Raw genomic sequence first — 111538 nt, 5'->3', positions numbered from 1 at the left:
AGCAAGCTGGATTTGCCAGCGCCATTGGGGCCGACAATGCTGGTCCAGCGCCCTTGGGCAAAGCCAGCGGACAGCTCGCGCAGAATCGGTTTGCCGTGCACGCTGGCGCTGAGAGCCTGCGCACTGAGCGCGATTTTTTCTGGCGTTTGGAACTCTGCCATTACATTGCTCCTGCCGCACGCGTGCTGCGGTGCATGCGCCACAGCAAATAGGTGCCGCCCAGTGCAGCAGTGAGCACGCCCACCGGCAGCTCTTGTGGTGCCACCAGCCAGCGCGCCAGAATGTCGGCCGCCAACAGCAAGGTGCCGCCCATGGCTGCGGCCAACAAAGTGCTGCGGCCATGGCCAACGCGCACCAGGCTGCGCACCAGGTGCGGTGCGGCCAAGCCCACAAAAGCAATCAAGCCGGTTTGTGCCACCGAAGTGCCGGTGGCCAGCGCCAGCACGGCTACCAGGCCGTAACGCAATTGCGTCAGCGGCAGACCCAGGCTGTTGGCGGTGGCTTCGCCCAAGGTCAAACCATCGAGCACGCGCGAGCAAGCCCAGGTGGCCAGCGCGCAGAACAAGAGCACAGCCGCCATCAGCGCACAACCTTCCCAGCCGACAAAAGCCGAGGTGCCCAAGGTGAAGGCTTGCATGGCTTGCAGAATGTCGGGGTGTTTCAACTCCAGCAGATCGCGCACAGCGCCCAGCACCACGCCCACAATCACGCCGGCCAGCAGCAGGCGCAAAGTGTTTTGCACATTGCGCGCCAGCACCACGGTCAGCGCCACGGCGCAGGCAGCGCCTGCGAATGCCATGCCCGTCATGCCCAGGCGGTAAACCAGGCTCAGGCTGGTGATGGACGATCCCATCAGCACCAAACCCAGCGCGCTGCCCAGCGATGCACCGGACGCACTGCCCAGCAAATACGGATCGGCCAGCGGATTGCGAAACAAGCCTTGCGCCACCGCACCTGCCAGGCCCAGCAAAGCGCCGGCCAGCCAGGCGCCGAGCGAACGCGGCAGGCGGATATCCATCACGATTTGCCACGAGATCGGGTCTTCGCGCATGCGCAGCACGCTCTCCCAACCGGTGCTGCCCACGCTGGCGCCCAGCATCAGCAGCACAAAGGAGAGTAGCAACAACACCACGGCCAGTACCGTGCTGCGGCGCTGGCCGGGAGCGGCTTCTGGCGCTGCTGCGGGCAAAGCGGCTGCCATCAACGCTGCGCCTCCGCGCCCTGCTTTTTGGGCGCTTTGTCAACCAGGCACTGGGCAATCAAATGCGCGGCCTCGGCCATGCGCGGGCCGGGACGCACGATGGTGTACGAATCCTGATCGCTGAACACGCACAGATGCCCACCTTTGATGGCCTTGAGGTTGTTCCAGCCCGGGTAGCTGGTAGCAGCCTGCATGCTGCGGTTGCCCAGCAAGATGACATCGGGCTGAGCGCGCAGCAAGAACTCGGGGCTCAGGCGCGGGAACGGCCCCAGCTCAGCGGGCACCACGTTGCCCACGCCCAGTTGGCTGAGTATTTCGCCAATGAAAGACTGCGGGCCAGCCGCATAAGGGCCACGGCTCACTTCAAAATACACGCGGGTGTTTTTGATGCTGGCCGGCACCAATTGTGCGGCTTCGACCACGCCCGCTTGCAACTCGCGCCACACGCGCTCTGACCCTTGCTCGGGCGGCACACCCAGCAGCTGGCCCAGTTGGCCCAGCACCTTGTGCACGCCGGCTTGCGATTTCACCTCCAGCGCCACCACTTTGACGCCCAGCGCCTCCAGCCGTTCGGCCACCTTGGAGGCGTTGGAGAGCAAGACCAGATCGGGCTTGAGCGCCACGATCGATTCCACGCTCGGGTCCAGCCCGCCGCCCACCACGGGCAGTTTTTTGACCGCTGCCGGCCAGTCCGAATAACGGTCCACGCCCACCAAGCGGTCGCACAGGCCCAGCGCACATGTGCCTTCGGTGAGCGATGGCAGCAGACTGACAATGCGCTGCGGCGGCTTGGCCAGCAGCACGGTTTTGCCGCGGTCGTCGGTAACAGGCTGCGGCGCCTGGCGTGCCGATTCGGCAAAGACTGGAACAGTGGCCGCGCGCTCGGCGGCAGACTGGTTTTGCGCGGAGGCCGCAGTAGCGGAAAACGCGCACAGCAGCGCAACGGCACTGGCAGTAATGTGCCAAAAAAGAGGAGCTTTCGAGCGGGGCATCATTTCATCTGCAGCGGCAAACCTGCCGCCATGAAGGTGACACGGTTGCAAACCGCAGCCGTTTGTTGGTTGAGCGTGCCCAGCGCATCGACAAAGGCGCGCACTTCGCGCCCCAGCGGGATCACGCCCAGACCGATTTCGTTGCTGACCAGAATGACCGGGCCTCGCGCTTGCTGCAGCGCTTGCAAAAAGAGCGCGGCCTGCGCCGGCCAAGTGTCCTCGTCGTCTTGCGGCGTTACCAGATCAGGCGCAGGCATCAGCCAGTTGGTGAGCCACAGGGTGAGGCAATCCACAATCAGCAGATGCTGCGGCGAGCTGTGCGCAGCAATGGCCTGCGCTACGGCACGCGGTGCTTCCAGGGTGGCGAGCTGCGCCACTCGCTCAGCGCGGTCGCGCTGGTGGCGGGCAATGCGCTCGCGCATTTCTGCATCGTAGGCCGTGCCAGTGGCTATCAAACTGGCGCGGTGTGAGGCATCGGCCTGCAGCCATTGGCGTGCCAACAGCTCAGCCTGGCGCGATTTGCCCGATTTTTGGCCGCCCAACAGCAAGAGCTTGAGCGCTGCGCCGGTTGGATAAAACAGGTGGTCTGCCATGGCCGCCATCTTATTCAGTCAGCGTGGGCACGGCGGCTTGCCAGGCTTGCGCATCGACCACCGTTTGCGGCGCACCCAGCAAAGCGGCCACCGCCTGCGGGCAAGAGGCAAACCAGGCGTGGAAGTAGCTGGCGTGGATGCTGCCGTGGCTGTAGAGCGCCTCGCCCTTGCCTGCTTCAGGCGCTTGGCCGGGGCGGCTGCTGCGCGCCAAGGTGGCAGCTTCGCTCTCCAGCCGCGAATAGTGGAAAGTGTGGCCGCGCAGCAAACCCCAAGGCGTTGCCAGTTGCTGCATGCCCAGGCCGGCCAGGCGCTGCTGCATTTGCGCTTGCGCGGGCAGCAGATCCCAGAGTTTGTGCCAGCGGCCTTCCAGATCGGTCAGGCCTTCGGCCAGCGCCACCATGCCGCCGCATTCGGCCCAGACTGGCTTGTTCTGCTCCAGGTGGGATTGCAGATCGAGCTGCAGGCCAGCATTGGCCTGCAGCGCGGGCAAATGCAGTTCAGGGTAACCGCCGGGCAACCACAAGGCATCGCAAGCGGGCAAGCGCTCGCCGGCTACCGGCGAGAAAAACACCAGCTCGGCGCCCATGGCTTGCAAGCATTCCAGGTTGGCGGTGTAGATAAAGCTGAAAGCCGCATCGCGGGCCACGGCAATGCGCTTGCCGGCCAGCAACTCTGGCACGGCAGGCACAGCAGGCGGCGCCACAAAATCAACCGACCAGCGCGCTTGCCATTCAGACCAAGGCAGTTGGCCCAACGGGGTTTGCGCCAGCACATCGGCAGCGGCGTCTAGGCGCTGCATGGCATCGGGCAGCTCGTGCGCCGCGATCAGGCCCAGGTGGCGCTCTGGCAGCAGGTTGGCGCGTGGCGCACTGCCTTCGCGCTGCACCTGCTGCATGGCGCCCAGCCACAGAGCCGGGTCGCGCAGGCCTTCGCGCAGCAAGTTGCCGTGGTGGGCGCTGGCCACGCGGTTGGCCAGCACGCCAGCCAACTGCAAACCGGGGTCAAAATGCTGCAAGCCATAAGCGATGGCACCGAAGGTACCGGCCATGGCCGCCGCGTCGATAACGACGATGGCCGCCACGCCCAACGCCTTGGCCAGCTCGGCGGCGCTGTTGGCACCGTCGAACAAGCCCATCACGCCTTCGATCAGCAGCACATCGTTGTGTTGCGCGGCCTGGTGCAGGCGTGCGCGCACATCGGCATCGCCGTTCATCCAGCGGTCCAGCGCGTGTACCGGCTGGCCGCTGGCCAACCGGTGCCATTGCGGATCGAGAAAATCCGGCCCGCATTTGAACACCTGCACGCGCCGCCCGGCGCGGGCATGCAACCGCGCCAAGGCAGCGGTGACCGTGGTTTTGCCTTGCCCGGAGGCCGGCGCTGCCACCAGCAGCGCCACGCAACGAACAGCTGCGGCAGAGGAATGCACTGCTTCAGTCACGGCTTATTGCGGCATCCACTTGATGCCGGCGTAGAAGCTGCGGCCTTCGTTGGCGTAGGTGCGCGCGGTTTCGTACTTCTTGTCGGTCAGGTTGTTGATGCGGGCGATAAAGCTGAAATCCTTGGCGATCTGCGTTGCGGCCGACAGATTGAACAAGGTGTAGCCACCCAGCACATTGGTGTTGGCTGCGTTGTCAAAACGCTTGGCCGTGGCCTGCATGTCAGCCCCCAGATCCCAGCCAGCCAAGCGCGTATCCACGCCCAGCGAGGCAAAGCGCTTGGCGCGGCGTGCCAGCAGCTTGTCGGTATCGCGGTCGCGCGGGTTCTGGAAATCGACCGAGCCGCGCAGGTTGAACTGGCCCAGCTTGGTGGTGCCGGCCAAGGTGATGCCTTCGAGGCGCGCGCGGCCCACATTGCTGTAGCAGCCGCCATAAGGGCCGGAGTTGCCAGCGCAAGTGCCCGTGCTGCTGACCCAGTTGATCAGCTCGGTGACGTTGTTGCGGTAGACGGTGGCCGAGAAGCTGTTGCTGCCTTGCGCCCAGCGCAGGCCCAGTTCGGCGTTCTTGCTTTCTTCGGGCTTGAGCGACGGATCGCCATACATGCTGAAGCGCTGGTACAGCGTAGGCGCGCGGAAAGCCGTGCCCACCGTGGCGGTGGCGCGCCAGTTGGGCGCAAACTCGTAGCCGTAAGCCGCGCTGCCCGTGGTTTTGCCACCGAATTCGCTGTCGTCATCACGGCGCAGGTTCAGTTGCACGGTGTGCGCACCGCTGTGCAGGCCGTAGCCCAGCGCCAGCGCGTTCTGGCTGCGGTCGCGGTTGATGTCGCCGTTGACCAGCGTGTCTTCGCGGCGCTCCAGCGCAGCCGTCAGTGTGTGCACGCCATAGCGCCACTCGTTCTGGAACAGGTAGTTGTGCAGGCGCGTATCGGTTTCGTAGGGCGAGGGGCGGGTTTCGTAGTAGTCGCGCGACTGGGTGAACTGCAGCTTGGTGCTGTAGTTGTCGGTCCATTGCGACTGCCAGTTCAGGCCCAGCGCATACATTTTGTTGATGCTGCGGTCGTCTTGCTGGCTGGTGTCGTAGCCGGAATTCATATCGCTGGCCAGCATGGTCGCTTCCAGACGCTGCTGCTTGTTGATCTGGTAGCCCAGGCGGGCATTGATGGCGTTGTTGCGGTAGCCATCTTTGTCGGGATTGGCGGTGGCCGTGTTGCGGGCATTGAAGCCGTCGGACTGCGCGCGGTTCAGGCCCAGCGAGTAATCCCAAGCACCTGCGCCGCCCGAGATGCCGGCCTCGGCCGTGTAGGTACCACGGTTGCCCACGCCAAAACCGACGTAGGGCTTGGGTGCGCCTTCGCCTTTTTTGGTGAAAATCTGCACCACGCCGCCCATGGCGTCCGAGCCATACACGGCAGCGGCCGGGCCGCGCAAGACTTCCACGCGCTCAATCAGCGCCAAGGGCAGCGACTGCCAGGAGGCACCGCCGGTGGATTGCGAATCCAGGCGCACGCCGTCTACATACACCGCCGTGAAGCGCGATTCCGCACCGCGGATGAAAACGCTAGTGGCCGCGCCCGGGCCGCCGTTGCGGGTGATCTGGATGCCGGGCACGCGCGCCAGCACATCGGCGATGGCGCCCGGCCCTTGGCGCTGCAGGGTTTTGTCGTCGATGATCGACATGTCGGCCGTCAAATCCGACAGCGGCTGCTCAATGCGGTTGGCGGTTACCACCATTTCCTGCAAGGTTTTACCCTCTGTTGCATCCGCGCTGGCGGCCTCTTGGGCCTGGGCGCCGGCAGCGGCCAGCAAGGCGGCAGCCAGGGCTACGCGCCGGGGCGAGAAAGACAGGGTGGACAAGGCAACAGCGGACTCAGGCGCAGACAGGCGCACCAGCGGCAAGTGGGATTTCATGGGAATCTCAGGCGATAACTACCCCGCGCCAGCCTCCCCGCCGGCAAATGGGGAAAAACAGAAGCGGCACGCCTGTCAGGCAGACGCACCGCAGTCCTCAGCGTTGGCCGGTATCCGGGCTGACGATGTCACAGCGCGCGCCTTCCCAAACACTTGTTCAAGGTATTCAGTGGCAATATTGCGGCTGCAGATGGCGTACAGCCATCGATCGCTTACCGTTGCGGGGGCAGCGCAGGTTGGGCATGGCTTGTAGGGCACAAGCGAACTCCCCTGCTTCCCGTTGAACTGCCAGGGTGTGAACCACCGTGGCGAGCACCAACGGGTACAATTTTATCGTCTTTACTGTTGCGCAATCAAAAACTGTCTCTCTATGGTCACTACGCCTTCTTTGGACCTGATGTTGGAACGGGTGGAAGCCTTGCTGACCCGCCACGAACAACTACAACGCGCGCACGCCGAACTGCAAGAGCAGATGGCCTCCCTCACCCAGGAACGCGACTCCCTGCAATCGCGCCTGACAGCCGCCCGCTCGCGCGTGGACGCGCTGATCGAACGCCTGCCCAAGACTTTTGACCAGGACGAATCATGAAGCAGCTTGAAGTACACATCATGCAGCAAAGCTATATGCTGGGCTGCCCCGAAGGCCAGGAAGAGCGCCTGCTGGCAGCGGTCAAGCAGGTGGACGACGCCATGTGCGGCATCCGCGACAGCGGCAAGATCCGCGGCCGCGAGCGCATTGCCGTGCTGGCCGCGTTGAACATGGCTTTTGACCTGCTCGACCTGAAAACCCAGAACACCGAGCTGAACCAGCAAGCCGAACAGGCCCGCAGCGAAGCGGCGGCACAGCCCGCTGCCGCCAGCGGCCAGGCATCGCTGAACTGGGACGAGCCGCGCCTGCAAGCTATCATGCAGCGCCTCGACGCAGCCACCAGCGACACGGCTGCGGCCGCAACCGCCAACGCCACCGCCGCCTCCTGAGGCACTCAATCCCCACGCATGGGCAGCGGTTGCAACACAGATTGCCGCCCATTGCAAGGATTTGGCAAAAAACCAGCAGCCAGCGCTTTCCCATCAAGCACTGGCTGCTACTATTTTTGCCCCAGTTTCGGACATTGAATTGGCATTTTGGGCCGGCAACCAGGCCCCAGCCGGTACAATGGAAGCGTTCGCAGCCCTGCCGGACTTTATAGTTCCTTGAACCAATGCTCTACGAGCACGGGCTTGGTACATCACCTGTTGAGCGTGATCGTCTCGCGTCAGATGAACCCAACGACAGGTTGCCCTCGCCCACCTGAACCCCCGGTTCAGGATGACGGTCCGGTGGATCCGCTGCGAACACCTCATTTGGGGCGGCCGCCCTCCAGCGCTGCCACCCGTCAGCTTCTCCTCTCCGCTGCGGCGGGGCTTTCAGGCCACCTGAGTCAGGTGGCCTTTTTCCTGCGCGAACGCCCACCATGACCGATCCTCTCGTATTGCTCCCGCTCTCGTGCTTGGGCCTGATCACCGGTTTTCTGGCAGGTTTGCTCGGCATTGGCGGCGGCATGGTGCTGGTGCCTTTCATGACCTACATCCTGGGCACGCAGGCGGTGGCGCCAGAGCTGGCGATCAAGATGGCGATTGCCACCTCGATGGCCACCATCATGTTCACCTCGGTCTCCAGCGTGCGCGCCCACCACAAGCGCGGCGCCGTGCGCTGGGACATCGTCAAACGCCTCGCGCCCGGCATTGTGCTGGGTGGGCTGGTGGCTAGCCTGGGCATTTTTGCTTTGCTCAAAGGCACTTACCTGGGTTTGTTTTTTGGCCTGTTTGTCGGCTACTCGGCGTTGCGCATGTTCCGCAAGTCGAGCGCGCCAAGCAGCACCCGCACCATGCCTGGTACCGGCGGCCAACTGGCGGCTGGCAGCGTGATCGGAGGCTTATCTGGATTGGTGGGAGCCGGCGGCGCTTTTATCAGCGTGCCTTTCATGACCTGGTGCAACGTGCCCATCCACAACGCAGTGGCCACCAGCGCTGCGCTGGGCTTCCCGATTGCGGTGACGAACGTGATCGGCTTCATGCTGGCCGGCCTGCATGCGCAAAACCTGCCACCACATTCGCTGGGCTATATCTGGCTGCCGGGCCTGGTGGCCGTAGCCGTTTGCAGCGTGCTGACGGCACCACTGGGCGCCAAGGCGGCGCACCAGCTGCCCGTGGCGCAACTCAAGAAAATCTTTGGCGGCATTTTGCTGTGCCTGGCCATGTACATGCTGTACAAAAGCCTGGCGGCACTTTCTGCCTGAAGCGTAACGGGTGCTGAGCCGCAGCCCATGCGGCCCACCACCCGCGCTGACTCGTTCAGATGATTTTGGAAAAACGGGCCCGCGTGCGGTCGGCTTGCAGATACTTGTCAAACACCATGGCCACGCCGCGCACAAAGTACCAGCCCAGCTCGGTCACATTGATCGCCTCTGGCGTGATCTCGACCAGGCCCTGCTCCACCAAGGGCTGCAGTTGCTCCAGCTCAGCGGCAAAGTACTGGCGAAAATCGACCAGCCATGATTGCTCGACCGACTCCAGCACCACCGTGCCCTGGCACATCAGGCTCATGATCACGCAGCGGCGCAGCATGTCGTCCCGGCCCAGCGCCAAGCCGCGCACCACGGGGATCTGGCCTTGGTCGATCAGGTCGTAATACTCTTCCAGCGTTTTGGCGTTCTGGCTGTAGGTGGCACCGATTTTGCCAATGGCCGACACGCCCAGCGCCATCAGATCGCAATCGGGTTGCGTGCTGTAGCCCTGAAAGTTGCGGTGCAGGCGCCCTTGGCGCTTGGCCACGGCCAGCCCATCGCCAGGCAAAGCAAAATGGTCCATGCCCACATAGACATAGCCCGCCGCCTGCAGACTCTCCAAAGCCATCGCCAACATGGACAGCTTGTCGACCGGGTTGGGCAGCTCCTGCACAGCAATGCGGCGCTGGGGCTTGAAGCGCTCGGGCAAATGTGCATAGGCGTACAGCGCAATGCGATCGGGGCGCAGCAGACAGACTTGCTCCATGGTGCGGGCAAAACTGGCCGGTGTTTGCTGCGGCAGGCCGTAGATCAAATCGATATTGATGGACTCAAAGCCGATGGCGCGCGCCTGCGCCACCAAATCAAACACCTGCTCGGCGGGCTGCTCTCGGTGCACGGCTTTTTGCACCTGCGGGTCAAAATCCTGCACGCCAAAGCTCAAACGGTTAAAGCCCACACTGTAGAGATGGCGGAGTCGCGCCGGCGTCACTGTTCTGGGATCGACCTCTATAGAGTATTCGCCCCCCGGCTGCAGCTGAAAGCGTGCACGCACCATTTCCATCAGGCGTGTGAGTGCTTCATCACTCAGGAAGGTTGGCGAGCCGCCACCCAGATGCAACTGGCTGACAGGCTGATTGCTGCGGCAATGCGCCAACTGCAAATCGAGTTCGCGCTCCAGATAGTCCAGGTATTCGTCGGCGCGCTCGGGGTGCTTGGTGATAATCTTGTTGCAAGCGCAGTAGTAGCACAGCGACTCGCAAAACGGTATGTGCACATACAGCGACAACGGCACCAAACGGCTACCCAAACCAGCACTGCGCTGCTCCAGCGCTCGTCGGTAGCCATCCGCATCAAAGGCTTCAACAAAGCGGTCTGCGGTAGGATACGAAGTGTAACGCGGGCCGGATACATCGAACCGGCGCAGCAAGTCGGGGGTCAAGGCCATCATGATCTCTCTTCTTTTAGAAGCTGCAATGTGCCGCAAGCGGACGCCCATGTCCTTGACTTATGTCAAGGATCATTTTTACGCCTCCGTACACAATGAGGCTAAGTGTGGAACCTTTGTTTCTACACAATTTTTTGTAACCGGATATTGACACATGACACCCAACGCGATCAAAGTGGCCTGCTCCAACTGCAATCTGCGCGAGTTGTGCATGCCCGTCGGCCTTTCATCCGATCAAATGGATCGTATTGACGAGCTTGTTGCCACCCGCCGCAGAATCAAACGAGGAACCGCCCTGTTCCGCAATGGCGAGGCTTTCAACTCGCTCTATGCGATCCGCACCGGTTTTTTCAAAACCACCATCGCCACCGAAGATGGTCGTGACCAGGTCACCGGCTTCCAGATGGCGGGCGAGATCATCGGGCTGGATGGCATCGTCAACGACCGCCATTCCTGCGACGCGATTGCGCTGGAAGATGCGGAAGTCTGCGTCATGCCCTATTCCACGCTCGAAGAGCTCTCGCGCGAAGTCAACGCGCTGCAGCACCACGTGCACAAGGTGATGAGCCGCGAGATCGTGCGCGAGCACGGCGTCATGCTGCTGCTGGGCAGCATGCGTGCAGAAGAGCGCCTGGCCGCCTTCCTGCTGAACCTGGTGCAGCGCCTGCACACGCGCGGCTTCTCGCAGTCCGAGCTGATCCTGCGCATGACGCGCGAAGAGATCGGCAGCTACCTGGGCCTGAAGCTCGAAACCGTCAGCCGCACTTTCTCGAAGTTCGCCGAAGAAGCCATCATCGAAGTCAAGCAGCGCCACGTCCGTATTCTGGATACGGACAAACTCCATGCGCTGGTTAACAACCAGCACTGCGGCGTGTAATCACAGCGCCAAAACACCTGCATCAGTGCTGATTTGGCGCAAAGTCTGGTAGTTATGCATGCGCTAAGGTGATCGGCTCGCTGCAACCAGTGCTCGCCAACTTTTCCCGGCGGGTGCTCTAGCCCACACCAAAAAGGAGCTGCTGATGTACCACCATATTCTGCTTGCCACCGACGGATCGGAACTGTCCAACAAAGCGGTGCAACACGCACTGGCACTGGCCAAACTGGGCAAGACGCAAGTCACCGCCGTCAATATTTCGCCCAACTATCCGCGCAGCTATTTTGAAGGCAGCACGAATGCTGATCCGGCCGAGATCGCCCGGGTGCAAAAAGGCTGGCTGGATTCGGCGCAGGCCGTGGTCGACAAAGTGGTGGCCGAAGGCGCCAGCGCGGGTGTGCCCGTCAAGGCCCTGGTGGTGCAGTCCGATCTGGTGGCCGAGTCGCTGCTCCGAGTGGCCGACAGCGAGAAGTGCGATCTGATCGTCATGGCCTCGCACGGCTACAAAGGCCTCAAGCGCCTGCTGCTAGGCAGCGAAACCCAGCATGTGCTGACGCACGCCAAGGTGCCAGTGCTGGTACTGCGTTGATCGCATAAGCACAATTACAGGCCCACGCGCCCAACCCCCCAAAAAAAGAGAAGGCTCCCGGCCTTCTCTTTTTTGCGTCCATGGACACCATTGCAGCCGCCAGCTGGGCTGACGGCTGTGGCCGGATTCAGGCCTTGAACAGATCCTGGTACTGCGCGCGCAGCAGGTTTTTCTGCACCTTGCCCATGGTGTTGCGAGGCAGCTCGGCCACCACAAAGCAGCGCTTGGGGATTTTGAAATTGGCCAGCTGGTTTTTCAGCGTGCTGATGATGCCGTCCGCATCCGGGCTCTGGCCGGGTTTGGCAATCACCACGGCCACGCCGACTTCACCAAAATCCGGGTGTGGCACGCCTACCAGCGCACTTTCGGCCACGCCGGGCAGCTCGTTGATATAGCCTTCGATCTCGGCCGGATAGACGTTGTAGCCGCCCGAGATGATCAGGTCTTTGCTGCGGCCGACAATCGTCACATAGCCGCGCTCGTCGAGCTTACCCACGTCGCCGGTCTTGAACCAGCCATCGGCGGTGAACTCTTCGGCCGTTTTCTCCGGCATGCGCCAGTAGCCGCTGAACACGTTGGGCCCTTGCACCTGGATATTGCCAATCTCACCCACCGGCAAAGCCTGGCCATCGTCGCCATGCACACGTACGCCCACGCCGGGCAGCGGAAAGCCGACGGTGCCACCGCGGCGCTCGTCCTGGTGGTTGTAACGGCTGTCGGCGCGGTAAGGGTTGGAGACCAGCATGATGGTTTCGCTCATGCCGTAGCGCTCCAAAATCGTGTGGCCGGTGCGGGTTTGCCACTCGCGGAAAGTCTCGATCAGCAGCGGCGCCGAGCCCGAGATGAACAAGCGCATGTGCTTGGTGCTCTCTTTGCTGAGTGCCGGCTCCGCCAGCATGCGCACATACAAGGTGGGCACGCCCATGAAAACCGTGGCGCGCGCCATGGCCGCGATCACCGCCTTGGGCTCGAACTTGGCGAACCAGAGCATCTTGCTGCCGTTGAGCAGTGCAGCGTGAATGGCAACGAACAGGCCGTGCACGTGGAAGATCGGGAGCGCATGGATGAGCACATCGCCTTTTTCCCAGCCCCAATAGTCTTTCAGCATCACCGCATTGCTCAGCAGGTTGCCGTGGCTGAGCATCGCGCCTTTGCTGCGGCCCGTGGTGCCGCTGGTGTAGAGAATGGCCGCCATGTCATCTGCGGTTTTAACGGCTGGCTCGTGCTCCTCGGCACAGTGCACCGCACGCTCCAACAAGGTGCCGCTGCGGTCTTCGCCCAGTGTGAAAACGCTTCGCGTGCCGCACTGGAAAGCAATTTTCGAGACCCAGCCAAAGTTTTGCGGCGAGCACACCACCACGGCCGGCTCGGCGTTGGTGATGAAGTATTCGATTTCAGCGCTTTGGTAGGCCGTGTTCAGGGGCAGGAACACATAGCCGGCGCGCAAGGTGGCCAGGTACAGCGCCATGGCTTCGACCGATTTTTCCACCTGCACCGCCACTCGGCTGCCGCTCGGGATCTTCAGACTGTCCAGCAGGTTGGCGATGCGGGCGCTCATGCGCTCCAGATCGCGCCAACTGTAGTTCAGCGGCTCGCCGCTGGGGGAGGTGGTTTCGACCGCCACCTCGTCCAGATTGCTGGGGAATGCGTCGCGCAGTGCGCAAAACAAATTGTGATTTTTCATGCTTGTCTTCTTGCTTGGTGGTGTTGTACGCGGCTGTGCTCACCGCTTTCAAAATAAAAATCAGCCCTCAAAATTGCGCCGGGCGCTTGGCGATAAAGGCGGCAATGCCTTCACGGTGTTCGGCCGAATCGGCGTACGCATAGGGCTGCGCCAATGCGGGTGCCGCTATATCGCCAGCCGCCAAGGCGCGCAGGGTTTGTTTGTTGAGCCGAGCCGCCTGCGGCGCCAGCCGTGCAATGCGCTGCGCGGTTTCATCCACATGCTCAGCAAGCGCCTCAGCACTTTGGCAGCGGCTGAGAAAACCGCTGGCCAGCATGTCGGCAGCGCCAAACACTGCGGCTTCCAACAGCATTTGCCGCGCCTTCAGGCTGCCGATCTGGCTGGCCACCAACGCAGCTTCTTTGGGTGCCATCGGAAAACCGAGCTTGGCAATGGGCGCACCAAATTTGGCGTTGTCGGCTGCAACGCGGATGTCGCAGCAGCTGGCGATCTCCACGCCTGCGCCCATACATGCACCACGGATGGCGGCCACTATCGGCACATCGCACTGCAGCATGGCGTTCAGGCCGGCCCAGACTTCGTCTTCATGGAAAGCGGCCAAGGTGTCGGGCGCAAAGCGAAAGCTCTCGTACTCGGAGATATCACCGCCTGCACAAAAAGCCTCGCCTGCGCCTTCGACCACAATGCAGCGCAGAGCCGTGTTGCGCTGCAAGCTTTCAAACACGGCCCGCAGCTCGCGCCACATGGCCCGCGACATGGCGTTGAGCTTGCCGGGGTGGTCCAACACCACCCGCACCACGGCCGCGTTTTGCGCCGCACCGCTCTCACCCGTTTTCCAGTGCTCCACCCGAACCTGACCAGCCATCCACCCGCTCCTGTTGCTATTCGATCTTGGCGCCCGAGGCTTTTACCACCTCGGCCCAGCGCTTGACCTCATCATTCACAAAGGCCGCAAACTGCGGCTGCGTCATGCTGCCATAGTCGGCACCGTTTTTCGCCCAGACGGCCTTGATTTCTTCCGAGGCGCCCATGCGTTGGATCTCTTCGAGCATGCGCGCCTGCACTTCGGGCGGCGTGCCTTTGATGGCCCACAGCCCGTACCAGGTGGTGACCGTGTAATCGGGCAGGCCCACTTCGGCCGCGCAAGGCACATCGGGCAGCGAAGGGTTGCGTTTATTGCCCGCCACCATCAAACACTTGATACGGCCAGCCGCAATGTGCGCGGCCGATGAGCCCAGGCCGTCAAACAACATGTCCACATTGCCAGCAATCAGGTCTTGCAGCGCCGGGCCCGCTCCCTTGTAAGGCACATGCATGATGTCGGTTTTGCTCTGAATTTTGAACAGTTCGCCAGCCAAATGGTGGCTACTACCCGCGCCAGCCGATGCATAGCTCATCCTGCCGGGGTTGGCCTTGATCTGGGCGATCAGCTCCTGCATGGTGTTGGCGCTGACTTTTTTGGGGTTCACCACCACCACCTGTGGCACGGTGGCCAGCAGCGCCAGCGGCACCAAGTCTTTTTGGATGTCGTAATCGAGCTTGGGGTAGACCGAAGGCGCAATCACGTGGTGCGTGCCGCCCATGAAAAAATGGTAGCCGTCGCTGGGCTGGCGCGCTGCAAAGCTGGCGCCCAAGGTGCCGCCAGCGCCGCCCTTGTTGTCGATCACCAAGGTTTTGCCCGTGGTTTTGGCGAACTGCGACGACAGCGGGCGCGCAAACGCATCCGTGCCACCGCCAGCGGGAAAAGGCACCACCCAGGTGACCGGCTTGTTGGGCCAGTCTTTGGCACTGTTGGCCAGCGCCCATACCGGCAGGCCTGCGGCCGCCATGCCGGCCGCCACCTGGCCGAGAAAATGCCGCCTGGGCTGACCCTGCCAACCCATATCTTGCTTGTGCTTATTCATGCTTGTCTCCTTAATGTTGTTGTACGGCCCGCTTGGGCGCATGGGCTTGCGCTTTGGGGCCGCTGGATTCACTCACTGACACTCGCTCTCTCACCCTGGCCCGCCGCGCAGCTGCGCTGGCGAACCATCAACCCTTTCCTATTTTTGGATGGCCAAGACGCTCAGGTCTTGGCTTGTGACTCAATGGCTGACGACACCGGCACCTTGCCTTGGGCCAGCAAGGCGCGGTGCTTGTCCAGGCGCTTCAGATCGTAGAGATAGTTCACCATCAGGCCATAGGATTGTTTGACGCCCTTGGCCGACGGATCGCCCGCCCAATTGAGCCGCTCCACGCGCGCGCCATTGCCCAGGTGGAAGCGCGCCACCGGGTCGGCCGGACGCTCTTTCACCAGGGTTTTTCCCAGGTACACGGCCGCCGCATGCTGCAGCAATTTGGCTTGCGGGCTGGCCACATCCAGCTCCAGCGGCTGCTCGCAAGCGGCCAGCCATTGCGCAGCGCTGGCTGCTTCGTCTCCCAGGGCCTTGGCCACTTCGCCTCGCAAGCGCTTGTCGGCCGATTCCCAGACGGCGTCGGCGTTCTTGCCCAACCAGCTGCGAAAACCCGGAATCGGCGACAGCGTGGCAAATTGGCGCAGCTTGGGGAACTCCTGCAGCAACTGCTCGACCACGTTTTTGATGAGCGAATCGCCAAAGCTCACGCCGCGCAGGCCAGTTTGCGTATTGCTGATCGAGTAGAAAATCGCCGTGCTGGCCTTGCTCAGATCGGCCGCGGCGGCCTTTTCGTCGAGCAGCGGCGTGATCGAGTCCGACATCTTGTCGACCAGCGCCACCTCCACAAAAATCAGCGGCTCATTGGGCAGGCGCGGGTGGAAAAAGCCGTAGCAGCGGCGGTCGCTGTCGAGGCGGTTTTTCAGGTCGTCCCAGCTGCGGATGTCGTGCACCGCTTCGTACTTGATCAGCTTTTCGAGCAGCGATGCGGGCGAATCCCAGTTGAGGCTGCGCATCTCCAAAAACGCCACGTCAAACCAGGTCGAGAACAGGTATTCCAGATCGGCGTCGAGCGCGCCCAGCCAGTCGTTGGCCTTGAGCTGTGGCAGCAGTTCGGCGCGCAAATCCAGCAAAAAGCGCATGCCTTGGGGCGGCACGGCAAAGCGCTGCAGCAGGCGCAGGCGCGGTGTCAGCATGGCGCGGCGCAGTTGGCGCTCGGCCGCGCCCATGCTCGCTGTGCCAATGGCATCTTCGTACTTTTGCCGCACTTGCTGGATTTTGGCCACATCGGGCACAAACTGCTCGCACAGCAGGTGCCACAAATCCAGCCGCTGTTCGGCCGAGGCCTTGCCATACCACTGCATCACCTGCTCGGCCAGGCGCCCGCCTTCGATATCGCTCAGCTCGCTGGCCGCCGCACCTTGCAGATCGGCCAGCAGGCGGCGCAGCTCGCGCGGCGACAGCACTTCGCTGCCCCGGCGCAAGGTGGCTTTCAGGCGCTCGGTGGTGTTGCGCTCGGTGCCGGCATCCGTGCCAGTACCCAGTTCGGTGGGAATGCCGACGGAGCGCAACCAGGCTGCGCTTTTGTGCAGCCAGCTGCTGGCGCCGCTGTCAGGAATGGTGTCGCTCATATGCTGATCCTCGAAAGTGACAATGTCGTCATGCGTTGCAGCGCCTTGCGCTGCTGCAGCAAATGGTGGCGCATGGCTTGCTCGGCGCCGCCTGCGTCGCCCGCCACCATGGCCGCGTAGATGTTCAGGTGCTCTTGCAAGCTGCCCAGCAAGCGGCCGGGCGCGCTCAGCTGCTGCAGGCGCGCCAGGCGCAGAATGCGGCGCAAGTCGCCAATCGTCTGCGCCAGCCAGCGGTTATCGGCCAGGGTGATGAAGGCTTCGTGAATCTGGTAGTTCATGCGGTAGTAGCCTTCTATGTCGCCCGACTCCCCGCAATGCGTCAGCTGCTCGTGCAAGACGTCGAGCACCGCGCGGTCAGCCGGGCTGAGCTTGTTGGTGGCTTCGAAAGCGGCCCGCCCTTCCAGCAAGGCAATCACGGGAAAGATGTCGTCGAGATCGCGGTCGGTGATGGTGGCCACAAAGCAGCCCCGGCGCGGCTCATGGCGCAGCAGGCCTTCGGAGACCAACAGCTTGAGCGCCTCGCGCAGCGGCGTGCGCGATACGTAGAGGCGCTCGCACAGCGTTTTCTCGTCGAGCAACTCGCCGGGCTCCAGCTCGCCGGCAAAGATCAGGTCCCGCACCTGGTTGGCCACGGTGTCGTGCAAAGGTTGTGCAGCAGTTGCCATCCACTCTCCTCCTGCGCTGCATTGCCGAACTGCCTTGCAAGCCTTGTGGCCGCAATATCCGGCAATGCTTTCTGTAATTATGAGAAATAACAGAGAATTTTGAATTGCGTATTTACACCAATGCCGCTTTTTTTCGCCTGCAAACGCTGTTTTGCAGACGTAGACATGAAAAAAGCAGGCCGAAGCCTGCTTTTGCGAGAGTTTGCGTGAAATGCGGAATCAGCCGCGTTCAGTCCTTGCCGTAAGGATCGAAGTCGAAATACTTGTCGGCAATCTTCTTGTAAGTGCCATTGGCGCGGATAGCGGCAATCGCCTCGTTCAGCTCTTTCTTCAGCTCGGGCTGGCCCTTGCGCAAGGCGATGCTGGCGCCTTCGCCAAAAATCTTCTTGTCGACCAGGGTGTCACTGACGAACTCGAACTTCTGGCCTTCGGGCTTTTTCAAAAAGCCATAGGCAATTTCCACGCTGTCGGCCACCGAGCCGTCGAGGCGGCCGGAGTTGATGTCCAGATAAACCGGGTCGCGGCCGGGGTAAGACACCACATCCACGCCCGCGGGCTTAAGGTAGGTCAGCGCCCATTTTTCCTGGATGCTGGCCTTGAGCACGCCCATTTTCTTGCCTTTGAGCGATTCGGGGCCGGTGTATTGGAAGCCCTTGGGCATCACGATACGGGCACCCGTGTGGTAGTACTTGTTGGAGAAATCAACCACGCGCGCGCGGTCTTCGTTCTTGGCCATCGAGCTGATGATCACGTCGTACTTCTTGGCTTGCAGGCCGGGAATCATGCCGTCCCAGACTTGCTCGACAAACACGCACTTGCGTTTGATCTGCTCGCAGATGGCGTTGGCGATGTCAATGTCGAAACCCGCGGGCTGGCCCGAAGCCAGCTTGTAGGTAAAGGGTTCATACGACAGGTCGACTGCCACCTTCAGGTCCTGCGCCGCCGATGCAGGGGCCGACAAGCCGATCAGTGCTGCAGCGCTCAAGCTCAGCGCCAAAATTTTCTTCATTCGAAACTCCAAGAACGTCTGGGTCCACACCCATTGGCAATGGCCGCCTAGCCCTTGCCACCAGGGCGCAGTATATTACCGGCGCAAGCGCCTCAGGCGCCAGCCAGCACCGGCTGCTGGCGGCCACGGTTCCAGAGGTACAGGCCCAGCACCACCATGGGCACGCACAGCCACTGGCCCATGCTCATGCCCAGCGACAAGAGACCCAGAAAATCGTCCGGCTCGCGGAAATACTCGGCCGTGAAGCGCAGCGCGCCGTAGCCGATCAGGAAAGCGCCAGCCACCTGGCCCTCGCCACGCGGCTTGCGCGAATACCACCACAGCAGCACGAACAGCAGCACGCCTTCGAGCAAAAACTGGTAGATCTGTGAAGGATGGCGCGGCTGCATCGAGCCGCTTTGCGGAAACACCATGGCCCAAGGCAGATCGGCGCTGGCAAAGCGGCCCCACAGCTCGCCATTGATGAAGTTGCCAATGCGGCCCGATGCCAAGCCCAGCGGAATACAAGGCGCCACAAAATCGGCCACCTGCAACCAGGGCCGGCCTTTGAGCTTGGCAAACAGCACCATCGAGACGATCACGCCGATGAGGCCGCCATGGAAGCTCATGCCACCTTGCCAGACCGCGAACACTTCCAGCGGATGGCTGAGGTAGTAGCCCGGCTTGTAGAACAGGCAATAACCCAGGCGCCCGCCCACAATCACGCCCAGCACGCCATAAAAAAGGATGTCTTCCACATCCTTGCGCAGCCAGGCCGATGGCGTGGTGATCGATGCAAACGGCTGGTCCTTGAGGCGGCGAATGCCCAGCAGCAAAAACAGGCCAAAGGCGACCAGATAAGTGAGGCCGTACCAGTGCACGGCGAGCGGGCCGATCTTGATGGCGATGGGATCAAATTGGGGGTACATCAGCATGGCTGGCATTGTGCCGCAGAACCTGGGCAACCGCGTTACAAGCCCAGGGCAGGCCTGCCGGAGCACACCGCTCCTGCCAACATCTGCACGGGTTTGCCGCACAGTTAACGTCAACGCCCCAGCAGCCAGTACATTCCGTGACACGCTGGCGGACAGGCGGCTGAGCGCAGTCATTTAGTCATTTCGACCAAAATAAGCAATCACAATTGCCAATTTGTCGAAACAAAATAGCAATCAGCATTCAATATGTCATAAAACCCTGATGGCAGCGCTATACTGGCGCAGGCGTGCGCAGTTCGGCGCTCGCTAGAATCCTTTTTTCAGCCTTTCTCGCTCACCAACAAGCCATGACATCCACCAGCGTTCCCCTGACCGGTAGTATTGTTGCCCTCATCACCCCCATGCATGCCGACGGCAGCGTGGACTACGCCAGCCTGCGCAAACTGATCGACTGGCATATCGCTGAGGGCACCAACTGCATCGGCGTGGTCGGCACCTCGGGCGAATCGCCCACGGTGACGGTGGAAGAGCACATGGAGATCATCCGTGTGGCGGTGGAGCAATCGAACAAGCGCGTGCCCATCATGGCCGGCTGCGGCGCCAACTCCACCCACGAAGCCATCACCCTGGCCAAGTACGCCAAGAGCGTGGGCGCCGACAGCCAGCTGCAAGTCGTACCCTACTACAACAAGCCCACGCAAGAAGGCCAGTACCTGCACTTCAAGGCAATTGCCGAAGAAGTGGGCGATCTGCCGATCTTCCTGTACAACGTGCCCGGCCGCAGCGTGGCCGACATGCAGCACGAGACCGTGCTGCGCCTGGCAGAGGTGCCGGGCATTGTCGGTATCAAGGAAGCCACCGGAAACATTGAGCGGGCGCAATGGTTGATCAAAGACGCGCCGGCCGGTTTTGGCATCTACTCGGGCGACGATCCCACCGCCGTAGCCCTGATGCTGTGCGGCGGCCACGGCAATGTGAGCGTGACCGCCAACGTCGCGCCTCGCATGATGAGCCAGCTGTGCCAGGCAGCAATTGCCAAGGATGTCGGTCGGGCTATGGAAATTCAGAATAAACTGCTGCCGCTGCACAAGAGCCTGTTCTTGGAGGCCAACCCCATTCCGGTAAAGTGGGCGGCCAGCAAAATGGGGCTGTGCGGCCCAACCCTGCGCCTGCCGATGACCGAGCTGTCTGCCGGTCTGCACGGCACGGTGGAAGCTGCGATGCGTGGAGCCGGCCTGTTATAAAGCCGTCTGCGCATCGTCGTCTCTGTTAAGGATTTGAACGTGAATTCCCTCGCAAAACTCAGCTTGCTGAGCCTGTCTGTCACTTTGGCCGCCTGCAGCGGCACCAGCGATCTGCTCGCCGGTGACAAGATCGACTACAAAAGCGCCACCAAGGCGCCCACGCTGGAAGTGCCTCCGGACCTGACCCAGCTGTCCAAGGACTCACGCTATGTGGTGCCTGGCGGCACCGTCTCGGCCGCCGCCTACCAGGTGCAGCAGGACAACAAGCCCAAGGGCACCGAGGGCACGGCCGTCAGCAAGATTGGCGATGTGCAGATTGAACGCGACGGCAACCAGCGCTGGCTGGTGCTCGACCGCCCGGCCGACAAGGTCTGGGAGCCGGTGAAGGATTTCTGGCAGGAAAGCGGCTTTGCGCTGACCATTGACCGCTCGGATCTGGGCATCATGGAAACCGACTGGGCCGAGAACCGCGCCAAGCTGCCGCAGGACTTCATCCGCAAATCCATCGGCAAGATCTTCGACTCGATCTACTCGACCGGCGAGCAGGACAAGTTCCGCACCCGCATCGAGCGCCGCGCCGATGGCAAGACCGAAATCTATGTGAGCCACCGCGGCATGGAAGAGGTCTACTCGAACAAGGAAAAAGACAGCACCATCTGGCAGCCCCGCAAGGCCGACCCCGAGCTGGAAACCGAGTTCCTGCGTCGCATCATGGTCAAGCTCGGCGTGAGCGAAGAGCAATCGAAGGCGATTGCCGCTGCGCCGCTGGCCCCGGTCACCACCTCGACCATCACCACGCAAAACGGCGCTCCCGTGCTGAAGGTCAACGACCCGTTTGACCGCACCTGGCGCCGCGTGGGCCTGGCGCTGGACCGCACCGGCTTCACCGTTGAAGACCGCGACCGCAGCCAAGGCATCTACTACGTGCGCTACATCGACCCGAGCGATCTGAACAAAAAGCCCGACGGCTTCTTTGCCAAGATCTTCAACCGCAGCGCCGATGCCCCCGAGCCGATCAAGTACCGCATCCAGGTCAAGAGCGAAGCCAACACCAGCGTGGTCTCGGTGCTCAACGCCAGCGGCCAGGCCGATACCGGCAACAATGCCCAGCGCATTGTGAAGGTGCTGGCCGACGATATGAAATAAGCGACCAGGACAACCCCTTTAAAAGCCACTGCCAGTCTTGCGCTGCAGTGGCTTTTTGCTTTGGCGGATTGCGGATATTCAGCACAACGCTTTCCGCGCTTGCAGCCGCTCTGCTGTTCTCGCAGGCTGTGGCTGTTCAGGATGCTGGCTGTTCGTCGCTCCACCCTTTCAGCCAGCACCCCCGATTGCCCCGCCACGCGGGGCGGTCGGGGACGCTGGCTGCAGGGCACGTTTCTTTGCTGACTTTCTTCTGGGCCGGCACTGCGGACGTGCAGCAAGAAGGTCAGTCGCCCGCCGGGGCGAACACCCGGCATCTGCGCAAAGCGCAGACCTCCCCGCCAGGGAAGCAATCGCCAACCACTCCGCGCCCGCCGCAACCCCCAGCAATCTGCCGCGCGCAAAAACAAAAGCCCGTGCAGAGCACGGGCTTGGTATTGCGCTGGCTAGCCAACAGCCTCACGACCATTGGCTGGCTGAAGCCAACTGCTTACTTGGTAGCAGCTTCCTTGGCAGCGGTAGCAGCGTTCGAAGCGGCATCAGCAGCAGCCTTGGCAGCGTCAGCAGCAGCGGCGCCGGCATCCTTGGCAGCGTCCTTGGCGGTGTCAGCAGCATTGCTTGCAGCGTTAGCAGCAGCAGCGCCAGCGTCCTTGGCGGCGTCAGCAGCAGCGGCGCCAGCATCCTTGGCAGCGTCAGCAGCGTTGGTAGCAGCAGCGCCAGCAGCGTTGGCGGCGTCCTTGGCAGCATCGGCAGCGGCGTTGGCAGCGTCCTTAGCGGCTTCAACAGCAGGTGTGGGTGCAGGAGCGGGAGCTTCCACAGGAGCGGGTGCTGGTGCAGGAGCAGCAGCTTCTTCCTTCTTGCCGCAGGCGGCCAGAGCAACAGCGGCGATCAACGAAGCGAGAACAACGGACTTCTTCATTTGGATATTCCTAACGACGGTGGATTCTTGTGTTTCAAGCCAGAAGCAAACGATTCACCCCCGGCAGAGAGTACGCAACACTCAGTGTTTAACGCACGAGACTCAACATCGAATTATAGGGAATACCCCGATTTTGTATGTAAGCCCGTGTCACCATTGTTGTTGCCGGCCCGCAACGAATTGCCAAAGCAGACAGACTTGGATTAGCACGCTTTTTTCACTTGCTTACAGGCCAAGCACGCTGGCCGCGAACGCTGGCGAGCTTTTGTGTGCCACCCATTCCTGCAACTGCTCCTGCATCTGCACAATGGCCAGGCGCTCCGCACTGGCCACGCCAACGGAACGCAGCACGTCAAGCCGCTGCACCACCCATTGCGGCGACCACAGCACGCTGGGCACCTGCGACACGTCGCGCGTCTGGAACTGGCGGCACTGCAGCTTGTGGTCCCACTGGCCGCGCCATTGCACCCAGCGCGGGTGGCGCCGGGGCAAGGCGTCGAAGCGGTAAGCCAGCACTGTCATCTTGCGGCCATGGCGCGCCCAGCGGTTGAGCAGCTCTGTAGCCGCTGCCGTGCCCCAAGGCCAGTCGGAGAAATCCGGATCGCCCACGATCAACTCAGGCCAGCGCTCGTCAGCCGCGCGCTGCAGAAAGTTCAGCACCTGCGCCTCAAAGGCGACACGGCCTTCAAAGCGGCCGGCGGCCACCGGGCTGGCTGGCGTGGGCATATCACTCATTGCGGCACGGCCCGGGCCCAGCCGTCTTCGCACCATTGCGACAACAGCGACAGCGCATCGTCGCTGGCACCGCTGACATCGCGGCGGTCCAGGCGGCGGGTATCAGCCAGTTTTTTCATCAGCGTGAAATCCCGGCCAGCAGCGCGGTAGCTTTCGCCGTTGATGAAAATATGCTGGGCGTCGTAGAGCATGCGGGTCTTGCGGTCCAGCTCCACCGCTTCGAGCATGGCCGGCGAGCTTTCGGGCTCGAACCAGACGTTGGCCTTGGGCTCGGTGAGCGATTCGCCCAGCGCGCGCGCCAGCGCCAGCGGCTCGGCCAAGCGCTTTTCCAGCGCGGCGCGGGCAAACTCCAGCATCTCGGTGGGAATGGCGCCCGGCGCTTCCACTGCAGGCTGCTTGGCGTCCTTGTAAATCGGCGTGGCCGCCTTGGCGTTGATGTCGCACTCGGCCTCGTCGCTTTCGGACATGCGCATCAGCAACTCACCGGCCAGCTCGTGCTCGGCGGGCGAGCGGAAGCCGATCGAATACGTCATGCACTCGCCTTCGGCCACGCCGTCGTGGGCATAGCGCGGTGGCAGGTAGAGCATGTCGCCCGGCTCCAGCACATACTCTTCCTCGGCCTCGAACTCGGCCAGAATCTTCAGCGGAATGCCTTCCTTGAGCGTGAGGTTCTTTTGCTTGCCAATGCGCCAGCGGCGCTTGCCGTGCGCTTGCAGCAAGAACACGTCGTAGCTGTCAAAGTGCGGGCCCACGCCGCCGCCGTTGGTGGCATAGCTGATCATCAAGTCGTCCAGGCGAGCCGCCGGCACAAAGGCAAAGCGCTGCAGCAGCTCATGTGCGGCCTGATTGTGCAGATCGACGCCTTGCACCAAGAGCGTCCAGTCTTCGGTTTTGAGCGAGGGGATTTGGCGGCGGCTGAACGGGCCGTGCTTGACGCTCCAGGCACCGTTTTTCAGCTGGAGCAGGCGCGACTCCACGCCCTCTTGCCCGGCCAGCTCAAACAACTGGGCGCGTGGCAGCGGCAGTTGCAGCTTTTTCCAATCGGTGACGGCGCCGCGCACCAGCAAGGGTTTTTTCTGCCAATAACGGCGCATGAACTGCGCCGGAGAAATGCCGCCCAGCAGCGGCAGTGCTTGTTCGATTTGCATGGATTATTTCTAGCTTGTCTGTGGGGCCATTGGGCCGAACTGCGACAATTGTCCTATGGAAATCACTGATCAATGCGTGGTCGCGCTGACCTGGACCCTCAAAGACACCCTGGGCGAAGAGCTCGACGTGCTCGACGAGCCCGTGGAATTTCTCGTGGGCGGCGATGACCTGCTCGCCCGCGTCGAGCAGGCGCTGCAAGGCCACGGCCCCGGTGCCCGCGTGCAACTGCACCTGGAGCCCGAAGACGCCTTTGGCGACTATGACGAGAACAAGGTCTTTCTCGAAGCCCGCTCGCTCTTCCCCAAAGACCTCGAAGAAGGCATGACCATCGACGGCCACGCCCTGCCCGCCGGCACCAACCCCGATGCGCCGCGCAACATGCTCTACACCGTGACCGAACTGTACCCCGAGCACGTGGTGCTCGACGGCAACCACCCGCTCGCCGGCATTGCCATCCGCCTGGATATCGAGGTCAAGGAAGTGCGCCCCGCCACCGAAGAAGAAATTGGCAACGGCAGCTGCGGTACCGGCTTTTTCAAGGTGCAACCGCAAGCGCCGGGCAATAACCTGCTGCACTAAGCGCCAGCATTACCCCACACAAGCCGCCCGCTCTTGAGTTGGCGGCTTTTTTGCACCCTGCACCCGGCAATGTCGCCGCAGCTGCCATCACTTGCGCCCCGCAAACCAGGCATCCACTTCCTTTTGAAAAGCCGGTTGTACCGACATTTGCGGCTCGGAATGCTCAGTTGGTGTGGCAGCCTTGCTCGCTGCATCGGCAGCGCCAACTGCTTGGGCAGCCAAGTCGGTAGCCGGATTGGCAGCGCTTTGCGCCGTGTCTTCGCCCGTGCTGGGCAGCTTGGCCTCCCACTGTGCCACCAGCAGCTTGGCCTTGGCAAAGGCATCGCTCAAGTTGCTGGCCTGTGGCAGGCTTTCCTTGAACAGCGCGCGGCCAAAGTAGGTGAAGTCGTTCTCGTCCGCGCAGCCAAACGAGGTGCGATCGGCACGCGCCGCAGTGATCACCCAGGTGTTCGGGCCTTGCAGTGGCTCAACAAAGCCGCCCGAATAGCAAGCGGAAACCACCACCACCTGTTTGCGAATGCCCGATGCCTTGAGCAGTTCACCCAAGCGTTTGGCCGAGAGCTGCGGAATGCGCAGCCCGCGCATACCCAACTGCAAATCGTGCTCGCGTGAGCCATGGCTGGTGAGAAAAACAAACAGCAGATCGCGCTCTTTGTTCATGTTCCGCCCCAAGGCCGCCAAGGCGCGCTCCACGCTGGCGGTGGTGGCCAGCGGCAGGCGCTCTACCGAGCTGCGGCTGTTGGCCAGCAGCAGGCTGCGCCCGGCGGTGCCATAGCGCTCGGCAAACTGCTGACTCACGTATTCCACCTCGCGGCGGAAGACTTCCTGCGTGCCGTCGCCCGCCAGAAACAAGGCATACATCTGCGGCGTTTTGCCGCTGCTCGGCTGCAGCGCTGCCATCTGTCGCGCCAGCAAAACATGCTGGTTGTAAAGCGCCAGCTCGTTGTTGCGCTCGGCTTGCTCGGCACTGTTGTCCTCCGGTGCGCTGGCTTCGGCGCCAGACACCAGCTTGCCACGCCGCCACTGCCCGGTTTGCACTGCCGCCCGCTTGCCTTTGGCCGGGGTCAGCGTGCCGGCACCGTGTGGCAGGTCTTTGGCAAACTGGCCTTCATACACATCGCCATTGGCATAAACCATGCGGCCTTTGCCATAGGCCGCGGCCGCATACAACGGGCCGGTAAAACGGTCGCCATTGGCGTAGAGAATTTCGCCCTCTGCGCCATTGCCAGCGCCAAAATCGGCGCGGATGCGTTTGCCATCGGGCATCAGCAATTCGCCCTTGCCGGGGTCGGACAGGTTGCGCATTTCGCCTTTGAACACCATGCCGCCGGGGTAACTCACCTCCATGACGCCAACAGGCTGCAAATCCTTGAACTCGCCCGTCATGCTCTGGCCGCCGTCATCACTGAGCTTGCCTTGCACAAACTGCCCTTTGGCAAAACGGCCTTCGTAGCGGTTGCCATTGGCGCTGAGCACGCCTTCGCCGTGGTATTCGCCGTCGACAAACTGGCCTTCGTAGGTTTCGCCATCCTTGCCCGTGTAGCGGCCCGGTCCGTTCAAATCACCGTCTTTGAACTGGCCCTGGTACACGCCATAAGCGAGACTGAGCTTGCCTTGGCCTTCGAGCCGGCCTTGGTGAAAAGCGCCTTCGTAGCTGCGCATGGCGTTCCAGACCAGGCGGCCCTCGCCTTCGAGCTTGCCGTCTTGCAAGCTGCCGTAGTAGCGGCCGCCGTCGGGCAAGACCAGGGTCGGCGCGGGCTCAGCCGCCACTGCTGCACCAGCCAACGCAAAGGCCAAACAGCAAGCGCGCCACAGCGGACGCAGAGGAAAGCAGGCGGAGCGGATAGACATGGCGAACAGGGCAAAAGCAGCGGTATTGCCATGCACTTTGCCACAAACGCTTGGGCCTGCCGCGCCAGTGTTGGCGCACGCTGACGCGGCTTGCTCCGTCGGGCAAGGGCGTCATTTCGTCGGATTGCACTTTGCAAGCCAGCAAAGCAGTTGACCACGGAAGAGAAAAACAAAACCAGCAACACGCCCGCCAGATAAATTTCTGTATTGACAGAAACAACAGACCACTTAGAATCCCAGCCATGCAACTGACCGACATCCAAAAACAATTTGTGCTGCACTGGGGCGAAATGGGCTCGCTCTGGGGTGTGAACCGCACGGTTGCGCAAATCCACGCCCTGCTGTTTGTTTACGGCAAAGCACTGAACGCCGAGCAGCTGAGCGACACCCTGAACGTGGCGCGCTCCAACGTGAGCAACAGCCTCAAAGAGCTGCAAGCCTGGAACCTGATCCGCGTAACGCATGAGTTGGGCGACCGGCGCGATTATTTCGAGACCAGTGTCGACGTCTGGGAGCTGTTCCGCACCATCGTGCGCGAGCGCAAGGAAAGAGAGTTCGACCCTACCACGCGGCTGCTGCAATCGCTGGTGGCCAGCGCAGAGTTCGAGCAAGAGAGCGCCGACGCGCAAGACCGTATTCGCGCCACGCTGGAGCTGATGCAAAAGCTCGGCGCCTGGAGCGACGAGATGCTGCGCCTCTCGCCGGCCACGTTAGACAAAATTTTGACCCTGGGCGCCACCGTGCAACGCTTTGTGCGGGGCGCGCCCACCCCAGCTACCGAGGAAACCAGCAAAGCCTGATCCAGCGGCTGGCGCGCCTTGGGCAGCCAGCCATTTTTTGGCAGATATATTTCTGTTTTGACAGAAATAACGAAAGGAGCATGCATGAACCAGTCCGCCTCCGCCGACACGCAGTTCCCGCTGACGATTTATTACGATGCGAGCTGCCGCCTGTGCAACGCCGAGATGAACAACCTGATGCTGCGCAACCAGGCCGGCCGGCTGGTGTTTGTGGATGCCAGCAGCGCCGATCTGCAGGCCGCACCCGCGCCCCGTGCCGAGCTGATGCGCGCCATCCACGGTGTGGGCGCCGATGGCACGGTCTACACCGGCGTCGATTGCCTCACCCGCGCCTACCTGGGCATTGGCTGGGCCTGGGTGCCGCAGCTCATCAACCTGCCCGGCATTGCCCACGCCACCCGCCTGCTCTACCCGGTGTTTGCGCGCAACCGCTACCGCCTGCCGCAAGCGCCCGTGGTATGGATTTTTGAACAAGCCATGCGCCGCGCAGCCCGCCGCCACGCAGAGCAAACCGCCGCCCGCAGCGCTTCCTGTGCCAGCGGCAGTTGCGAGCTGGATGCCGACAGCCTGAACCCTAAGGACGCCAAATGACAAGCAACGCCAACACCCCAAGCTCAGCACGCAAAGTCTTGCTCTGTGGCGCCCACGGCTTTATTGGCCAGGCGCTGGCGAACCAGTTGCGCAAACAAGGCCTGGAAGTGATCGCTGCCAGCCGCAGCGGCCAGCCCGCCATCAACTTTGCAGCCATGCAGCGCGCCAGCGATTGGCTGCCACATCTGCAAGGTGTGGACATGGTCATCAATGCCGTGGGCAGCTTGCGCGACCAACCGGGCAGCAATGGTGCGCGGCTGGAAGCGCTGCACCACACCGCACCGCGGGCCTTGTTCGACGCTTGTGCTCAAACCGGCGTGCGGCGCGTGCTGCAGCTTTCCGCGCTGGGCGTGGACGGCAATGACACCGATTACGCCCGCACCAAGCGGGCGGCCGACGCGCATTTGCTGGAGCTGACGGCGCAAGGCCAGCTCGATGGTCTGGTGGTGCGGCCCAGCATTGTGATCGGCGCACGCGGCGCCAGCACCCAGCTGTTTCTGAACCTGGCCAAGCTGCCTGTGCTGGTGCTGCCAGCGGTGATGCGCGAGCGCCTGATCCAGCCCGTTACTGCTGCCGAGCTGGCCGAGGCCATGCAGCAGCTGCTGCTCTCGCCAGCCACCGGCATCGTCGAGCTGGGTGGGCCGGAGCGGCTGTCGATGGCGGCCATGATTGCCAGCCTGCGCCAACAAGCTGGCCATGCTGCGCCCATGCTTATTACACTGCCGCGCTTGGCCACGCAAGCCAGCGCCCGGCTGGGCGATGTGGTGGCCAGCAGCCCGTGGTGCAGCGCATCGCTCACCCTCGCCTCGCACGACAACTGCTGCGACCCCGCCCCCATGGAGCGCTGGCTCGGGCGCAAGCCCACCGCACCAGCGCAGATGCTCGCCAGCCTGCGCCAGCAGCCATGAACCAGCGCACCAGCAATCACCTGCCGCTCAGCCTGCTGCGCTACAGCCTGGTCGCCGTCTGGCTGTGGACGGGCGTTGTCAGCCTGCTCGAATGGCAGGGCCAAAGCACGGCCTTGCTGCAGGCGGGCGGCATCGACAACAGCACCGCCCAAGCCTGGTTGATAGGCAGCGGCGCAGCGCTGGATTTGGCGCTGGGCCTTTGGCTTTGGCTGCGCCCCGGCCGCCCGGCTTACGCAGCAGCACTGGCCGCCATGCTGCTGATGACGATTACCGCCACTGCCCTGCTGCCCGGCCTGTGGCTGCACCCGCTGGGGCCGCTGTCGAAAAACCTGCCCATTGCCGCCGCCCTGTGGCTGCTGTGGCAAAGCTGCAACTGGGCCAACCCACAGCCTGAAAGGAGCTGACGATGAACACCTATTTGCTGCTGAAAACCTTGCACATTCTCTCGAGCGTGCTGATGGTGGGCACCGGTTTTGGCTCGGCCTTCTACATGTTTTTTGCCAACCGCAGCGGCAACGTGCAAGCGCAAGCCGTGGTGAGCCGTTTGGTGGTGCGGGCCGATTGGTGGTTTACCACGCCGGCCATCATCATCCAGCCGGTCAGCGGCGTGGCGCTGATGCTGATGGCCGGTTGGCCCTGGCACACGCCCTGGCTGATGCTCTCGATACTGCTGTACGCCATGGCCGGCGCCTGCTGGTTGCCTGTGGTGGCGATACAAATCCGCATGGCGCGCCTGGCGGCGGCTGCCGCAGCCCAAAACCAGGAGAGCTTGCCGGCAGAGTACCGCCAGCTCGCCCGCCGCTGGGAAGCACTGGGCTACCCGGCCTTTGTGGCCATGCTGGTGATTTACTACCTGATGGTGAACAAGCCCGGCCTGTGGGGCTGACATAGGCTTGCAGCTGGTTGCAGAGGCAACCGCCAAACACCAAGTTGGCGCGAGCACAAGTGCCAGACATCAAACATGCGCGGCTTACGACATGCCATTTGCCGAACAGCCGCTGCAACGCAAACATTGCTGGCACCCCCAGGTTTTCCCGTAGCAATACCGTTTGCATTTGGGTCCGAAATTATTTAACCTATTAAATAAATGAAGACCGCACTCAAACACCGTAACCTGCCCAGCCTGCTTTTGCAAGCACGGGAGTCCATCATGGCCCACACCCGGCCGTTTCTGCGCGCCCACGGCTTGTCCGACCAGCAGTGGCGGGTGTTGCGCGTGCTGGGCAGCGGCCAGTCGTTTGAGACCGGGCGCGTGGCCAAAGAGGCGTTTTTGCTGGGCCCCAGCCTCACCGGCGTGCTCACCCGCATGGAGCGCGACGGCCTGATCGAGCGCCAAAAAGACCCGGCCGACCAGCGCCGCTCGGTGGTCAGCGCCACGCCCAAAGGCCTGGGCCTGGTCGAGCAACTATCCAAAGACATTGCGCGCCACTACAGCGGTCTGCAGCAAGCCTTTGGCAAAGACAAACTGGAAGAGCTGTACCTGCTGCTCGATGAACTGATTGCGTTGGAGCAGCTATGAGCCTCACTTTCCCTCAGCCGCACACCACGGTGTACGGCGCCCTGTTGAACGACCGCGCCACCATCGCCCGGCTGGAGCCGCAGTTTGACCAGCCACCGTACAAGGCCGCCCCCAAAGCGCCCGTTCTCTACATCAAGCCGCGCAACACATTTGCCAGCGACCAGGCAGTGGTCGCCATCCCGGCCGAGCCTGGCGTAGTGCGTATCGATGCCACCATTGGCCTCGTCATCGGCAAAAAAGCCACGCGCGTCAGTGCTGCGGATGCCATGCAATATGTGGCCGGCTATGTGTTGGTGAGCGATGTAACGCTGCCGCACGAGAACTACTACCGCCCCGCCATCGCCCAACGCGACCGCGACGGTTTTTGCCCCATGGGCCCATTCGTGGCCGCAACGCCAGGTTTTGTGGTGGACCAGGCCCAGCTGCAAATCGCCATCAACGGCCAAACCGTGTACGAGCGCAGCTTTACGCAACTGGTGCGGCCAGCCGCGCAGTTGATCGCCGATGTGACCGAATTCATGAGCCTCTCTGCGGGCGACGTATTGCTGCTTGGCCCTGGCGAAGCAGCGCCCAATGCCAAACCTGGCGACGTGGTCACGATCCGCGTAGCCGGCCTTGGCGAATTGCAGCACAGCGTGGTGCTGGAGGAGCTGCCATGAAGCACGGCCGCATCATTGTCGAAGGCCAGACCCTGGCCGTTACTGCCACCGCCGATGGCCGCGTACAACTGCCCGATGGCCGCACCATGGCCGAAGCTGATGTGCAGTGGCTGCCGCCGCTGGAGTTTGGCACCATCATTGCGCTGGGGCTGAACTATGCCGACCACGTCAAAGAACTCTCGCACGAGCTGACCGTCAGCGCCAAAGATGCGCCGCTGGTTTTCCTCAAAGGCCCGAACTCGCTGGTGGGCCACCGGGGCTTCACGCCGCGCCCGGCCGACGCCAGCTTCATGCACTACGAATGCGAGCTGGCCGTGGTCATAGGCCGCACTGCCAAGCGTGTGGCCGCCGCCGACGCCATGCAATACGTGGCTGGCTACACCGTCTGCAACGACTATGCGGTACGCGATTACCTGGAGAACTGGTACCGCCCCAATCTGCGCGTCAAAAACCGTGACGCGAGCACCGTGATCGGGCCCTGGCTGGTCGATGCCAGCGATGTCCCCGATCCGCACGCGCTGGCCCTGCGCACCCGCGTCAATGGCCAGCAAACCCAAAGTGGCAACACCAGCCACATGATCCACCGCATACCGGAGCTGATTGCTTACTTGAGCAGCATCATGACGCTACAGGCGGGCGACGTCATCCTGACAGGCACTCCCGACGGCGTGGTCAATGTCAACGCCGGAGACGTGGTGGAGACCGAAATAGACGGCATAGGAACGCTGGTCAACACGCTGCAAAACACCTGAGAGCGGCCAGCAGCCGCCGTCCCACACTGAGGAGATAGAGAGATGCGTATTTCTTTTCGCGTCGCCGCCGTTGCGCTGGCGATAGGCGGCTTGCTGGGCGGCTCTTTGGCAGCGGCCCAACAAAACTACCCCAACAAGCCGGTGCGCTGGGTAGTGGGCTACCCGGCTGGCGGCGGCACCGATTTTCTGGCCCGCACGGTGGGCACCCAACTGTCGCAACAACTGGGCCAGCCAGCGGTGGTAGACAACCGCCCAGGCGCTGGCGCCATCATCGCGTCTGAAATCGTCTCGCGTGCGGCCCCCGACGGCTACACCATCTTCTCGGCCGACAACGGCGTGCTGGTCTACAACAGCGCACTCTACAAAAAACTGCCCTACAACCCGCAAAAAGATTTTGTGCAACTGGGCATGATGGGGCGCTCGCCGCTGGTCATCATCGCCTCTCCGCAACTGGGCATCAAAGATGCGCAAGGCCTGCTGGCCGCGCTGCGCAAAGAGCCGGGCAAATACAGCATCGGCACGGCTGGCACCGGCAGCCCGCACCACCTGGCGCTGGAGCTGTTCCAGCGCGAAGCCGGCGTGAGCATGCAGCACATTCCCTACAAAGGCGGCGCGCAGGCCTTACAAGACGTGATGGGCAACCAGATCCCGCTGATGATGCTGGATCTGCCCAGCGGCGTCAGCTCGGTCAAGGCCGGCAAGGTGATCCCGCTGATCGCCATGTCGGGCGAGCGCATTCCGCAGCTGCCCAACGTGCCCACCGCCCGCGAGCTGGGCTTTACCAAGGTCGAGGCCTACACCTGGCAAGGCCTGGTGGTACCGCAAAAAACGCCCGAAGCCATCCAGGCCAAGCTCAGTGCCGAGCTGCAAAAAGCCATGCAAGAGCCCAGCGTGCGCCAGAACCTGTTCGACGCCGGCTGGGAAGCGCGCCCCAGCAATGCCGCCGACATGGGGCGCTACGTGGATTCGGAGCGAGACATCTGGACCGCGCTGATCAAGGAAAAGAACATCCACCTCGATTAGCCCCGGGCGCCAGCAATCTACACGGCGGGTGGCCCCAGGCGGCCCGCCATTGACCAGGAGATGAAGATGAGAATCGACCATTTGATCAACGGCAAAAGCGTTGCCGGCAAGGACTATTTCGACACCGTCAACCCCGCCACGCAAGAGGTGCTGGCCGAAGTGGCATCGGGCGGCGCAGCCGAGGTAGAGGCGGCCGTGGCAGCGGCGAAAGAAGCTTTCCCCAAGTGGGCCAACACGCCGGCTACCGAGCGCGCCAAGCTGGTGCGCAAGCTCGGCGATCTGATCGCCCAGCATGTGCCCGAGATCGCGCAAACCGAAACCAACGATTGCGGCCAGGTGATTGCCCAAACCGGCAAGCAATTGGTACCGCGCGCGGCCGACAACTTCTACTACTTTGCCGAAATGTGCACCCGCGTGGACGGCCACACCTACCCCACGCCCACGCACCTCAACTACACGCTGTTCCACCCAGTGGGCGTGTGCGCGCTCATCTCGCCATGGAACGTGCCCTTCATGACAGCCACCTGGAAGGTTGCGCCCTGCCTCGCTTTTGGCAACACCGCCGTGCTGAAGATGAGCGAGCTCTCGCCCATGACAGCGGCACGCCTGGGCGAGCTGGCCCTGGAGGCCGGCATTCCTGCGGGCGTGTTGAATCTGGTGCATGGTTACGGCAAAGAAGCGGGCGAGCCGCTGGTGGCGCACCGCGATGTGCGCGCCGTCTCCTTCACCGGCTCCACCGCCACCGGCAACCGCATTGTGCAAGCCGCGGGCCTGAAAAAGTTCAGCATGGAGCTCGGTGGCAAAAGCCCCTTCGTCATCTTTGACGACGCCGATTTTGAGCGCGCCCTCGACGCCGCCGTGTTCATGATTTTCAGCAACAACGGCGAGCGCTGCACCGCCGGCAGCCGCATCCTGGTGCAAAAAAGCATCTATGCAAAATTCGTCGACCGTTTTGTCGAGCGCGCCAAGAAAATCACCGTCGGCGACCCGTTGGACGAGAAAACCATCGTCGGCCCGATGATCAGCAAAAACCACCTGGCCAAGGTGCGCCACTACATCGAGCTCGGCCAGAAAGAAGGTGCCAGCATGCTGTGCGGCGGCCTGGGTGCACCAGTGCTGAGCGAGCGTGTGAAAAACGGCAACTACGTGCTGCCCACCGTTTTTGCCGATGTGGACAACCGCATGCAGATCGCGCAAGACGAGATCTTTGGCCCGGTGGCTTGCATCATCCCGTTCAGTGACGAGGCCGAGGCCATCCGCCTGGCCAACGATATCCAGTACGGCCTGTCGAGCTACGTCTGGACCGAAAGCGTAGGCCGCGCCCACCGCGTGGCGGCTGCCATCGAGGCGGGCATGTGCTTTGTCAACAGCCAGAACGTGCGTGATCTGCGCCAGCCCTTTGGCGGCACCAAGGCCTCGGGCACCGGCCGCGAAGGCGGTACCTGGAGCTACGAGGTGTTTTGCGAGCCCAAGAACGTGGCCGTATCGCTGGGCAGCCACCACATTCCGCACTGGGGCGTGTAAGCCGCCCACTCCAAGCACGCATCGGGAGAAGCACATGCAACGCCGTCACTTTCTGCACGCCGCCGGGGCTTGCGCCGCTGCCAGCCTGTTGGGCCCGGCCTGGGCGCAAGCGCCGGACTGGCCCAGCAAGGCGCTGCGCATCGTGGTGCCCTTTCCGCCCGGCGGCACCACCGACATGGTCACGCGCCTGGTCGGCAACGAACTGGGCAAGCGCCTGGGGCAGCCCGTCATTGTCGACAACAAGCCCGGCGCCGGCACCGTGATCGGGGTCGACCACGTGGCCAAGCAAGCAGCCGATGGCTACACCCTGGTCTGCGTGGCCAACAGCTTTACCGCCAACGCCAGCCTGCTGCGCAAACTGCCTTACGACACCCGGCGAGACCTGCAGCCTGTCGCCCTGCTCGGCTTGTCCGAGCATGTGCTGGCCACGCACCCCGGCAGCGGCCTGCGCAGCCTGGCCGACCTGAAAAAAGCCGCGCTCGCCCAACCCGGCAAGCTCAGCTATGCCTCATTTGGCAACGGCACCTCGGCCCACCTGTCGGGCGCGCTGCTGTGCCAGATGATGGGCATCGACATGGTGCACGTGCCCTACAAAGGCCAAGGCCCGGCCATGACCGATCTGATCGGTGGCCAGGTCACGCTGATGTTCGGCAACTGGGCCGAATTCCATGGCCAGATCGACAACGGCAAGCTCGTTGCGCTGGGCATGGCCACGCGTGAACGTTCGCGCTTTGCCCCTGCCTGGCCTACTTTGGCCGAACAGGGCGTGGCGCTGGAATCCAACTCCTGGCAAGGTTTGCTCGCTCCGGCGGGCACGCCGCAAGCCATTGTCCAGCGTCTGAACACCGAGGCCAACCAGGCACTGGCCTCGCCCACGGTCACCCAAGCCTTCGCCCAAAGCGGCATTGTTGCGCAAGCCGGTACGGTGGCGCAGTTCAGCAGTTTTGTGCAAAGCGAGATGGCCAAGTACCAGGAAATCATTGAACGCGCGCAGATCACGGCCGGCTAACGCCGCAGCCATGCCGCACCCACCGTGGCGGTGCCCGTCACCACCACAGACTGACCGCATTGAAAGGACACTGACATGGGCAAACTAGCACTCGCCGCCAAGGTGACACATGTCCCCTCCATCTACCTGAGTGAGTTGGACGGCCCGCGCAAAGGCTCGCGCCAGGACGCCATCGACGGCTTGAAAGCCATCGGCCAGCGCTGCGCCGACCTGGGTGTCGACACCATCGTGGTGTTCGATACACACTGGCTCGTGAACGCCGGCTACCACATCAACTGTGCGCCGCACTTCCAGGGCTCGTACACCAGCAACGAGCTGCCGCACTTCATTCGCAATCTGGGCTTTGAGTTCCCCGGCAACCCGGCGCTCGGCAAGCTGCTGGCCAAGGCCGCCACCGAGTTTGGCGTAGACACGCTGGCGCACGACGAAACCACGCTCGACCCCGAGTACGGCACCTTGGTGCCCATGCGCTACATGAACGCCGACCAGCGCTTCAAAGTGGTGTCGGTATCGGCCATGTGCACGGTGCACTACCTCAACGACAGCGCCCGCCTGGGCTGGGCGATTCGCCGCGCCATCGAAGAGCAGTACGACGGCACCGTCGCCATTCTGGCCAGCGGCTCACTCTCGCACCGCTTTGCGCAAAACGGCCTGGCGCCGGATTTTGCCTTCAAGGTCTGGAGCCCCTTCCTGGAGCAGCTCGACCACGAGGTGATCCGCCTGTGGAAGGCCGGTGAATGGGAGACGTTCTGCGGCATGCTGCCCGAGTACGCGGCCAAAGGCCACGGTGAAGGCTTCATGCACGACACGGCCATGCTGCTGGGCGCGCTGGGCTGGTCTGATTACAACGGCAAAGCCGAGGTCGTCACGCCCTACTTCGGCGCCTCGGGCACCGGCCAGATCAATGTGGTGCTGCCCGTCACACCGCAAAACGGCCAAGCCATTCCAGAGGCCCAGGCCTCGTCCGGCATCATCACCCAAGGCCGCCTGTAACCCACCCTAGCGCACCACCATGCCCCATGTAGTCATTCTTTACACCGGCAACCTGGAGGCACAGACCGCGATGAGCGGCCTGTGCCGCAGCATTGCCGACGCCATGCTCGCCCAACGTGCCGAAGACGGCAGCCCCGTTTTCCCCGCTGGCGGTACCCGTGTCTACGCCTACCCGGCGCCGCACTATGCGGTGTCCGATGGCGGCGAAGCCGGCCGTGCCGCTGGCGGCGATGGCGACTATGCGTTTATCTACATCAACCTACGCATGGCTGGTGGCCGCTCCGCTACAGTGCAAAAAGCCGCTGGCGATGCGATCCTTGCCGCGGCCAAAGCGCACCTGGCGCCCTTGTTTGCCCAACCGCAACGCCACCTGGGCCTGACCGTCCAGGTGGACGAAGCGCCCGGCCAAGTCTACGACGCCAAGTACAGCACTTTGCACCCCTTGTTTTCCAAAAAATAAATAACACCAGCATGTTCTCAGACGCACTTTTGACCCAGTTGGCACAAGAGCTGGACCACAGCGAAAAATCGCGCCAACAGATCGAGCACTTCTCCAAGCGCTACCCCGGCATGGGCATCGACGATGGCTACCGGGTGGCGCGTGAATGGGTGCGCATGCAAATAGCGGCCGGCCGCAAGGTGATAGGTCACAAGATCGGCCTGACCTCGCGCGCCATGCAGCAGGCCAGCCAGATCGACGAGCCCGATTACGGCACCCTGCTCGACAACATGCTCTACACCTGCACGCCCGGCCAGGTGCTGGATATTCCCTTCCAGGCCTTTATCGCGCCGCGCGTCGAGGTAGAGCTGGCCTTTGTACTGAAAAGCCCGCTCAAGGGCCCAGGCCTGCCCGGTGGCAAACAGATCACGGTAGAAGACGTGCTGGCAGCCACCGACTACGTGACGCCGGCCATCGAAATCATCGACTCGCGCATCGAGCAGTTCGACCGCCACAACAAAACCATGCGCAAGGTGTACGACACCATCAGCGACAACGCGGCCAACGCCGGCATCGTCGTGGGCGCCAAGCAAATGGCAACGAGCGAGCTCGATCTGCCCTGGTGCGGCGCCATCCTGCGCCAGAACGGCAATGTCGAAGAAACCGGCCTGGCCGCTGGCGTACAAGGCCACCCCGCCATTGGCGTGGCCTGGCTCGCCAACAAACTGGCACCTTGGGGCGATTTTTTGAACACCGGCGAAATCGTGCTGGCCGGCTCTTTCACCCGCCCTGTCGCCGCCCGCCTAGGCGATGTGTTCCATGCCGACTATGGCGTGTTGGGCGACATGCAGTTCCGCTTCGTCTGAACACCATGCACTGCAAAGCCAGTTGCCTGCAGTGCGCCACATTCGGCAAGCACCAATAAACAGGAGCTGCGGGCTTTCGCCTCGCAGCTCCTGCGCTTTTGTGGGGCGCGCTTTCAGTGCGCCGCTGCTTCTTGCCTCCCGGCTCCCAGATAGGTGTCAATGATGCGTTGGTCGTGCAGCAGATCGCGGGCGTTGCCGGTCAGCGCTACGGCGCCCATTTCCAGCACATAGGCGCGGTCTGCCACCTTGAGGGCGGCGCGGGCATTCTGCTCTACCAGCAGCACGGAGACACCACGGTCGCGCAGCGAGGCAACCACCTGCAGCACCTCGCGCACAATCAACGGCGCCAAGCCCAGCGAGGGTTCGTCGAGCATCAGCAGGCGCGGCTTGGCCATCAGGGCGCGGCCAATGGCGAGCATTTGGCGCTCACCACCAGACAAGGTGGAAGCCAGCTGCACGCGGCGCTCTTGCAGGCGCGGGAAGATGTCGAACACCTCCTGCAGGCGGGCGCTTTGGTCACGCTCGCCCTTGCGCCAGAGCGAGAAGCCGCCCAGACGCAGGTTGTCCTCCACCGACATTTCGCCAAACAGCTCGCGCTTCTCCGGCACCAGGCCAATGCCTTGCGCCACCATCGCCTCGACCGTAGGGCGGGCAATCGTGGCGCCCGCCAGCACCACCTGGCCACGCGAAGGCAGCAAGCCCATGGCGGCCGAGAGCAAGGTGGTTTTGCCCGCGCCGTTGGGGCCGATCACGGTGACGATCTCGCCCTGGCGCACTTCCAGATCGACCTGGTGCACGGCTTCCACCGGCCCGTAAGAGACACTCAGCTGCTGCAGCTGCATCAGTACTGGCGCGTTCGTCATGCGGCCACCTCGTCATCGTCTGCGCCGCCCAGATAGGCATCGAGCACGCGCTGGTTGTTTTGGATCTCGCCGGGCGTGCCGGTGGCGATCACGGTGCCGAACTCCAGCACGGTAATGCGGTCGGCCAGGTTCATCACAAACTCCATGTCGTGCTCCACCACCAGAATGCCCAGGCCTTCGGCACGCAGCTGGCGCAGCAACTGCGCCAGCGCCTGCTTTTCCAGGTGGCGCAGGCCGGCGGCCGGCTCGTCCAGCAGCAGCGCGGTGGGCTGGCTGGCCAGCGCCCGGGCTATTTCCACGATGCGCTGCTGGCCCAGTGCCAAAGAGCCTGCAGGCACGTCGGCAAACTCGCCCAGGCCGCAGCGCTCGATCTGCTTGCGCGCCTCCAGCAGCAAGGCAGCTTCTTCGTGGCGGTCCATGCGCAGCATGGATGCCAGCCAGCCTTTGTGGGCCCGCAAGTGCGCGCCCAGAGCCACGTTTTCCAACACTGTACGCTGGCCGAGCAAGCGCACATGCTGGAAAGTGCGACCCATGCCCAGCGCAGCAAATTTGCGCGCCGGAGCATCGGCCATCACCTGGCCCATCAGCTGCACCGTGCCTTCGGTCGGTGAATCCACGCCCGAGATCATGTTGAAGAAGGTGCTCTTGCCCGCACCATTGGGGCCGATCAGCGCGTGCACTTCACCGGCCAGCAACGACATCGAGACATTGTTGTTGGCCACCAGGCCGCCAAAGCGCTTGGTCACCTTGTCGGCGCTCAGCAAGGGCGTACCGGCAGCCGGCACGGCCCGCTGGTCCAGCGGCTGCGGCGTGGCGCTGACTTGTTTGCTGGCCGGCTGCTTGATCCAGCGTGCCGTCAAGCGCTGCAGAGTGGGCCACAGGCCTTGGTCAAAGCGCTGCAGCACCAGCACCATCAGCAGGCCAAACACGATCACTTCAAAGTTGCCGCTGGTGCCCAACAGCGCGGGCAGAATGTCCTGCAGCTTTTCCTTCAACAGCGTGATCAGGGTGGCTCCCAGCACAGCGCCCCACAGATGGCCAGCACCGCCCACCACCGCCATGAACAGGTATTCGATACCAATGTTCAGATTGAAAGGCGCCGGGCTGACAAAGCGCTGCATGTGCGCATACAACCAGCCCGACAAGGTGGCCAGCAAGGCCGCCAGCACGAACAGTTTGACGCGGTGTTGTGCGGTGTTGATGCCCATCGACTCTGCCATCACCTGACCGCCCTTGAGCGAGCGGATGGCGCGGCCTTCGCGCGAATCGAGCAGGTTGCTCAGCAGCCACAGGGCCAGCAGCACCACCACCCAGATCAGCACGCCCATGACACGCGGCGACGCGAACGAGAAGCCCGCCACCACCAGCGGCGGGATGCCGGTGATACCGGTTTGGCCGCCCAGAAACTGCATGTTGCCGAACAGGTAGTACAGGCTCAGGCCCCAGGCAATCGTGCACAGCGGCAGGTAGTGGCCTTGCAGCTTGACGGTGACGGCCCCCAGCACCCATGCCACCACAAAGGTGGTCAACAAACCCAGCAGCAAGCCTACCCAGGGCAAGCCGGCAGCGCCCACGGCCGAGCCGAAGAACTGCGTGGCTTGCGGCGAGGTACAAACCCAGGCCGTGGCGTAGGCGCCAATGCCTACGAAGGCGGCCTGGCCGAACGAAGTCATGCCGCCCACACCGGTGAGCAATACCAGGCCGGCAGCCACCAGCGAGTACAGACCGATGTAGCTCAGGATGACAACGGTGAAATCGGGCAGAAAGCCCCAGGACAAGGCGGCCAGCACCACCAGCGCCGCCGTCAGCATGCGGGGCGACACCACGCCTTGGGTTGCAGCCACTGCGGGGCTGGTTTGGAGAACCGGCGTGCTCATTCTTCTTCCTCCACGTGGCGGCTGCTGCGCGAACGCCACCACAGCACCGGAATAATCATCGCGAACACCAGCACTTCTTTGTACGCGCTGGCCCAGAAGGTGGAGAACGATTCCAGCAAACCCACCAGCAAAGCACCGGCCAGCGCCAGCGGATAGCTGGCCAAGCCACCGATGATGGCTGCCACAAAGCCTTTGAGGCCGACCATGAAGCCGGTGTCGTAATACACCGTGGTCAGCGGCGCAATCAGCAGGCCCGAGATGGCGCCGATCAGCGCTGCCAGGGCAAAGCTCAGATCGCCCGCCATGGCGGTGGGAATGCCCATGAGGCGCGCACCCACGCGGTTGATGGCGGTGGCGCGCAAGGCCTTGCCGATCATGGTGCGCTCAAAGAACACGAACAGCGCCAGCACCAGCACCAGTGCCACGCCCAGCACCACCAGCGACTGGCCGGAAATGGCCATGCCCATCAGCTCGAAGCGTGCTTCCGAGAAAGGCGTGGTACGCGAGCCTTCGGCACCAAAGAACAACAGGCCCAGGCCCACCAGCACGCCGTGCAGGGCCACAGAAATAATCAGCAGCAGCAGCACCGGCTTGTCGGCCACCGGGCGGTAGGCCAGGCGGTACAGCAAGGGGCCCATCGGCATCACCAGCACCAGGGCGGTGAGCGACTGCAGCAACAACGAAGTGGGCTTGACGCCCAGCGCCAGCACCGCGGCCAGCAGCGGGAAACCCACGGTCCAGAGCAAGGTGGCCGACCAGTTGCCGGCCTGGCCTTTGCTGGCACGCCACAACTCCACGACCAGCGCCAAGGCGGCCATGGCGAGCAGCAGCCACAGCGTGGAAGGGGTCTTGCCAGTCTGCATCATGGCCATGGTCAGGGCGCCATAGGCCACAAACTCGCCTTGCGGAATAAAAATGATGCGGGTGACGGAAAACACCAGCACCAGCGCCACAGCCATGAGGCCGTAGATAGCGCCGTTGACGATGCCGTCCTGCCCCAGCAACAGGGCAATTTGCAAATCCATAATCAGCTTTCGGAAACGCTCAATCCGGTATCACACAGCGGCAGCCGCCCTGCCCGCCACCCCGCTTGAAAAAATCGCTCTGCAAAACGCGCTGCGTGTTTGCAAAGCGACGGGGGAGCCGGGGCTGGCCCGCCGCTTGCCAAAGGCAGGGCGGGCGCAGCGGCCGCCTGGGCATCAGGGCTGGTATTTCCAGGTGCCGTTTTCGATCTTCACCATGACCACGCCGTTGGCGATGCCCAGGTGATCGGTGGGCGTGTAGCTGAAGATGCCGTGCGCACCGGCCACACCCTTGGTTTGCTCCAGCGCATCGCGCAGCGCCACACGGAACTCGGCCGTGCCAGGCTGGGCCTTCTTGAGCGCCTCGGGGATGGCGGCTGCCATCACCTTGCCAGCATCCCAGGCGTGGGCGCCGAAGGTGGCTGCCGAGCCCTTGCCGTGCTTGGCCTCATAAGCCTGGACGTAAGCCACGCCCTCTTGCTTGACCGGGTTGCTGTCAGGCAACTGGTCCGCCACCAGCACCGGGCCGGCGGGCAGGAAGGTGCCTTCCACGTCTTTACCGCCTACGCGCAGGAAGTCGGCATTGGCCACGCCGTGGGTCTGGTAGTACTTGCCTTTGTAGCCGCGCTCTTTGAGGGTTTTCTCAGGCAGAGCTGCGGGCGTGCCTGAACCGGCCACCAGCACGGCATCGGGCTTGGCGGCCATGATCTTGAGCGCCTGGCCGGTGACCGAGGTATCGCTGCGCGAGAAGGCTTCGGTCGCCACCAGCTTCAGGCCCTTGGCTTCGCCGGCCTTCTTGAACTCTTGCAGCCAGCTTTCGCCGTAGGCATCGTTGAAGCCGATGTAGCCCACCGTCTTGACGCCGCTCTTGGCCATGTGGTCGGCAATGGCGCCTGCCATCAGGCCGTCGTTCTGGGGCGTCTTGAAGACCCATTTCTTCTTGTCGTCCATCGGCTCGATGATCTTGGCCGAGGCGGCCAGCGTGATCATCGGCGTCTTGCCTTCGGCCACCACGTCGATCATGGCCAGCGAGTTGGGTGTGATGCTGGAGCCGATGATGATGTCGGCCTTGCTTTCGCTGATGAGCTTGCGGGTGTTGGCCACCGCCGCCGTGGTGTCGGAGGCGTCGTCCAAAATGATGTAGTTGACCTTCTGGCCGCCGATGGTCTGCGGCATCAGCCCGATGGTGTTCTTTTCTGGAATACCCAGCGATGCGGCAGGGCCGGTGGCCGAAACCACCACGCCTACGTTAATATCGGCCCAGACCGAGCCCCAGGTGGCAGCCAGGGCAGCTGCAACCAAACCCAGTTTTGCAAAGCGCTTCATATTTGTCTCCTTGAAGGTGGCACTTACTCAAACAATTGGTACCTGTGTGGTGATGACGGGGTTAGCCCTGGGGTGTTTTTTCCGCCAGTTTCGGCTATGGCCATCTGCGCAATAATTTAACTTGTTAAATAATTTTTCGCCAGTCCTTTCGTCGCTCAAGCCCCTGGGGTTTGCACTGCCCCCAGGCCGCCCAAGAACAGATCGGCAACCACTGGCGCCATCGAGTCATAGCTCAAAACCCCATCGGGCTTGAGCCAGGTAAACATCCAGTTCATCATGCCGAACAGCAGCATGGTCAAGGCCTTGGTCAAACCATCGTGGTCCGCCTGGGGCCGCAGCTCTTGCACGGCCTGTGCCACGCTGTTGACCACCTGGCGCTCGCCGTTCAAGATGCGTTGCTGATCGGCTTCGTTCAAAAACCGCACATCCTCGGTCAGCACCCGGTGCTCGTTGACGGCGTGGGCATACTCCTGCACAAAGCGCTCAATCAGCGCCCGCAAACGCGGCTCGGCGGCCAGCGCCAGCTGGTCGACTTCGTCCACCAAGGCGATCAGGCGCGTGATGTGGGCCTCACAGATCTCCAGCAACAAAGCGTTCTTGTCCTTGAAATAGTGGTAGAGCGCCGGCTTGGACAGGCCGCAGGCCTGGGCCACCTCGTTCATCGAGGTGGCGGCATAGCCTGCTTTGGCAAACAGCTCGGCGGCCTGCGTCAAGATGTGCTCGCGCTGCTCTTCGTATCCGGGTGCTCGTCCTCGAGCCATGGTGTCTTTCCTTCAACAGTGTTGTTGGTTGGCATCATGCCTCAAAGCATTGCCCCTGCTGGTTCAGCGCTCGTCAAACGAAAGCACCACACGCTCGGTCAGCGGGTGCGCCTGGCAGGTCAGCACAAAGCCATGCTCTACCTCTTTTTTGTCGAGTGCAAAGTTGCGCTCCATACGCACCTCGCCTTCCACCAACTTGGCGCGGCAAGTACCGCAAACACCTGAGGTGCACGAATACGGCACCTCCAGCCCGGCGGCCGATGCGGCGTCCAGAATGCTGGGCTGGCCCTTGGTGAAGGGTACTTCGCGCGAGAGACCATCGCGGATGATGACGATGCGCGCCGTTTCCGCGTCGCCCGGCTTGGCCTCGTGCACCACGGCACCCACGGTGCCCGGCTGCAAGGCCACGCCAAAGCGCTCGATGTGGATACGGTCTTCGGGCACGCCAGCGGCCAGCAAAGCGGCTTCGGCCTCGTCGTTCATCTGGAACGGACCGCAGACGTAGACATGGTCAATCTGCGCCGCAGGCACCACCGTGCGCAAGAACTCGGCCAGCTTGTCGCGGTTCATCACGCCAGAGTTGATGGGCGCATCGGTGTGCTCGTCGGAGAACACGTGCTGCAGCACCAGGCGCGACATGTAGCGGTTCTTGAGGTCTTCCAGCTCTTCCTTGAACATGGTCGAGCGCAGCTGCCGGTTGCCGTAGATCAGCGTGAAGCGGCTGTGGGGCTCGCGCGCCAGCACCGTTTTCATGATCGACAGAATCGGCGTGATGCCGCTGCCGCCAGCCAAGCCCACATGGTGGCGGCGGGCCGTGGGCTCCAGCGGCACGAAGAAGCGGCCTTGCGGCGCCATCACCTTGACCGAATCGCCGGGCTTGAGGTGCTCGTTGATCCAGTTGGAGAACACACCGCCACGCACCTTGCGCACGCCAACGCGCAGCTCGCCATCATCGACGCCCGCGCAGATCGAGTACGAGCGGCGCAGATCCTGGCCGTCGATATCGGCGCGCAAGGTCAGGTACTGGCCCTGGGTGAAGCCAAAGACTTCGCGCAGCTCGGGCGGCACATCGAACGAGACCACCACCGCTTCTTGCGTATCGGGTTCGATCTTGCGCACGCGCAAGGGGTGAAATTGCACACTCATGGAAATTCCGTTTCTTCAAATTGGCTTGAAGTGCTCAAAAGGTTCGCGGCAGGCCAGGCAGCGGTACAAAGCCTTGCAGGCCGTGGCGCCGAAGGCCGACAGGCGCTCGGTCTGCTTGCTGCCGCAGCGCGGGCAGGCCGGGTGGTTGGCCGAGGGCGTAGACAGATCGCGGCCAAAAAAGCGGATCGGTACCGCACCATCGGCCGCTACCGGCCCGGGCGGCGCAATGCCGTACTCGCTGAGCTTGCGCTTGCCTGCTTCGCTGATCCAATCGGTGGTCCAGGCCGGTGCGCGGCGCAGCGTGACCCGCGCCGGGCCCAGGCCGGCCGCTTCGATGGCGGCGAGCACATCGCTCTCTATCACTTCGGTTGCTGGGCAGCCCGAATAGGTGGGTGTCAGCACGATCTCCAGCCCTTCGTCCGAGGCCAGCACATCGCGCACAATGCCCAGGTCGCACAGCGAAACCGCTGGCACTTCGGGATCGGGCACCTGGTGCAGCACCGCCCAGGCTGCCTGCAGCCGGGCTTCGAGCGTGGGGCAAGCGGTGGTCATCACCAGGCTCCCGCGGGAAAGCTGCGCTGCAGGTACTGCATGTCGGCCAGGATGTAACCCATGTGTTCGGTATGCACGCCTTGCTTGCCCGTGCTCTGGAACTTGCTGGCAGCCGGCTCGGCCAACTGCGCCTCGGCCAGAATGGCGCGCATGTCGGCCAGCCAGGCTTCCTGCAAATCAGACCAGCGTGGGCCCCAGCCGGCATCGGCGGCCGCGTGGTCGGCAGCGTCGGTGTCGAACAGCTCGGGCACATAGCGCCACAGCTGCTTCAAGGCTTTTTCCGTGCGGGCACGCGACTCGTCCGTGCCGTCGCCCAGGCGCACCACCCAATCGGCCGAATGCTGCTGGTGGTAGCGCACTTCCTTGAGCGCCTTGGCGGCAATGGCACGCAGTTCCTCGTGGCTGCTGTTGGCACTGACGCTCTCCCACAGCAGCTTGAGCCAGGTGGCCACCATGGCGTTGCGCAGCACGGCAAATGCGAAATCGCCGCGTGGCAGCTCGACCAGGCTCAGGTTGAAATAGTCGCGCTCGTTGCGCAAAAAGGCCAGCTGGTCTTCGTCGTAGTTATGGCCTTCGATCTGGCCGACCAGGCTGAGCACGGCGCGGGCCTGGCCGATCAGGTCCAGCGCAATGTTGGACATCGCAATATCTTCTTCCAACACCGGCGCATGGCCGCACCATTCACTGATGCGCTGCGCCAGGATCAGGCAGCTGTCGCCGATGCGCAGCAGATACTGCGTGGCGGGCGTGAGCTCAAGGCTGATGGATTCGGTGGACATGGCAGCTCCCGGGATCACATGTGATCCACTTCCTTGGGCAGGTGGAAAAAGGTGGGGTGGCGGTAGACCTTGTCTTCGGCCGGATCAAAGAACATGTCTTTGTCGCCGGGGTCGCTGGCCACGATCTGGCTCGATGGCACGACCCAGACGCTGGAGCCTTCCTGGCGGCGCGTGTACACATCGCGTGCCATCTGGATCGCCATCTTGGCGTCGCTGGCGTGCAGGCTGCCGCAGTGCTTGTGGTCGAGACCGGCCTTGCTGCGAACAAATACTTCCCACAATGGCCATTCGTTGGCGGTTTGCTGACTCATGCTGCCTCCTTGATTGCACGCGCTTGTTGTTTGCGGGCGTGGGCGAGCGCGGCATCGCGCACCCAGGCCCCGTCGTCCCAGGCCTGCACCCGGGCGCTCAGGCGCTCCTGGTTGCAGGGGCCGTCACCGGCGATCACGCGCCAGAACTCGTCCCAGTTGATCGGGCCGTGGTCGTAGGACTGGCGTTCTTCGTTCCATTTCAGATCTGGGTCGGGCAGCGTGATGCCCAGCACCCGCGCTTGCTCCACCGTGGCGTCGATGAACTTCTGGCGCAGCTCGTCGTTGCTCACGCGCTTGATGCCCCAGCGCATCGACTGCGCGCTGTTGGGCGACTGGTCATCGGGCGGGCCGAACATCATGATCGACGGCCACCACCAGCGGTTGACCGCGTCTTGCACCATGTCTTTTTGCGCCTGCGTGCCGCGCTGCATCATGGTCAGCAAGGCGTCGTAGCCCTGGCGCTGGTGAAAGCTCTCTTCGCGGCAGATGCGGATCATGGCGCGCGCATAAGGCGCGTACGAGCAGCGGCAGATGGGCACCTGGTTCATGATGGCCGCGCCATCCACCAGCCAGCCGATGGTGCCGATGTCGGCCCAGGTCAGCGTCGGGTAGTTGAAGATGGAGCTGTACTTGGCCTTGCCGGTGTGCAGTGCGTCGAGCATTTCGTCGCGCGAGCTGCCCAGCGTCTCGGCGGCCGCATACAAGTACAGGCCGTGGCCGCCCTCGTCTTGCACCTTGGCCAGCAAAATGGCTTTGCGCTTGAGCGTGGGCGCGCGCGTGATCCAGTTGCCCTCGGGCAGCATGCCGACAATCTCGGAGTGCGCGTGCTGGCTGATCTGGCGCAGCAAGGTCTTGCGGTAATGCTCGGGCATCCAGTCCTTGGCTTCGATGAAATCGCCGGCATCGATGCGCGCATCAAAGCGCTCCATCAAACGCGGGTCTTCCACCACCTGCGGCTTGCCTTTGCCGCCTTCCTGGGGTTCCTTGCCCATGGTGTCCATGGCTTGTGTGTACATGGCCAGTCCTCCTGAACTGATGGTTGCTTGCTTTAACGCGAGCGTTGGTCAATCACGCGCCGGGCCTTGCCCGTCTGCGTGCGCTCGATGGTGTTGGGGTCGAACACCTTGACCGTGGTGGAGATGCCCACCAGGGTTTTGACGCGGTGTTGCAACCACTTGGAAATCTCGCCGCGCTCGCTCTCGCCGACGCCGGCATTGGGCTGCAGCTCGCAATGCACCTCGACCTGGTCGAGCGGGCCGACGCGCGAGACATGCACCTGGTACAGACCCGAGAGCTTGGCGTGCGCCAGCACGATCTCTTCGATCTGCGTGGGGAAGACGTTGACGCCGCGGATGATCATCATGTCGTCGCTGCGGCCCACAATCTTGCCCATGCGACGGAACGAGCGCGCCGTAGGCGGCAGCAGGCGCGTCAGATCGCGCGTGCGGTAACGGATGATGGGCAAGCCCTGCTTGGTCAGCGAGGTGAAGACCAACTCGCCCTCTTCGCCATCGGGCAGCACTTCGCCGGTGTCGGGGTTGATGATCTCGGGGTAGAAATGGTCTTCCCAGATCACCGGGCCGTCCTTGGTTTCCACGCACTCGCTGGCCACGCCCGGCCCCATCACCTCGGACAGGCCGTAAATATCGACCGCGTCCATGCCAGCACGCTTTTCAATATCGCGGCGCATGGCTTCGGTCCAGGGCTCGGCACCGAAGATGCCGACGCGGATGGAGCTGGCAGCCGCATCCAGGCCCTGGCGCTGGAACTCTTCCACCAGCACCTGCATGTAGCTGGGCGTGACCATGATGATGTCGGGCTTGAAATCGGTGATCAGCTGCACCTGCTTTTCGGTCTGGCCGCCCGACATGGGCACCACCGTGCAACCCGCACGCTCGGCGCCATAATGCGCGCCCAGGCCGCCGGTGAACAAGCCGTAGCCGTAGGCCACATGCACCATATCGCCAGCGCGGCCACCGGCTGCGCGGATGGAGCGCGCCACCAGATCTGCCCAGTTGCTGATGTCTTGCTGCGTATAGCCCACGACCGTGGGCTTGCCCGTGGTGCCGCTCGACGCATGCACGCGCGAGATCTGCTCACGCGGCACAGCGAACATGCCAAACGGGTAGTTCTCGCGCAGGTCTTTCTTGGTGGTGAAGGGAAAGCGCGCAATATCCTGCAGCGATTTCAGGTCGCTGGGGTGCACGCCGGCGGCATCGAAGGCTTTGCGGTAGTGCGGCACATTGTCATAAGCGTGCTGCAGGCTCCAGCGCAGGCGCTGCAGTTGCAGGGCCTGAATTTCGTCGCGGCTGGCGGTTTCTATGGCTTCGAGCGGGCCGGCGGTGTGGTTACGGGCGTCCATGTTCTTTGTCTCCTGGTCTGGCTGGTCAGGCTTGCGGCACGGTCTGCTTGCCTTTGAGCGTGTACGAACGCCCGCGGAACAGCGCAATCAGCTGGCCTTGCGCGGTGCGCACGGTGACGTCGTAGACACCGGTGCGGCCAGCCTGGGTTTGCTCCAGCGCCTCGGCCACCAGCACATCGCCAGGGCGGCCGGGGGCCACAAAATCGACCGCCAGGCCCGAGGCCACCGTCATCTCGTTGCGGGTATTGCAGGCATAGGCAAAGGCGGTGTCAGCCAGCGTGGTGATAAAGCCGCCGTGGCAAATATCAAAGCCGTTGAGCATGTCGTCGCGCACGGGCATCTCGATCGTGGCGGCGCCCGGCGCAATGTGCGTAATGCGCATGGCCAGGCCTTGGGCCGCGCGGTCGCGGGCAAACATGCCGTCGCGCACGCGTTCTGCGGTTTGTTGTGCCGTGGAGCTGGGGTCTGTAGCTTGCATGTTGTCTCTTTGGAATAGGTGGTCTGCAAATTTCAGCGGTCGGTGAAAACCGGCGCGCGCTTGGCTTGGAAAGCCGCCACGCCTTCGAGGTAATCGTGCGCACTGCCCAGGCGCTTTTGCTCGCTGGCTTCCAGTGCCAGCGATGCAGCAAAGCCTTGCTCCTGCGCGGCATCGATGGCTTGGCGCGTAGCTACCAAGGCTTGCGTGGGCATGCTGGCCAGCTTGGCCGCCAAGGCCTGCACTTCGGCCAGAAAATTGGCATTGGGTGCGCAGCGCCAGATCAGGCCGATGCGCTCTGCCTCTGCCGCTGGCAACTTGTCGCCCAGCAAAGCCAGGCCCAGCGCGCGCTGGCGGCCCACCAAACGCGGCAGCAACCAGGTACCGCCGCTGTCTGGCAACAGACCGATCTTGGTGAAAGCCTGGATGAAGCTGGCCGATTCGGTGGCCACAACCAGATCGCAGCACAACGCAATATTGGCGCCCGCACCAGCGGCTACGCCGTTGACCGCCGCAATCACCGGCACCGGCATGGCACGCAATTGCTCGCACAGCGGCTGGTAATGGCGCGTGATCAGCACGCTCAAATCGGTAGGTGGCTCACCTGCGGGTGCTGGTGCTGCGCCTTCATCGGCCAAATCCTGGCCTGCACAAAAACCACGGCCAGCGCCCGTCAACACCACGCAGCGCGTTTGCGGGTTGGCCGCAGCCGCTTGCAGCGCGGCCCGCAGCTCGCGGTGCATGGTTTGCGTAAAGCTGTTGAGCGCCTGCGGGCGGTTCAAGGTCAGGGTGCAAACCGCATCCTGCTGGTGGACCAGCACGGTGGGCTCACTCGTGGGCTGTGCTTGTTCTGGCATCGCTTGTCATCCGGGGTTTTTCTCGTGGGACCGCTGCAATCTGGGTGCTGGAAACTACCAAGCCACGGAGATTGACCGACCGTTCGGTCAAGAATATACTGATTTCCTGCTTTAGCGCAATACGCAATCGGCTAGGGACTAACCCGAGCCCACGCCCAGCGCAGGCATACGCAGATCGAAACACGCAGGCCTCAGGCTGCAACCCTTATTAACGGAGACCCACCACCATGTCCTTGTTTGACAAGCACCAGGCCCTGCTGAACCAGGCTGTCCACGCGGCCAAAACGCGCGAATACTGGGCTGCTTTCCCGGAAAACCCCTCGCCCAAGATCTACGGCGAAACCGCCCAGGCTGATGGCCAGGCCGCAGCCGAAGCCTATTTCGGCAAGGACTTTCCGTTGCAGCAAAGCGGCACGCGGGGCTGGGTGGCAACCGAACAATCGCCTTATGGCGTGGCCTTGGAGGTGCGCTACCCCGATGTAGCTCCGCAAGACCTGGTGGCCGCAGCCCAGGCCGCCGAGCCCGGCTGGCAAGCGCTGGGCGCCAAAGGCCGCACCGGCGTGCTACTGGAAGCACTGGCCCGCATTCACCAGCGCACGCACGAAATCACCCACGCCGTGCTGCTGACCAGCGGCCAAGGCCCGATGATGGCTTTCCAGGCCGGCGGCCCGCACGCGCAAGACCGGGCGCTCGAAGCCATTGCCTACGCCTGGATGGCGCAAGCCGATGTGCCGGCCAGCGCGCACTGGGAAAAGCCCCAAGGCAAGAACCCGCCGCTGGTGATGCAAAAACATTTCGAGGTGGTGGGCCGCGGCATTGGCCTGGTGATCGGCTGCGCCACCTTCCCCACCTGGAACACCTACCCCGGCCTGTTCGCCAGCCTCGCCACCGGCAACCCGGTCATCGTCAAGCCGCACCCCAATGCGGTGCTGCCCATGGCCATCACCATTGCCATTTTGCGCAGCGTGCTGCAAGAGCAAGGCCTGGACCCGAACGTGGTGCAGCTCGGCCTGTGCCCCAACAATGCCGACACGCAAGCGCTGGCCGCCGACCCGGCGGTAGCGCTGATCGATTTCACCGGCAGCACCGCCTTTGGCCACTGGCTGCGCGACAACGCCAAGCAGGCGCGCCTGTACGCCGAGATGGCCGGCGTGAACACCGTCATCCTCGAATCGACCGATGACTACGCCGCCACCATGAAGAACCTGGCTTTCACGCTGGCCTTGTACAGCGGCCAGATGTGCACCACCACGCAGAACATCCTGATTCCGCAAGACGGCATTGCCAGCAACGAAGGCCACAAGAGCTTTGAGCAAGTGGGCCAAGATTTGGGTGCCGCGCTCGATGCCTTGCTGGCCGACCCGCGTGTTGCCACGGCCGTACTCGGCGCGATTGCTTCGCCTGCAACGGCCGAGCGTGTTGCCGCTGCTGCCAAGAATGGCAAGGTGGTGCACGCCTCGCAGAAAGTGGCGCATCCGCAGTTCCCCAATGCCGTGCTGCAAACCCCGTTGCTGGTGGCGCTGACCGAAGCCGACAGCGCCATCTACAACCAGGAATGCTTTGGCCCGGTGGCATATCTGGTGGCTGTCAAAGATGCGGCGGCTGCACTGGCTGTGGCACAAAAAACGCTGCGCGAAGAAGGCGCCCTCACCTTGGGGCTGTACTCGCAGCACGCCAGCTATATCGACCAGGTAGTGCAACTGAGCCTGCGCGGCAAGGTGGCCTTGTCGGTCAACCTCACGCAAGGCATTTACGTCAACCAATCGGCGGCTTTCTCCGATTTCCATGCCACCGGCGGCAACCCGGCAGCCAACGCCAGCTACTCCAACTTGGCGTTTGTGGCCGACCGCTTTGTCATCGTGCAGCGCCGCGCCCACGTGCACGCGCTGTGATTGCTAAAGGCTGAGCGCCGCTAAAGCAGCCAGTAGCTGCCAGTAGCGGCTGGCGTCAGCGCTCTTTTTCTCTCGCCCAGTCAGCAGCCCATCTTCATCGGATGGGCTGCTGTTTTTTCAGAGGCGCCAAAACCGCTGGACGCAGGCGCCTCCGTTCATATAATTGGCATACCAATTATTTCAATACCAACCAAATGCCACTCCAAGCCCTGGAAGCACTCACTGGCGGGCAGCCGCCCAGTGCCGATGACGCACAGCGCCACTTCATGTTCGCCACCGCCCAGATCCACAAACAGTGGCGCCGCGTGGCAGACCGGCTGCTGACGCCGCGCGGGCTGACGCAGGCACTGTGGCTGCCGCTGCTGCATTTGCACCGGGCGGACGAGCCCTTGCGGCAAAAAGACCTGGCCTTCTCGCTGGCGCTCGACAACTCGTCCGTGGTGCGCCTGGTCGATGGGCTGATGGCCCAAGGCTGGGTCGAAACCGTGGCCGATGCGGACCGCCGCGTCAAACGCATCCAGCTCACCGCCAGCGGCCGAGCCGAGGCCGAAATGGCCAGCGAAGTGCTTTCCGAAGCGCGCCAGCAAGTGCTCAACAGCGTGCCCGCCGAAGACCTGCTCACCGCCTTTGCCACCATGCAAAAACTGATACAGGCCATGAACGCGCTGGAAGAGGCAGCCGCCAGCGACAACCTGCCCGGCAACGACTGAGGCCAGCACGCCATGGCTTTCCCCGCACGGCTTTCCCTGCAAACGCCCTCTCCCCACAGCCAGCGCGTTCCGCCCTTGTGGCTGCTGGTGCTGATCACCCTGGCCGGCACCGTGGCCATGCACATGTTCGTGCCCGCGCTGCCCGATGCGGCGCACCACCTGCAAGCCAGCCCGGGCCAGGCACAGCTCACCATCACGGTCTACATCATCGGCCTCGGCTTGGGCCAGCTCATCTACGGACCGCTGTCCGACAGCCTGGGCCGCCGCCCCATGCTGCTGGTGGGCTTGTCGCTCTACACGGCCGCAGGCATTGCCGCATTTTTTGCACCCACCATCGAAGCCTTGGTGGTGGCCCGCTTGTTTCAGGCCTTAGGCGGTTGCGCCGGCCTTGCCTTGGGCCGTGCCATTGCGCGCGACACCTCCACTGCAGAAAACGCCGTGGGCAAGCTCGCCCTGCTCAACCTGATGATGATGATCGGCCCCGGCCTGGCCCCCGCCATCGGCTCTTGGATAGACGCGCTGCTGGGTTGGCGCAGCATCTTCGCCATGCTGGCGATCATGGGCGGCGTCACGCTCACCGGCGTGTGTTTTTTGCTCAACGAAACCGGCAAACCCACCGGTGAGTTGCACCTGAGCACCATCCGCGCCGACTACCGCCGCTTGCTAGGCACCCCCAGCTTTGTGCTGTTCGCGCTGGGCGGCGGCTGCGCCACCACGGCCATCTATGCCTTTGTCTCGGCGGCGCCGTTCATCTTCATCGAGCAATTGCATGCCAGCAAAACCGATGTGGGCCTCTACCTCGGCCTCATCATGGTGGGCGTGGCTCTGGGCAATGTGCTCACGCGCAGCCTCATCCGGCGCTGGTCGCTCGACCGCGTCATGCTCATCGGCAACACGCTCAGCCTGGTCTGCGCGGCCGCGCTGCTGCTGCAAGTGCTCAGCGGCCACCTCAGCATCAACGGCACCTTGCTCAGCATGGCAGGCGTCACCATGGGCGCCGGCCTGGCCAGCCCCACCGCACTGGCCCGAGCCCTGGGCATTCACCCGGATTTGACGGGCTCAGCCGCAGGCGTCTACGGCTTTACCCAAATGCTGATTGGCGGCATCTGCACCCTGGCCGCCGGCCTGGGCAGCAACCCGGCGCTGTCAGCCGCCGTGGTCTTGCTGGTGGCCAGCATCCTGGCCCAGATCGGCTTTCGCCAAGGTATGCGCCGGCCACTGGTCAGGACCGAGAAGTTGGCTTGAACGCCATGTGGGCTTGCTGCGCCTAGCGGCTGCCCATCACAAAACCAAACGGCCGCTTGCAGAGCAAGCGGCCGTTTGGTCATGCTGGCTCCGGCTTACAGTCCAATGGCGCGCAAGTCCAGTCGGTCGTCCTTCATCGGCGGGCACCAGTAGTAGCTGTTGGTCACAGGCTGCATCATCTGGAACAGACCATCGACAATGCCGTCTTCTTCGCCCGACATGCGGCGCATCTGCGCTTCGAAAGCGTAGAAACTGCTGCCAAAGCCGGCAAACAGGGTGCCTTCGACGTCGCTGCCATCGGGCTGCACGCGCCACCAGGCCATGTTGCGGCGCAGAATGAAGGCTTCGGGGTCAAAATCTTCCTGCGCAGTGCGTTTGACGTGGGCGGATTCGGGCGCGTCGTCCAACTCTTCGTTGTCGCTCAGGCGCCGGCCGATCATGTGGTCTTTCTGCAGCGCGCTCATGCGGTCAAAAGCAGCACGGTCGTGCACCCACTGCTGCACGGCAAAGTAGCTGCTGCCGTCCACACCTGGGCCGACATTGCGCGCAAAAGCCGCGTCGATGGCCGCATCGCCCGTCGGGTTTTCGGTGCCGTCTTCGTAGCCGGTCAGGTCACGCACCACGTCTTTGCCGTTCCAGCCATGGCGGAAGCAGTCGATCACCTGCACACGGCTGAAGGCGGGCTGCAAAAAGGCAGCCGCCTCGCGCGAGGCCTTGAGCAGATCGCCCTGCTCGGCACCACGCAGCCACAGGCACAAGGCATGCGGCGTCAGCGGCAGCTCGCCATTGGGGCCTTTGATCGCTGGAAAGCTGCGCAAGCCCGCCACTTTGGCGCCCAGCGCCAAGGCCAGCGGCTCGCCGATGCAGACCACGGCGTTGGTGCCGTCGGCCCAGTTCTGCAACGCCACAAGGGCTTTGCGCACGGCGGCGGCGTCACCTCGGATATTCCAAAATTGGTAGCGGCTGACCGCTGGCAGGCTTTGCAAAATGCCTGGCTGGTGTAGTGGCTTCATGGCTCTCACAAAATCAAAAAAGGACCGGCGCACAGGCATTGCCGCGCGCCGCTCGTGGGTCGTTCCTCAAGCAAACATTGTGGCCCATCTCGCCGGCCGCAGGAACAGTGGCAGGCTTGTCGGGCTAAACCTTTGTCTATCGCTCTGATAGTAAATGCGCTTGCCAGGCAAGGCGCTTCAGTCTTGCACTGGCTCGCGGGGAGCATCAGCGGGGGAAGCCCCGGGCATGGAGACGCCCAGCGCATCACACAGCTGCTGCACCGTGGCACGCAGTTGCGCCACCTCGGTCTCCAGGGCATCAACACGCTGCGCCAAGCCTCCAGATGCTGGAGCAGAACCTGCAGCGCTTTGTAGTGCCTCTACATCAACGGGGCCACAGAGCAAATGCATCCAACGCTGCTCGCGCGCGCCGGGCGCACGCGGCAGTTGCACCACCAGCGGACCGCCTTTTTCTTCGCTGCGCTCGCGCAGTTCGTCCAAAAACCCTTCTACCGAAGAGATGTCGGCAAAGCGGTGCCAGCGCTCAGAGTTGATGCGCAGCTCGCCCGCAGTCTGCGGGCCGCGCAAGGCCAGCAGTGCCAGCAGCACGGCCGATTGGTCTGGCACGCCAATACCCCGCGGAAAGTTGTGCTCATAGCGCGTGGCGCGGCTGCCACTGATCTCTACCGCCAGCCCCATTTGGCGCAGCTCGTCCACCGCATCTGCGGCCTGGGCGTCGCTCACCTCCATCACCGGGTCGCGGCTGGATTTCTGGTTGCAGCCGGTGACCAGGGCGTTGAGTGTGAGCGGATAGCTGTCGGGCACGGTGCGGGCTTTTTCCATCAAAGTGGCCAGCACACGGGCCTGCACCGGGTTGAGCGGGGTGGAACGGGGATCAAAAGGCATACGGTCTCTCCTCAAAACTTGGCGTACATCGTAAACAGGTTCTGCGCCGAGCTGCGCAAACAGCGTCAGCCATGGCTGCCGTTTTGGCAGAATCTGTGCGAACAATGTCATTGCTGCCAGGCAACAAAACGCGCACACTGGCCGCATGCCTCGCCCATCCACCGCCATCCGCCCCAAGCTCCACCAGGTCGTCTGCGTCGCCTACCCGGGCGCGATGAGCCTGGACATCACCGGCCCGATGCAGGTATTTGCCACCGCCAACGATGTGCGCCAGCGCCAGGGCCTGCCCGCGCATTACCAGTTGGTGTTTGCCGGCTTGGAGGCCGGGCCGGTGCGCTTGTCTTGCGGCTTGCAGATCGTTGCCAGCCACGGTTTGCGCCAGCTGCGCTTGCCAGCCAACAGCACGGTACTGGTTCCCGGCGGCGATGGCATCGAACTCGCCCAGCACAACGAAGCACTGCGCCGGTGGGTGCAGCGTGCTGAAAAGCGCGTGCAACGCATCGGCTCGGTCTGCTCGGGCGCCTTGGTGCTGGCGCGCGCCGGCTTGCTCGACGGCCTGCCCGCCACCACACACTGGTGCCGCATGCAAGATTTGGCCGCGCTACAACGTGACATACAGATTGACGGCGACCGCCTGCACACTTTTGACGCCGCGCACCCGCAGCAGCGCCACATCTTCACCTCGGCCGGCGTCACTTCGGGCATTGACTTGGCGATCAGCCTGGTCGAAGCCGATCTGGGCCGTGCCATAGCATTGGCCATGGCACGCCAGTTGGTCATGTTTGTGCGCCGCCCCGGCGGCCAAGCCCAGTTCAGCCCCTTGCTGAGTGCCGAAACCACGCAAGCGCCGCGCCTGGCGCAGTTGCTGGAATGGATACCCGGGCGTCTGGGCGAAGACCTCAGCGTAGAACAACTCGCCGCCCAAGCCTGCCTGCCGCCGCGCACGCTGGCCCGCGTTTTCCAGCAAGAGCTGGGCACCACGCCGGGCAAATACGTGGAGCGCGTGCGCGTAGAAGCCGCCGCCACCTTGCTGAGCCAGCGCCAGGCATCCGTCGCCACCGTAGCGCGCCTGTGCGGCTTTGGTCACCCGGAAAACCTGCGCCGCAGCTTCCACAAAACCCTGGCCGTCAGCCCGCAGGCTTTTGCCGAGCGCTTTGGCACGGGTTGATGGCTGCAACGCCGCCCGCTCACTAAACACCGTCCCCCTGAAGCCTTGGCAGCAGCGCCAGGCCCCGACTCGCCCATTTTTTGCTTTGGAGAAACCTCATGTTGCTTCGACAACATCCGAAACTTCTGCTGCTGAGCCTGGCCCAGGCCCTTTATTGGTCCTGCTCCATCATCGGCATCGCCTTGACCGGCCTGGTCGGCCAGCGCCTCAGCCCCTGGCCGCTGCTAACCACTTTGCCGCTGACACTGCTCGTCGTCGGCAACCTCGTAGCCATCGGCCAGTTGGCCCGCTGGATGCAGCGCCTGGGCCGAGCACGCGGCCTGCAATGCGGCGCCTTGTTCGGCATAGCGGCCGGCTTGCTGGCCGCCTATGCGCTGGCAGCCAGCAGCTTTGTGCTGTTCTGCCTGGCCATGCTGATGCTGGGCGTGTACCAGGCATCGGCCGGTTTTTACCGCTTTGCGGCGCTCGACGGCATAGCGCCTGCCCACAAAGGAAGTGCCGCCGCATATGTGCTGGCCGGCGGCATTGCCGCAGCCGCCATTGCGCCCAGCGTGGCCGTGCATGCGGCCAGCTGGTGGAGCACGCCCATGCTGGGCGCCTACTTGGCGATTGCTGGGCTGGCCTTACTGGCCTGTGTGTTGCTGCAAGGCTTGCCTGCGGCGACTGCCAGCGCCAGCAGCGCGGCGCCGCTTGCCGGCCCGGCACTGCGCGCAGCCCGCCAAGCGCTGTGGCGCCAACCGGCCGTGCGCCTGGCCATCACCATCACCGCTTGCGGCCATGGGCTGATGGTTCTGGTGATGAACGCCACGCCGCTGGCCATGCACGGCGCCGGGCACGCACTCAGCGCCTCAACCCACGTCATCCAGTGGCATGTGCTGGGCATGTTTCTGCCCTCGCTGGTAGCCGGCAAACTGGTAGACCGCTTTGGCGCCAAGCGCATTGGCTGGCTGGGCAGCGCCTTGCTGGCCGCCAGTGCGGCGGTGGCGCTGACGGGTACGGGCTTTGCACCTTTTCTGGCCAGCTCGCTGCTGCTGGGCGCCGGCTGGAACTGCATGCTGCTCGCCGGCACCACGCTCCTGGCCCAGTCTTGCAGCCCGGCCGAACAACCCGTGGCCCAGCCGCTGATGGAATGGGCCAACTCCGGCGCAGCCGCGCTCATGTCCTTCAGCTGCGGAGTACTGGTGCAAACCCTGGGCTGGCAAGCGATCAACATTGCCATGCTGCTGGTGTTGCTGTTAGTCGTGTGGCGGCTGTGGCGGGCGGCAAACACCGGCCCTGCGGCGGCAGCTCCGCAAAGCTGAGCAGCAAAATACGACGGGCACATGGAGGGCACATGGCGGCCAAGCTCTACCTGCTCCGATTGGCATAGCGCCTGCCTACACCCAAGCCAGCCCAAGCCGTCACCCTGGCGACTGGCTTGGTACAAACCGCAGCGCGCAAGTGCTGGCCGCGCCTCTACAGTGCGCCTCTACGCACACCAACAGGAGACACCATGCGCGCGTCCATCCCTCCAATCCGCAGCATTCGCTTGGCCGCCTTGCTGGCGGCAGCCGCCTTAGCTGCGCCGGCCTTCGCTGGCAGTATTGAAGCTGCCGAGTTCAACAGCCCCACGCTCAAGCGCAGCTGGACCTATAACGTCTACCTGCCCAGCGGCTACGACGCCAACGCCAAGCTGCGCTACCCGGTGATGTACCTGCTGCACGGCAACGACGGCGCGCGCAATGACTGGCCGGTCAAAGGCAATCTGCTGCAAACGGCTGACCAGCTGATCGCCAGCGGTCAGATCCCGCCCGCCATCATCGTGATGCCCGACGCCGGCACCACCTGGTATGTGGATTTGAAGGAGCCGATGGAGACTGCCTTCTTCAACGATTTTGTGCCCCATATCGAAGGCAAGTACCGCACCCTCAAAAGCCGCGACGGCCGCGTGATCGGCGGCCTGTCCATGGGCGGCTACGGCGCGCTGCGCTATGTGCTGAAGTACCCCGAGAAATTCCAGGCTGCCGCGCTGCTGAGCCCGGCCATCTACAACCCCGAGCCGCCAGCCGATTCGTCGGCCCGTTTTGTCAAGGTCTTTGCCGAGCCCAATACCGAAGGCGCCTACAGCAAAACCGTGTGGCAAAGCTATAACTACCCGCCGCTGTGGGAGCAGTTTCTGGCCAAGAAAATCAGCGTGCCCATGTACATCAACAGCGGCGATGACGACGAATTCATGATCGAGTCCGAAGCCACCCAGCTCTACAGCCTGCTGCGCAAGAACAAGCAAGCGGCTGAGTTGCGCATTGTCAACGGCAAGCACGAATGGCCCGTGTGGGAAAGCACCGTGGGCGATGCGCTGAAATATGTGTTCCGCACCGTACGCCGTCCGCAAGCGGACCAATAAACAGGCCCGGCCAGCAACGACAAGGGATCCCGCAGGATCCCTTTTCCGCTACTGGGCCAGTGCTTTTACAGATTGCCCACCATGTCTTTGGCCACCACCCACTGGTCGAACTGCTCGGCCGTCACATGGCCGCTGGCAATGGCCGCTTCGCGCAGGCTCGTGCCTTCCTTGTGCGCCTTCTTGGCGATATAGGCCGCCTTGTCGTAACCGATGTGCGTATTGAGCGCGGTCACCAGCATCAGCGAACGGCTGACCAGCTCGGCAATGCGATCCTTATTGGGCTCGATGCCCACGGCGCAGTGCGTGTCAAAACTCAGCATGCCATCGGCCAGCAGACGCACGCTTTGCAAAAAGTTGTGCGCCACCAGCGGGCGGAAAACATTCAGCTCGAAATTGCCTGATGCGCCGCCGAAGTTGATCGCCACATCGTTGCCAAACACCTGGGCGCACAGCATCGTCATCGCCTCGCACTGCGTGGGGTTGACCTTGCCCGGCATGATGGACGAGCCCGGTTCGTTCTCCGGGATGGACAGCTCGCCCAGGCCGCTGCGCGGGCCGCTGGCGAGCCAGCGCACATCGTTGGCGATCTTCATCAAACTGGCGGCCAGGGTTTTGAGCGCGCCGTGTGCATGCACCAGGCCGTCGCAACTGGCCAAAGATTCAAACTTGTTGGGTGAAGTGACAAACGGGAAACCGGTGATGGCCGCAATCTCGGCAGCCACGCCTTCGGCATAACCTTTGGGCGCGTTCAGGCCCGTGCCCACGGCAGTGCCGCCCAGCGCCAGCTCATACAAATGCGGCAGCGCGGCCTTGATGTGCTTCTCGCCATGTTCCAGCTGCGCCACCCAGCCCGAAATCTCCTGCCCCAGCGTCAGCGGCGTGGCGTCTTGCAAGTGCGTGCGGCCGATCTTGACGATATCGGCAAAGGCCACGCTCTTGGCCTTGAGCGTGCGGTGCAGTTGTGCAATGGCGGGCAACAGCTTTTGCTCAATGGCGGTGACCGCCGCCACATGCATGGCTGTGGGGTAAACATCGTTGCTCGACTGGCTCTTGTTCACATCGTCATTCGGGTGCACCAGGCGCGCTTCGCCGCGCTCGCCGCCCAGCAGCTCGCTGGCTCGGTTGGCCAGCACCTCGTTGACGTTCATATTGGTTTGCGTGCCTGAGCCGGTCTGCCACACCACCAGCGGAAACTCGTCCGGGTGTTTGCCGGCAATTACCTCATCTGCCGCGGTATTGATGGCTTGGGACTTTTTCTCATCGAGCAGGCCGAGCTTGTGGTTGACGGTGGCAGAGGCCTTTTTCACCTGCGCCAGCGCGTGGATGATCTCGCGCGGCTGCTGTTCGCCGCTGATGTCGAAGTTCTGCAGTGAGCGCTGGGTTTGCGCACCCCACAGCTGGTTGGCGGGCACCTCAATGGGGCCGAAAGTGTCTTTTTCCTGGCGGGTAGCTGTCATGGCTGGATAACTCCTGTTTTCTCAACAATTACAACGCGGCACGCTGGGCTGGCTTCAGTCTGGCTGAGGCGCCGCAGGATTCACAAAATCGCGCCACTGCCGGCCACTGAGTGTGGGCCTGGCAGCGCCACACCCCATCGTAGCCCAGCCAATGCAAGCCGTTCTCATCTGGCGTGCACATCCCTTGAGGCAGCGGGGCTAGTGGGGCGATTGTGCTTTCCTATGCGGCTCCATGCCCATTGCGGCCCGCGCCTGAGCCACGCCTCTGAAGCAAGCCCCAACAACCTGAGTCTTCTAGAAGACTTATCGGGCTTTCTGCGCCGGGCGCGGGGGAAGCGCCGATAATCAGCGGGTTATCCCTGCGTAAACGGCCCCCTAAGCCGTGCGCATTCTCTAACCCAGAAGACAAGCCACGATGACCACCTCCATCCGCCAGCAGGACCTGATCGACTCGATCGCAGGTGCCCTCCAGTACATCAGCTACTACCACCCCGCTGACTACATCCAGCATCTGGCCCGCGCGTATGAGCGCGAGCAAAGCCCTGCGGCCAAGGATGCGATGGCGCAGATCCTGACCAACTCCAAGATGGCCGCCACCGGCCACCGCCCCATCTGCCAGGACACCGGCATCGTCAACGTGTTCCTCAAAGTGGGCATGGACGTCCAATGGGAAGGCTTCACCATGGGCCTGGAAGACGCCGTCAACGAAGGCGTGCGCCGTGGCTACAACCACCCGGACAACACGCTGCGCGCCTCGGTCGTGGCCGATCCGCACTTCGCCCGCAAGAACACCAAGGACAACACGCCTGCCGTCATCAACGTGCAGATCGTGCCCGGCGACAAGCTGGACGTGACCGTGGCAGCCAAGGGCGGCGGCTCGGAAAACAAGTCCAAGATGATCATGATGAACCCCAGCGACTCGCTGGTGGACTGGGTGCTCAAGACTGTGCCCACCATGGGCGCCGGCTGGTGCCCGCCCGGTATGCTGGGCATCGGCATTGGCGGCACGGCTGAAAAGGCGGTGCTGCTGGCCAAGGAAAGCCTGATGGAAGACCTGGACATGTACGAGCTGCAGGCCAAGGCCGCCAGCGGTGCCAAGCTCGACCAGGTCGAAGAGCTGCGCCTGGAGCTGTACGAAAAGGTCAACGCCCTGGGCATTGGCGCGCAAGGCCTGGGTGGCCTCGCCACCGTGCTGGACATCAAGATCAAGATGTACCCCACGCACGCGGCCTCCAAGCCCGTGGCCATGATCCCCAACTGCGCCGCCACGCGCCACGCCCACTTTGTGATGGATGGCTCCGGCCCCGTGTACCTGGATGCGCCTTCGCTCGACCTGTGGCCCAAGATCGACTGGGAACCTGATTACAACAAGTCCAAGCGCGTTGACCTGAACAAGCTCACCAAGGAAGAAGTGGCCAGCTGGAAGCCCGGCGACACCATCTTGCTGAACGGCAAAATGCTGACCGGCCGCGACGCTGCGCACAAACGCATCCAGGACATGCTGGCCAAGGGCGAAAAGCTGCCCGTCGACTTCACCAACCGCGTGATCTACTACGTGGGCCCCGTGGACCCGGTGCGCGACGAAGCCGTAGGCCCAGCCGGCCCCACGACCGCCACCCGCATGGACAAGTTCACCGACATGATGCTGGAGCAGACTGGCCTGATCGCCATGATCGGCAAGGCCGAGCGCGGCCCGGTCGCCATCGAATCCATCAAAAAGCACAAGAGCGCTTACCTCATGGCCGTGGGCGGCGCCGCCTACCTGGTCTCCAAGGCTATCAAATCCGCCAAGGTCGTGGGCTTTGAAGACCTGGGCATGGAAGCCATCTACGAGTTCGACGTGGTCGACATGCCCGTGACCGTGGCCGTCGACGCCGGCGGCACCAGCGCCCACATCACCGGCCCCGCCGAGTGGAGCAAGCGCATCGCCTCGGGCGAGTTCAAGGGCATCGCCGTCGCCGGCGCCTGATGCGCTGACGCTGCAAGCTTGCGCACGCAAAACCGCCTTCGGGCGGTTTTTTTGTGCCCGATTCAGCGTTGATTGGCACCACCCGCTTCGCCCTGCCCCCGGCGCCAGCGCCCTGGCGTCTCACCCATCTCGCGCTTGAAAGCGGTGGCAAAGGCAGCTTCCGAGCCATAACCCACGGCTTCGGCAATTGAGGCGATGCTCTGGTCCGTTTGCGCCAACAAAGCACAAGCGTGCATGCAGCGCACCCGCAGCAGCCAAGGCGCAACAGCAAAACCGGCCTTGGCCTGGAAGTGGCGCGCAAAGGTAGCGCGAGACATGGCCGCTGAGGCAGCAAGTGTCTCCAGCGTCCAGCGCTCGCCGGGCTGCGCCAACACTGCTTGCACCGCCGGTGCCAAGCGCTCATCGGCCAACAGCGCCAGCAAGCCGACATCCATCTGGCTTTGCTCTGCGTAAGCGCGCAAAGCCAAGCCCAGCAATGCCTGGCCCAACCCGTCGAGCACCGCAGAAGCACCGGGCAAAGATGCGCCTGCAGACTCGGTTCGCAAGCCAGCGACCAGACCTTGCAACAGCGCCGCAGCACCTGTCTCACCGACGCCATTCGCTCCTGCCTGTGCAGGCAATAACGACACCTGCAAAACCGTCGGCAACCACGCCGCCAACAACTGGCCAGCACCGCGCGCGCACTGAAAGCGGCCGCAAAGCAGCTCCACATCTGCAGCACTCTGCGCGCCTGCAGCACTGTTCGTCTTGATCGGCAACGCCGCCCCTTGCGCCAATTGCAAAGGGCTCAACACAGCGGCCTTCCCCGCCTGCGTTAGCCGGTGGGCGCTGCCCTGCGGCAACAGCACCAAATCACCGGCACGCAAACGCAAACTGCGGCCAGCCACCCGCATGCGGCACTGCCCCGCCAACACTAGGTGAAACACAGCAGCAGCAGGCGCATCGGCGCTGGCCTGCTGCTGCGCATGCGGCAGCACAAAGCCGCCCGAGAGCTGGCAGCGCACGTCGAGTTGCACGCGCATGCGCGCCAGCTGAATCAAATGGCTCAAGGCATCCATGAGACGAATTCTAAAAAACTTGCACCGAATACCTATTGATCAACACAACTAGTCGCTCAACAATGGAGGCCTCAACTGGTTCACCCCACAAGGAGCAAACATGCTGGATTGGAACGAATACCGCAAAGAACTCGCAGGCCGCCTGGGCGAATTCTCACAACTGAGCCCCGGCACCATGGAAGGCTACAAAGCCCTGGCCAGCGCCGGCAACAAAACCGGCCACCTCGACGCCAAAACCCGCGAGCTGATCGCCATTGCCGTGGGCGTTACCACGCGCTGCGACGGCTGCATCGCCGTGCACACCAAAGCCGCCAAAGCCGCAGGCGCCAGCAAAGAAGAAATCGCCGAAGCATTGGGCGTAGCTGTTGCGCTAAATGCCGGCGCCGCCATGGTCTATTCGGCTCGGGCGCTGGATGCGTTGGAGTAAAGCGCGTCATCAATAACCAAGACCCGCAAGCTGCAGATGGCCGCTTGCGGGTTTCTTGCTGACCGCCAAGCCGTGCTATCAAGCCTGTGCAGTCGGCAAGATGCCTTTGGCAATGGTGTTGCGCTGGATTTCGCTGGTACCGGTCACAATACGGTACATGCGCAAGCGCCGGAAGATGAACTCCACCGGGTGGTTGTGCGTCACGCCTACATTGCCATGGATCTGGACCGCTTTGTCAGCAATTTCAAAGCAGCGCTCCGAGACGAAGAGCTTGCACATCGACGCTTCGGTGCGAATATCCAAACCCTGGTCGGCCTTGCGAGCAGTGGCCAGAATCATGTGTTCGCAAGCGTAAAGACTGGTGGCCATGTCAGCCAGCATGTGTTGAATAGCCTGAAAGCGGCTGATCGAACCACCAAACTGTTTGCGCTGCTGCGCATACGCCAGCGACAGCTCATACGCCTGCCGCGCCAACCCGAGCATTGTCGGGCAATGCAATAAGCGGTTGGTGTTGATACGGTTCATCGCGATCTGGAAGCCCTGGCCTTCCTGACCGATAACATTGCCTGCCGGCACGCGCAGGTTGTCGAAAATGATATCCGCGTCCACAAACTGCCCACTCATCGGCACGCAGTCGTAATCGAGCCGTACGCCGGGAGCATGCAGATCCACCAACAGCGCCGAAATACCTTTGGCCCCTGCCGCCGGGTCGGTCACACACATCAAGATGGCCGCATCGGCAAACGTCGAAGCCGTGATGAAATGCTTGCGCCCATTGACCACAAAGTGATCACCATCGCGCACTGCTTGCGTCTGGATGCTGGCGGCATCCGAGCCCGAATGCACCTCGGTCATCGCAAAGCAGATGCCCTTTTCTCCCCGGACCACAGGGTCCAGGTAGTTGGCCCGCTGCTCAGGGGTCAGATACTTGACGAGTGATCCGATCCGAGAAGGCCCGCCCCAGTCTCCCAGCACATGCGGGAAAAGAATGGCTCCGGAGGCTGCCACATCGTCCTTGAGCAAACAGTGCTGCTCAATGCTCAAGCCCTGGCCGCCCAGCTCGCGCGGCAGTTGCGCACCATAAAAACCCAATTCGCGACAACGCCGCCAAAGCGCGCGAATGGTGCTGCGCTCAAACTGGTCTTCGTAACCCAGACCCATGCGTTTTTCGCCAGGCAGCAGTTCAGATTTGAGATACTCGCGCAATCGTGCGCGCAAGGCTTCAAATGGCTCGGCGCGGGCCACGGTTTCGGTGCTGTCGGCAAGGGTGTCAGAGGCAATCATAGGGATGAAATAGTTCGGGGTTGGGAATGAGAATTGATGACCTGCGCTACTTTGTGGCGGTCGCCGAGCACGGCCATGTCGGACGGGCGGCGCAACGACTGGGTGTGACCCAACCGGCGCTGACCAAGGGTGTGCAACGCCTGGAAGCCAGCCTCGGGCTGCAGCTGTTTGAACGCAGCTCGCGCGGCATGGCCTTGACCAGCGTGGGCGGCGTCTTTTTTGAGCGCGCCAAGCATGTGTGCATAGGGCTAGACGAAGCGGTGCAAGAAGCGGAAGACCTGCATCTGGGTGCCATCGGCACCATTCGCGTCGGCGTCTCTCCGCCTTTTGCAGACAGCCTGGTAGGCGAAGCCTTTGTGCAGTTGCTGGCACAGCGCCCCGGTGCCAAGGCGCGGGTCACGATCAGTTTGAATGACACTTTGCTCAACTCCTTGCGGATAGGCGAACTCGACATCAGCGTGAATGCGCTCGACGACATCGAACCCGACGATTTGCAATACCGCGTGCTGTTTGACGACGATTTGTGTGTGGTTCTGCGCGAACACCACCCTTTGCTGCTCCAGCGCCAGCTCCAGCTCAGCGACCTGGCTACCCAGCAATGGGCGCTGCCTGGCTCACAGGTGCTGGCACGGCGCAAAATCGAAGCCCGCTTTGCCGAAGGCGGCCTGCCCGCACCCGATGTCGTTTTCCAAACAGACACTTCCATGACCTTGGCACCTTCGGTGCTGCGGCGCACCGATCTGCTCGGCCTGATGAGTCGCCAATCTCTGCGCTCCAGTGCCGGGCGTGGTTTGGTGGCGCTGGAGCTGAGCGATGCTTTCTGGCCGCGCCGCATTGGCGTGGTCTCGCGTCGCGGTGCTTACCTCTCACCGCTGGTGCAGCGTTACATCGAAGTCCTCAGTGCTCACGCGCAGCATTTGCTCTCGTGAGCCCAAGGCTCAGATCTGCAGGTTGCGGATCACCGGTCCGAAAGCCTTGGCCTCCTGCACGGCGTAATCCTTCATCTGCGCAGGCGTGCTGGGCGTTGCGATAAAGCCCTGCTCTGCAAACAACTGCTTGACCGAGGCGCTTTGCAGCGCCTGCAGCGCAGCCTGGTTGAGCTGCCCCACCACCGCTTCCGGCGTGGCTTTGGGCACCGACAAACCCGCCCAACTGCCCGTATCCAGGCCCGTTACACCCAACTCTGACAAGGCCGCAATACCAGGCACGACCTTGGAACGTTCCTTGCTTGTAACGCCCAAGGGAACCACCTTTTTATTCTGAATGAAATTCAGCGCCGGGCCGATGGCGATGATGCCCAGATCGATATTGCCGGCGATCAAATCCGTCATCACATTGGCGCCGCCCTTGTAGGGCACATGCAGAACGTCCAGCCCCAACTGCTGCTTGATCAGCTCGAAAGTCAGGTGCATGGAAGTACCCATGCCAGGCGATCCGTATGAGAGCTTGGCCCCGTTCTTGAGCTTGGTCTGCAGTTGCGCGAAAGTCGTGATACCGCTGCGGGGCGAAGCCATGATCACGTGTGGCGCAATGCTCAGCCGCGATACCGGCTGCAAATCATTGAGCGGATCGTAGTCGAGCGATTTATACATGTCGCCCGCCGTAGCCAGATTGCCGCCATACAACAGCAGCGTCTGGCCATCGGGCTTGGCTCGCACCACCTTGCTGGCTGCAATGGTTCCGCCAGCGCCGCCAATGTTCTCCACGATGACCGTTTTTCCCATGGCTGCCCCCATGGCCAGCGCTACCGCGCGGCCGATGGTGTCAAACTGCCCGCCGGCAGAAAACGGTACTACCAAAGTCACCGGGCCAGCAGCGGCCTCGCTCCAAACCGGCAAGCCCGTGGCCGCACCCGCTGCCAGCCATTGCAGCAGTTCACGGCGTCGCGGCATGGCGACGCAAGGCGGAAATTCTTTCTCTTGCATGTTGTCTCCTGTAGTCGTGTGGCCAGTGTCGCCTTCAGCATGGCCTGCGGCGATAGCGCAATGGCTCACAGCGATAACCGTGCGGAATGAAGGGCGGCGATAACGCTGCGGCATCGGAATGCCGCATTCGCTTATCGGCGGTTTGCCGGGCCCCTCCTAGGATTGCCGCCATCCGCTGACTGGCGGACATCACTCACCCCAACAGACTCAGGAGACCGCCATGAACCAGGGCCGATTCATCACCCGAAATGCTCGTTACTTTCCCCAGCAAACGGCCATCATTTTCAACGACCAGCGCATGACTTTTGAGCAATTGGATCGCCGCTCAAGCCGACTGGCCAATGCACTGCTCGGCCTGGGATTGAGAAAAGGCGACCGCGTGGCCTTTCAAATGTCGAATCGACCTCAGATTGTCGAAATCGAGATTGCGCTGTACAAGGCCGGCTTGGTCAAAATGCCCTTGAACGCACGCCTGTCGGCCAACGAAGTCATTGACGTGGTCGACAACGGAGGCCCGCAGGTCTTCATCGTGGGCGACTCTCACACCGAACTGGTTCAGTCGGTGATGGACCGCATTGAGGTGCGCCAGTACGTCAGCTGCGGCGCGGGCGTTGCGGGTTGGCTCGACTATGAAGCACTGCTGGAAAAAGCCAGCGACACCAGCCCCGACGTAGAAATGCAAGCCCATGACCTGGCCGTTTTGCACTACACTTCGGGCTCCACGGGCAAGCTCAAAGCCGCCATGCAGACCGTCGGCAATCGCATGTCGCACCTGCGCAAAGTCGGCATGCACCGCATGCGTGTCGGCCCTGGCGACGTGCTCGGCCTGAGTGGCCCGCTGACCCATGCCAGCGGCATGTTCATGCAGCCCTTTCTCTACCAAGGCGGCAGTTTGCTGATCCAGGACCGCTTTGACCCGGACCTGCTGCTGTCGGCCATAGAGCGCTGGCGCGTGAGTTACACCTTCATGGTTCCCACCATGCTCAACCGCCTCACCACGCACCCGGATGTGCACAAATACGATATCAGCAGCCTGAAACAAATCGCCTACGGCGGCGCGCCCATGGCGCCAGCCCGCATCCGCGAAGCCTGGGAAACGCTCGGCCCCGTACTGTCGCAAGGCTACGGCGGCGGCGAGACCACAGGAGGTCTGATTCTGTTTGACACCGCATCCCACGCCCGTGCACTGGCCGAGATTCCCACGCGCCTGGCCAGCTGCGGTCGCCCGATCGGCGAGTCACAGCTCATGGTGGCCGATGCAGATGGCCATCCCGTCAGCGGCGATGCCACCGGTGAAATCCTGGTGCGCGGCCCTGATGTTTTTGCCGGCTACTGGGGCGAGCCCGAGCTGACCGCGCAAGCCTTCAACGAGCAAGGCTGGCTCAAGACCGGCGATCTCGCCAAAGTCGACGAAGAAGGCTATGTCTATATCGTGGACCGCAGCAAGGACATGATCATCTCCGGCGGCTTCAACATCTACCCCACCGAAGTGGAGCAAGCGCTCTACCAGCACCCGGCCGTCTACGAGGCTTGCGTGGTGGGCGTGCCCGATGACACCTGGGGCGAATCCGTCAAAGCCGTCATCGTGCTGCGTCCGGGCCAAAACGCCAGCGACACCGATCTCATCAGCCATTGCAAGAACGCCCTGGCCGATTTCAAAAAGCCGCGCTCGGTCGAGTTCGTCACCGAGCTGCCACGCAACCCCAATGGCAAGCTCTCGCGCAAGCTGGTCCGCGAGCGCTATTGGGCTGGTCGCGAACGCATGGTGGGTTGACGCAGTGCACGCCAGGCAGCCGCGATGCCTGGCGGCAGGCTCGTAGAGGGGGGAGCCTTCATCCGCAAAAGCACACATAAAAAAGAGGCCCCGCGAAAGGCCTCAATCCCTTGGATTCTGTGCGCCAGGCATGCGCACGCCATGCGTTGTCTCTGGCCTGCAGCCAGTGCTTAGAAGCTGTGGCGGATACCAACCGTCAAAGCGTTCTGGTTCTTGCCTGCTGCCGGAGCCGTCAAGCTGATACCGGCTGCTGTCAGCATGAAGCGCTCTTGCTTCTGGTTCTTCATGAAAGCATAGGTACCGTAGACGGCGGTGCGCTTAGAGAGGTGGTGCACATAGCCAAGCGACAACTGGTGGGCCTTGCCATCGGCGCTGTTGTTGTCGTAGTAGTTATAGCCAACGCGCGCCTCGCCCGTCCCCATGGGCACCGTAGCGCCCAAATGGGCTGTGTTGAACTTGACCGAGCTGCCGTCTTCTGCCTTGTTGCGCTGTTGGCGCAGCAGGCCGGAGAGCTTGAAGCTGCCCCAGTTGTAGGCAAGACCCACGCCATAAGCGCGCGTGTTATCGAGTACGACCGTCTGCGCTCCAGATGCATAAGCCGCATCAGACCACTGCTCCGCTGCCACTGTGGCACTCAAAGGCCCGCTGTCATAGGCCAGCGAGCCGCCCACATAGCGGTTTTGCGATGCCTTGCCGGCCACTTCGCCAAAACCGTAATCCAGCGAAGCCTTGAACCCGGAGAGGCTGGGCGAGATGTAGGTAAGCATGTTGGAGGCACGCACCACGGCCACCGGCGCGTTGTACCAAGTCTGGTTCTGGCCGATGCCTACCTGACCAAACACATCGTAGCGGCTCAGGTCCTCATAGGCACGGGTGAACGCACGACCCGCACGCAGCTCACCAAAGCCACCGATCAGGCTCAAGGTGGAGCGGCGTTTGAAATCGAAGGCGCCGCCGGCCAACCCGGCCCCACTGTCATTGTTGAAGCCCCCTTCCAGCCAGAAGCCGGCCTTGAGCCCGCCGCCCAGGTCTTCCATGCCCCGAAAACCGATGCGGCTGGTGAGGTTGCCGCTATTGCTCATGCCGTAGATGGCATCGCTGCCGCTGGCCTTGGAATAGGTCAACCCCGCGTCCACAATGCCGAACAAGGTCACTGAAGACTGTGCAAATGCGGCGCCAGTAGCAGAAACCGCGATGCTGAGTGCGAGAAATTTCTTCATGTCATCAAACTCCTGAAAAACAACCGTTGGATGAAAGCGAATGAACAGCCCACTGAAAACCGGCCGCCTTCGATAGCGCGACCACAAACCAGCCAAACTGCGGACGTGACAACCCCTTGCTTGTGGCAACACCATGCGCTGCACAAACAAATCGCTTGAAAAAGAGATGCGCCGGTGATGGCCAAACAGCCATCACGCCAACGCGCTGGGCATCACTGCAGCTGGCAGACCTCGTCGAATTCCAACCTCGGCAGCCGGGCAAACAGCTTGCTGCTGTCGCCATAGCCCAGGCAGCACAGAAAATTGGTCCGCACCGTTGTGCCTGCCCAGAAAGTGGCATCCACGCCGGCCGCATCAAAGCCGGACAGTGGGCCGCAGTCCAGGCCAAGCCCACGGGCTGCCAGCATCAGATAAGCCGCCTGCAGACTGGCATTGCGAAATGCCGTCTCCTGCGTGTGCTCGGCGTTTTGCGGGTCTTCAAACCGTTTGCCGAACTCCGGGTTGTGCGCAAACAAGCGTGGCAGAGCGCGGTAGAACTGCTGGTCGTAGCCCAAAATGGCAGTGACTGGCGCTTGCCGCACCTTGTCAATATTTCCCTGCGCCAGCCAGGGCAACAGGCGCTCACGCGCTTCGCCGGTCCGCACGAAAATCAGCCGCATGGGGCAGCTGTTGCCCGAGCTGGGGCCCCAGCGACACAGTTCATAGATGGCTCGCAGCTGCTCGTCTGTGACCGGACGATCGAGCCAGCCGTTGTGCGAGCGGGCCTGGCGAAACAGCGTATCAAGCGCTTGTTGATCCAGCATGGTTCTGGCCCTCAGGCTTGCGCAGCAATGCGCTCTACCACGCCCGCCAGCTTCTGCCGCACCGGCTCAGGCAGGGCTGCGATCGGCGCCCGTGTGGGCCCAGCACTGCGTCCCACCAAGTGCATTGCCTCCTTGATGACCACCGGGAAAGATCCCCAAGCCCAGGCAGCACGCAGCGGTGCGAAGATGTTGGAAATACGCAGCGCCTCTTCCTGCTGATCGGCTCGCAAAGCCTCGTACATGCGAACCATCAGCTCAGGGAAGACGTTGGCGGCGGGCGAAATAGTGCCTTGTGCGCCATGGCGCATCATGGCCAACGCAATCGTGTCCCGGCCGGAGAAAAGCAATGCAGGTCTCGGCGCCAGCAATTGGTATTCGATGGACTGGGTCAGATCACCACTCGAGTCCTTCATGCCTACGATGTTCGGCGCACGCTGCATGCATTCAGCCAGGGTGGCTGCCGTCACATTGACCGAAGTACGTGGCGGGTTGTTGTACAGCATCACCGGTGCACGGCTGGCTCGCGCCACTTCACAGAAGTGCTCGATCAGCTCGCTTTGCGTGGGTTGCACAAAGTAAGGCGTAATGACCAGCGCCAGGTCACAACCCATGGCATCTGCCGCCCGCGTCAGCTCCACCGCCTGCCGCGTTGTAGCACCGCCGGTACCGGCATACAGCGGCACGCGGCCGTTGATGGCATCCATGGAGATTTCGAGCAGGCGAATATGCTCCTGGTACGACAAGGCGAAGAATTCACCTTGACTGCCAGCTACCGAGATGCCGTGCACACCGGCGGCAATGTACTCTTCGATGAGCGAACGCACCCGGCCTTCATCCAACGCGAAATCGGCGGTGAAGGGCGTGGCCATGGCCGGCACCACGCCGTGAAATTTGTCTAGATTCATTCTGGTTCTCTTTTCACAGAGCCTGTTTATTCCACGCCCATCAGCTGGCCCAGTTGCACCACATATTGGCCAAAGCGGGCTTGCTCCTTGGTCAGTCGCGGGTCACGCGGACGCGGCAGATCGATGCTTATTTCTTCAATGATCTTTCCCGGCCGCTCCGACATCACCAGCACCCGGTCCGACAACAGCACCGCCTCGGCAATGCTGTGCGTGATCAGCACCACGGTCTGGCGCATTTCCTGCCAGATGCGCAGCAACTCCACGTTGAGCTGGTCCCGGGTCAAGGCATCGAGTGCGCCGAAAGGCTCGTCGAGCAAGAGCACCTTGGGCCGGGTGATCAGAATCTGGCCTAACGCAGCCCGCTGACGCATCCCCCCAGAGAGCTGGTGCGGGTAGCTTTTGCGGAATTTCTCCAGCTTCAAAATCGGCAGCAGGTGGTTGATGCGCTCGTCGATCTCTCGGCTGGGCATGCGCCGTACTTCAGCCGCCAAACGCATGTTCTGCTCAACCGTTTCCCAAGGCAGCATGTTGTGGGTTTGGAAGACCACGCCCACATCGTCGCTGACACCCGCGCTGCTGCGCCCGAGGATTTGCAGATGCCCGCCCGCGTCCGACGGGTAGAGCCCGGCGATCACGCGCAGCAAGGTGCTTTTTCCGCAGCCGCTCGGGCCGAGGATGGACACGAACTCGCCACGCGCTATTTGAAAGTCCACCTGGTCGAGCGCCAGCACACCGGCGCCAAAGCTCTTGCTGACCTGGCGGGCTTCAATCGCAACCGCGTCTGCGGGCGCCGCCGCTGGATGGAGTGCACCCATGACGGCCGGTTTCACTTTTTCGCCCCTACCCAGCCGCCTTCGGAGATGTCGAAGACCACGCCGTGCTGGTCACGGAACTTCATCTCGTAATACAGGCTTTTCTTGTCGTGCGGGAGGTCCATGAAGAAGGTGCCGCCGTGCGCTTCGATGCGCTTGCGCTGTTCTTCCAGGTCATCGCACCAGAAGCCGAAGTGGTGCGTGCCTACCCAGTCCTTACCACGCTCCAGCCCCGCCGCCTCGTCGGTTTTGTAGTTCAGCAGTGCCAGGCAGACCGTACCGTCGGACAGATAAACGCCATCGGCAATCGGGGAATGGGTGGGCTCGATGATGGTCATGTCGAACACCTTGCTGTAGAACTCGGCAGCCGCCTGAGGATCGGGTACAGCAAGCGCGATGTGACGAAGTTTGGCCATGGTGATGTCTCCTGATAAGTAATGAAAATCAATGAAAAATAGAAAATGCGAAGCGAGAAATGGCAGCTTGCAAAGCTGGTGCCTGGCTCACAGGCCGCGCCACCACACGCGCTTGGCCGCCAGTTCCACCAAGGCATAAAGTGCCCCGGCCATGATGGAAATAACGAACAGCGCTGCAAAGAGATAGTCCGTGCGGGCATTGGCATTGGCTTCCAAAATCACATGGCCCAGGCCATGTTCCGAGCCAACGAACTCGCCCACGATGGCGCCGATCACGGCCAGCGGCATGGCGGCGCGGCATCCGTCCATGATGGAAGGCAGGGCTGCGGGCACCAACAGTTTTTTAAAGGTCATTGCGGGCGAGGCGCCGATGGCTTTGAAGTGCTCGATCAGATGCGCTGGCGTACCGGCGAGGCCACCCAAGGTCGCTACCGTCACCGGAAAGAAGGCGAACAAGAAAGCCATCAGCACCTTGGAGGTATCGCCGTAACCAAACCAGATGACCATCAGCGGAGCCAGCGCGATCTTCGGCAGCCCTTGAAAAATGACTACCAGCGGGTACAAGGTGCGCCGTACCAGAGGCACCGCGTAGATCACCAGACCCAGCAGCACGCCGCCGACCACGGCGAGCGCAAAGCCGCCCAGCACTTCTTTGATGGTGACCCAGGATTCGCTGAGCAAGGTGGCCCGGTTGCTCCACATGCTCTCGATCACCTGGCTCAAAGGCGGCAGCAGATATGGCTTGATGGAAAACCAGTTGACCGATTGCTGCCACAGCACCGCGAGCACCACGACGAGAACCAGAGGATCGACCCATTGCCGCCACGCGCGGACAGCAGATACGTTTGCATGCATTGTTTGTCTCCAAGAATGGGGTTGCAGCGCCCTGCTTTTATGGTGTCTTGCACGCTGGCCCCAGGTGTTTTTGCTTGAGCTGAAAGCTCACTGCGCCGGGCCCCATTTGGGCGGCGGCACCACGAACTTCTCAAACTCCCACTGGTCAAAAGCTTTGAGATCGTTCTCCCAGACACGGGCCTGGTACGGCGCCTGCTCCGTCACCTGCACCATGTCGGCATAGAACTCGCAGTAATTGCCATCGGGGTCCTTGAACACCAGGAACAGGTTTTCTCCCGGACCATGCTTGCCGATACCGCGCACGATCTCGACACCGTGCTCTTGCAGAAATTCGGCAGCCTCCTCAATCTCGGCCAGTGATCCGAGCTTGTAGGCAAAGTGTTCAAGCCCAGGACGCGGCGGTTGGTAGGTGTCCGTCAACAAGGGGCTGTCCGCTGGAATCTGCGCCAGGCCGAGGTCGTGGTGGTCGTTGGAACAGCGCAGAAACGCCATCTGGTCAGCGATATAGTCGGACACGGTCAGCCCTACTATCTCGGTATAAAAGCGCACCGAAGCGCTCAGGTCGCGGACGTTGAGCACCAGATGCCCAATCCGTTGTGGTTGTGGTCGTCGAGCCATGCTTCGCACTCCTTCGCTCAGGGCTTGAGCAGTGCGTCGCTATAGACGTCCTGCGGTTTGATCTTGCCTTTGAGATCGAAGGCGCTGTCGATGAACTGCACCGTCTTGGCCATGCGGTCTTCGCGCAGGTAGCCCAGCCCTTTGTCACGCACCTGGGTGTCCACGATCAAGTCGTTGATGTCCTTGATCTGGTTGAGCGCCACCGTGCGGTCGGTTGTCGGGAAAGCTTTGACGATCAGGTCCGCAGCCTTGTCCGGGTTGGCCATGGCATAGTCGTAGCCGCGGTAAGACGCCTTGAGGAACTTGCTCAATGCAGCCGGACGCTTGCTGATAGTGTCGTCGCTCACCGCAAAACCGCTGCCGTAGGCGTCCAGGCCAAAGTCGCTGTACTCGATCCAGCCCAGTTTGACGCCGGCATCATCGGCCTGCTTTTGCGTCACCACGCGGTTGCTGGCGCGCCAGCACTCTGCCAAGTCAATCTTGCCTTCGATCAGCGACGCATCGACGACCGCCGGGTCCATGCGCATCAGGCGGACATTGTTCTTGGGCAAGCCATTGCGTTCCATCCAGACGGGCAAGATGTTGTGCACCACCGAGCCGGAGCCGCCACCCAGCAACAAGCCTTTCATGTCCGCCGGGGTCTTGGGCGAATGGCGCTTGGTGTCAAAGCAGATCCCTGCTGGCCAGCGCGTATTGATGGCACCGATCAGCCGCACCTTGCCGCCATTAGCGCGGTTGAGCATGACACTGACCGGGTCGATATAGCCGATATCAAACTGGCCTTGGTCGACCTCGTTCGCAGTGCGATTGCCACCGTAACCACGGACGATGCTGACCTCCAGATCCAGCTCTTTAAAGTAGCCAAGCTGCTGCGCCACGATGACGCCTACCGAGCTGCCTTGGGGCAACCAGGCCATGTTGTAGCTCAGCTTTTCTACCGCCATGGCGCATTGCGCGCTCATGACCAGGGCGTACAAACCCATGGCCTTGGTCACCTTGGCCGCCGCTTTGGCGGTGTGCCTCCATTGAAATCGCATGTTGTCTCCTTGCTCTTGGAATGGGCGCAGCTCGCGGCTGCACCTCTTTCTGGCCATGCCCGGCTATTGCGGGCTTGGGCTGCAAGCCCAGTGATCAGGCAGCTTGCGCCATCGATTCAGCACGCACCTGGTTGCGCAACTCGCCAATGCCGCCAATGGAGGCCACCATGCTGTCGCCATCCTTGAGGAAAATGCCGCGCCCCATGCCCACGCCCGTGGGCGTGCCGGTAGCGATCACATCACCGGGCTCCAGCGTGACAATGGTCGAGAGGTAGGCGATCTGCTCACGCACCGACCAGATCATGGTGGCCGCGCTGTCTTCCTGCATGGTTTGGCCATTGACATCCAGGCGCATGTGCACCGCCTGCGGATCTGGAATCTGCGCAGCAGGCACCAGCCAAGGCCCAAAAGGAGCAAAGGTGTCGTGGCACTTGCCCTGGAACCAGTCGTGCTTGAACGGGTAGTCGCTGCGCAGGTTCAGATCACGCGCGGTCACATCATTGAGGATGGTGTAGAAGGCCACCGAATCGAGCGCATCTTCCACACTGACGCGGCGGCAGCGCTTGCCGATGACGGCGGCCAGCTCCACTTCCCAATCCAGCTTTTCCGTCTCTGGCGGCATCTGCACGGTACCGCCTGGCGCCAACACGGTGTTCGACAGCTTCAGGAACATGTATGGCTTGCTCTCCGCTTTGGCAGCCAGCACCGTCCCCATCTCGTTGGCGTGCTTGGCGTAGTTCGATGCCGCGCAGAACATGCGTTGCGGCACATACGGTGACTGCAAGCGCTCCAGCCCGCTCGCCACGGGCTGCACCTTGCCAGCAGCTACCAGCGCATGTGCCTGGGCCGAAACCCCTTCCAACCAAGCCTGGCCCTGCTTGCCGTCTTTGACGATGGCCTCGACCCCGCCACTCAGGTAAGCGGCCGGAACTGCGCCCAAACCCGCTTGCTGCAATTGCTGCAAGTCATACAGCTGCTGCTCCACCACCAGTGCGGTCGTATTGCCTTGGGGGCCTGCGTAAGTAGCCAATGCGATCCATGCCATGTCTTGTCTCCTGGATTGATATGCAAATGAATGTGTCGAGCGGATTGTGAATGCTTTTTTTAAAAATTGCACTCAATTTATTAAAAAAGAGTCCAATGAAGGGAAAACACTGATCTAGAAAGCCCGGATTGGCCGTCCGTTGCCCCGTGATCCAACGCTGCTCTGGCGTCGAAGTGGGCCATCCTGCAACAGCACAATGCGTTGATATCAAATGTTTTTATAGAACTATCGAGAGCAACAGCCCCTCAGCCCCAGAAAAATTGACTCGCTTCGGTCGGCTTCCTGCACAGCCAAGCCACTGTCACCATAAAATGCATGCAAAAATGTTTTTTTGCGCACATTGAGTGCACCCTCTCTTTTCGTCGCAGGTAACACCATGACCAGCCCAGCAGGCAAGACGCTGTCCCAGACCATCTCCGAACAATTGGCCGAAGAAATCGTCATGCACAAATTCCAGCCCGGCGAACGTCTGGATGAGCAGTCCATTGCGACCCGGTTCAATGTTTCGCGCAGCCCCGTGCGCGATGCCCTGCAACACCTGGCCTCCACCAAGCTGGTGGAATACCAGCCGCGTCGCGGCTTCTCTGTATCTGCTGTGGACTCTGCAGCACTCAGTGGCCTGTTCGAGGCGGCTGGCGAGATAGAAGCGCTCTGCGCCAAGCTCTGCGCACTGCGTGCGGCGCTCTCGGAGCAAAAGCACATTGAATATTTGCACCTGCAAGCCATGGAGGCCAAGAACCAGGGGGATGCCAAGGCCTACGCGCATTTCAATGAAGAGTTCCACTCCAGCATTTATGCGGGCGCGCACAATCGCACGCTCGAAGAGATGGCCAAGACGCTGCGCCAGCGCTTGGCACCATTCCGCTCGCGGGTTTTCTTCGTCGCCGAAAACCGCTTGGCCAACTCCAACGATGAGCACAGCAAGATCGTGGAAGCCATCCTGGCGCGCGACGGGGCCGCCGCAGCCAGCGCCATGAGCGAGCACGCCGCCAACTCCACCATGAATGCCTTGCAACACCTGCGGGACAAGCAGGCATGAGCCCCGTCAGATGGGCGGCGTGGCAAGTGCTTTAGCAAGAGCCAATGCCACGGTCACTGGCCGAATTGCCTGACCCGAAGCAACAATCGACAAGCAAGCGCAGCAAGCCCTACGCAGCGCCAGCACCTTTGCGCTGCTCCGCATCCCCCTGAGCCGCTGCACTCACATAGCGGCCGTTCCAGCCCACCAGGCGCAAGGCCATGTGCGTCATCTCCGCGCAAAGCTCGTCGATCGACAGCTTGCCTTTGGGCTGGTACCAGCGGTGTGTCCACTGGATCAGGCCGCTGATGGCAAAGGCGCTGATCTTGGCGTTGTGCACGTCAAACACGCCGGCCTCCATGCCCTTGCTGATCAGCCGCGTCACCAGCGCATCAAAGCTGTGGTACTGGCGGCGAATGTCGGCGATCTTTTCCGCGCTCAGGCTCTTTTCCTCTTGCAAAAGAATGGCCGAGAAAGTGCTCAGCTCCACCTTCTTGCGCGTGTAGATGTCGATGAAAAACTCAAAGCGCCGCACCGGGTCTTCGTCTTCGATTTGTTCGCACTGGCTCACGGCCTCGTACAAGCCGGCGAACACCTTGTCGAACAAGCGCTCGAGCAGCTCGTGCTTGGATTTGAAGCGTTTGTAGATGAAGGGCTTGGTCACGCCAATCGATGCCGCAATCTCGTCCAGCGTCGCATTGCTGAAACCGCGTTGGTAAAACGCCTCGGCGGCGGCATTGATGATCAAAGCGTCCTTGTATTCCTGGAGCTGAAGTTTGGCATCGGCGTTGCTGGTATCGGTCGGTGGAAGCTGCACTGCTGAATCTCTCCTTGAAGGCGGATGCCGGCCCATTTTGCGCGCCGTGGCAGGCCCGGCATCTGCGCGCACTGCCGCCAGCATACGTGATAGCGCAGCGCTTTTCAGCCATGCGACAGCATGCGTACATTCCCCAATAGTACCGAAAGATACTGGCCAGTATCTTTGCCTTTCTGATGCCGGGCAGCCAGGTTCTGCGCCTGCACGGCCGGCGGCACCGCAACCCCTTTTGCAGGAGAGCACATGTTGGACGAACAGTTGAGCTACCAGGTGGTGGACTTTGGCAAACCCTTGCAATTGGCGCGCCGCGCCATCGAGCCGCCACAGGGCGCCGAGGTGGTGGTGCGCATCAGCGCCTGCGGCGTTTGCCACAGCGATCTGCACATGGCCGAAGGCTTTTTCGACCTGGGCGATGGCAAACACTTCGGCCTGGAAAAAGTGCTCAAACCTCCGCGCACGCTGGGCCACGAAATCGTGGGCACCGTGGTCGCCCAAGGCCCAGATGCAGCGGGCGAGCTAGGCCGCTCAGCCATCGTCTTTCCCTGGATTGGCTGCGGCCAGTGTGCGCTCTGCGCCCGTGGCGACGAACACTTGTGCGCCCGCCCCGAAAGCCTGGGCACCACGCGCGACGGCGGCTTCAGCACCCATGTGCGGGTGCCGCACCCCAAATACCTGGTCGACCACAGCGGTATCGATGCCGCCTTTGCCGCCACCTTGGCCTGCTCGGGGCTGACCGCTTATTCCGCGCTGAAGAAAGTGCCCAAAGCCACCGAGCAAGCACCTGTCGTCATCATCGGCGCAGGTGGCGTGGGCTTGGCGGCCGTGGCGCTGGCCAAAGCCTTGCATGGCCTGGGCCCGATTGTGGTGGACATCGACCCGGCCAAACGCCAGGCCGCGCTGGACGCAGGCGCCAGCCGCGTAGTCGACCCGAGCGAGCCCGACGCCGCCAAAACCCTGGCGCGCTCCAGCACCGAAGGCATTGCCGCCGTGCTCGATTTTGTGGGCTCCACCCGCACTTTTGAGTTCGCCAACGCGGTGGTCGGCAAGGGCGGCAAGATCATCATCGTCGGCCTCTTCGGCGGCAGCGCCACGCTTCAACTGCCTTTGATTCCCATGCGCTCCATCTCCATTGGCGGCTCCTACGTCGGCTCGCTGGCCGAGCTGCGAGAGCTGGTGGCCCTGGCGCAAAAAGGCGTGCTGCCCGCGCTGCCACTCAGCTCACGCAAGCTGAGCGAAGTGCAGAACGTGCTCGACGAACTGCGGGCCGGCAAGGTCACGGGCCGCGCCATTTTGCAGCACTGATGCAGCACTGAAAGCGAAAGGATTCTGCGATGAACTACCAAGTCCAACTGCTGATCGACGGCACCTGGCGCGACGCCCAAGGCGGCGCCTGGCTCGACATCGTCAACCCGGCCGACGAAAGCGTGATCGGCCGCGTAGCCAAAGCCGGTGTGGCTGATCTGGACGAGGCCCTGGCCTCTTCCAAAAACGGCTTTGCCACCTGGCGCAAAACCTCGGTCATGGAGCGCTCTGCCTACTTGCGCAAGGCTGCCGCTTTGGTGCGCGAGCGGGCCGAAGAGATTGCGCAAATGCTGGTGCACGAGCAAGGCAAGCGCCTGGTGGAGGCGCGCATCGAGCTCTCCGGCGCCAGCGAAGTGCTGGAATGGTTTGCCGAAGAAGCGCGCCGCGTCTACGGCGGCATGATCCCGCCGCGCTCGCCTGATTTGCGCCAGTACGTGCAGTACGAGCCGGTAGGCCCGGTGGCGGCCTTCACGCCGTGGAACTTTCCCATCAACCAGGCCGTGCGCAAGATTGCGGCCGCGCTGGCAGCGGGCTGCTCCATCCTCGTCAAAGGCTCGGAAGAAACGCCGGTCGCCTTGGCCCGTTTTGTCGAAGTGCTGGTCGAGGCCGGCCTGCCGCCCGGTGTACTCAATCTGGTCTATGGCGTGCCGGCAGAGATTTCGCAGCACCTGATTGCCTCGCCCACCATCCGCAAAATCTCGTTCACCGGCTCCACCGCTGTTGGCAAGCTGCTGAGCGCGCAAGCCGGTGCCGAGATGAAGCGCGTCTCCATGGAGCTGGGCGGCCACGCGCCCGCCATCATTTGCGACGATGCCGATCTGGCGCGCACGCTCAAGCTGCTGGGCGTGCAAAAGTTCTGGAACGCGGGCCAGGCCTGCATCTCGCCATCGCGCTTTCTCGTGCAAGCGCCTCTGTATGACGAAGCAATCAGCGCTTTCCAGCGCATTGCCGAGAGCTACACACTGGGCAACGGCCTCGAAAAAACCACCCGCATGGGGCCGCTGGCCAACCCGCGCCGCGTGGCCGCCATGCAAGCCCTGGTGGACGATGCCGTCGCCCAAGGTGCGCGCATTGTGACCGGCGGCGTGGCACCACAAGGCAAGGGCTACTTCTACCCTGCCACCGTGCTGGCAGATGTGCCGCGCACGGCGCGCATCTTCAACGAAGAGCCCTTCGGCCCGATTGCCGCATTTGCCCGCTTCGAGAGCGACGAGCAAGCCATTGAAGAAGCCAACCGCCTGCCCTGGGGCCTGGCAGCGTATGTGTTTACCGGCTCGGCGCAACGCGGCGAAAAGCTCAAGAACGAGATCGAAAGCGGCCTCGTCGGCATCAACTCCATCGCCATGGGTTACCCGGAGCAGCCGTTCGGCGGCGTCAAAGATTCGGGCTATGCCAGCGAAGGCGGTGCCGATGCGCTGGAGTTCTACCTGAGCACCAAGTTCGTCAGCCAGACGATCTGAGTGCTGGGCCCGGCTGGCCAGCCAGCCGGGCACCACCGAGTCCCGCCCAAGCCAAAGGAAATTCATGCACAAGGTGTTGATCGCCAACCGGGGAGAAATTGCGGTACGCATAGCGCGCACGGCCGCCGACCTCGGCATCCAGACCGTTGCGATCTATTCCAGCGACGATGCCGCGTCCCAGCACCGGCAAGTGGCCGACAGCGCCCGCGCGCTCGGTGCCGAAGGCGCCAAGGCCTACCTAGACATGGCGCATCTGCTGGAGATTGCACGCCAGGAAGAATGCGATGCCATCCACCCCGGCTACGGCTTTTTGAGCGAGAACGCAGCCTTTGCCAACGCTTGCAGCGCAGCCGGCATACACTTCATCGGGCCATCGGCGCAGGTGTTGGAAACCTTTGGCGACAAGGGCCAGGCCAAAGCCTTGGCGCTGCGCGAGCAAGTGCCCGTGGCACAGGGCACACAAAGCGCCACCAGCTTGCAAGAGGCGGCAGCGTTCATGCAGCGCGTGGGCGGCCCGGTCATGCTCAAAGCGGTGGCGGGCGGCGGCGGGCGCGGCATGCGGGCTGTCATGCAGCCCAGCGAGCTGGCCGCAGCGTTTGAGCGCTGCAGCTCCGAAGCCTTGACTGCTTTTGGCAGAGGCGACGTGTATGTAGAGCAGTTCATCAGCGGTGCCCGCCATATCGAAGTGCAGATTGTGGGCGACGGCAGCGGCGCTGTGCAGCACCTGTTCGAGCGCGATTGCACGCTGCAGCGCCGCCACCAGAAACTGCTGGAGATTGCGCCCAGCCCCTTCCTCAGCGCCGAGCTGCGCGAGCGCATGACGGCAGACGCCTGCCGCCTCGCCGCCGCCCTGCACTACCGTGGCCTGGGCACGGTAGAGTTTTTGCTGGACGGCCACAGCGGCAAATACATCTTTATCGAATGCAATCCTCGGTTGCAGGTGGAACACACCATTACCGAAGCCATCACCGGTTTGGATCTGGTAGCACTGCAATTTGCACTGGCCGATGGCGCCAGCCTGCAAGCGCTGGGGCTGGACCAGGCCCGGCCGCTGCCAACGCAGTTTGCGCTGCAGGCACGCGTCAACATGGAAAGCATGCAGCCCGATGCGCAGGCCTTCCCGGCCGGTGGCACGCTGACGCGTTTTGAGCCGCCTACCGGCCCGGGCGTGCGGGTCGACACCTTTGGCTACACCGGCTACGAAACCACGGGCAACTTCGACTCGCTGCTCGCCAAAGTGGTGGTGAGCGGCCCTGCCAGCTTTGCTGCCTTGTGCGCCAAGGCGGACCGCGCTCTGGCGGCCTTTCGCATCCAAGGCGTGGAGACCAACCTCGACTACCTGCGCGCTTTGCTGCAAGACTCGCGGGTCTTGCACGGCGACATCGACACCACCTATGTCGAACGCAACGCGGCAGCGCTGCATGCAAAAGCTACCGCCTTGGCCGCAGAACGCAGCCAGCAAGAAGCCAACCACAGCAGCAGCCAAAACCCAAGCGCTGCCAGCGCCGAACCCGACATTCCCAACGGCGCCCATGCCGTGCGTGCGCCCATGCGCGGCCACCTTATTTTCTTGGAAAGCGACGCGCAAACGATACAGCCCAACGGCGCCGCCGTAGCCGTGCTGGAAGCCATGAAGCTGGAGCACAGCGTCAGCCTGGAGCACGGCGGCCGCTTTGTGGGCCGCACGGCGCTGACCGGCGAAGTGGTGGCAGCCGGCAGCTTGCTGGGCTGGGTGCTGCCCGACGCATCGGCCGACGCTTTGGCAGCCGAGCAACAGCTGGCCGATCTGGACCATATCCGTGCCGATTTGGCCGGCGTGCTGCAAAGGCAGAACGGCTTGCTCGATGCCGCCCGCCCCGAAGCCGTAGCCAAGCGCAAGCGCCTCGGCAAAAACACCGCCCGCGAGAACCTGGAGCAATTGCTCGACGCCGGCAGCTTTGTCGAATACGGCGGCCTCACCTTGGCCATGCAACGCAGCCGCCGCAGCGAAGAAGAGCTGATCCGCCTGAGCCCGGCCGATGGCACCTTGACCGGCCTGGGCATGGTCAACGGCCAGCAGTTTGGCTCCGAGCAAGCGCGCTGCGCCGTGATGGCTTACGACTACACCGTGTTCGCCGGCACCCAGGGCTTCATGGCGCACCGCAAGATGGACCGCATCGTCCACACCAGCGAACGCCTGAGCGTGCCCTTCATCCTGTTTGCCGAAGGCGGTGGCGGCCGCCCGGGCGATACCGACTATGTAGGCGTCTCTGGCCTGGAATTCAGCACCTTCACGCACATGGCGCGGCTCTCGGGCAAGGTGCCCACGGTCGGCATTGTCTCGGGCCGCTGCTTTGCCGGCAATGCCGCCTTGCTGGGCTGCTGCGATGTCATCATCGCCACCCAGGATGCCAGCATTGGCATGGCCGGCCCGGCCATGATCGAAGGCGGTGGCCTGGGCGTGGTCACGCCCGAAGAAGTGGGACCGGTGAGCGTGCAAACCCGGAACGGCGTCATCGACCTGCTGGCCCGCGACGAAAGCCACGCCATCGAACTCGCCAAAACCTACCTGGCCTTTGTGCAAGGCGCACTGCCGCCCGGCCCGGCGCAAGACCAGCGCCAACTGCGCGCCATGGTGCCGGAGAACCGCGTCAAAGGTTACGACATTCGCCAGCTGCTGCGCACCCTGTTCGACAGCGACAGCTTTCTGGAGCTGCGCGAGAAATTCGGCCGCAGCGTGGTCACCGGCTTTGCGCGGCTCGAAGGCCAACCGGTGGGCGTTATCGCCAACGACGGCAGCCACCTGGGCGGCGCGCTCGACTCCAACAGCGCCGACAAAATTTCGCGCTTTCTGGAGCTGTGCGACAACTACGGCCTGCCCGTGGTCTCGCTGTGCGACACGCCCGGCTTCATGGTGGGGCCGGAGAGCGAAAAGACCGCTGCCGTGCGGCACTTTGCGCGCATCTTCGTCACCGCCAGCCACATCAAGGTGCCGGTGCTGGCCGTGGTCTTGCGCAAGGCCTACGGGCTGGGCGCGCAAGCCATGCTGGGCGGCAACCTGTTCGAGCCGATTGCCACCGTGGCCTGGCCCACCGGCGAGCTCGGGCCAATGGGCATTGACGGCTCGGTGCGCCTGGCCTACCGGCGCGAGCTGGAAGCGCTGCAAGACCCGGCCGAGAAAGAAGCCTTCTTCAAAGCCAAGACCGATGAAATCTATGCCCAGGGCAAGGCCTTGAACGTGGCCAGCTACAACGAGATCGACGACGTGATCGACCCGGCGCACACGCGGCAATGGCTGATCAGCATGCTGGCCAGCCTGCCGCAGGCGGCCACCGGGCGGCCGGCCTCTGGCGTATCGCCGTGGTAGCGAGCCAAGACCTGCACTGACAAAAAGCGAACCAGAACCAAGGAGACACCATGACCCGTATCGCTTACCGGCAGCAAGAAAAACCTCTCCACGAATACCTGCGCCAGCACGCGCGCACGCAGCCCGACAAGCCCGCCTACATCTGGTACGGCACCAGCATCAGCTACCGCCAGCTCGACGAGCTGAGCGACACCTTCGCCCACCAGCTGCAAGCCCTGGGCGTTGGCAAAGGCGACCGGGTGGCGCTGTTCCTGCAGAATTGCCCGCAGTACGTGATTGCGCACCTGGGCATTCAGAAGCTGGGCGCCGTGGTTGGCCCTTGCAGCCCTTTGTTCAAGGGCCATGAGCTGGAATACCAGCTCTCCGACCTGGGCGCCAAAGTCATCGTGGCGGCCGATGTGCTGTACGACATCGTGCAGGCCGCGCGCCCCAAGAGCGCCATCGAACATGTGTTTCTGACGCACTACGCCGACCTTCTGCCCGAGCAGCCCACGCTCAACGTGCCCGACGAAATCCGCACGCCCAAGCTGCACATTGCCGGCACCACCGATTTCATGGAATGCCTCGCCAAGCCCTTGCCCGCGCCCGATGTCGGCCCGCTCGACATGGACGATGTAGCCTTGATGACCTACACCTCAGGCACCACCGGCTTGCCCAAGGGCGCCATGCTCACTTACCGCAACGCCTTGTTCAAAGCCCATGCGGCGGCTGACAACAACCCGATTCTGAGCGACGACACCATGCTCGCGGTGGCGCCGCTCAACCACATTGCCGGCATGCTGATCGGCTTGAACGTCACGCTCTACACCGGCATCAGCTGCGTGTTGCTGTACCGCTTCGATCCCGTGCAAGTGCTGCAGGCGCTGCAGCGCTACCGCATCACCTGGTGGTACAGCGTGGCCAGCATGAACGCGGCAGTGATGCAGGTAGAGAACGCCCGCGATTACGACCTCACCGCCCTGCGCATCAACCCCAGCACCAGCTTTGGCGTCACCATCAACGAAGCGCTGGCCCAGCAATGGCGCCAGTTCGCACCCAACTGCCAGCTGTTTGAGGTGACCTACGGCATGTCCGAAACCCACACCTGGGACACGACCATGCCGGTCAACGCCATCAAATGGGGCGCGCACGGCATACCGGTAGCCGGCGTCGACATCCGCGTGATCGACGGCGTGACGCAAGAGGACATGCCTCCCGGCCAGGTGGGCGAGCTGATCGTGCGCAGCCCCGGCAACTTCAAAGGCTATTGGAACAAGCCCGAGGCCACGGCCAGCACGCTCAAGGACGGTTGGGTCCACACCGGCGACATGGCCAAGCTCGACGCCGACGGCTACATGACCTTCTGCGGCCGCTTCAAGGAGATGATCAAGGTCTCGGGCTACAGCGTCTTCCCCGAAGAGGTGGAATCCATCATGGTGAAACACCCTTCTGTGGCGCAAGTGGCGGTGATCGGCATCGAAGACGCGCAAAAAGGCCAGGCGGTGAAAGCCGTCGTCATTCCGCGCAAAGGCGCGCCCGCCATCAGCGCCCAGGAGCTGATCGACTGGTGCCGCGAGCAAATGTCGGTCTACAAAGCGCCCAAGGAAATCGAGTTCCGCGATGCCCTGCCGACCACCGGCACCGGCAAGGTGTTGCGCCGCTTGCTCAAGGATGCGCCGAAAGAGAAATCCGCATGAGCGAGCAACACCCACACCACGCGATCTACAGCCACCGGGCCAAAGCACAGGCCCGGCGGCGCTGGCGCTCGCGCAACCGCCCGCTGGGTTTCTGTTAGCAAACATGGGCACTGTGTTTTGACGAAGGTTGGTAGAAGTTTCGGTCCGATTCTTAATCTATTCCAGGAGACATTCCATGAAGACTGCAAAGACTCGCCTCAGCATGCTGATCGCCAGCCTGGGCCTTGCCGCCGGTGCGCAAGCCCAGGGTATTTCCGACAATGCCGTCAAGATCGGCGTCATCAGCGACACCTCCAGCGCCTATGCCGACATTGGCGGCAAAGGCACCATCGCCGCCGCCAACATGGCGATCCAGGATTTTGGTGGCAAGGTGCTGGGCAAACCGATCGAGCTGCTCTCGGTCGACCACCAGAACAAGGCCGACATTGCCGCCACCCGCGCTCGTGAGTGGTTCGACCGCGAAAGCGTCGACATGGTCATCGGCCTGGGCAACACCGCCGTGCACAACGCGGTGGCCACCGTCACCAAAGAAAAGAACAAGGTGCTGATCAACACCGAAGCTGCCTCCAGCGCCATCACCGGCGAAAACTGCGCGGCCAACATCGTCCACTACACCTACGACACCTACGCCACCACCAACAGCACGGTCAAGGCCATCATCGACAACGGCGGCAAATCCTGGTTCGTGGTGGCGGTGGATTACGCCTTTGGCCAGGCGCTCACCAACGACATCACCAACTCGGTCACCAAAGACGGCGGCAAGGTGATCGGCACCGTCAAACACCCGCTCAATGCGCCGGATTTCTCGTCCTTCATGCTCACGGCCCAATCGTCCAAGGCCGAGGTAATTGCGCTGGCCAATGCGGTCAACGACACCATCAACTCCATCAAGAGCGCACGCCAGTTCGGCATCACCGACAAGCAAAAAGTGGCTGCCACCTTGATGTTCATCTCAGACGTGCACGCGCTCGGCCTGAACACCGCACAAGGCATGTATGCCACCACCGCCTTCTACTGGGACCGCACGCCCGAGAGCCGCGCCTGGTCGCAAAAGTACTACAAGGTCATGAACAAGATGCCCACCATGGCGCAAGCCGGCACCTACTCGGCCGTCATGCACTACCTCAAGGCGATTGAGGCAGCCGGCACCGACGAAACCAACGCCGTGATGGCAGCGATGAAGAAAAACCCCATCAAGGACTTCTTCGCCGACGACGGCAAGATCCGCGAAGACGGCCGCATGGTGCACGACATGTACCTGGTACAGGTCAAAAAACCCAGCGAATCCAAGGCGCCCTGGGACTACTACAAGATCATCTCCACCATCCCCGGCGACCAGGCTTTCCGCCCGCTGTCCGAAGGCAAGTGCCCGCTGGTCAAATCCTGATCGCAGCTTAGGAATTTCAGCCGTGCACGTCCTTAGCGGCGTGCGCGGCATTTTTTGTTCATCACGGTGCTTTCAAGCTAACGCTATTGGCATTCCGCGCACAATTCCACGCAGGCTGTTGGCTGTTTGGCTGCACCCCCTTTCAGCCAGCGCCTGCGGTCGCAGCAAATGCCGGCGGTTTGGCTGCCGCAGGACAGCCAAACTTCGTGCTCTGACTTGCGGCAGCTGTTTGAACGGAGCGCCTTGGCGCGGAGAGAGTTTTGCCGCACGCCGGCATTTGCTGTGGCCGCAGGTTGCCCCGAAAGATTCGCTACGCGAAGCTTTCGGGGACGCTGGATGTGGGGCAGATTTTTCGCCTCCCTTTTTGGCTGGGCAAAAAGGGGGGTCGCCTGCCGGGGCGAGACCCGGCCAGCTGCCGCAAGCATTGCCAGCCACACCGAAGTGACAACCAGCCTGCCACTACTGCGCAAAACGCAGACCCCCCCGCTGTGGGCAAAGACGCCAACAACGCTTTAACGCCGTCTTAACAAGACGGCTCCCAATCTCAACACGCACTTGATGGCGCTTTTCCTACATTGCAGACTTCTCCACTACCGGCTTGGCTACCAAGCCCGTCTCCATGAAGCCTGTCGCCCTCCTCCAGCACGAAGCCGCCCAAGGCCCGGGCGTGCTGCTTGAGCATCTGCAACAACAAGATATTGCCTACCAATTGATCTCGCCTTGCGCAGACAACAGCGCGCCCATCAATGCGCGCGATTACCGCGGCATCATCGTGCTCGGCAGCAACCACTGCGCCAACGAGCAGCTGCGCTGGATCGAGCAAGAGCGCTGCCTTTTGCAACACGCGCTGGCTTGCGATGTACCGGTGCTGGGCCACTGCTTTGGTGCACAAATGCTGGCCCGTGCCATAGGTGCGCGCGTGTGGCGCAACCCTTGCGCCAATATTGGCTGGAGCCGCGTCTGGGTCACGCCGCATGCGCAAGCGCGCATGGATTTGCCGGCGCAGGCCATGCTTTTCCATTGGCATTACGACACGTTTGAGATTCCGCGCGGCGCCACACGCAGCATGTACGGCAGCCATTGTTTGAACAAAGGCTTTGTGCATGGCAAACACTGGGCTTTTCAAGGCCATCTGGAAGTGACCGAGGCCAGCGTGCGCGCCTGGTGCGAAGAAGGCGCTGCCGAGCTGCGCCAGGTCAGCGGCCCGGCCACCCAAAGCCGCGCCCAGATTCTGGAGCTCTTACCCACGCATTTGCCGCAGCTGCGCCAACTGGCACTGCGCAGCTACGCGGCCTGGACGGCGCAGTTGCAGCAAGCGCGCTTGTTTGCCGCGGCGCGTTGACCGGCTAAAACCCGCTGCGGTTTATGTCGTCTGCCCGGCCAGCAGATCGAACTCCAGCTTGACGAACTTGGTGGGGAACTCCAGCCGGGCAAAGTAGATCAGCCTTTGGCCGTCGCAGGCAAAACGGCGCACTTCGGCCACGCTGTCACCCACTTGCAGGTTCAGCGCGCGGGCAGATTCAAAGCCCGCGCCGTTGATGCTGATCTTCTGCCGGGCCTGGCTGATCACCAAGCCCGGAATGCGCGCCAACACCGAGGCAGCGGCAGACTTTTTGAAGGCCGATTTGTGTTTTTTGAACAGGTCTTCGGCCAGGTAGACATCGCTGAAGCAGACCGGCACGCCATCGCGCACATGCAAGCGGCGCAGGTGGCGGTAGCTCGGGGCGAACTCACCGCTGTATTGCATGCCCAGCTCCGGCAGCGGCGCCAGCACGCCTTCACCATCAAAAATGGCTTCGGTGCCCAGCAGATCGCTCAGCGCCACCGTCTCTTGCCAGTTTGATGGAATCTGCAGCTCTGCCACGCTGGGTATCTTGGCCTCGACAAAGGTGCCAATGCCGCGGCCCCGGCGGATATAGCCTTCTGCCTCCAAAATGCCGATCGCGTTGCGGATGGTCATGCGCGCCACCTGGTAGCGCTCCATCAGCTCTTCGAGCGAAGGAATCTGGCTGCCCGCTCCCCATTGGCCTTGTTCGATATGGCGCTTGAACTCAGCTGCCAACTGCAGATAAATAGGCTGCTTGCTGCGCGACAACACCTCGGCAGCAGGAGCGTGGGCAGTGGCAAGGGATTCGGGAGATACGGCCATATCGGTCCATCGGAAAACAACCATTCCAGCAGCCCGGCCCGGCAGGTGCAGCGGCTTCTGGCAGAAACCACTCAAACGCCGGGCCAGCGCCGGGCTGGAATGCAGGTTCAGGGTGAGGCCTGGAGCAACTCCTGGGCCATGGCTCGCAACAAGTGCTTTTGCACCTTGTTCGAGTTGGCGCTTTGCACCATGGGGAAAGACTCGACAAAGGCCACGCGCTCGGGCACCTTGAACTTCGCCATGGCAGCGGCGCAAGCGGCAATGATAGCGGCTTCATCCAGCGCCGCAGCCGGCTCGCCAATCACAAAAGCCACCGGCACCGTTTTGCCCCGCAACTCGCCGCCCACCACCTGCACGGCCTGCACGCCCGGCAGCGCTTCGATGAACTGCTCAATCTCCAGCGGGTTGACCAAAAATCCGCCCAGGCGCAGGTGTTCGCCGTCGCGCCCCTGGAAGACAAAGCAGCGCTCGTTGAGCGTATAGCCCAGGTCGCCAGTGCGAAAGTAGCCGTCGGCGGACACTGCGGCTCGCGTGGCATCGGGCTGGTCCAGGTATTCGGACATCAGGCTGGGCGCTTTGATCTCTATCTGCCCCACCTGGCCGTGCGGCAACACCGCGCCGGTCTCTTTGTCGATGGCTCGCACCCGGCCTTCGGGCGCGGCAATCGTGCCGCCAGCGGCGCGGCGGTACTGCCATTCGGTATCCAATGTATGGCCGGCCACCAACGCCTGCAGCTCGCTCGACCCGTACAGCCCGGCCAGCGGAATGCCGGCCTGCAAAGCACGCTCGGGCAGATCGTCCATCGACGGTGCAAAGCTGGCAAAACCTACATAGCGTAGCGATGGAAAAGGCTGGCTCTGGCCCGGCACCTCGCGCAGCAAAAGCTGGATCAGCTCGTTGTTCGCAAAGGTGTGGCTCACACCCATTTGCTGGATCTGCTGCACCGTCTTGGCAGCCTCAAACACTGGCAGCGAGGCAAAACTTGCCCCCACCACCAAACCACTGAGCAAGGTAGAAAAGCCAAACGCTCCGCACAGCGGCGCAGCCAGCAAGACCACGCTGTTCTCGTCCACACCATAAGCGCTGGCCGCTATGCGCCCGTGGCGCAACAAGCCGGCCTGGCGGTGCAGCACCAGCTTGGGCGCTGAGGTGGTGCCCGAGGTGGTGTAGACCAAGGCACCGTCTTGCGCCTGGCCCAGCGCTTGCTCTGGCGTTGCTGGCCCAGGCTTTGGCGTGCTTGCATAAGGCACAAGAGCGATGGCAGGCAGTTCCTTGCCCAGCAAAGCTTGCAACGCCTGGCAATCGCCCACGCCAACAATGCCTTGCAAGCCGCCAAGCACTGCCGGGTCGATCTGCTGGAGGATGTCGACAAACGGCAGCCCCTTGAAGCCCGGCCACATCACCAGCCAGCGGCAGCGGCCGCGTTGCAGCAGCTGCCCTACTTCGTGCTCGCGAAAGCGCGTGTTCACGGCCACCACCGTCATGCCCAGGCGCGCGCTGGCCAAAAAGCTCACCAGCCATTCAATGCAGTTGGGCATCCACAAAGCCAGGCGGTCGCCGCGCTGAGCGCCTTGTTGCTGCAGCACGCTGGCCAGGCGCTCTACCTCCTGGGCCAGCTCACCATAGCTGATGCTGCGCGCATCGTCTTGCAAAGCCAGCTTGTGGGGCCGCTCTTGCGCGTGTTGCGCCAGCAGCGCACGAAAGTTCGTTTCCATGCTGCGCAACCTCAGATCGTGGCAATCGGTGTGACGGGCGAACCCACGGCGCCCGGCAGGCGCAGCGGCGGCGCAGTCAGCAAAAAGCGGTTGCGCTGCTGCGCATGCAAGGCTTCGGCCAGGTCTTTCAGGTACCACAGCTCGGCCAATGGCAGGCCCAGCTTGAACAAGCAATGGTGGTGAAGCGGCAGGATGGATTTTTTACCTGCGCGCTCGCGGGCCGGATAAGCCTCCACCGCATAGTTGTCGGCGCAGATGGCGGTAATGCCGCTGTCGCTCACCCAGTTGAGCAATTGCTCATCGGCACCGTCAAGCACGCTGCCGGTGTTGTGCAGCTTGTCGGCATCGGGCTTGCCGGCCATGTCTACCACTTCTTCGGCAAAACCGGTGCGCAGCACCAGCATGTCGCCGCGCTCCACCTGCACCTTGTCTTGGGCCATCACGGCCATCAGCTCCTGGTAGCCGATCAGCTGGCGTTGGCGGCCAAAGTGGCGCGTGAAATCCACCAGCACGCCACGGCCTTGCATGCCTTTGACGGCAAAGTTTTCGATACCCAGCTTGGTGGCGCCCATGGCCGGGCCGCCGCAGCAGCCGCCATCGGCGCTGTGCTCGTGGCCCGAATCGAGAATGTCTTTGCCTGCCTCGTAGCCGTTGTAGTACACCTTGCGCGGCTGGCCATTGCCGTCCACATCAAAGTACGCGCCCACGTGCGCCAGCGAATCCCATTGCGTGGAGTATTGCAGCGACATCAGCACCTGGTCGTCGCTGAGCACGTCGATCGACGACGGATCGAGCTTTTCCATGGGGAAGTTCATGTACGGAACGCCATCGCGCTCGGTGCCGCTCAAGCGCGGCGGTTTGCGGCGCGGGTTGAGCACCATGCCGCCGGGCAGATCCAGCGGCAGCGACAGGCAGAACACCTGGCCCTGCTGCACCTCGCGCACGCCTTTGAGCACTTGCTCAGCCGTCAGCAGGTTGACGCGGCCGAGCTGGTCGTTCTCGCCAAAATCGCCCCAGGTCGATCCTTCGGGTCGCTGTGTCCAACGTTTCATTTTTTGACTCCTAGTGTGTGTGTTTATTGCTTGGGTTGCTGCGCCGCTCAGGTCGCACCAATCGTGATACCGCCGCAGACAAAATGCGTCTGGCCGGTGACAAAGCCGCAGCGCTCGTCCAAAAAGTAAGCCACGGCATGCGCCACTTCTTCGGGTCTGCCCATGCGGCCCAATGGAATACCGGCCAGCAAGGCCTGCGTGCGCTCGTCGCCGGCCTGGTTCACCTGGGCAAAAAATTCGGTCTCTATCGGGCCGGGTGCAATGGCGTTTACCGTCACGCCGTGGCGCGCCAGCTCCAGCGCCCAGGTGCGCGTCATGCCGATCATTCCGGCCTTGGTCATGCTGTAGATGGTGCGGTCCTGCTTGCCCAGTGCGGCACGCGATGCGATGTTCAGCACACGCCCTTGCTTTTGCGCTTTCATGGCCGGAGCCAATGCCTGGGTAAAGCGGATAGCCACTTCGATATTCAGTTGCACGGCCTGGTACAGGTCTTGCGAATTCACTGTCTCCAAAGCGCCGCTGTGCACCAGGCCGACGTTGTTCACCAGGCCATAAAAGCTCTGCTCCTGGAGCTGCTCAGCCAAAAACTGCGCCACGGCCTGGTTGTCTGCCAAATCCAGGCTGTGGAACGCCATGCCCTGCGGCAGCTCGGCCGGCCGGGTGCGCGCCACGCCGGTGACGCGGTAGCCGTCTGCCACCAGGCGCTCACAAATCGCCCGGCCAATGCCTTTGCTGGCACCGGTTACCAGCACATGTTTTGCATCCATCGTTGTTCTCCCAAAAACAAACCGCTGCTGCGCATGCAGGCCAGATATGCCATTGCGCCAGCCGCTGAGGTCTGCGCGCATCTTATGCCGGACATCGCAAAAAGAGCATTAGTACAAACATCTATATATCTAGACTATTTGCATGCCAGAATTTAGTACCTGAACGTACGGCGCATTGGCTCCGGCGTGCCACCCATAAACAACCAGGAGACAAACACCATGACTGCATTCCGCCTCAAGCCTTTGGCCTTGCTGCTTTGCGCGCCCGTGCTGGCCAGCACGGTTTGGGCCGACACCTACCCCAACAAACCCATCACCTTGACCGTGGGCTACGGCGCCGGCGGCGGCACCGATGTCTGCAACCGTGTGCTCGCGCAAGATGTGGGCAAGCAGCTGGGGCAATCCGTGGTGGTGGACAACAAACCCGGCGCGGGCTCGTCGCTGTCAGTGAGCTACGCCATCCGCCAACGACCCGATGGCTACAGCATCGCCTCGCTCTCCACAGGCGCGCTGCTCAACCAGGTGCTCACGCCCAGCATCAAATACGACGTCACCAAAGACATCACGCCCATTGCCATGGTGGCGCAGTACCAGGTGGGCGTGCTGGTGCGGGCCGATTCGCCGTACAAAACCATGGCAGACCTGATCAAGGCATCGCAAGCCAGCAGCAAACCGCTGAGCTACAGCACGGCTGGCGTGGGCACGCCGCAGCACCTGACCTCGGAGCGCCTGGCCAAACAAGTGAACGTGCAGTGGGTGCACGCGCCCTATAAGAGCGGGCCGGAAACCATTACCGCCGTGCTGCGCGGCGATGTGGACTTTATGGCGCAAACCGCCGAATGGGTGCCCTATGCCCGCGATGGCCGCCTGCGCCTGCTGGCCGTGTATACCGAGCAGCGCATGGCCGGCTTTGATGCGCCCACCTTGAAAGAGCTGGGTTACGACCTGGTAGCGCCCAGCATTCTGGGCATTTACGGCCCGGCCAAAATGGAAGCCGGCACCGTCAAAAAATTGCAGGACGCTTTCCAGAAAGCCACGCAGACGCCCGAGTTCGCCAGCTGCGCCGACCAGTTTGGCCTGAAGCCCGACTTCAAGGACGCGGCCACTTTTGGCAATTTCTTGCAAGACACGCTGACCAGCTGGACACCGCTGCTCAAGCAATTTGCCACCAAGGACTGAGCCATGGGCAACACGAATCAGCCAACACCCAGCTGGCAGCACAGCTGGCTGGAATGGCCTTTTCTGGACGACGGCCACCGCCAGCTCGCCCCAGCTTTGCAAGCCTGGTGCGAGCAGCATCTGCAGACGGTGGATGAAACCGACCTGAACGCCGCTTGCCGCAGCCTGGTGCAAAAACTGGGGCAAGCCGGCTGGTTGCGCTACTGCGTGCCTGCCGGCGAGCAAGGCCAGTACGGCGGCGCGCTGCCAGCGCTGGATTCGCGCAGCCTGTGCATTCTGCGCGAAACCCTGGCCCAGCACCACGCGCTGGCAGACTTTGCCTTTGCCATGCAAGGCCTGGGCAGTGGCGCCATTTCGCTGGCCGGCACCGAGGCGCAAAAACAAGCCTACCTGCCAGCGGTGGCGCAAGGGCAGAAAATTGCGGCCTTCGCGCTGTCAGAGCCCAATGCCGGATCAGACGTAGCGGCACTCAGCTGCAGCGCTGTTCAGCAAGGCGAGAGCTATGTGCTCAACGGCCACAAAACCTGGATATCCAACGGCGGCATTGCCGATTTTTACTGCGTCTTCGCCCGCACCGATGCCAACGCTGGGTCGCGTGGCATCACCGCCTTCATCGTGGATGCGGACACGCCCGGCCTGGTGGTCGAGGAGATGATCGACGTGATCTCGCCCCACCCGCTGGCCACGCTGCGGTTTGACGATTGCCGCGTGTCTGCGAGCCAAATGCTGGGGCCGCTGAACGGCGGCTTCAAACTGGCCATGCAGACGCTGGACATTTTCCGCACCTCGGTCGCAGCCGCAGCCATTGGCTTTGCCCGCCGCGCACTAGCGCACGGCATGGCCTACGCCAGCCAGCGCCCCATGTTTGGCCAGCATCTGGCAGATTTTCAGCTGACGCAGGCCGCGTTTGGCGACATGGCCACCGCCATCGACCAAAGCGCCCTGCTCAGCTACCGCGCCGCCTGGGTGCGCGATGTGCAAAAGCGCGCGCCCACCGTAGAAACCGCCATGGCCAAAATGGCAGCCACCGAATCGGCACAACAGGTGATTGACCGCGCCTTGCAAATGCTGGGCGGCAAAGGCGTGGTGCGCGGCAGCACGCTGGAGCGGCTGTACCGCGACATCCGCTCGCTGCGCATCTACGAGGGCGCAACCGAGGTGCAAAAACTCATCATCGCGCGCGCCATCAGCCCGCCGCAGCGGGGCTGATGGCGCCAACGCAGCTACAGCCACCGCTGTTTCTCCCGCGCCACAAAACCGGCGCTGCACTTGCCTCGCAGCGCCGGGCCTGCCTACAATCGCGCCTTCTTCCGTTGCCTGGCAACGACCCTCTACACCCTCACCGCAAAGGAGCGAATCATGTCCGTATCGACCTCTTCCTTTGCAGTCGTGCGCATCTAATTTCTCCAGGCCTGGCGCGCCACGCGCCGCCTCCAAGCACGCTGCCGGAAACCCGTTAAAGCGCTGGTGCACGCCACCAGATCGCCAGGGTTTCGGCTGCGCGCCTGAATGCCTTGCCGGGCCCACCGCCCGCGGCCGAGATCGAACCGCCAACGACTGCCACCCCACAGTTTTTTCGGTATTGATTGAAGCAAAGGCTTGCCATGGGCAATTCCGCCATGAACACCTATGTACAGGTGTTCGCCAACCGCAGCGTCTGGATGGAAGACGCTGCCATTGAACAACTCCACACCACGGCGCGCAATCTGGGTGCCATCCGCGCAGCAGTCGGCCTGCCCGATCTGCACCCCGGCCGGGGCTACCCGGTGGGCGCTGCGTTTTTCTCGGTCGGGCATTTTTATCCGGCGCTCGTCGGCGGCGATATTGGCTGCGGCATGCAACTGCTGCAAACCAGTTTGGCCACGCACAAAACATCGCCCAGCAAGCTGGAAAAAGCGCTGGGCAACATAGACGGCGCACTGCCCGAACATGTGCTGAGCGAAGCCCTGCACGCGCAACTGCAGCAGATTGCAGAGCAAAGCGGCAGCGCCGATCTGCGCTACCTGCAGCAAACCCTGGGCACGATTGGCGGCGGCAACCACTTTGCCGAACTGCAAGCGGTAGACCAGGTTTACGAGGCCGGTGTGGTCGACAAAAAACGCTTGTACTTGCTGGTGCACAGCGGATCGCGCGGCCTGGGCGGCGAGATTCTGCGTCAGCATGTAGAGCGCTTCAGCCACAGCGGCTTGGCCGCTGACAGCGAGGCCGCTGCCCACTACCTGCGCCAACACGCAGCGGCCATTGCATTTGCACAACTCAACCGCCAGCAAATTGCGCAGCGCATATTGCGTGCGCTGCGCGAAGATGGCACGCCGCTGCTCGACATCACGCACAACCACGTCAGCCCTCACCACTGGCAAGGCCAGGCTGGCTACCTGCACCGCAAAGGCGCAACGCCGGCCGACCAAGGTTTGGTGGTGATCCCCGGCTCGCGGGGCGACTACAGCTACCTGGTGCGCCCCGCTGCCGACCGGCACGAAGCACTGGATTCGCTGGCCCACGGCGCTGGCCGCAAATGGGCACGCGGCGACTGCAAAGGCCGGCTCAAACCGCGCTTCACGCTGGACGCCTTGCAGCAAACCCGCTTTGGTAGCGCCGTGGTATGCGCCGACAAAGAGCTGGTGTACGAAGAAGCCCCGCAGGCCTACAAAGACGTGGATGGCGTAGTGGCCAGCTTGCAAGAGCTGGGCTTGCTGCAGCTGGTGGCGCGCCTGAAACCCGTGCTCACCTATAAGAAAGGAGCCATGCAATGCTGTTGATGCAATTGACTGCAGCGCACGGCCCGGCCGAATGCGAGCTTGCCGTGCAGCTGAGCTTGCGCGAGCTGCAACGCGCTTGCGAGCGCGCCAACATGCCGCTGGAAGTGCTGGAAGCCAACGCCACGCCGCATGGCTACCAGTCGCTGCTGCTGCGCTGCCCGCACCCGCAGGCAGCGGCTTGGTTTGCGCCTTGGCTTGGCACCATTCAGTGGGTTTTCAACAGCCCGCTGCGGCCGCACCACCGGCGCAAAAACTGGTTTGTGGCGCTGCAACTGTGCCCGCAGCCCGAGCAACTGCCGAGCGATGGTGAGATTGTTTTCAGCGCCTGCCGCGCCAGCGGCAAAGGTGGCCAGCATGTGAACACCACCGATTCGGCCGTGCACGCCTTGCATGTCGCCAGTGGCATTGCCGTCAAGGTGATGAGCGAGCGCAGCCAGCACGCCAACAAACGCCTGGCCCGCGAGCTCATCGCCCTGAAACTGGCCCAACGCCAAGCCGACACCACCCACCAAGCCCGCCAGCAACGCAGCCAGCAGCACTGGGCGGTAGAACGTGGGCTGCCGGTCATGGTGTTCCGAGGCTGAAAACAGCAAATACCAGTAAACAAAAAGCCGATGCATCGCTGCATCGGCTTTTTTAGTGATAACGCTGTGTGGAGCGTTACAGGCTTGGGCTACAGGCTCAGGCCTTGAGCACTGCCAGACCACCCATATAAGGACGCAGGGCTTCGGGCACGGTGATCGAGCCGTCGGCGTTCTGGTAGTTTTCCAGCACGGCCACCAGGGTGCGGCCTACGGCCAGGCCGGAGCCGTTCAGGGTGTGGACCAGCTCGTTCTTGCCTTGTGCGTTTTTGAAGCGGGCTTGCATGCGGCGGGCCTGGAAGGCTTCGCAGTTGCTGACCGAGCTGATTTCGCGGAAGGTGTCTTGCGCGGGCACCCAGACTTCCAGGTCGTAGGTTTTGGCCGAGCCAAAGCCCATGTCGCCGGTGCACAGGCTCATTACGCGGTAAGGCAGGCCGAGCTTTTGCAGCACGTCTTCGGCGTGGCGCGTCATTTGCTCCAGCGCTTCGTAGCTCTTTTCGGGGTGCACGATTTGCACCATTTCGACTTTGTCGAACTGGTGTTGGCGGATCAGGCCACGCGTGTCACGGCCCGACGAGCCAGCTTCCGAGCGGAAGCAAGGGCTGTGCGCGGTGAGCTTGATGGGCAGCTGGTCTTCGGCCAGCACTTCGTCGCGCACCAGGTTGGTGAGCGGCACTTCCGAGGTGGGGATCAGGTACAGCGCCGAGGTGTCCGGCACTGGCTCGGCATCTTGGCCGCCCTTTTTGGCAGCGAACAGGTCTTGCTCGAACTTGGGCAGCTGGCCGGTGCCTTTGAGCGAATCGCTGTTGACGATGTAGGGCACATAGCACTCGGTGTAGCCGTGCTCGTTGGTTTGCAGATCGATCATGAACTGCGCCAGCGCGCGGTGCAGGCGGGCGATCTGGCCCTTCATCACCGTGAAGCGGGCGCCGCTGAGCTTGACGCCGGATTCAAAGTCCAAACCCAGAGGCGTACCCAAATCAACGTGGTCTTTGATCTCAAAATCAAAGGCCTTGGGCGTGCCCCAGCGGCGCACTTCGACGTTGCCGGTTTCGTCGGCACCCACGGGCACCGATTCGTGTGGCAGGTTGGGCACGGCGGCCAGCATGGCTTGCAGCTCGGCCTGGATCTGATCGAGGCGCGTGGCCGATTGCTCCAACTCGGTTTTCATGGCCGCAACTTCGGCCTTGGCGGCTTCGGCTGCGTCTTTTTCGCCCTTGCCCATGAGCATGCCGATTTGCTTGGAGAGTTGGTTGCGCTTGCTTTGCAGCTCTTCGGTGCGGGTCTGGATGGTTTTGCGTTCGGCCTCCAGCGCCTTGAAGGCGTCCACATCCAGGAAAGCCTGGGGGTTTTTGCGGGTGAGCAGGCGGGCAACGACCGAGTCCAGGTCCTTGCGCAGTAGCTGAATATCTAGCATGGATTACCTCTTGCTGGTGCCCGCGCGCTGCGGCTGCGGGCATTGTTGTTTTTGCTGTGATGTCTGGGCTGCCAGGGCCTGCCGGTGGCGGGCTGGGGCAGCAGCGAATGGGTGAGAGTGTGTTTAGTGCCCCGTCTCCGGGGATCGGGCACTGATTTCGAGCCCGCCGACATCGATTTTCAGGCCCTTGGGCAGCGGGAATTTCACCGTTTCCTGGATGCCGTCCATCTTGCGCACCGAGGTGGCGCCCAGCGCCTTGATGCGGTCGATCACTTGCTTGACCAGCACCTCGGGCGCCGATGCGCCAGCCGTCAGGCCCACGCGGGCAATGCCGTCAAACCATTCGGGCTGCAGCTCTTCGGCGCTGTCGACCATGTAGCCGGGCGTGCCCAGTTTGACGGCCAGCTCGCGCAGGCGGTTGCTGTTGGAGCTGGTGGGGCTGCCCACCACAATGACCAGATCGACCTGCTGGCTCATCACCTTGACCGCGTCCTGGCGGTTTTGTGTGGCGTAGCAAATGTCTTGCTGTTTGGGTTCGCGAATCTGTGGAAAGCGTGCTTTGACCGCTGCGGTAATGGCCGCTGCGTCGTCCACCGACAAGGTGGTTTGCGTGACCACGGCCAGCTTTGCGGTCTGCTTGGGCGCAACATGCGCCACGTCTTCAACGTCTTCCACCAAGTGGATGCCTTCGGACAGCTGGCCCATGGTGCCTTCGACCTCAGGATGGCCTTTGTGGCCGATCATGATGAATTCGTAGCCTTCTTTGGCGAGTTTGGCCACTTCGACGTGGACCTTGGTGACCAGCGGGCAGGTGGCATCAAAAATGCTGAAACCGCGGCGCTCGGCCTCTTGCTGCACGGCCTTGCTCACGCCGTGGGCCGAGAAGATCAAGGTGGCGCCGGGCGGCACGTCGTCCAGCTCTTCTATAAAGATGGCGCCCTTGGCCTTGAGGTCGTTGACCACATAGGTGTTGTGCACGATCTCGTGGCGCACGTAGATGGGCGCGCCAAATTTCTCGATGGCGCGCTCGACGATCTCGATGGCCCGGTCCACACCCGCGCAAAAACCGCGCGGTTCGGCCAGAACTATTTCTTGCGGCCGCAGCATGCTCAGAGCACCCCGATCAGGCGGACTTCAAAGGTCACCGGCTGGCCAGCCAGCGGGTGGTTGAAGTCGAACTGCACCGCACCTTCGGCGCCCACTTGCAACGCCACGCCGGCGTAGGTGCCCATGCCGTCGGGCGTGGGAAACTGCACCACATCGCCCTGGGTGTATTGCTCGTGAGGGTCGCCCAGCTCGTTGAGCAGCTTGCGGGCCACCCATTGCACCATCTCGGGGTTGCGCTCGCCAAAGGCTTCGCCAGCGGGTACGTGGAAGGTCGTGTGCGTGCCCTCGGGCAGGCCGAGCAGCAGGTTCTCGACGGCGGGCGAAAGCTCGCCAGCGCCCAGCGACAAGGTGGCAGGCTTGCCGTCGAAGGTGTTGATCACATCGCCTGCCGGGCCGGCCAGGCGGTAATGCAAGGTCAGAAAAGAGCCGGGTTGTACCACGGGCGCATCGGTAGGCAGCGGCGTCACGGGGGCCATCGGAGTAGTCATGCAAATCCCTATAAACTGGGCCGTATTGTAGGTTGTAGGGTGAAACCCCTGCACCGGAAAGAGCACGCCATGTCCCTCAAAGACCTGCCCAAGGGCAGCCAGCCCCGCGAAAAACTCCTGGAGCGCGGCCCCGAGGCCTTGTCAGACGCCGAATTGCTGGCCATTGTGCTGCGCACCGGCATGGCAGGCAAAAGCGTGCTGCAGTGGGCCGACGAGCTGCTGGCCAGCCGCACGGCCGACACGCCCAACGGCTTTGGCGGCCTCTCCGGGCTGCTGCGCGCCAGCACCGCCGATCTGGCCCGGGTCAAAGGCCTGGGGCCGGCCAAGCGCACCTTGCTGGTGGCCGTGCTGGAGCTGGCCCGCCGTGCGCTGGCGCAGCAACTGCAGGAAAGCCCGGTGCTGGACAGCGCCGCCACGGTCAAAGCGTATTTACAGTTGCATTTGGCCCACAAGGCGCACGAGGTGTTTGCCGTGCTGTTTTTGGACAGCCAGAACCAGCTGATTGCGTTGGAAGAGCTGTTTCGCGGCACGCTCAGCCAGACCAGCGTATACCCCCGCGAAGTGGTGCTGCGGGCGCTGCACCATCACTGTTCGGCGGTGATTTTGGCGCACAATCACCCCAGCGGCCAGGTGCGGCCGAGCGCGTCGGACCGGCAACTGACGCACACGCTCAAAGCCGCGCTGGCCCTGGTCGACGTGAACGTGCTGGACCATATCATTGTTGCGCCCGGCGCAGCGCTGTCGATGGCCGAGGAAGGTGAAATGTGAGCAAACAGGAGAAAGCAGCAGCGGCTGCATCTCTGCGAGATTTGAAGCAGCTGCGCAAGGCGCTGACGGCTTTCCAAAGCGAACAGGCTGCCCAGCGCCAGGCACAGGAGCAAGCGCGCCAGCAGGCACTGCGCCAGGCCGAGCGCGACCGCCAGCTGTTCCGCCAGACCGTGGGCGCCGTGCGCCCCTTGCCCAACAACAACCACGCCGCCGCCGGCCAACTGCCGCCCGACCCACTGCCGCGCCAGCACTGGGCCGACGAAGAGCGCGTGCTGCAAGAGGCGATGAGCGACGAGTTCGACGCCAGCACCTTGCTCGATACCGATGAGCAACTGAGTTTTCGCCGCAAAGGCATTGGCCGCGACGTGGTGCACAAGCTGCGCGCCGGCCACTGGAGCATTCAGCGCCAGATCGATCTGCACGGCCTGCGCACCGACGACGCCCGCGAGGCGCTGGGCACCTTCATCCGCCAAGCCCACCGCCAAGGCCTGCGCTGCGTGCGCGTGGTGCACGGCAAAGGCCTGGGCTCGCCCGGCCGCATGCCAGTGCTCAAAGGCCGGGTGCACAGCTGGCTGGTACAGAAAAACGAGGTGCTGGCCTTTGTGCAAGCCCGCCCGGCCGAAGGCGGGGCCGGTGCCTTGGTAGTGCTGCTGCGGCCAGCGCAAGCAGCGCAAACTGCGGTTTCGGTGGCCGACGCCTTGCTGCAATTGCAAGCCCTGGCCGCCGCCGAGCAAGCCACGCCCGCGCCCAACCCGGTGGCCGAGCAAGTGGAGTTCTGGGCCGCGCAGTTTCGCAGCGCCCGACGCAAACCTTGAAGCGTTTTTGCGCTAAAAGCAGCAGCATCGGCAGCGGCTGCAAACCCAACTGCTGCGCCCAGCCTCAGGCACCTTTGCTTGCCAGCGGCAGCTCTGAAGTAAAAGGGTTGACCCAGCGCTTGTCCGGGTCTTGCAAGGGCATGGCCTCTTTGGCTTCGCCGTAGATGCGCTCGATCCGCTCTTCCAGCGTGGGGTGGGAGGCCAGCCAATCTTTGCCGCCCAGGTGCCAAAGATCGTGCAGCGCATGTACGTCTTCACTGTCGACCAGCAGCATGTGCGCAATCAGCGGCGCCTGCATGCCCCGGGCGCGGCCGATGGGAGCCATGGCAGCGGCTTGCGCCGGGTAGTCTTGCTGCCACAGCGCCTTGCGCAAGGCGCAGCCCAGGCCTTCGGGGTTGCGCGTCCACTGCAGGGCGCGGGCATCGGCAAGGTATTCGCGCTGGCGTGATACCGCTGCCTTCAGCGCCTGGCCGGCCAGCCAGCCGAGCCAGCCCACGGCCATCAAGGGCAGGCCAAACACCGGCATGCCCCGGTCCAGCCATTCCTCGCCGTAGTTGAAGAGCATTTCCAGCCCGAACACGTAGCCGGCCAGCTCCATGTTCAAGCGCGTGTCGCCCTCGTGCAGGTGCGATATTTCGTGCGCCACCACGCCTTTGAGCTCGTCGCGGTTGAGGTATTCGAGCGCGCCCATTGAGACCACGAGCACCGAATCCTGCGGCTCCCAGGCGGCGGCAAAGGCGTTCAACGCCATGTCGCGGGGCAACACCATGATCTGCGGCACGCGCGCGCCAGCGGCCACACACACCTCTTGCACGATGTTGAGCAAGCGCTGCTCGTTGTGCGAGATGCTGGGCCGCAGCTCACGTGCGCCCAGCTTTTTGGCCAGGTAAACGCCGCCATGCTTGAGGTTGCTGCGCTGGATCCAGGCGCCGCCGATCACCATCAGGCTGACGATGCCGATGTTCGTGGCCAAAAAGCCGCCGGGGTAGTTCACCGCCACCTCGCTCAGCGTGAGCTTGCTGGTGGCCACCATCAGCAGCGCCGGCACCCAGAACACCAGCGCCAGCAGCAAATGCACGCCCGCGCCAATGCCCAGCACCAACAGCAAAAAGGCCCCTAACAGGCCTGTGGTGCTGCGCCGTGCGGCGGTTTGAAAATCCCAGAACTTCATGGTGGCAGGATCAAAAGGCGGGCCGCTGGCGCGGGCTGCAGTGCAAGGTTTCGGAAGAGCGCCCGCTGGCAGGCAAGCGCTTTAAAACTGGACCCGCACCACTTCGCGCTCCTGCGCATTTTGCGTGGACTGCAACATGGGCATGGCATGAAAGCCGAGCACCGCCGCCACCACAATCGCCGGGAAAGCCTTGGTGGCGTTGTTGAACTCCAGCACCTGGTCGTTATAGGCCTGGCGCGCATAGCCGATACGGTTTTCAGTGCTGCCCAGCTCTTCGCTGAGCGAGCGCATGGTTTCGTCGGCTTTCAGATCAGGGTAGCTCTCGGTCAGCACCATCAGGCGGCCCAGTGCACCGCCCAGTGCGCCCTCAGCGGCCACCACGGCTTCGGCCACTTCGGGCTTGCCGGGAGCCGAGCGCATGGCGGTGGCGGCAGCCTGGGCCTGGCTGCGGGCACGGATCACCGCTTCGAGGGTTTGCGATTCGTGTTCCAGGTATTTTTTGGCCACCGCCACCAGGTTGGGGATCAGGTCGTAGCGGCGTTTGAGCTGCACATCAATTTGCGCCAAGGCGTTGGCCGTGCGGTTGCGCAGCTCCATCAGCCGGTTGTAGACCGCGATGGCCCACACCAGTAAAACGGCTAGCACCACCAATACAACAATCCATTGGATTTCCATAAGCCCTCTTCTCTCTCTGTTTTTTAGTGATCCGGACATTATGGCCGGAACCGTTCAAACACCCAATTCCGGCCCCGCCGGCAGGCGAGAACTGGGCAAGCGGACGCCCAAAAGCATGACTTATGTCAATCAACCTTGCTGCAGGCAGCGAGCACTCACACGCCCTTGTTGCGCATCCAATCGGCGGTCTGAAAAAAACTTTGGCGCAGGCGCTCGCGCAACGCCGCATCTACACCGGTATCGCCCATGGCCTGGTCCATGCAGGCCAGCCACTGGTCGCGCTCCAGAATGCCAATGGCAAACGGCATGTGGCGCATGCGCAGGCGCGGGTGGCCAAAGCGGCTGACATAGTGGTCTGGCCCGCCGAGCCAGCCGCACAGAAACCAGAACAGCTTGTCGCGCGCCTCGTCCAGGCTGCTGCCGTGCACGGCGCGCAGCTCCTGGTAGGCGGGCTCCAGGTCCATCAGGTCATAAAAACGGTCGGCCAGCGCGCGGACTTTGTCCTCGCCACCGATCCAGGCGAAAGGGGTATCGAAAGGGGGTTTTTCTTGGATTTGCATGGCTTGGCGCTCCAGCAACGCGCTGCTCAGCGGCATGGCGGCACTAGAAGGATTCAAAAACAAAAGAATTGCCAGCGCTTATGTTTAAAGCGCCAGCAGCTATCAAAAACATACTAGCCTATTATTCGGCGGCTTCGCGCAGCGTGACCACCACCGGGCGCTGCAACACTTCGCGCAAGCCCCACCAGCCCGCCAGCAAAGCCAGCACCGCGCCCACCACGCCACCGGCCAGCGGCACCCACCAACGTGGCACCCAGGCAAAGTCAAACACATACTGCGCCAGCGCCCAGCCAATACCCACGGCCACCACGCTGGCCAGCACGCCAGCGAGCAAGCCGATGCCGGCCAGCTCAGCACGCTGCACGCGGCGCAAAAGTTGCCCTTGCGCGCCCAGCGCTCGCATGATGGCGAACTCGCGCGCCCGCTCTTCCCGCGTGGCGGTGATCGATGCAAACAGCACCACCAGACCCGCCGCGAGCGTGAAGCCGAACAAGAACTCCACAGCGCGAATCACCTGGTCCAGCACGCGCTGCAACTGCGCTACCGTGGCGCGCAGATCGACATTGGTGATGTTGGGAAACTCGCGCACCAGGGCGTTGTCAAAGCCCGCCATATCGGGTGCGCGGTAAGCCGCCAGGTAGGTGACGGCCACGTTCTCCACCTGGTCGAGCGGGTAGATGACAAAGAAGTTGGCGCGCATCGAACCCCAATCCACTTTGCGCAGGCTGGTGATGGTGCTCTCGCGCTGCACGCCGCCCATGTCGAAAAGCAGCTTGTCGCCCATCTTCAGGCCCAGGGTTTTGGCAATGCCCTCTTCCACGCTGACGCCTTGCGCATCGCCCGCCTGCCAGGCGCCCGCCACGATCCGGTTGTTCTCGGGCAATTGCGTGGTGTGCGATACGTTGAATTCGCGGTCGACCAGGCGCTTGGCGCGGTCTTCGCTGTAGTCTTGCGGGCCCACCGGCTTGCCGTTGATCTGCACCAGGCGGCCGCGCATCATTGGGTACCAGTCCACCTTGTTGATGCCGGCCTTGCCCAGCGCGGCGCGGAAAGCCTCCGCCTGGTCGGGCATGATGTTGATGACAAAGCGGTTCATCGCATCGGGCGGCGTGGTTTGGCGCCAGGTCTGGATCAGATCGGTGCGCAGCAGCACCAGCAGCACCAGCGCCATCAGGCCCACGGCCAAGCTGCTGATCTGCACCACCGCAAACACTGGCCGCGCCGCAACCTGGCGCGTTGCCAGCACCAGCCACTGCGGCGCACTGGCCTCGTGCACACTGCGGCGCAATACGGCAATGGCCACGGCACTGAGCAAGGCGAACAGCAGCACGGCAGCCGCAAAACCGCCAACGGCAATGCCGCCCAGTTTCCAATCGCCGCTCACCAGCATCAACAAAGCAGCAAAACCGGCTATGCCCAGCAGCAATACCGAGACCGAAGCGGGCCTCAGCGCGCCCAGATCGCGCCGCAATACGCGCAGCGGTGGCACCTTGGCCAGCTGCAAAACCGGCGGCAAACCAAAGGCCAGCAACAAGGTGAGCCCCATGCCCAGGCCCACACCCACCGGCGCCCAACTGGCCGCCGGCAATTGCACCGACAGCAGGCCCGCCATCAGCGCGATGAAGAGGTAGTGCAAGCCAAAACCCAAAGCCACGCCCAGCACGCTGGCAACCAGGCCTACGGCAAAAAACTCTACCCAGTAAGCGCCGGCAATGGCACGCTGGCCCAAGCCCAGCACGCGCAACAACGCCGCGCCGTTGAGGTGCGCGTTGGCAAAAGTGCGGGCGGCCAAAGCTACCGCCACTGCCGCCAGCAAAGCCGCGAGCAAGGCCACCAGGTTGAGGAATTTCTGCGCCCGCTCCAAAGTCTGCTCCATCTCGGGCCGGCCGCTTTGCAGCGATTCCACGCGTACGCCGTGGCTCTCGGGCAGCTTCACCTGTTGTTCGGCCCAGCGCAAAAACTGCGCGGCCGGCTCGGGCGCGCCCGCCACGGCATAGCGATAGATAAGGCGGCTCGCCGGTTGCACCAGGCCGGTGGCGGCCAGGTCATCCCAGTGCAGCATCACCCGCGGCGCAAAGCCCAGAAAGCCGGCACCCCGATCAGGTTCTACGCTGATGATGCGCGCCACCACAAAAGCCTTGTCGCCCAGCCACAGCTGTGCGCCAGCCTTCAATCCCAGGGCTTCGAGCAAACCGGCATCCACCCAGGCCTCGCCCCGGGCGGGAATGCCGCCTGCAGCAGCATCAGCCGTATCGGGCGCAGTGGCAATGCGCAATTGGCCACGCAAGGGATAGCCGGGCTGCACGGCTTTGAGGCCCACCAAACGGGTTTCGCCGCCATCAGCATCGTCAGCCCGCGCCATGGTGGGGAAACTGACCGTGGCCACGCCCTGCAAGCCCAGCTGCGCGGCCTGCTGCACGTACTGCGCGGGCGTGGCGTTGTCGCTCACTATCACCACATCGCCGCCCAGCAACAGGCTGGCATCGCGTGCCAGGCCCGCTTGCAGGCGGTCTGAAAAAAAGCTCACCGAGGTGAGCGCCGCCACGGCCAAAGCCACCGCTACCAGCAGCAAGCGCAGCTCGCCCGCGCGCCAATCCCGAACCAGGTTGCGCCAACCGAGCGCGAATATGTTGTGTCCCATACGGCAAACATACCTGAACTGCACAAAGCCCCAGGCTGCGCCAGCCTGTTTTGCGCTGGTGGCGGCGGCACGCTGGCAACTGTTAGCGCAGGCCATGCTGCGCTGCGATTGCCGTCTCCGTCTCAGGCTGCCGACTGCCGCCCTGTCATGCCGTCCGGGCCTGGCAACCCGAACCTTCGGCTCAGCAGGCTTTGTCCGACATGGCTGCGGCTGTTTGTCTGACAGCAGGCCGGCCAGGCGCTGCCAAGCCATCGCCTACACTGCGCGAATAGCGAAAAACAGCGGAGGTGAAGCATGACAGATCTGGCAGTGCCGGTTGGCAACAGCGACCACATCCTCGGCAAAGCCGATGCCAAGCTGGTGCTGGTCGAATACGGCGATTACCAGTGCCCTTACTGCGGCAAAGCCTACCCGGTGGTCAAGCAGATTGCCCAGCAGTTTGCCGACCAGGTATGCGTGGTGTTCCGCAACTACCCATTGGCCCAATCGCACGCCCAGGCGCTGCCCGCCGCCGTGACTGCCGAGTTTGCCGCGCAGCACGGCAAGTTCTGGCAGGCACACGATGCCTTGTACGAAAACCAGCACTCGCTGGGCCCGGCCCTCTATGTAGACCTGTTGCAATCGCTGCAGTTGCCGGTGGAAGAGTTCAAGACCGCGATCGAGAACCACGCATTCGAAACCAAGATCCGTGCCGATATTGACAGCGGCAACCGCAGCGGCGTCAACGGCACGCCAGCCTTCTTCATCAACGGCCAGGCCTTCCAGCCACGCGGCGGTTTTGACGATCTGGCCCGCCACGTGGAAGCACTGCTCAAAGGCTGAGCGCTCTGCGCCCTCCAGGCCAACGCCTGTCGCCTAACGGTGGCAGGCGTTTTTTATTAGCTATGCATAATAGAAAAACAAAAGCCGTCAGCTATTAAACCAATGAGGGAAACACCATGGCCATTCGTACTAACTTGCCGCTTCAACGCGCTGGCAGTGCCTGGGCGCTGGGCTTGCTCTGTGCCTTGGGGGCCACGCCGCTGTGGGCACAAACCAGTGGCGTCAGCACCGGCGGCTGCGAGGTGTTTGCATCGGGCCGGCTGGGCAGCAGCGACTACGTCCCCAACTACCAGGGGGGCTGTAAAAATGGCATGGCAGAAGGCCAAGGCACCGCGACCTGGCGCATCCGCCATGCGCCCGATGCGGCGCCGGTGCAATGGCAAGGCCGTTTCAGCCAAGGCGTTTTTCTGGCCGAGGCGCAAACCGTGGGCGCCCAGCGCATTCCGCGCAACAGCCACCGCGTGCTGCTCGATCTGGGCCCGCTGAGCGCGCCTGCGGGCGCCCAACCCGGCCGCCTGTGGGCAGAAAGCCAAGTCGACGGCAAGCTGCCCGCCTCGGCCTGCCAGCCTTATACGCTGCAGGTATCGGCCAACGGCAGCCTGGCCGACGACGCGCTGGCCAAAGCCTGGCTCGACCAAGCCTACAGCCGCTGGCTGGCCATCTGCCCGCAAGCGGCAGAAACGCTCAAAGGGCGCAACTTGGCGATCAAGCTGCACCAGGGCACGGACTGGAAGCCCGACAGCTACGGCAACCTGCCCAACGCCGTGGTGGAAGCCAGCAAATCCTTCGGCACTTCGTCCAACGACAAAGCCAAAGAATGGACGAGCTACCGCAACACAGCCGCCCAACAAGTGGCCCAGACCAAGCGGGAGCAAGACGACAAGAGCGCGTTGCAAGCCAACCAGGAGCGCATCCAGGCCTTCGCCCGCAAAACCGGCGCCCGCCAGCTGGTGCCGCTCGAAGCGCTCAGAAACAACCCTTTCCGCTTTGGCGAGCAGCCGATTTTGGTAGCAGTGCGCCTGACCGCCGCCCGCACCCCGACTGAGGCCGTGGTGCAACCGGCCAAGCGTGACCGCGGCGACTGGTCCCGCGTGCTGGTGCGCGGCCCAATTGCCGAGTGGGACGACCAGGGCCGCATCGCCGCTGTGCGCGTCAAAGGCCGCTCCACCGATACCGACACCGACGGCGCCGTGGTACTGGAGTTGCTGGACAACCAGCGCTGCAAAGAATGGGATTGCGAAGACTATCTGCTGATGCCGGGCAAGCGCTGGTTGCGGGATGAAGCACTGAGTGACCAAGGCGCCGCGCCCTTGGCCAAACAGTAGCAGTGCAGCCATCCCTGGCGAACCAAGGCATGGCCGCCATACGCCATCAGCTTGCCGTGGCAAGCTCGCGCAAAGCCTCGGGCCGGTAGGCGCCCAGATGGCGCAGAATTGCGGTCCAGTCCAGCAAGCCTTCCTCGATCGACTGCAGCCGGAAGAACTCGTTGGGCGCGTGCACATCTTCGTCGGGCAGGTTGTGCCCGAACATCAAGGTGTCGATGCCCAGCGTCTCTTTGAAGATGCTGGTAATCGGCACCGATGCTCCCAGGCGCACAGGCACGGCTGCCTGCCCGGTGCGCGCCAGCAAGGCCTTGGCCGCAGCCTCGACCAGCGGGTGCTCTGCGCTCAAACTGGAGGCCGGCGCCCCGATAGTCACCTGACCCCAGCGAAGTTGAACGCCTGCGCGCAGCCGGCTTTGCAAATGCGCCATCACACTTTGCATGGCTTCGGCCGGGTCTTGGCCGGGCACAACACGAATCGACAACTTGGCATGCGCCTCGCTCGGAATGATGGTCTTGCCGCCCTCCCCCGTGTAGCCGCCCCACATGCCGTTCACGTCGATGCAAGGGCGCAAGGTGACGCGTTCGCGCAAGCTGAAACCGGCCTCGCCGTAATTGCAGCCCGCCACTTCCGAGACAAATTCCTCCTCAGAAAACGGCAGTACGGCCACCTGGCGCCGCTCCTCGTCCGACAAAGGCTTTACCCCGGCATAAAAACCTGCGACGGCCACTGAACCATCCTCGTGATGCAACGAGGCCAGCAGGTTCGACAACTCATGCAGCGCATTGCGCACCGCGCCGCCATAGCGCCCCGAATGCAGGTCTTTGCTCGCCGTTTGCAGCGTGAGTTCGGCCATGGCATTGCCGCGGGCGCCCACATTGATGCTGGGGTGCGTAGCGCTCACGCGGCCGCCATCCGCAGACAGCATGGCGTCTGCTGCCAGCAGCTCGCGGTAGCGAGAAATGATGTTGCGCAGCGACGGGCTGCCCACTTCTTCCTCGCCCTCCAGAAAAACTTTGATATTGACCGGGCACTGCTTCTCCACAGCCAAGAAGGCGCGAACCGTCTCCAACGCAATCGTGGTGGCGCTTTTCACATCGGATGCCCCGCGCGCGTAGATGCAGTTGCCGACCACCGTGGGCTCGAAAGGCGGCGTGCGCCACTGCTCGAACGGGTCGGCTGGCTGCACGTCGTAATGCCCGTAGATGATGATGGTGGGCCGGCCCGGCGCATGGCACCACTGCCCGAACAGCGCCGGAGCACCACCGCCATCGAGCTCTTGCACCTGCTCCAGGCCCATGTCGCTCAGGCGGGCGCGCAGGTAATCGCGGGCACGTTGCATGTCCGGCAGAAATTGCGGATCGGTAGAAACGCTGGCAATGCGCAAATAATCGAAAAGCCAATCATGGATGGCAGGCAGTGCTTCGAACAAATGCCGGGTAACCGGGTCTTGCCGGGCTTGGGTTGTCAAATCCAGGGGGGTCATGCTTATTCCGCTTGGTAGT

At 62.8% G+C, this 111538-nt stretch carries 106 protein-coding genes, 1 pseudogene and 1 riboswitch (2 of these 108 running past the window's edge); of the genes and pseudogenes, 47 read left to right on the top strand and 60 right to left on the bottom strand.

Going from position 1 to position 111538, the window contains the following annotated elements:
- The 6 genes in view from ACFIQF_RS12595 to ACFIQF_RS12570 are tightly spaced (at most 10 nt apart) and all read right to left on the bottom strand, a layout consistent with a single transcriptional unit that may run on beyond the window.
- Positions 1–161, bottom strand: partial view of an ABC transporter ATP-binding protein gene (locus tag ACFIQF_RS12595; RefSeq protein ID WP_393943272.1) — the beginning only. The gene continues 658 nt to the left of window position 1, outside the view; only the first 161 of its 819 coding nucleotides appear in the window; it begins with the start codon at positions 159–161; the stop codon falls past the left edge of the window.
- Positions 161–1201, bottom strand: a complete 1041-nt coding sequence (locus ACFIQF_RS12590) for a FecCD family ABC transporter permease (RefSeq protein ID WP_393943271.1) — start codon at positions 1199–1201, stop codon at positions 161–163. The genes ACFIQF_RS12595 and ACFIQF_RS12590 overlap by 1 nt, the downstream gene beginning before the upstream one ends.
- The gene (locus tag ACFIQF_RS12585) at positions 1201–2193 is read right to left on the bottom strand and encodes an ABC transporter substrate-binding protein (RefSeq protein ID WP_393943269.1); all 993 of its coding nucleotides are present in this window, start codon (positions 2191–2193) and stop codon (positions 1201–1203) included. Before ACFIQF_RS12585 ends, ACFIQF_RS12590 begins: the two co-directional genes overlap by 1 nt.
- The gene (locus tag ACFIQF_RS12580) at positions 2193–2786 is read right to left on the bottom strand and encodes a bifunctional adenosylcobinamide kinase/adenosylcobinamide-phosphate guanylyltransferase (RefSeq protein WP_393943268.1); all 594 of its coding nucleotides are present in this window, start codon (positions 2784–2786) and stop codon (positions 2193–2195) included. The genes ACFIQF_RS12585 and ACFIQF_RS12580 overlap by 1 nt, the downstream gene beginning before the upstream one ends.
- A gap of 10 nt (positions 2787–2796) precedes the next feature.
- A complete protein-coding gene (locus tag ACFIQF_RS12575) occupies positions 2797–4224 on the bottom strand; it encodes a cobyrinic acid a,c-diamide synthase CobB (protein WP_393943266.1) in 1428 nt (475 codons plus the stop codon).
- A gap of 3 nt (positions 4225–4227) precedes the next feature.
- Entirely contained in the window at positions 4228–6129 is a 1902-nt protein-coding gene (locus ACFIQF_RS12570) for a TonB-dependent receptor domain-containing protein (RefSeq protein ID WP_393943264.1), read from the bottom strand.
- 88 nt (positions 6130–6217) lie between these two features.
- A riboswitch (cobalamin riboswitch) is annotated at positions 6218–6464 on the bottom strand.
- A gap of 35 nt (positions 6465–6499) precedes the next feature.
- On the opposite strand from ACFIQF_RS12570, the gene ACFIQF_RS12565 reads away from it, so the two are divergent.
- The 3 genes from ACFIQF_RS12565 (at position 6500) to ACFIQF_RS12555 (ending at position 8408) form a co-directional block, all read left to right on the top strand.
- Positions 6500–6718 carry a DUF904 domain-containing protein gene (locus tag ACFIQF_RS12565; RefSeq protein ID WP_393943262.1) on the top strand — a complete coding sequence of 73 codons (219 nt, stop codon included), beginning with the start codon at positions 6500–6502 and terminating at the stop codon, positions 6716–6718.
- Positions 6715–7107, top strand: a complete 393-nt coding sequence (locus ACFIQF_RS12560; protein ID WP_393943260.1) for a cell division protein ZapA — start codon at positions 6715–6717, stop codon at positions 7105–7107. The genes ACFIQF_RS12565 and ACFIQF_RS12560 overlap by 4 nt, the downstream gene beginning before the upstream one ends.
- Positions 7108–7583: 476 nt before the next feature.
- A complete protein-coding gene (locus ACFIQF_RS12555) occupies positions 7584–8408 on the top strand; it encodes a sulfite exporter TauE/SafE family protein (protein ID WP_393943259.1) in 825 nt (274 codons plus the stop codon).
- Between the two features lie 55 nt (positions 8409–8463).
- Here the strand turns inward: ACFIQF_RS12555 and hemN are convergent, their stop codons facing one another.
- Complete coding sequence (gene hemN, locus ACFIQF_RS12550) at positions 8464–9846, bottom strand: oxygen-independent coproporphyrinogen III oxidase (RefSeq protein ID WP_393943257.1); 1383 nt, start codon at positions 9844–9846, stop codon at positions 8464–8466.
- Between the two features lie 151 nt (positions 9847–9997).
- On the opposite strand from hemN, the gene fnr reads away from it, so the two are divergent.
- The gene (gene fnr / locus ACFIQF_RS12545; RefSeq protein ID WP_393943255.1) at positions 9998–10720 is read left to right on the top strand and encodes a fumarate/nitrate reduction transcriptional regulator Fnr; all 723 of its coding nucleotides are present in this window, start codon (positions 9998–10000) and stop codon (positions 10718–10720) included.
- 145 nt (positions 10721–10865) lie between these two features.
- A complete protein-coding gene (locus tag ACFIQF_RS12540) occupies positions 10866–11309 on the top strand; it encodes a universal stress protein (protein ID WP_393943254.1) in 444 nt (147 codons plus the stop codon).
- 127 nt (positions 11310–11436) lie between these two features.
- Here the strand turns inward: ACFIQF_RS12540 and ACFIQF_RS12535 are convergent, their stop codons facing one another.
- From ACFIQF_RS12535 to lgt, 7 genes are all read right to left on the bottom strand, one after another.
- On the bottom strand, positions 11437–12993 hold the full coding sequence (locus ACFIQF_RS12535) for a malonate--CoA ligase (RefSeq protein ID WP_393943252.1): 1557 nt from the start codon (positions 12991–12993) through the stop codon (positions 11437–11439).
- A gap of 67 nt (positions 12994–13060) precedes the next feature.
- Positions 13061–13858 (bottom strand): enoyl-CoA hydratase/isomerase family protein, encoded by a 798-nt coding sequence (locus tag ACFIQF_RS12530; RefSeq protein ID WP_393943250.1) that lies wholly within the window; start codon positions 13856–13858, stop codon positions 13061–13063.
- A 16-nt stretch (positions 13859–13874) separates the two neighbouring features.
- On the bottom strand, positions 13875–14897 hold the full coding sequence (locus ACFIQF_RS12525) for a Bug family tripartite tricarboxylate transporter substrate binding protein (protein WP_393943248.1): 1023 nt from the start codon (positions 14895–14897) through the stop codon (positions 13875–13877).
- Between the two features lie 161 nt (positions 14898–15058).
- Complete coding sequence (locus ACFIQF_RS12520; RefSeq protein WP_393943246.1) at positions 15059–16516, bottom strand: malonyl-CoA decarboxylase; 1458 nt, start codon at positions 16514–16516, stop codon at positions 15059–15061.
- Positions 16513–17181 carry a GntR family transcriptional regulator gene (locus ACFIQF_RS12515; protein ID WP_393943244.1) on the bottom strand — a complete coding sequence of 223 codons (669 nt, stop codon included), beginning with the start codon at positions 17179–17181 and terminating at the stop codon, positions 16513–16515. The genes ACFIQF_RS12520 and ACFIQF_RS12515 overlap by 4 nt, the downstream gene beginning before the upstream one ends.
- Before the next feature lie 229 nt (positions 17182–17410).
- A complete protein-coding gene (locus ACFIQF_RS12510; RefSeq protein ID WP_393943242.1) occupies positions 17411–18190 on the bottom strand; it encodes a transporter substrate-binding domain-containing protein in 780 nt (259 codons plus the stop codon).
- Positions 18191–18282: 92 nt separating this feature from the next.
- A complete protein-coding gene (lgt, locus tag ACFIQF_RS12505) occupies positions 18283–19113 on the bottom strand; it encodes a prolipoprotein diacylglyceryl transferase (RefSeq protein ID WP_393943241.1) in 831 nt (276 codons plus the stop codon).
- A 338-nt stretch (positions 19114–19451) separates the two neighbouring features.
- On the opposite strand from lgt, the gene dapA (ACFIQF_RS12500) reads away from it, so the two are divergent.
- Both dapA (ACFIQF_RS12500) and bamC read left to right on the top strand, forming a co-directional pair.
- Positions 19452–20348, top strand: a complete 897-nt coding sequence (gene dapA / locus ACFIQF_RS12500; protein WP_393943239.1) for a 4-hydroxy-tetrahydrodipicolinate synthase — start codon at positions 19452–19454, stop codon at positions 20346–20348.
- 39 nt (positions 20349–20387) lie between these two features.
- Positions 20388–21494, top strand: coding sequence for an NlpB/DapX family lipoprotein (gene bamC / locus ACFIQF_RS12495; RefSeq protein WP_393943238.1), 1107 nt, complete (start codon positions 20388–20390; stop codon positions 21492–21494).
- Between the two features lie 487 nt (positions 21495–21981).
- Here bamC and ACFIQF_RS12490 read toward each other — a convergent pair whose 3' ends face one another.
- The 3 genes from ACFIQF_RS12490 to ACFIQF_RS12480 all read right to left on the bottom strand — a co-directional run bounded on the left by ACFIQF_RS12490 (position 21982) and on the right by ACFIQF_RS12480 (position 24293).
- Complete coding sequence (locus ACFIQF_RS12490) at positions 21982–22410, bottom strand: hypothetical protein (RefSeq protein ID WP_393943237.1); 429 nt, start codon at positions 22408–22410, stop codon at positions 21982–21984.
- A 225-nt stretch (positions 22411–22635) separates the two neighbouring features.
- Positions 22636–23145 (bottom strand): hypothetical protein, encoded by a 510-nt coding sequence (locus ACFIQF_RS12485; protein WP_393943236.1) that lies wholly within the window; start codon positions 23143–23145, stop codon positions 22636–22638.
- Positions 23142–24293, bottom strand: a complete 1152-nt coding sequence (locus tag ACFIQF_RS12480; RefSeq protein ID WP_393943235.1) for a JmjC domain-containing protein — start codon at positions 24291–24293, stop codon at positions 23142–23144. The genes ACFIQF_RS12485 and ACFIQF_RS12480 overlap by 4 nt, the downstream gene beginning before the upstream one ends.
- A gap of 55 nt (positions 24294–24348) precedes the next feature.
- Here ACFIQF_RS12480 and ACFIQF_RS12475 point away from each other — a divergent pair, with 55 nt between their 5' ends.
- On the top strand, positions 24349–24873 hold the full coding sequence (locus tag ACFIQF_RS12475) for an FKBP-type peptidyl-prolyl cis-trans isomerase (RefSeq protein WP_393943234.1): 525 nt from the start codon (positions 24349–24351) through the stop codon (positions 24871–24873).
- A gap of 87 nt (positions 24874–24960) precedes the next feature.
- Here the strand turns inward: ACFIQF_RS12475 and ACFIQF_RS12470 are convergent, their stop codons facing one another.
- Entirely contained in the window at positions 24961–26724 is a 1764-nt protein-coding gene (locus tag ACFIQF_RS12470; protein WP_393943232.1) for a C13 family peptidase, read from the bottom strand.
- A gap of 242 nt (positions 26725–26966) precedes the next feature.
- Here ACFIQF_RS12470 and ACFIQF_RS12465 point away from each other — a divergent pair, with 242 nt between their 5' ends.
- The 14 genes from ACFIQF_RS12465 to hpaH all read left to right on the top strand — a co-directional run bounded on the left by ACFIQF_RS12465 (position 26967) and on the right by hpaH (position 37807).
- Positions 26967–27524 (top strand): GbsR/MarR family transcriptional regulator, encoded by a 558-nt coding sequence (locus ACFIQF_RS12465; protein WP_393943230.1) that lies wholly within the window; start codon positions 26967–26969, stop codon positions 27522–27524.
- 84 nt (positions 27525–27608) lie between these two features.
- Positions 27609–28115, top strand: coding sequence for a thiol-disulfide oxidoreductase DCC family protein (locus ACFIQF_RS12460; RefSeq protein ID WP_393943229.1), 507 nt, complete (start codon positions 27609–27611; stop codon positions 28113–28115).
- Positions 28112–29023: an NAD-dependent epimerase/dehydratase family protein gene (locus ACFIQF_RS12455; protein WP_393943227.1), complete on the top strand. Its 912-nt coding sequence runs from the start codon at positions 28112–28114 to the stop codon at positions 29021–29023. Before ACFIQF_RS12460 ends, ACFIQF_RS12455 begins: the two co-directional genes overlap by 4 nt.
- Positions 29020–29427: a DoxX-like family protein gene (locus tag ACFIQF_RS12450; protein WP_393943225.1), complete on the top strand. Its 408-nt coding sequence runs from the start codon at positions 29020–29022 to the stop codon at positions 29425–29427. The genes ACFIQF_RS12455 and ACFIQF_RS12450 overlap by 4 nt, the downstream gene beginning before the upstream one ends.
- A gap of 2 nt (positions 29428–29429) precedes the next feature.
- Positions 29430–29909, top strand: coding sequence for a DUF2269 family protein (locus ACFIQF_RS12445; protein ID WP_393943224.1), 480 nt, complete (start codon positions 29430–29432; stop codon positions 29907–29909).
- 201 nt (positions 29910–30110) lie between these two features.
- Positions 30111–30542: a homoprotocatechuate degradation operon regulator HpaR gene (hpaR, locus tag ACFIQF_RS12440; RefSeq protein WP_393943222.1), complete on the top strand. Its 432-nt coding sequence runs from the start codon at positions 30111–30113 to the stop codon at positions 30540–30542.
- Entirely contained in the window at positions 30539–31201 is a 663-nt protein-coding gene (locus ACFIQF_RS12435) for a fumarylacetoacetate hydrolase family protein (RefSeq protein WP_393943220.1), read from the top strand. Before hpaR ends, ACFIQF_RS12435 begins: the two co-directional genes overlap by 4 nt.
- Entirely contained in the window at positions 31198–31953 is a 756-nt protein-coding gene (locus ACFIQF_RS12430; protein WP_393943218.1) for a fumarylacetoacetate hydrolase family protein, read from the top strand. Before ACFIQF_RS12435 ends, ACFIQF_RS12430 begins: the two co-directional genes overlap by 4 nt.
- Before the next feature lie 42 nt (positions 31954–31995).
- Entirely contained in the window at positions 31996–32976 is a 981-nt protein-coding gene (locus ACFIQF_RS12425; RefSeq protein ID WP_393943217.1) for a Bug family tripartite tricarboxylate transporter substrate binding protein, read from the top strand.
- 66 nt (positions 32977–33042) lie between these two features.
- Positions 33043–34500, top strand: a complete 1458-nt coding sequence (gene hpaE, locus ACFIQF_RS12420) for a 5-carboxymethyl-2-hydroxymuconate semialdehyde dehydrogenase (protein WP_393943216.1) — start codon at positions 33043–33045, stop codon at positions 34498–34500.
- A gap of 34 nt (positions 34501–34534) precedes the next feature.
- Positions 34535–35509 carry a tripartite tricarboxylate transporter substrate binding protein gene (locus ACFIQF_RS12415; RefSeq protein ID WP_393943214.1) on the top strand — a complete coding sequence of 325 codons (975 nt, stop codon included), beginning with the start codon at positions 34535–34537 and terminating at the stop codon, positions 35507–35509.
- Between the two features lie 75 nt (positions 35510–35584).
- Positions 35585–36502, top strand: coding sequence for a 3,4-dihydroxyphenylacetate 2,3-dioxygenase (gene hpaD / locus ACFIQF_RS12410; protein ID WP_393943213.1), 918 nt, complete (start codon positions 35585–35587; stop codon positions 36500–36502).
- A 19-nt stretch (positions 36503–36521) separates the two neighbouring features.
- On the top strand, positions 36522–36962 hold the full coding sequence (locus ACFIQF_RS12405) for a 5-carboxymethyl-2-hydroxymuconate isomerase (protein WP_393943211.1): 441 nt from the start codon (positions 36522–36524) through the stop codon (positions 36960–36962).
- Positions 36963–36973: 11 nt separating this feature from the next.
- A complete protein-coding gene (gene hpaH / locus ACFIQF_RS12400) occupies positions 36974–37807 on the top strand; it encodes a 2-oxo-hept-4-ene-1,7-dioate hydratase (RefSeq protein WP_393943209.1) in 834 nt (277 codons plus the stop codon).
- Positions 37808–37920: 113 nt separating this feature from the next.
- Here the strand turns inward: hpaH and ACFIQF_RS12395 are convergent, their stop codons facing one another.
- The 13 genes from ACFIQF_RS12395 to ACFIQF_RS12335 all read right to left on the bottom strand — a co-directional run bounded on the left by ACFIQF_RS12395 (position 37921) and on the right by ACFIQF_RS12335 (position 50138).
- The gene (locus ACFIQF_RS12395) at positions 37921–38670 is read right to left on the bottom strand and encodes an ABC transporter ATP-binding protein (protein WP_393943208.1); all 750 of its coding nucleotides are present in this window, start codon (positions 38668–38670) and stop codon (positions 37921–37923) included.
- Positions 38667–40547 (bottom strand): branched-chain amino acid ABC transporter ATP-binding protein/permease, encoded by a 1881-nt coding sequence (locus ACFIQF_RS12390; protein WP_393943207.1) that lies wholly within the window; start codon positions 40545–40547, stop codon positions 38667–38669. The genes ACFIQF_RS12395 and ACFIQF_RS12390 overlap by 4 nt, the downstream gene beginning before the upstream one ends.
- Positions 40544–41572, bottom strand: coding sequence for a branched-chain amino acid ABC transporter permease (locus ACFIQF_RS12385; protein ID WP_393943206.1), 1029 nt, complete (start codon positions 41570–41572; stop codon positions 40544–40546). Before ACFIQF_RS12385 ends, ACFIQF_RS12390 begins: the two co-directional genes overlap by 4 nt.
- Positions 41573–41746: 174 nt before the next feature.
- Positions 41747–42895 (bottom strand): ABC transporter substrate-binding protein, encoded by a 1149-nt coding sequence (locus tag ACFIQF_RS12380; protein WP_393943204.1) that lies wholly within the window; start codon positions 42893–42895, stop codon positions 41747–41749.
- Positions 42896–43050: 155 nt separating this feature from the next.
- Positions 43051–43656, bottom strand: coding sequence for a TetR/AcrR family transcriptional regulator (locus ACFIQF_RS12375; RefSeq protein WP_393943203.1), 606 nt, complete (start codon positions 43654–43656; stop codon positions 43051–43053).
- A gap of 63 nt (positions 43657–43719) precedes the next feature.
- Positions 43720–44802 (bottom strand): 1,2-phenylacetyl-CoA epoxidase subunit PaaE, encoded by a 1083-nt coding sequence (paaE, locus tag ACFIQF_RS12370; RefSeq protein WP_393943202.1) that lies wholly within the window; start codon positions 44800–44802, stop codon positions 43720–43722.
- Between the two features lie 15 nt (positions 44803–44817).
- Positions 44818–45354 (bottom strand): 1,2-phenylacetyl-CoA epoxidase subunit PaaD, encoded by a 537-nt coding sequence (gene paaD, locus ACFIQF_RS12365; RefSeq protein ID WP_393943200.1) that lies wholly within the window; start codon positions 45352–45354, stop codon positions 44818–44820.
- Positions 45354–46133, bottom strand: a complete 780-nt coding sequence (paaC, locus tag ACFIQF_RS12360) for a 1,2-phenylacetyl-CoA epoxidase subunit PaaC (protein WP_393943199.1) — start codon at positions 46131–46133, stop codon at positions 45354–45356. Before paaC ends, paaD begins: the two co-directional genes overlap by 1 nt.
- Positions 46134–46147: 14 nt before the next feature.
- Entirely contained in the window at positions 46148–46444 is a 297-nt protein-coding gene (gene paaB / locus ACFIQF_RS12355) for a 1,2-phenylacetyl-CoA epoxidase subunit PaaB (RefSeq protein ID WP_393943197.1), read from the bottom strand.
- On the bottom strand, positions 46441–47460 hold the full coding sequence (gene paaA, locus ACFIQF_RS12350) for a 1,2-phenylacetyl-CoA epoxidase subunit PaaA (protein WP_393943196.1): 1020 nt from the start codon (positions 47458–47460) through the stop codon (positions 46441–46443). Before paaA ends, paaB begins: the two co-directional genes overlap by 4 nt.
- Positions 47461–47492: 32 nt before the next feature.
- On the bottom strand, positions 47493–48806 hold the full coding sequence (gene paaK, locus ACFIQF_RS12345; protein ID WP_393943195.1) for a phenylacetate--CoA ligase PaaK: 1314 nt from the start codon (positions 48804–48806) through the stop codon (positions 47493–47495).
- Positions 48807–48831: 25 nt separating this feature from the next.
- Complete coding sequence (paaI, locus tag ACFIQF_RS12340; protein WP_393943193.1) at positions 48832–49284, bottom strand: hydroxyphenylacetyl-CoA thioesterase PaaI; 453 nt, start codon at positions 49282–49284, stop codon at positions 48832–48834.
- Positions 49285–49316: 32 nt separating this feature from the next.
- Positions 49317–50138, bottom strand: a complete 822-nt coding sequence (locus tag ACFIQF_RS12335) for an enoyl-CoA hydratase-related protein (protein WP_393943192.1) — start codon at positions 50136–50138, stop codon at positions 49317–49319.
- A 227-nt stretch (positions 50139–50365) separates the two neighbouring features.
- On the opposite strand from ACFIQF_RS12335, the gene paaN reads away from it, so the two are divergent.
- The 3 genes from paaN to ACFIQF_RS12320 all read left to right on the top strand — a co-directional run bounded on the left by paaN (position 50366) and on the right by ACFIQF_RS12320 (position 53985).
- Positions 50366–52030 (top strand): phenylacetic acid degradation protein PaaN, encoded by a 1665-nt coding sequence (paaN, locus tag ACFIQF_RS12330; RefSeq protein ID WP_393943191.1) that lies wholly within the window; start codon positions 50366–50368, stop codon positions 52028–52030.
- Between the two features lie 194 nt (positions 52031–52224).
- The gene (locus ACFIQF_RS12325) at positions 52225–52740 is read left to right on the top strand and encodes a MarR family winged helix-turn-helix transcriptional regulator (RefSeq protein ID WP_393943190.1); all 516 of its coding nucleotides are present in this window, start codon (positions 52225–52227) and stop codon (positions 52738–52740) included.
- A gap of 12 nt (positions 52741–52752) precedes the next feature.
- Positions 52753–53985, top strand: a complete 1233-nt coding sequence (locus tag ACFIQF_RS12320; RefSeq protein WP_393943189.1) for a multidrug effflux MFS transporter — start codon at positions 52753–52755, stop codon at positions 53983–53985.
- A gap of 95 nt (positions 53986–54080) precedes the next feature.
- On the opposite strand, the gene ACFIQF_RS12315 is transcribed toward ACFIQF_RS12320, so the two are convergent.
- Both ACFIQF_RS12315 and ACFIQF_RS12310 read right to left on the bottom strand, forming a co-directional pair.
- Positions 54081–54998, bottom strand: a complete 918-nt coding sequence (locus ACFIQF_RS12315; protein ID WP_393943188.1) for a Dyp-type peroxidase — start codon at positions 54996–54998, stop codon at positions 54081–54083.
- Between the two features lie 177 nt (positions 54999–55175).
- On the bottom strand, positions 55176–55883 hold the full coding sequence (locus tag ACFIQF_RS12310; protein ID WP_393943186.1) for a YceH family protein: 708 nt from the start codon (positions 55881–55883) through the stop codon (positions 55176–55178).
- 145 nt (positions 55884–56028) lie between these two features.
- On the opposite strand from ACFIQF_RS12310, the gene ACFIQF_RS12305 reads away from it, so the two are divergent.
- From ACFIQF_RS12305 to ACFIQF_RS12295, 3 genes are all read left to right on the top strand, one after another.
- Positions 56029–57051: a GlxA family transcriptional regulator gene (locus ACFIQF_RS12305; RefSeq protein WP_393943185.1), complete on the top strand. Its 1023-nt coding sequence runs from the start codon at positions 56029–56031 to the stop codon at positions 57049–57051.
- A gap of 98 nt (positions 57052–57149) precedes the next feature.
- Complete coding sequence (locus ACFIQF_RS12300) at positions 57150–58352, top strand: MFS transporter (RefSeq protein WP_393943183.1); 1203 nt, start codon at positions 57150–57152, stop codon at positions 58350–58352.
- Positions 58353–58543: 191 nt separating this feature from the next.
- Positions 58544–59434: an alpha/beta hydrolase gene (locus tag ACFIQF_RS12295; protein WP_393943182.1), complete on the top strand. Its 891-nt coding sequence runs from the start codon at positions 58544–58546 to the stop codon at positions 59432–59434.
- Between the two features lie 65 nt (positions 59435–59499).
- Here ACFIQF_RS12295 and fumC read toward each other — a convergent pair whose 3' ends face one another.
- On the bottom strand, positions 59500–60891 hold the full coding sequence (gene fumC, locus ACFIQF_RS12290; RefSeq protein ID WP_393943180.1) for a class II fumarate hydratase: 1392 nt from the start codon (positions 60889–60891) through the stop codon (positions 59500–59502).
- 415 nt (positions 60892–61306) lie between these two features.
- Here fumC and ACFIQF_RS12285 point away from each other — a divergent pair, with 415 nt between their 5' ends.
- Positions 61307–62860: a fumarate hydratase gene (locus ACFIQF_RS12285; protein ID WP_393943178.1), complete on the top strand. Its 1554-nt coding sequence runs from the start codon at positions 61307–61309 to the stop codon at positions 62858–62860.
- A 62-nt stretch (positions 62861–62922) separates the two neighbouring features.
- Here the strand turns inward: ACFIQF_RS12285 and ACFIQF_RS12280 are convergent, their stop codons facing one another.
- Positions 62923–63918 (bottom strand): helix-turn-helix domain-containing protein, encoded by a 996-nt coding sequence (locus tag ACFIQF_RS12280; RefSeq protein WP_393943177.1) that lies wholly within the window; start codon positions 63916–63918, stop codon positions 62923–62925.
- Positions 63919–64018: 100 nt separating this feature from the next.
- Here ACFIQF_RS12280 and ACFIQF_RS12275 point away from each other — a divergent pair, with 100 nt between their 5' ends.
- Positions 64019–64345, top strand: a complete 327-nt coding sequence (locus tag ACFIQF_RS12275) for a carboxymuconolactone decarboxylase family protein (RefSeq protein ID WP_393943176.1) — start codon at positions 64019–64021, stop codon at positions 64343–64345.
- 78 nt (positions 64346–64423) lie between these two features.
- On the opposite strand, the gene ACFIQF_RS12270 is transcribed toward ACFIQF_RS12275, so the two are convergent.
- Positions 64424–65629 (bottom strand): acyl-CoA dehydrogenase family protein, encoded by a 1206-nt coding sequence (locus ACFIQF_RS12270; RefSeq protein ID WP_393943174.1) that lies wholly within the window; start codon positions 65627–65629, stop codon positions 64424–64426.
- Between the two features lie 26 nt (positions 65630–65655).
- Between ACFIQF_RS12270 and ACFIQF_RS12265 the strand changes: the two genes are divergently transcribed.
- On the top strand, positions 65656–66558 hold the full coding sequence (locus ACFIQF_RS12265; RefSeq protein ID WP_393943172.1) for a LysR family transcriptional regulator: 903 nt from the start codon (positions 65656–65658) through the stop codon (positions 66556–66558).
- A gap of 9 nt (positions 66559–66567) precedes the next feature.
- Here ACFIQF_RS12265 and ACFIQF_RS12260 read toward each other — a convergent pair whose 3' ends face one another.
- Positions 66568–67554 carry a Bug family tripartite tricarboxylate transporter substrate binding protein gene (locus ACFIQF_RS12260; RefSeq protein WP_393943170.1) on the bottom strand — a complete coding sequence of 329 codons (987 nt, stop codon included), beginning with the start codon at positions 67552–67554 and terminating at the stop codon, positions 66568–66570.
- Between the two features lie 220 nt (positions 67555–67774).
- On the opposite strand from ACFIQF_RS12260, the gene ACFIQF_RS12255 reads away from it, so the two are divergent.
- Complete coding sequence (locus tag ACFIQF_RS12255) at positions 67775–69328, top strand: AMP-binding protein (RefSeq protein ID WP_393943168.1); 1554 nt, start codon at positions 67775–67777, stop codon at positions 69326–69328.
- Positions 69329–69498: 170 nt separating this feature from the next.
- On the opposite strand, the gene ACFIQF_RS12250 is transcribed toward ACFIQF_RS12255, so the two are convergent.
- From ACFIQF_RS12250 to ACFIQF_RS12210, 9 genes are all read right to left on the bottom strand, one after another.
- Entirely contained in the window at positions 69499–70548 is a 1050-nt protein-coding gene (locus tag ACFIQF_RS12250) for a porin (RefSeq protein ID WP_393943166.1), read from the bottom strand.
- Positions 70549–70760: 212 nt separating this feature from the next.
- Positions 70761–71351 carry a malonic semialdehyde reductase gene (locus ACFIQF_RS12245; protein WP_393943165.1) on the bottom strand — a complete coding sequence of 197 codons (591 nt, stop codon included), beginning with the start codon at positions 71349–71351 and terminating at the stop codon, positions 70761–70763.
- 11 nt (positions 71352–71362) lie between these two features.
- Positions 71363–72256 carry a 4-hydroxy-tetrahydrodipicolinate synthase gene (gene dapA, locus ACFIQF_RS12240; RefSeq protein WP_393943163.1) on the bottom strand — a complete coding sequence of 298 codons (894 nt, stop codon included), beginning with the start codon at positions 72254–72256 and terminating at the stop codon, positions 71363–71365.
- Positions 72257–72282: 26 nt separating this feature from the next.
- Complete coding sequence (locus ACFIQF_RS12235) at positions 72283–73071, bottom strand: ABC transporter ATP-binding protein (RefSeq protein ID WP_393943162.1); 789 nt, start codon at positions 73069–73071, stop codon at positions 72283–72285.
- 11 nt (positions 73072–73082) lie between these two features.
- Positions 73083–73484, bottom strand: coding sequence for a VOC family protein (locus tag ACFIQF_RS12230; RefSeq protein WP_393943160.1), 402 nt, complete (start codon positions 73482–73484; stop codon positions 73083–73085).
- 87 nt (positions 73485–73571) lie between these two features.
- Positions 73572–74339 carry an ABC transporter permease gene (locus tag ACFIQF_RS12225; RefSeq protein ID WP_393943158.1) on the bottom strand — a complete coding sequence of 256 codons (768 nt, stop codon included), beginning with the start codon at positions 74337–74339 and terminating at the stop codon, positions 73572–73574.
- Positions 74340–74426: 87 nt separating this feature from the next.
- Positions 74427–74957 (bottom strand): VOC family protein, encoded by a 531-nt coding sequence (locus ACFIQF_RS12220; RefSeq protein WP_393943156.1) that lies wholly within the window; start codon positions 74955–74957, stop codon positions 74427–74429.
- 17 nt (positions 74958–74974) lie between these two features.
- Complete coding sequence (locus ACFIQF_RS12215; protein ID WP_393943154.1) at positions 74975–75994, bottom strand: ABC transporter substrate-binding protein; 1020 nt, start codon at positions 75992–75994, stop codon at positions 74975–74977.
- Between the two features lie 94 nt (positions 75995–76088).
- Entirely contained in the window at positions 76089–77039 is a 951-nt protein-coding gene (locus ACFIQF_RS12210) for a fumarylacetoacetate hydrolase family protein (protein ID WP_393943152.1), read from the bottom strand.
- A 376-nt stretch (positions 77040–77415) separates the two neighbouring features.
- On the opposite strand from ACFIQF_RS12210, the gene ACFIQF_RS12205 reads away from it, so the two are divergent.
- Positions 77416–78078, top strand: coding sequence for a GntR family transcriptional regulator (locus tag ACFIQF_RS12205; protein ID WP_393943151.1), 663 nt, complete (start codon positions 77416–77418; stop codon positions 78076–78078).
- Positions 78079–78187: 109 nt separating this feature from the next.
- On the opposite strand, the gene ACFIQF_RS12200 is transcribed toward ACFIQF_RS12205, so the two are convergent.
- Positions 78188–78874, bottom strand: a complete 687-nt coding sequence (locus tag ACFIQF_RS12200) for a TetR/AcrR family transcriptional regulator (RefSeq protein WP_393943149.1) — start codon at positions 78872–78874, stop codon at positions 78188–78190.
- A gap of 243 nt (positions 78875–79117) precedes the next feature.
- On the opposite strand from ACFIQF_RS12200, the gene ACFIQF_RS12195 reads away from it, so the two are divergent.
- From ACFIQF_RS12195 to ACFIQF_RS12170, 6 genes are all read left to right on the top strand, one after another.
- Positions 79118–80176: an alcohol dehydrogenase gene (locus tag ACFIQF_RS12195; RefSeq protein WP_393943147.1), complete on the top strand. Its 1059-nt coding sequence runs from the start codon at positions 79118–79120 to the stop codon at positions 80174–80176.
- Positions 80177–80205: 29 nt separating this feature from the next.
- The gene (locus ACFIQF_RS12190) at positions 80206–81636 is read left to right on the top strand and encodes an NAD-dependent succinate-semialdehyde dehydrogenase (RefSeq protein WP_393943145.1); all 1431 of its coding nucleotides are present in this window, start codon (positions 80206–80208) and stop codon (positions 81634–81636) included.
- Positions 81637–81700: 64 nt separating this feature from the next.
- Complete coding sequence (locus tag ACFIQF_RS12185) at positions 81701–84982, top strand: acetyl-CoA carboxylase family protein (protein WP_393943143.1); 3282 nt, start codon at positions 81701–81703, stop codon at positions 84980–84982.
- Between the two features lie 50 nt (positions 84983–85032).
- Entirely contained in the window at positions 85033–86658 is a 1626-nt protein-coding gene (locus ACFIQF_RS12180; RefSeq protein ID WP_393943141.1) for an AMP-binding protein, read from the top strand.
- A 175-nt stretch (positions 86659–86833) separates the two neighbouring features.
- A complete protein-coding gene (locus ACFIQF_RS12175) occupies positions 86834–88045 on the top strand; it encodes an ABC transporter substrate-binding protein (protein ID WP_393943139.1) in 1212 nt (403 codons plus the stop codon).
- A gap of 619 nt (positions 88046–88664) precedes the next feature.
- Entirely contained in the window at positions 88665–89387 is a 723-nt protein-coding gene (locus ACFIQF_RS12170; protein ID WP_393943137.1) for a type 1 glutamine amidotransferase, read from the top strand.
- 21 nt (positions 89388–89408) lie between these two features.
- On the opposite strand, the gene ACFIQF_RS12165 is transcribed toward ACFIQF_RS12170, so the two are convergent.
- The 4 genes from ACFIQF_RS12165 to ACFIQF_RS12150 all read right to left on the bottom strand — a co-directional run bounded on the left by ACFIQF_RS12165 (position 89409) and on the right by ACFIQF_RS12150 (position 93728).
- The gene (locus tag ACFIQF_RS12165) at positions 89409–90194 is read right to left on the bottom strand and encodes a GntR family transcriptional regulator (protein ID WP_393943135.1); all 786 of its coding nucleotides are present in this window, start codon (positions 90192–90194) and stop codon (positions 89409–89411) included.
- A 107-nt stretch (positions 90195–90301) separates the two neighbouring features.
- Entirely contained in the window at positions 90302–91909 is a 1608-nt protein-coding gene (locus ACFIQF_RS12160; protein ID WP_393943134.1) for an AMP-binding protein, read from the bottom strand.
- Between the two features lie 11 nt (positions 91910–91920).
- Complete coding sequence (locus ACFIQF_RS12155) at positions 91921–92961, bottom strand: cyclase family protein (protein WP_393943133.1); 1041 nt, start codon at positions 92959–92961, stop codon at positions 91921–91923.
- Between the two features lie 47 nt (positions 92962–93008).
- Positions 93009–93728: an SDR family oxidoreductase gene (locus tag ACFIQF_RS12150; RefSeq protein ID WP_393943131.1), complete on the bottom strand. Its 720-nt coding sequence runs from the start codon at positions 93726–93728 to the stop codon at positions 93009–93011.
- Positions 93729–93947: 219 nt separating this feature from the next.
- On the opposite strand from ACFIQF_RS12150, the gene ACFIQF_RS12145 reads away from it, so the two are divergent.
- The 4 genes from ACFIQF_RS12145 to prfH all read left to right on the top strand — a co-directional run bounded on the left by ACFIQF_RS12145 (position 93948) and on the right by prfH (position 98250).
- Positions 93948–94907 (top strand): tripartite tricarboxylate transporter substrate binding protein, encoded by a 960-nt coding sequence (locus ACFIQF_RS12145; RefSeq protein ID WP_393943130.1) that lies wholly within the window; start codon positions 93948–93950, stop codon positions 94905–94907.
- A gap of 3 nt (positions 94908–94910) precedes the next feature.
- Positions 94911–96116, top strand: a complete 1206-nt coding sequence (locus tag ACFIQF_RS12140) for an acyl-CoA dehydrogenase family protein (RefSeq protein WP_393943128.1) — start codon at positions 94911–94913, stop codon at positions 96114–96116.
- A 395-nt stretch (positions 96117–96511) separates the two neighbouring features.
- On the top strand, positions 96512–97666 hold the full coding sequence (locus ACFIQF_RS12135; RefSeq protein ID WP_393943126.1) for an RNA ligase RtcB family protein: 1155 nt from the start codon (positions 96512–96514) through the stop codon (positions 97664–97666).
- Positions 97657–98250 (top strand): peptide chain release factor H, encoded by a 594-nt coding sequence (gene prfH / locus ACFIQF_RS12130; protein ID WP_393943124.1) that lies wholly within the window; start codon positions 97657–97659, stop codon positions 98248–98250. Before ACFIQF_RS12135 ends, prfH begins: the two co-directional genes overlap by 10 nt.
- Before the next feature lie 97 nt (positions 98251–98347).
- Here the strand turns inward: prfH and serS are convergent, their stop codons facing one another.
- The 3 genes from serS to ACFIQF_RS12115 form a co-directional block, all read right to left on the bottom strand.
- Positions 98348–99664 (bottom strand): serine--tRNA ligase, encoded by a 1317-nt coding sequence (serS, locus tag ACFIQF_RS12125; RefSeq protein WP_393943123.1) that lies wholly within the window; start codon positions 99662–99664, stop codon positions 98348–98350.
- 123 nt (positions 99665–99787) lie between these two features.
- Positions 99788–100771: a 4-hydroxy-3-methylbut-2-enyl diphosphate reductase gene (gene ispH, locus ACFIQF_RS12120; RefSeq protein WP_393943121.1), complete on the bottom strand. Its 984-nt coding sequence runs from the start codon at positions 100769–100771 to the stop codon at positions 99788–99790.
- Between the two features lie 2 nt (positions 100772–100773).
- Complete coding sequence (locus ACFIQF_RS12115; protein WP_393943119.1) at positions 100774–101259, bottom strand: FKBP-type peptidyl-prolyl cis-trans isomerase; 486 nt, start codon at positions 101257–101259, stop codon at positions 100774–100776.
- A gap of 69 nt (positions 101260–101328) precedes the next feature.
- Between ACFIQF_RS12115 and radC the strand changes: the two genes are divergently transcribed.
- Positions 101329–102027 (top strand): RadC family protein, encoded by a 699-nt coding sequence (radC, locus tag ACFIQF_RS12110; RefSeq protein ID WP_393943117.1) that lies wholly within the window; start codon positions 101329–101331, stop codon positions 102025–102027.
- Positions 102024–102692: pseudogene (locus ACFIQF_RS12105) on the top strand (Smr/MutS family protein); the annotation flags it as partial. The gene radC and the pseudogene ACFIQF_RS12105, both read left to right, overlap by 4 nt.
- Before the next feature lie 214 nt (positions 102693–102906).
- On the opposite strand, the gene ACFIQF_RS12100 reads toward ACFIQF_RS12105, so the two are convergent.
- The 4 genes from ACFIQF_RS12100 to ACFIQF_RS12085 all read right to left on the bottom strand — a co-directional run bounded on the left by ACFIQF_RS12100 (position 102907) and on the right by ACFIQF_RS12085 (position 107889).
- Positions 102907–104013 carry a M48 family metalloprotease gene (locus ACFIQF_RS12100; RefSeq protein ID WP_393943115.1) on the bottom strand — a complete coding sequence of 369 codons (1107 nt, stop codon included), beginning with the start codon at positions 104011–104013 and terminating at the stop codon, positions 102907–102909.
- Positions 104014–104094: 81 nt separating this feature from the next.
- On the bottom strand, positions 104095–104688 hold the full coding sequence (locus ACFIQF_RS12095; RefSeq protein ID WP_393943114.1) for a LemA family protein: 594 nt from the start codon (positions 104686–104688) through the stop codon (positions 104095–104097).
- Between the two features lie 155 nt (positions 104689–104843).
- Positions 104844–105248, bottom strand: coding sequence for a group II truncated hemoglobin (locus ACFIQF_RS12090; RefSeq protein ID WP_393943112.1), 405 nt, complete (start codon positions 105246–105248; stop codon positions 104844–104846).
- A gap of 121 nt (positions 105249–105369) precedes the next feature.
- Positions 105370–107889, bottom strand: coding sequence for an ABC transporter permease (locus ACFIQF_RS12085; protein ID WP_393943110.1), 2520 nt, complete (start codon positions 107887–107889; stop codon positions 105370–105372).
- 294 nt (positions 107890–108183) lie between these two features.
- Between ACFIQF_RS12085 and ACFIQF_RS12080 the strand changes: the two genes are divergently transcribed.
- Both ACFIQF_RS12080 and ACFIQF_RS12075 read left to right on the top strand, forming a co-directional pair.
- Positions 108184–108711 (top strand): DsbA family protein, encoded by a 528-nt coding sequence (locus ACFIQF_RS12080; protein WP_393943108.1) that lies wholly within the window; start codon positions 108184–108186, stop codon positions 108709–108711.
- Between the two features lie 116 nt (positions 108712–108827).
- A complete protein-coding gene (locus tag ACFIQF_RS12075) occupies positions 108828–110036 on the top strand; it encodes a hypothetical protein (protein WP_393943106.1) in 1209 nt (402 codons plus the stop codon).
- A 46-nt stretch (positions 110037–110082) separates the two neighbouring features.
- Here the strand turns inward: ACFIQF_RS12075 and ACFIQF_RS12070 are convergent, their stop codons facing one another.
- A complete protein-coding gene (locus tag ACFIQF_RS12070; RefSeq protein ID WP_393943104.1) occupies positions 110083–111519 on the bottom strand; it encodes a dipeptidase in 1437 nt (478 codons plus the stop codon).
- 2 nt (positions 111520–111521) lie between these two features.
- Positions 111522–111538, bottom strand: partial view of a tripartite tricarboxylate transporter substrate binding protein gene (locus ACFIQF_RS12065; protein ID WP_393943103.1) — the 3' end only. It continues 946 nt past the right edge of the window; the window shows 17 of its 963 coding nt (coding positions 947–963); the start codon falls outside the window, past its right edge; the stop codon is at positions 111522–111524.

Source organism: Comamonas trifloxystrobinivorans (genome assembly GCF_043359985.1).
GTDB lineage: Bacteria > Pseudomonadota > Gammaproteobacteria > Burkholderiales > Burkholderiaceae_C > Comamonas > Comamonas trifloxystrobinivorans.
Note: the sequence above shows the minus strand (reverse complement) of the source record. Positions and strands in the feature narration are given on the sequence as shown.

What these genes read in the sequence shown, in the direction of transcription:
- ACFIQF_RS12590 (WP_393943271.1), bottom strand. Translation starts at nt 1,201, where the DNA reads ATGGCAGCCGCTTTGCCCGCAGCAGCGCCAGAAGCCGCTCCCGGCCAG.
- ACFIQF_RS12585 (WP_393943269.1), bottom strand. Translation starts at nt 2,193, where the DNA reads ATGCCCCGCTCGAAAGCTCCTCTTTTTTGGCACATTACTGCCAGTGCC.
- ACFIQF_RS12580 (WP_393943268.1), bottom strand. Translation starts at nt 2,786, where the DNA reads ATGGCAGACCACCTGTTTTATCCAACCGGCGCAGCGCTCAAGCTCTTG.
- ACFIQF_RS12570 (WP_393943264.1), bottom strand. Translation starts at nt 6,129, where the DNA reads ATGAAATCCCACTTGCCGCTGGTGCGCCTGTCTGCGCCTGAGTCCGCT.
- ACFIQF_RS12565 (WP_393943262.1), top strand. Translation starts at nt 6,500, where the DNA reads ATGGTCACTACGCCTTCTTTGGACCTGATGTTGGAACGGGTGGAAGCC.
- ACFIQF_RS12560 (WP_393943260.1), top strand. Translation starts at nt 6,715, where the DNA reads ATGAAGCAGCTTGAAGTACACATCATGCAGCAAAGCTATATGCTGGGC.
- ACFIQF_RS12555 (WP_393943259.1), top strand. Translation starts at nt 7,584, where the DNA reads ATGACCGATCCTCTCGTATTGCTCCCGCTCTCGTGCTTGGGCCTGATC.
- hemN (WP_393943257.1), bottom strand. Translation starts at nt 9,846, where the DNA reads ATGATGGCCTTGACCCCCGACTTGCTGCGCCGGTTCGATGTATCCGGC.
- fnr (WP_393943255.1), top strand. Translation starts at nt 9,998, where the DNA reads ATGACACCCAACGCGATCAAAGTGGCCTGCTCCAACTGCAATCTGCGC.
- ACFIQF_RS12540 (WP_393943254.1), top strand. Translation starts at nt 10,866, where the DNA reads ATGTACCACCATATTCTGCTTGCCACCGACGGATCGGAACTGTCCAAC.
- ACFIQF_RS12535 (WP_393943252.1), bottom strand. Translation starts at nt 12,993, where the DNA reads ATGAAAAATCACAATTTGTTTTGCGCACTGCGCGACGCATTCCCCAGC.
- ACFIQF_RS12530 (WP_393943250.1), bottom strand. Translation starts at nt 13,858, where the DNA reads ATGGCTGGTCAGGTTCGGGTGGAGCACTGGAAAACGGGTGAGAGCGGT.
- ACFIQF_RS12525 (WP_393943248.1), bottom strand. Translation starts at nt 14,897, where the DNA reads ATGAATAAGCACAAGCAAGATATGGGTTGGCAGGGTCAGCCCAGGCGG.
- ACFIQF_RS12520 (WP_393943246.1), bottom strand. Translation starts at nt 16,516, where the DNA reads ATGAGCGACACCATTCCTGACAGCGGCGCCAGCAGCTGGCTGCACAAA.
- ACFIQF_RS12515 (WP_393943244.1), bottom strand. Translation starts at nt 17,181, where the DNA reads ATGGCAACTGCTGCACAACCTTTGCACGACACCGTGGCCAACCAGGTG.
- ACFIQF_RS12510 (WP_393943242.1), bottom strand. Translation starts at nt 18,190, where the DNA reads ATGAAGAAAATTTTGGCGCTGAGCTTGAGCGCTGCAGCACTGATCGGC.
- lgt (WP_393943241.1), bottom strand. Translation starts at nt 19,113, where the DNA reads ATGCCAGCCATGCTGATGTACCCCCAATTTGATCCCATCGCCATCAAG.
- dapA (WP_393943239.1), top strand. Translation starts at nt 19,452, where the DNA reads ATGACATCCACCAGCGTTCCCCTGACCGGTAGTATTGTTGCCCTCATC.
- ACFIQF_RS12490 (WP_393943237.1), bottom strand. Translation starts at nt 22,410, where the DNA reads ATGAAGAAGTCCGTTGTTCTCGCTTCGTTGATCGCCGCTGTTGCTCTG.
- ACFIQF_RS12485 (WP_393943236.1), bottom strand. Translation starts at nt 23,145, where the DNA reads ATGAGTGATATGCCCACGCCAGCCAGCCCGGTGGCCGCCGGCCGCTTT.
- ACFIQF_RS12480 (WP_393943235.1), bottom strand. Translation starts at nt 24,293, where the DNA reads ATGCAAATCGAACAAGCACTGCCGCTGCTGGGCGGCATTTCTCCGGCG.
- ACFIQF_RS12475 (WP_393943234.1), top strand. Translation starts at nt 24,349, where the DNA reads ATGGAAATCACTGATCAATGCGTGGTCGCGCTGACCTGGACCCTCAAA.
- ACFIQF_RS12470 (WP_393943232.1), bottom strand. Translation starts at nt 26,724, where the DNA reads ATGTCTATCCGCTCCGCCTGCTTTCCTCTGCGTCCGCTGTGGCGCGCT.
- ACFIQF_RS12465 (WP_393943230.1), top strand. Translation starts at nt 26,967, where the DNA reads ATGCAACTGACCGACATCCAAAAACAATTTGTGCTGCACTGGGGCGAA.
- ACFIQF_RS12460 (WP_393943229.1), top strand. Translation starts at nt 27,609, where the DNA reads ATGAACCAGTCCGCCTCCGCCGACACGCAGTTCCCGCTGACGATTTAT.
- ACFIQF_RS12455 (WP_393943227.1), top strand. Translation starts at nt 28,112, where the DNA reads ATGACAAGCAACGCCAACACCCCAAGCTCAGCACGCAAAGTCTTGCTC.
- ACFIQF_RS12450 (WP_393943225.1), top strand. Translation starts at nt 29,020, where the DNA reads ATGAACCAGCGCACCAGCAATCACCTGCCGCTCAGCCTGCTGCGCTAC.
- ACFIQF_RS12445 (WP_393943224.1), top strand. Translation starts at nt 29,430, where the DNA reads ATGAACACCTATTTGCTGCTGAAAACCTTGCACATTCTCTCGAGCGTG.
- hpaR (WP_393943222.1), top strand. Translation starts at nt 30,111, where the DNA reads ATGAAGACCGCACTCAAACACCGTAACCTGCCCAGCCTGCTTTTGCAA.
- ACFIQF_RS12435 (WP_393943220.1), top strand. Translation starts at nt 30,539, where the DNA reads ATGAGCCTCACTTTCCCTCAGCCGCACACCACGGTGTACGGCGCCCTG.
- ACFIQF_RS12430 (WP_393943218.1), top strand. Translation starts at nt 31,198, where the DNA reads ATGAAGCACGGCCGCATCATTGTCGAAGGCCAGACCCTGGCCGTTACT.
- ACFIQF_RS12425 (WP_393943217.1), top strand. Translation starts at nt 31,996, where the DNA reads ATGCGTATTTCTTTTCGCGTCGCCGCCGTTGCGCTGGCGATAGGCGGC.
- hpaE (WP_393943216.1), top strand. Translation starts at nt 33,043, where the DNA reads ATGAGAATCGACCATTTGATCAACGGCAAAAGCGTTGCCGGCAAGGAC.
- ACFIQF_RS12415 (WP_393943214.1), top strand. Translation starts at nt 34,535, where the DNA reads ATGCAACGCCGTCACTTTCTGCACGCCGCCGGGGCTTGCGCCGCTGCC.
- hpaD (WP_393943213.1), top strand. Translation starts at nt 35,585, where the DNA reads ATGGGCAAACTAGCACTCGCCGCCAAGGTGACACATGTCCCCTCCATC.
- ACFIQF_RS12405 (WP_393943211.1), top strand. Translation starts at nt 36,522, where the DNA reads ATGCCCCATGTAGTCATTCTTTACACCGGCAACCTGGAGGCACAGACC.
- hpaH (WP_393943209.1), top strand. Translation starts at nt 36,974, where the DNA reads ATGTTCTCAGACGCACTTTTGACCCAGTTGGCACAAGAGCTGGACCAC.
- ACFIQF_RS12395 (WP_393943208.1), bottom strand. Translation starts at nt 38,670, where the DNA reads ATGACGAACGCGCCAGTACTGATGCAGCTGCAGCAGCTGAGTGTCTCT.
- ACFIQF_RS12390 (WP_393943207.1), bottom strand. Translation starts at nt 40,547, where the DNA reads ATGAGCACGCCGGTTCTCCAAACCAGCCCCGCAGTGGCTGCAACCCAA.
- ACFIQF_RS12385 (WP_393943206.1), bottom strand. Translation starts at nt 41,572, where the DNA reads ATGGATTTGCAAATTGCCCTGTTGCTGGGGCAGGACGGCATCGTCAAC.
- ACFIQF_RS12380 (WP_393943204.1), bottom strand. Translation starts at nt 42,895, where the DNA reads ATGAAGCGCTTTGCAAAACTGGGTTTGGTTGCAGCTGCCCTGGCTGCC.
- ACFIQF_RS12375 (WP_393943203.1), bottom strand. Translation starts at nt 43,656, where the DNA reads ATGGCTCGAGGACGAGCACCCGGATACGAAGAGCAGCGCGAGCACATC.
- paaE (WP_393943202.1), bottom strand. Translation starts at nt 44,802, where the DNA reads ATGAGTGTGCAATTTCACCCCTTGCGCGTGCGCAAGATCGAACCCGAT.
- paaD (WP_393943200.1), bottom strand. Translation starts at nt 45,354, where the DNA reads ATGACCACCGCTTGCCCCACGCTCGAAGCCCGGCTGCAGGCAGCCTGG.
- paaC (WP_393943199.1), bottom strand. Translation starts at nt 46,133, where the DNA reads ATGTCCACCGAATCCATCAGCCTTGAGCTCACGCCCGCCACGCAGTAT.
- paaB (WP_393943197.1), bottom strand. Translation starts at nt 46,444, where the DNA reads ATGAGTCAGCAAACCGCCAACGAATGGCCATTGTGGGAAGTATTTGTT.
- paaA (WP_393943196.1), bottom strand. Translation starts at nt 47,460, where the DNA reads ATGTACACACAAGCCATGGACACCATGGGCAAGGAACCCCAGGAAGGC.
- paaK (WP_393943195.1), bottom strand. Translation starts at nt 48,806, where the DNA reads ATGGACGCCCGTAACCACACCGCCGGCCCGCTCGAAGCCATAGAAACC.
- paaI (WP_393943193.1), bottom strand. Translation starts at nt 49,284, where the DNA reads ATGCAAGCTACAGACCCCAGCTCCACGGCACAACAAACCGCAGAACGC.
- ACFIQF_RS12335 (WP_393943192.1), bottom strand. Translation starts at nt 50,138, where the DNA reads ATGCCAGAACAAGCACAGCCCACGAGTGAGCCCACCGTGCTGGTCCAC.
- paaN (WP_393943191.1), top strand. Translation starts at nt 50,366, where the DNA reads ATGTCCTTGTTTGACAAGCACCAGGCCCTGCTGAACCAGGCTGTCCAC.
- ACFIQF_RS12325 (WP_393943190.1), top strand. Translation starts at nt 52,225, where the DNA reads ATGCCACTCCAAGCCCTGGAAGCACTCACTGGCGGGCAGCCGCCCAGT.
- ACFIQF_RS12320 (WP_393943189.1), top strand. Translation starts at nt 52,753, where the DNA reads ATGGCTTTCCCCGCACGGCTTTCCCTGCAAACGCCCTCTCCCCACAGC.
- ACFIQF_RS12315 (WP_393943188.1), bottom strand. Translation starts at nt 54,998, where the DNA reads ATGAAGCCACTACACCAGCCAGGCATTTTGCAAAGCCTGCCAGCGGTC.
- ACFIQF_RS12310 (WP_393943186.1), bottom strand. Translation starts at nt 55,883, where the DNA reads ATGCCTTTTGATCCCCGTTCCACCCCGCTCAACCCGGTGCAGGCCCGT.
- ACFIQF_RS12305 (WP_393943185.1), top strand. Translation starts at nt 56,029, where the DNA reads ATGCCTCGCCCATCCACCGCCATCCGCCCCAAGCTCCACCAGGTCGTC.
- ACFIQF_RS12300 (WP_393943183.1), top strand. Translation starts at nt 57,150, where the DNA reads ATGTTGCTTCGACAACATCCGAAACTTCTGCTGCTGAGCCTGGCCCAG.
- ACFIQF_RS12295 (WP_393943182.1), top strand. Translation starts at nt 58,544, where the DNA reads ATGCGCGCGTCCATCCCTCCAATCCGCAGCATTCGCTTGGCCGCCTTG.
- fumC (WP_393943180.1), bottom strand. Translation starts at nt 60,891, where the DNA reads ATGACAGCTACCCGCCAGGAAAAAGACACTTTCGGCCCCATTGAGGTG.
- ACFIQF_RS12285 (WP_393943178.1), top strand. Translation starts at nt 61,307, where the DNA reads ATGACCACCTCCATCCGCCAGCAGGACCTGATCGACTCGATCGCAGGT.
- ACFIQF_RS12280 (WP_393943177.1), bottom strand. Translation starts at nt 63,918, where the DNA reads ATGGATGCCTTGAGCCATTTGATTCAGCTGGCGCGCATGCGCGTGCAA.
- ACFIQF_RS12275 (WP_393943176.1), top strand. Translation starts at nt 64,019, where the DNA reads ATGCTGGATTGGAACGAATACCGCAAAGAACTCGCAGGCCGCCTGGGC.
- ACFIQF_RS12270 (WP_393943174.1), bottom strand. Translation starts at nt 65,629, where the DNA reads ATGATTGCCTCTGACACCCTTGCCGACAGCACCGAAACCGTGGCCCGC.
- ACFIQF_RS12265 (WP_393943172.1), top strand. Translation starts at nt 65,656, where the DNA reads ATGAGAATTGATGACCTGCGCTACTTTGTGGCGGTCGCCGAGCACGGC.
- ACFIQF_RS12260 (WP_393943170.1), bottom strand. Translation starts at nt 67,554, where the DNA reads ATGCAAGAGAAAGAATTTCCGCCTTGCGTCGCCATGCCGCGACGCCGT.
- ACFIQF_RS12255 (WP_393943168.1), top strand. Translation starts at nt 67,775, where the DNA reads ATGAACCAGGGCCGATTCATCACCCGAAATGCTCGTTACTTTCCCCAG.
- ACFIQF_RS12250 (WP_393943166.1), bottom strand. Translation starts at nt 70,548, where the DNA reads ATGAAGAAATTTCTCGCACTCAGCATCGCGGTTTCTGCTACTGGCGCC.
- ACFIQF_RS12245 (WP_393943165.1), bottom strand. Translation starts at nt 71,351, where the DNA reads ATGCTGGATCAACAAGCGCTTGATACGCTGTTTCGCCAGGCCCGCTCG.
- dapA (WP_393943163.1), bottom strand. Translation starts at nt 72,256, where the DNA reads ATGAATCTAGACAAATTTCACGGCGTGGTGCCGGCCATGGCCACGCCC.
- ACFIQF_RS12235 (WP_393943162.1), bottom strand. Translation starts at nt 73,071, where the DNA reads ATGGGTGCACTCCATCCAGCGGCGGCGCCCGCAGACGCGGTTGCGATT.
- ACFIQF_RS12230 (WP_393943160.1), bottom strand. Translation starts at nt 73,484, where the DNA reads ATGGCCAAACTTCGTCACATCGCGCTTGCTGTACCCGATCCTCAGGCG.
- ACFIQF_RS12225 (WP_393943158.1), bottom strand. Translation starts at nt 74,339, where the DNA reads ATGCATGCAAACGTATCTGCTGTCCGCGCGTGGCGGCAATGGGTCGAT.
- ACFIQF_RS12220 (WP_393943156.1), bottom strand. Translation starts at nt 74,957, where the DNA reads ATGGCTCGACGACCACAACCACAACGGATTGGGCATCTGGTGCTCAAC.
- ACFIQF_RS12215 (WP_393943154.1), bottom strand. Translation starts at nt 75,994, where the DNA reads ATGCGATTTCAATGGAGGCACACCGCCAAAGCGGCGGCCAAGGTGACC.
- ACFIQF_RS12210 (WP_393943152.1), bottom strand. Translation starts at nt 77,039, where the DNA reads ATGGCATGGATCGCATTGGCTACTTACGCAGGCCCCCAAGGCAATACG.
- ACFIQF_RS12205 (WP_393943151.1), top strand. Translation starts at nt 77,416, where the DNA reads ATGACCAGCCCAGCAGGCAAGACGCTGTCCCAGACCATCTCCGAACAA.
- ACFIQF_RS12195 (WP_393943147.1), top strand. Translation starts at nt 79,118, where the DNA reads ATGTTGGACGAACAGTTGAGCTACCAGGTGGTGGACTTTGGCAAACCC.
- ACFIQF_RS12190 (WP_393943145.1), top strand. Translation starts at nt 80,206, where the DNA reads ATGAACTACCAAGTCCAACTGCTGATCGACGGCACCTGGCGCGACGCC.
- ACFIQF_RS12185 (WP_393943143.1), top strand. Translation starts at nt 81,701, where the DNA reads ATGCACAAGGTGTTGATCGCCAACCGGGGAGAAATTGCGGTACGCATA.
- ACFIQF_RS12180 (WP_393943141.1), top strand. Translation starts at nt 85,033, where the DNA reads ATGACCCGTATCGCTTACCGGCAGCAAGAAAAACCTCTCCACGAATAC.
- ACFIQF_RS12175 (WP_393943139.1), top strand. Translation starts at nt 86,834, where the DNA reads ATGAAGACTGCAAAGACTCGCCTCAGCATGCTGATCGCCAGCCTGGGC.
- ACFIQF_RS12170 (WP_393943137.1), top strand. Translation starts at nt 88,665, where the DNA reads ATGAAGCCTGTCGCCCTCCTCCAGCACGAAGCCGCCCAAGGCCCGGGC.
- ACFIQF_RS12165 (WP_393943135.1), bottom strand. Translation starts at nt 90,194, where the DNA reads ATGGCCGTATCTCCCGAATCCCTTGCCACTGCCCACGCTCCTGCTGCC.
- ACFIQF_RS12160 (WP_393943134.1), bottom strand. Translation starts at nt 91,909, where the DNA reads ATGGAAACGAACTTTCGTGCGCTGCTGGCGCAACACGCGCAAGAGCGG.
- ACFIQF_RS12155 (WP_393943133.1), bottom strand. Translation starts at nt 92,961, where the DNA reads ATGAAACGTTGGACACAGCGACCCGAAGGATCGACCTGGGGCGATTTT.
- ACFIQF_RS12150 (WP_393943131.1), bottom strand. Translation starts at nt 93,728, where the DNA reads ATGGATGCAAAACATGTGCTGGTAACCGGTGCCAGCAAAGGCATTGGC.
- ACFIQF_RS12145 (WP_393943130.1), top strand. Translation starts at nt 93,948, where the DNA reads ATGACTGCATTCCGCCTCAAGCCTTTGGCCTTGCTGCTTTGCGCGCCC.
- ACFIQF_RS12140 (WP_393943128.1), top strand. Translation starts at nt 94,911, where the DNA reads ATGGGCAACACGAATCAGCCAACACCCAGCTGGCAGCACAGCTGGCTG.
- ACFIQF_RS12135 (WP_393943126.1), top strand. Translation starts at nt 96,512, where the DNA reads ATGGGCAATTCCGCCATGAACACCTATGTACAGGTGTTCGCCAACCGC.
- prfH (WP_393943124.1), top strand. Translation starts at nt 97,657, where the DNA reads ATGCTGTTGATGCAATTGACTGCAGCGCACGGCCCGGCCGAATGCGAG.
- serS (WP_393943123.1), bottom strand. Translation starts at nt 99,664, where the DNA reads ATGCTAGATATTCAGCTACTGCGCAAGGACCTGGACTCGGTCGTTGCC.
- ispH (WP_393943121.1), bottom strand. Translation starts at nt 100,771, where the DNA reads ATGCTGCGGCCGCAAGAAATAGTTCTGGCCGAACCGCGCGGTTTTTGC.
- ACFIQF_RS12115 (WP_393943119.1), bottom strand. Translation starts at nt 101,259, where the DNA reads ATGACTACTCCGATGGCCCCCGTGACGCCGCTGCCTACCGATGCGCCC.
- radC (WP_393943117.1), top strand. Translation starts at nt 101,329, where the DNA reads ATGTCCCTCAAAGACCTGCCCAAGGGCAGCCAGCCCCGCGAAAAACTC.
- ACFIQF_RS12100 (WP_393943115.1), bottom strand. Translation starts at nt 104,013, where the DNA reads ATGAAGTTCTGGGATTTTCAAACCGCCGCACGGCGCAGCACCACAGGC.
- ACFIQF_RS12095 (WP_393943114.1), bottom strand. Translation starts at nt 104,688, where the DNA reads ATGGAAATCCAATGGATTGTTGTATTGGTGGTGCTAGCCGTTTTACTG.
- ACFIQF_RS12090 (WP_393943112.1), bottom strand. Translation starts at nt 105,248, where the DNA reads ATGCAAATCCAAGAAAAACCCCCTTTCGATACCCCTTTCGCCTGGATC.
- ACFIQF_RS12085 (WP_393943110.1), bottom strand. Translation starts at nt 107,889, where the DNA reads ATGGGACACAACATATTCGCGCTCGGTTGGCGCAACCTGGTTCGGGAT.
- ACFIQF_RS12080 (WP_393943108.1), top strand. Translation starts at nt 108,184, where the DNA reads ATGACAGATCTGGCAGTGCCGGTTGGCAACAGCGACCACATCCTCGGC.
- ACFIQF_RS12075 (WP_393943106.1), top strand. Translation starts at nt 108,828, where the DNA reads ATGGCCATTCGTACTAACTTGCCGCTTCAACGCGCTGGCAGTGCCTGG.
- ACFIQF_RS12070 (WP_393943104.1), bottom strand. Translation starts at nt 111,519, where the DNA reads ATGACCCCCCTGGATTTGACAACCCAAGCCCGGCAAGACCCGGTTACC.